The sequence below is a fragment of the Cellulomonas sp. P5_E12 genome, from assembly GCF_054049315.1.
Genome location: NZ_JBFUMP010000008.1, coordinates 1 through 113,838 on the forward strand (window position 1 = coordinate 1; position 113,838 = coordinate 113,838).

The window sequence follows — 113,838 nt, forward strand, 5'->3', positions numbered from 1 at the left end:
GCGGCTCAGGGTCGGGTCCCGCATGCGGAGGCGGCCCGGTTGGTCAGGCTCGGGCGGGCGTTGCGCGATGACCTGCCCGCCACCGCGGCCGACGCGGTGGCCGGGACGGTGCCCCTGGCGGCCGCCCACGCGATCGCCGCGGCGGCGAACACCGAGGACCGTCGTGCGGCGCTGGCCGCCCCGGCCGACGAGTGCGGGGAGCAGTTCCTGCTGGAGTTCGCCCGGGTGTTGCCGGTCTCCCAGTTCCAGCTGCTGGCCCGCCGCTGGGCCGCGCACGCGGACCCAGCCGCCGACGACCGCGGGTACAAGGATGCGTCGGACCGCGAGTTCCTGACGCTCGCGCAGACGATGGACGGGTGCCACCTGCGCGGATTCCTGACCACCGAGCACGGCCACGCGTTGCAGGCCGCGCTGTCCGCGGTGACGACCACGTCTGCTGACAGTGCCGGTCGGCCGGCCGCGCGGCGCCGCGCGGGGGCGTTGGTGAACCTGACCCGCCTGGTCCTGGACCGGGACCTGACCGGCGCGACCGGCACCCACCGCCCCCACATCACCGCCGTGGTCGACCTCGAGACCTTGAACCGGGCCCTGGATCGCGCCCCGGGCGCCCGGGCGGATGGAGGCGCTGCCGGGGATGTCACCGCCAGCCGACCCTCGGTCCCCAGGGACACCGAACGGTTCGCCGTTGCTGAGCTGGTCGGCACCGGTCCCATCCCGGACAGCGTGCTCGCACGGCTCGCGTGCGACTCGGCGATCACCCGGGTCGTGTTCGGACCCCAGTCCCAGGTGCTGAACGTCGGACGCACCGAACGCACCTACACCGGAGCCAAACGCCGGGCGATCATCGCCCGCGACCAGCACTGCCAGTACCCCGGCTGCGACGCGCCACCGGCAATGTCGGAGGTCCACCACACCGAGCACTGGCACCGCGACGGTGGCTCCACCGACGTGCGCACCGGCGCCCTGCTGTGCTGGCACCACCACGAGGTCGTCCACGACCGAGGCATCGAGATCACCCGCGACCACTCAGGCCGATGGCGATTCACGGACCGCCACGGGCATCCATTACGCACCTGACGCGCCACGAGGAACGTCGCGAGACAAGCAGGCCCGCTCGCCCAGGCAGGGCCGACGGCGGGGGGAGTCGGCGGTGCCCGGTGCCTGGTGCCGGTGGCGAGTGCATGGGCGGCGTGCCGGGCACGGGGAGGGTGGAGCCGTATGTGAGTGCGAGATGTGCCGAGCTGCCCAGATGTGCCGAGCTGGCGAGATGTGCCGAGCTGGCGAGATGCGCCGAGCTGCCGAGATGCGCCGAGCCGCCGGACGGCTGGTGTGAGGTGCCGGGGCCAGGACGTGTCAGTCGCGGAAGGTCTCGATCTGCGCGCCCAGCTCCACCAGGCGGTCCTGCAGCTGCTCGTAGCCGCGGGCGATGATGTCGACGTCGCGCAGCACGGACGTGCCCTTGGCGGCGAGCATCGCGAGCAGGATGACGACCGCCGGACGCAGCGCCGGCGGGCAGGAGACCTCGGCGCCCGACCAGTGGGTCGGGCCGGACACCTGCAGGCGGTGGGCGTCGAGGAGCCGAACGTCCGCACCGAGCCGCGTGAGGTCGGTGAGGTGGATGGCACGCCCCTCGTACACCCAGTCGTGGATCAGGGTGGAGCCCTGCGCGCACGCGGCGATCGCGGCGAAGAACGGCAGGTTGTCGATGTTGAGCCCGGGGAACGGCATGGGGTGGATCTTGTCGATGGGCGCCACCAGGTCGCTCGGGTGCACGGTGACGTCGACCAGCCGGGTGCGGCCGTTGGCGGCTGAGTACTCCTCCGAGAGCGTGTAGCGCAGGCCCATCTCGGCCAGGGTCGCCAGCTCGATCTCCATGAACTCGATGGGCACCCGCCCGACCGTGATCTCGGAGCCCGTGACGATCCCCGCGGTGAGCAGGCTCATCGCCTCGACCGGGTCCTCGGAGACGGCGTACTCGACGTCGGCGTCGATGTCCGCCAGGCCGTGCACGCGCAGGGTCGTGGTGCCGATGCCGTCGATCCGCACGCCCAGCAGCTCCAGGTAGAAGCACAGGTCCTGGACCATGTAGTTGGGGCTGGCGTTGCGGATGGTGGTGACGCCCTCGCGCCGCGCGGCGGCCATGATGACGTTCTCCGTGACGGTGTCGCCGCGCTCGGTGAGGACGACCGCGAGGTCCCTCGCACCGCCGCGGCTGACCAGGGCGTGGTAGTCGCCAGCGGTCGCCGTGACGTCCAGCCCGAAGGGCCGCAGGCCGATGAGGTGCGGCTCGACGGTCCGGGTGCCCAGGTCGCAGCCGCCCGCGTACGGGAGCCGGAACTCGTCCTCGAGGCCCAGCAACGGCCCGAGGAACATGATGATGGACCGGGTCCGACGGGCGGCGTCGACGTCGATCGCGTCGAGCTGGAGGTGCTCCGGGACGACGATCTCGAGGTCGCGACCGTCGGTGGACCAGGTGGCGCGCACCCCGACGGAGCGCAGCACCTCGACGATGCGGTCCACCTCGACGATGCGGGCGACGTTCCGCAGGCGCGTGGTGCCGCGGTTGAGCAGGGAGGCGCACAGCAGGGCGACCGCGCCGTTCTTGCTGGTGTTGACGTCGATCCGGCCGCTCAGGGTCTGGCCGCCGTGCACCCGCAGGTGGGTCCGCTGCGGTCCGCCGAGCGTGACGATGGGGGAGTCGAGCGCCGCGCCGATGCGCGTGAGCATCTCGAGGCTGACGTTCTGCGCGCCCTGCTCGATGCGGTGGATGGCCGACTGGCTGGTGCCCAGGCGCTCCGCCAGCTGCGTCTGCGTCAGGCCACGGTGCTGGCGTGCCGAGCGGACCAGGGAGCCCACGTGAGCGAGCTGGTCCTGGACGACGGGGAAGGCGCCGGTGCTCGTCGGGACGGGGGTGGTCGTCGTGGTCATGGGTCGACGTTAACTCATGGATGAGATATTGCCACCCGGATGTGTGCGATCGAATCGGTCAGAACTGGCGTGACCAGGGGATTCGAACTCAGGCGCGATATGTGAACCGTCTCACCAGAGGGTGCCGACCGGCTCCCGGGTGGGCCACACCCCGGAGGCTCCGGGCCCGTCGAGTCCCTGCTCGGCGCGCCAGGCGTTGAACCCCTCGGCCCACGCCTGGTGCGCCGTCGACTGGTACTCGTGCAGCGTGTCGAGGTCGAGCGTGGCCAGGTGCGGGAATCGTCCGACGATCCGCTCGAGCACGTCGAGGGTCGCGACGACGTCGACGTCGGCGGTGTGCAGGGCGCCCGACTCGACCACCTGGTAGTAGCCGCACAGGTCGACCAGCTTGCGCTTGCCGCGCCGGAGCTGGTCCTCGTGGCGGTCGAGCACCAGCGGGTCGATCACCGGCCGCGCCTCGCTGCAGAGCCGGTCGGGGAGGGTCTTGAGCTTGTGGCGCCGCAGCTCGGCGTCGAGCAGGCAGAGATCGAACGCGGCGTTGTACGCGACGACCGGCACGCCGCCGCGGAACGCCTCCGCCAGGTCGGCGGCGATCTCCTCCAGCGCCTCGCGCGGCGGGCGGCCGTGCTCGCGGGCGTGCTCGGTGCTCACGCCGTGGATGGCCGCCGCGGCCTCCGGGATCTCGACGCCGGGGTTGATGAGCCAGCTGCGGACGTGGGTGCCCGACTCGTCGCGACGCACGAGGGCCGCGGTGACGATCCGGTCGTTGTCGACGTCGACACCCGTGGTCTCGGTGTCGAAGCCGAGCAGTGGCCCGTCCGTCCAGCCCATGGTGTCCCGCTCTCGTCCTTCGGTTGATCCCGTGCGTGGCCAGGATGGCACCGGGCACCGACACGGCCGGGGAGGGCCGCCCGCGTGCCGCAGATCGGACACGCAYGGCGCGACCCCCTGGGTCGGGGCAGGACCGCGCGCCGGTAGCCTGGTCCGGTGAGCAACGAGATCGAGATCGGCCGCGGCAAGCGCGGACGCCGCGCGTACTCCTTCGACGACGTCGCGGTCGTCCCGTCGCGGCGGACCCGCGACCCCGAGGAGGTCTCGGTCGGCTGGCAGATCGACGCCTACCACTTCGACCTGCCGATCATCGCGGCCCCGATGGACTCCGTGATGAGCCCCGCCACGGCCGTGGCGCTGGGTCAGGCGGGCGGGCTCGGGGTGCTCGACCTCGAGGGGCTGTGGACCCGGTACGAGGACCCCGCGCCGCTGCTCGCGGAGATCGCCACGTTCGACAGCGCGCGGGCCACCTCCCGCATGCAGGAGATCTACGCGGCCCCGATCCAGCCCGAGCTCATCACCGCCCGGCTCAAGGAGATCCGCGCCGCGGGCGTCACGGTGGCCGGCGCGCTCTCCCCGCAGCGCACCAACGAGTTCTGGCGGACCGTCGTCGACGCCGGGGTCGACCTTTTCGTCATCCGCGGCACCACGGTCTCCGCCGAGCACGTCTCGGGCCGCGCGGAACCCCTCAACCTCAAGCGCTTCATCTACGAGCTCGACGTGCCGGTCGTCGTCGGCGGGGCGTCCACCTACACGGCGGCCCTGCACCTCATGCGGACCGGCGCGGCGGGCGTGCTCGTCGGGTTCGGCGGCGGCGCGGCGCACACCACGCGCCTGTCGCTCGGCATCCACGCGCCGATGGCGTCGGCCGTCGCCGATGTGGCAGCGGCCCGCCGGGACTACCTCGACGAGTCCGGCGGCCGGTACGTCCACGTGATCGCCGACGGCGGCGTGGGCCGGTCCGGCGACCTGGTCAAGGCGGTCGCGTGCGGTGCGGACGCGGTCATGCTCGGCGCCGCGCTCGCCCGGGCGACCGAGGCTCCCGGTCGCGGCTGGCACTGGGGCCCCGAGGCGCACCACCCGCAGCTCCCGCGCGGAGAGCGGGTCGAGGTGGGCACCGCGGGCTCGCTCGAGCAGATCCTCTTCGGCCCGGGCCACACCGCCGACGGCACCTTGAACCTGATCGGTGCCCTCAAGCGCGCGATGGCCACCACGGGCTACTCCGACCTCAAGGAGTTCCAGCGCGTCGAGGTCGTCGTCAGCCCGTACCAGCCGCACTGACCGGCACCCACCCGAACCACGCACGACCAGACGCCCGGAGGCGCCCGAAACGGGCGCAGCCGGGCGTTCGTGCATGTCCATGTGCCGACGAGCGCCGCGCCGTGATCAGGAACGATGCCCGAATCAACATCTGTTTGCCGCCGACTTTGTCCGAATCGCTTGACATGGTGGCGTGAGCGAGGGCACTCTGGAGCCACTGGACGTCGACGACCTGGTCGGCGCAGCGGACGACGGAGTCGATGTGTACGCACCGGAGCGACACCAGCAGATCCTCGCCACGGCTCGCGCCGACGGTCGGGTCGACGTCAATCGGCTGGCCGAGGACCTGGACGTCACCCCCGAGACCATCCGCCGGGACCTCACGGTCCTCGAGCGGCACGGTCTGGTGCGGCGGGTGCACGGCGGGGCGATCCCGGTCGAGCGGCTGGGCTTCGAGCCCGGCATCGCCGACCGCGAGGGCAAGTTCGCGGGGGAGAAGGAGCGGATCGCGAAGGCGGCGCTCGACGAGGTCCCCGACGGCGGCGCCGTGATCTTCGACGCCGGCACCACGACCGTGCGGCTCGCCGAGCTGCTGCCGGCGGACCGGGAGCTGACCGTGGTTACGCACGCGCTGCCCGTCGCGATGGTGCTGGCCATGCGGCCCGGCATCACGCTGCACCTCGTCGGCGGCACGGTCCGCGGTCGGACGCTCGCGGCGGTCGGCTCGTGGGCGGAGCGGGAGCTGGCCGACATCCACGCGGACGTCGCCTTCCTGGGCACCAACGGGCTGAGCGTCGAGCACGGGCTCACCACGCCGGACCTGGCGGAGGCCTCGGTGAAGCGGGCGCTGGTCGCCAACGCGCGTCGCACCGTGGTGCTGGCCGACCACTCGAAGATCGGTCGCGTCGAGTTCGCGCACGTCGTACCGGTCAGCGCCATCGACACGGTCATCACGGACTCGGGCGTCGAACCGGAGCTCGTCGAGGAGCTCGAGGCCGCCGGCCCCCGGGTGGTGACCGCATGATCGTCACGCTGACCCCCAACCCGAGCCTCGACCGCGCCCTCGAGCTGGACAGGCTCGAGGTGGGCGAGGTCAACCGCGCCGACCGCGCCCACGTCCACCCGGGCGGCAAGGGCATCAACGTCTCCCGCGTGCTGGTCCGGCACGGGGTCGAGTCCCTCGCGGTGCTGCCGACCGGCGGGGCCGACGGTCGCCGCCTGGTCGAGCTGCTCGACGAGCACGGCGTGCCGGCCGTGCCGGTGCCGGTGCACGGCGACACGCGCACCAACCTCACGCTCGTCGAGCACGGCGGCACGACCACCAAGGTCAACGCGCCCGGGCCGAAGCTCACGCCCGACGAGGTCGACGCGCTCCTCGTGGCCGTCGAGGCCCAGCTGGTGACGCAGCCGCGTGCCCTCGTCGGCGCGGGCAGCCTGCCGCTCGGCGCGGGCGAGACGTTCTTCGTCCAGCTGGCCGGGCTCGCCGCCCGATACGCGGTCCCGTTCGCGCTCGACACCTCGGGTGTCCCGCTCGCCCGCGCGGTCCGCTCCGGCGGGCTGACCCTGGTCAAGCCCAACGACGAGGAGCTGGCCGAGCTGGTCGGCCGGGAGCTGGTCACCGTCGGGGACGTCGTCGACGCCTCGCACGAGGTCATCGACGCCGGCAGCCGGGCCGTCCTGGTCAGCCTCGGCGCCCACGGCGCGATGCTCGTCGTCGCCGACGGCGCCTGGTGGGCCGGCGGCCCGTCGATCGTCCCGCTGTCCACCGTCGGCGCCGGCGACTCGACCCTGGCCGGCTTCCTCGCCTCCGACGGGTCCGGCGGCGACCGCCTCCGGACCGCCGTCGCCTTCGGCCGCGCCGCCGTGCTGCTGCCCGGCACCGCCGTCCCCGACCCCACCGACATCGACCTGGGCGCCGTCCAGGTCATCGAGAACCCCGATGCCCGACTCGCCCTCAAGGAGCTGTGACATGAGCACCCCGCTGATCACCCCGGACCTCGTCGCCGTCGACCTGGTCGCCACGGACCGCGACGACGCGACCCGTCAGCTGATCGACCTGCTCTTCCAGGCCGGCCGTGTCACGGACGCTGACGGGTTCCACGCCGACGTGCGTGCCCGCGAGGCGCAGATGGCCACCGGCATGCCCGGCGGGATCGGCCTGCCGCACGCGCGCTCGAGCTTCGTCACCGCGCCGAGCCTCGCCGTCGGCAAGGTCGCCGCCGGCGTCGACTTCGGCGCCCCGGACGGCCCGGCCACCCTCGTCTTCCTCATCGCCGCGCCCACCGAGGGCGACGGCGACCACCTCAAGATCCTCGCGGCGCTCGCTCGTCGCCTGGTCCACGAGTCGTTCCGCACGTCGCTCAAGGAGGCGACCGACCCCACCACGGTCGCCGACATCGTCACCCGAGAGGTGGTCCCCTCATGAAGCTCGTCGCCGTCTCCTCCTGCCCCACGGGCATCGCGCACACCTACATGGCCGCCGAGGCCCTCGAGCAGGCCGGCAAGGCGGCCGGCCACGAGGTCCACGTCGAGACCCAGGGCGCTGCCGGCTCCACGCCGCTCGACCCCGCGATCATCGCCGCGGCCGACGGGGTCATCTACGCCGCGGACCTCGAGGTCAAGGACAAGGAGCGCTTCGCCGGCAAGCCGTTCATCGACGTCGGCGTGAAGAAGGCCGTGCACGACGCCCCGGGCGTCATCGCGGCGGCCGTCGCCGCCGTCGAGGCGGGCGTGCCCGCCGGCGGTCCCGTCGCCCCGGTGGCCGCGGGCCCCGCGACGAAGGTGGACCGCAACGCAGGCGCCGGCACCAAGATCCGCCAGTGGCTCATGACCGGTGTCAGCTACATGATCCCGTTCGTCGCCGCCGGCGGGATCCTCATCGCGCTCGGGTTCATGGTCGCCCAGTTCGCCGGCGGCGCCCAGGGCGTCATCGACGTCACCAACATCACCGTCGACCACCTGCTCAACGACTTCAACGTGGCGAGCGGGATGGACTGGGCGGCGCTGCTGTTCCAGACCGGCAAGGTCGCGTTCGCGTTCCTGGTCCCGGTGCTCTCGGGCTTCATCGCGTACGGCATCGCCGACCGGCCCGGCCTCGTGCCCGGCTTCGTCGGCGGCGCGATCTCGGTCGCCGTCGGCGCCGGCTTCCTCGGCGGCCTGGTGACCGGCTTCCTCGCCGGCTTCGTGGCGCTGTGGATCAGCCGCTGGAAGGTCCCGAAGGGTGTGCGTGGCGTGATGCCGGTGGTCGTCATCCCGCTGCTGTCGTCCTTCGTCGTCGGCCTCGTGATGTTCCTCATCATCGGGCAGCCGATCGCCAGCCTGATGACCGGGCTGAGCAGCTGGCTCAACGGACTGTCCGGCGCCAACCTCGTGCTGCTGGGCGCCCTGCTCGGCGCGATGATGGGCTTCGACCTCGGCGGCCCGATCAACAAGGTCGCCTACACCTTCGCGGTGACCGGACTGGCCACCGAGGGCCTCGCCACCGACGCCGTGCAGTACCAGATCATGGCCGCGGTCATGGCGGCCGGCATGGTGGCCCCGCTGGCCATGGCGCTCGCGACCGTGGTCCGCAAGCAGCTCTTCACGCACGCCGAGCGCGAGAACGGCAAGGCGGCCTGGCTGCTCGGCCTCTCGTTCATCTCCGAGGGTGCGATCCCGTTCGCGGCGGCCGACCCGTGGCGCGTCATCGTGTCCTCGCTGGTCGGTTCGAGCGTCACCGGCGCCCTCGTCATGGCGGTCGGCTCCGGCCAGCGCGCACCGCACGGTGGCATCTGGGTGCTGCCGCTCATCTCGAACCCGCTCGGGTTCCTCATGGCGGTCGCCGTCGGCATGGTCGTCACGACCGTGCTCGTGGTCGCCCTCAAGAGCGCTCGCACCAACGAGTTCGTCAAGGCCGAGCAGGAAGCCGATGCCCAGGCGCTCGCCGCCGCGACTGCCTGATCCCGTCCTCGCCACCCGTCCCTCCGCCGGCACGGTCGCCGGCACCTCGATCGGAGAACCGTCATGCCTCAGCGCACCGTTGTCGTCGCCTCCCGCGTCGGCCTGCACGCCCGCCCCGCGATGCTGTTCACGCAGGCCGTCGCCGAGACCGGGCTGCCCGTCACCATCGCCCGCCCGGGCGGTGAGCCGGTCGACGCCGGCAGCATCCTGTTCGTCATGTCGCTCGGCGTACCGAGCGGCGAGGAGGTCACGCTGGAGGCCGAGGGCGAGGGTGCCGACGAGGCGCTCGACGGCCTGGTCGACCTGCTGAGCACCGATCTGGACGCGGAGGAAGCATCGTGAGCACGGTCAGCGCCCCGCACGTGCTCCAGGGCGTCGGCGTGGGACGGCGGGCCGTCGTCGGACCCGTGGCCCAGGTGCGACCCGCCCCGCACGTCCCGGCCGACGCGCCGCTGCTGGTCGACGGGGTCCCGGCCGACGCGGCGACCGCGCACGGCGTCGTGGAGTCCGCCTTCGCCGACGTGGCAGCGGCGCTGCGCGAGCAGTCGGGGCGGTCCACCGGCACGGTGAAGGACGTCCTGGCCGCGACTGCGCAGATGGCCGACGACAAGGCGCTGCGCAGCGGGGTCCTGCAGCGGATCGATGCCGGCGAGCCCGTGGTCGGCGCGATCGACGCCGTGGTCGAGATGTTCGCGACCATGTTCCAGCAGGCCGGTGGCTACCTCGCCGAGCGGGTCACGGACCTGCGCTCGGTCCGCGACCGCGTCGTCGCGCGGGCCATGGACCTGCCGGCTCCCGGCGTCCCGGCGCTGGACCGGCCCTCGGTCATCGTCGCCAAGGACCTGGCGCCCGCCGACACCGCGGCGCTCGACCTGGCCAACGTGCTCGCGATCGTCACCGAGCTGGGCGGACCGACCGGCCACACCGCGATCATCGCGGGGCAGCTGGGCCTGCCGTGCCTCGTCCGCGTGGCGGGGGCAACCGCCCTCGACGACGGGACGGACGTCGCGGTCGACGCGGCGGACGGCACCCTGACGGTGGACCCGGACGACGCGCTGCGGGCCGAGCTGGTCCGGCGCTCGGAGGTGGAGACCGCGCTCGAGTCGGACACGGCCCCCGGCGGCACGGCCGACGGGCACGCGGTCGCGCTGCTGGCCAACATCGGCACCGCCGAGGACGCCGCGCGCGTGGCCGGCGGCGGGGTCGAGGGCGTGGGCCTGTTCCGGACCGAGGTGCTTTTCCTGGAGAGCGCCGTGGCCCCGACGCAGGAGGCACAGGCCGCGGTGTACACCCGGGTGCTGCGCTCGTTCGGGGACCGCAAGGTCGTCGTCCGCACGCTCGACGCCGGCGCCGACAAGCCGCTGGCGTTCGCGACCCAGCCCGACGAGGAGAACCCCGCGCTCGGCGTCCGCGGCTACCGCCTGGTCCGGACCCACCCGGAGCTGCTGGACACCCAGCTCGAGGCCCTCGCCCACGCCCAGACCGCCACCGGGACGACCCCGTGGGTCATGGCGCCGATGATCGCCACGGCCGCCGAGGCGCGCGAGTTCGCCACCCGGGCGCGCGCAGCGGGCGTCGCCACGGTGGGCGTCATGATCGAGGTGCCCGCGGGCGCGCTGCGTGCGCAGGAGATCCTCGCCGAGGTGGACTTCGTCTCCCTGGGCACCAACGACCTGGCGCAGTACACGATGGCGACGGACCGGCTGCGCGGCGAGCTGGCCGACCTGCTCGACCCGTGGCAGCCCGCCGTGCTCGACCTTGTGGACGCCACCGCACGCGCCGGCCGCGCCGCCCGCAAGCCGGTGGGGGTCTGCGGCGAGTCCGCGTCCGACCCCGTGCTCGCGCTCGTGCTCGTCGGGCTCGGCGTGACCAGCCTGTCGATGTCGGCCGGAGCCGTGCCGGCGGTCCGGTACGCGCTGCGCCACCACACGACGGCCGAGTGCGCGACCATGGCGGCCGCCGCGCTCGCGGCCCCGTCGGCGGTCGAGGGGCGGGCCGCCGTGGTGGCGCTGCTGCACGCGGACGTGCGGGAGACCCTGGGCGTGTAAGCGCTCCGGGTGCGGCGTGTGAATCTGTGCGACGCGCGCGGGGTGTGGGCGCGCGGTTTCCCCAGGAGCCGCGCGTACCCTCGCCCGTATGGCGCACGACCCGGGACACACCGAGCTCCACGACCCCGAGACCGACCCGCTCGCGACGTACGTGCTCGAGCCGGACGACGTCCGCCCGCTGCTGAGACGCGTCGTCGCGTCACCAGGAGCCGAGGTGTTCACGTCGCACGCCCCGTTCACGGGCGGGCCGATCGCGGCGATCCCGCTGTCGACGCCGCAGGACGTCGCGCGCGCCGCGAAGGTCGCCCGCGCGGCACAGCGGCTGTGGGCCGCCCGGCCGCTGCGTGACCGGACGGCGGTGCTGTCCCGCGTGCACGACCTCGTGCTCGAACGGCAGAGCGACGTGCTCGACCTCATCCAGGTGGAGTCGGGCAAGGCGCGGGTCTCGGCGTTCGAGGAGGTCTGCGACATCGCCATCGTCGCCCGGCACTACGCCGCGCGCGCCGGTCGGTACCTGGCCCCGCGGCGCGTCCAGGGCCTGATCCCGGGCCTCACGACCACCCGCGTCCTGCGGCACCCCGTCGGCGTGGTCGGCATCGTCGCGCCCTGGAACTTCCCGCTGACGCTCACGCTCGGCGACGCGCTGCCGGCCCTGGTCGCCGGCAACGCGGTCATCCTGCGGCCCGACCCGCAGACGGCCCTCACCTCGCTGTGGGCCGCGGAGCTGCTGGAGGAGGCGGGCCTGCCCGACGGGCTGCTGCAGGTGGTCGTCGGCGACGGGCCGACGGTCGGCGCGGCGGTGGTCGCGCACGTGGACCACGTGAGCTTCACGGGGTCGACGCGCACGGGCCGGATCGTCGCCGCGCAGGCGGGGGAGCGGCTGGTGCCGGTCACCCTCGAGCTCGGCGGCAAGAACCCGATGTACGTCGCGGAGGACGTCGACGTCGAGGTCGTCGCGGAGGGGGCCGTGCGCGCGTCGTTCGTCGGCACCGGACAGGTCTGCGTGAGCATCGAGCGGATCTACGTGCACGAGGACGTGGCCGACGCCTTCACCGAGGCGTTCGTCCGACGCACCCGTGCGCTGCGTCTCGGCTCCGGGCTCGATTACCGGTCGGACGTGGGGTCGCTGGCCTCCGCCGCCCAGCTGGCCACGGTCGTCGAGCACGTCGAGGACGCCGTCGGGCACGGCGCGACCGTGCTCGCCGGGGGAGTCCATCGCACCGACCTCGGACCGTGGTTCTACGAGCCGACGATCCTGGCCGACGTCCCGAACGAGGCGCGGCTAGCCCGCGAGGAGACCTTCGGACCGGTGGTGAGCATCTACCGGGTCGCCTCCGACGACGAGGCGATCGCCGCGATGAACGACAGCGAGTTCGGCCTCAACGCCAGCGTCTGGACCGCGGACACGCGCCGCGGCGCCGCCATGGCCGAGCGGGTGCGCGCCGGGTCGGTCAACGTCAACGAGGGGTACGTCGCGACGTGGGGGTCCGTCGGCGCGCCGCAGGGCGGGGTCGGCGCGTCCGGCATCGGCCACCGGCACGGTCGCGAGGGCCTCTGGGAGACCACGCGGACGCAGACGGTCGCGGTCCAGCACGGTGTCCACGGCGTGCTCGGCGCACCGGGCATCGGCCTGCACCGGCTCTTCGACCTCGGCACCGAGACCTGGCCGCGGGTCTACACGGAGGCCCTGCGCGCGATGAAGGCGCTCCGGCTGCCGTAGGGGAGCCTCAGGCGTGGCCCGTCGCCGCCGGCGCCGGGTCCGACTCGTCGCTGGTTCCCTCGAAGCCGGCGGCCTCGATCGTCGCGACCGCCTGGCGCGCGATGGCCAGCTCCTCGTTGGTGGGCACGACCATGACCCGGATGCTCGTCCAGTCGGGCGAGATGGTCGTCGGCTCCTTCTTGCGGCCGGCGTTGCGCTCCGGGTCGACGGCGATCCCCAACGGCTCCAGCCCCGCGAGAGCACGTGCGCGGACGATGTCGTCGTTCTCGCCGACACCGGCCGTGAAGGTGATGACGTCGACCCGCCCGAGCACGGCGATGTACGCGCCGACGTACTTGCGCAGCCGGTGCAGGTACACGTCGAGCGCGAGCGACGCGTTCTCGTCGCCGGCCTCGACGAGCGCGTGCAGCTCGCGGAAGTCGTTCTCGCCCGCGAGGCCCTTGAGCCCCGAGCGGCGGTTGAGCAGGTCGTCGACGTCGTCGACCGACAGTCCGGCATTGCGCTGCAGGTGGATGAGGACGGCGGGGTCGAGGTCGCCCGAGCGCGTGCCCATGACGAGGCCCTCGAGCGGGGTCATGCCCATCGAGGTCTCCACCGCGACGCCCCCGCGGACGGCCGAGGCGGACGCGCCGTTGCCCAGGTGCAGCACGATCTGGTTGAGGTCCTCGACCCGCCGCCCGAGCACGCGCGCGACCTTGCCGGACACGTACTGGTGCGACGTCCCGTGGAACCCGTACCGCCGGATCCCGTGCTCGTGGGCGACCTCCCGGTCGATCGCGTAGGTCGCGGCCGCCTCGGGCAGCGTCCGGAAGAACGCGGTGTCGAACACCGCCACGTGCGGCACGTCGGGCAGCAGCTCGCGCGCCACCTGGATGCCGGTGAGGTTGGGCGGGTTGTGCAGCGGCGCCAGGGGAGAGAGGGCGTCGATCTGCTCGACGACCTCGTCGTCGACGATCACGGGGGTGCCGAACACCGAGCCGCCGTGCACGACCCGGTGGCCGACCGCGACGACGTGCGCGTGCGGGAGGTCCGGACCGACCTCGTCGAACAGCGCCAGCACCGCCCGCAGCCCCGCGCCGTGGTCGGCGATCGGGTCGCTGCGCTCGGTCGTCCTGCCCGCGTAGGTGTGCCGGACCGAGCCCTCGTCCTCCCCGATCCGCTCCACCACGCCCGACGCGATCGCCTCGCCGTCGACCGGGTTGACCAGCTGGTACTTGATCGACGACGAGCCCGAGTTCACGACGAGCACGCTGCCCTGCGCGCCGAGCACGTCGTCGGACACAGTGTGGAGGTTCGGGCTCACGAGAGTTCCTCTGCTTGGGCCTGGATGGCCGTGATCGCGACCGTGTTGACGATGTCCTGCACCAGCGCGCCGCGCGACAGGTCGTTCACCGGCTTGCGCAGGCCCTGCAGGACGGGGCCGATGGCGACCGCGCCGGCGGAGCGCTGCACAGCCTTGTACGTGTTGTTGCCTGTGTTGAGGTCGGGGAACACGAACACCGTCGCCCGCCCGGCCACCGCCGAGTCCGGCATCTTCGTCTTGGCCACGGAGGCGTCGACGGCGGCGTCGTACTGGATCGGTCCCTCGACGGACAGGTCCGGCCGGCGCTCCCGGACGAGTGCGGTCGCCGCGCGCACCTTCTCCACGTCGGCGCCCGAGCCCGACTCGCCCGTCGAGTACGACAGCATCGCGATCCGCGGCTCGATCCCGAACTGCTCCGCCGTGCCCGCCGACGAGATGGCGATGTCCGCCAGCTGTTCCGCCGTCGGGTCGGGGATCACGGCACAGTCGGCGTAGACCAGCACCCGGTCCTCGAGGCACATGAGGAACGCGCTCGACACGTTGGAGACGCCCGGCGCGGTCTTGATGATCTCGAACGACGGCTTGATCGTGTGCGCGGTGGTGTGCGCCGCCCCGGAGACCATGCCGTCCGCCAGGCCGAGCTGGACCATCATCGTGCCGAAGTAGGAGACCGACGTGACGATCTCCCGCGCCCGCTCGACGGTCATGCCCTTGTGCTTGCGCAGCTCGGTGTACTGGGCCGCGAACCCCTCGAGCAGGTCGTTGGCGCGCGGGTCGATGATTGCCGCGGCGTCGAGGTCGAGGCCCAGCTCGGTGGCACGGGCGCGGATCGAGGGCTCCTCGCCGAGGATCGTGAGGTCCGCGACGCCGCGCTGCAGGAGGGTCGACGCCGCCCGCAGGATCCGGTCCTCCCCACCCTCGGGCAGGACGACGTGCTTGCGGTCGGCGCGGGCCCGGTCCAGCAGCGCGAACTCGAACATCAGCGGCGTCACGACCTCGGGTCGCTCGACGTCGAGGGCGGCCAGCAGCGCGGCACCGTCGACGTGCTGCTCGAACAGCGACAGCGCGGTGTCGATCTTCCGCTGCGAGTCGCCCGTCAGGTGGCCGTGGGTGTCCGCGGCCGCGCTCGCGGACMTGAAGGTGCCCAGCTCGGTGCTGATGATCGGCAGCCGGCTGCCGATCCCCTCGACCAGGCGGGCGATGAGGGGCGCGGGTCGGAAGCCGCCGTTGAGGACGATCCCTGCGAGCGAGGGGAAGCCCTCGGCCTGGTGCGCGACCAGCAGGCCGAGCAGGACGTCCGAGCGGTCGCCCGGTGTGATGACGACCGCGCCGTCGGTCAGCCGGCTCAGCAGGTGCTCGAACGACATCGCGCCGACGAGCACGTCGAGGACCTCGCGCGACTGGAGCGACTCGTCGCCCGCGATCAGCGTGCCGTGCACAGCCTCGCTCAGCTGCCGGACGGTCGGGGCCGTGAGCAGCGGGTTCTCCGGGACCGCCCACGCCGGCAGGCCAGTCCCGGCCCGCAGCGCGTCCCGCACCCCGCTCACGGAGCCCGGGGCGCACCGGTTGGCGACGATCGCCACCACCTGCGCGTGGTTGGCCGTCATCTCCGTGACGACGACGTCGGCCACCTGCGCGACGACGGCGGGCTTCCGGTGCCCGCCGTTGATCACCAGCACCACCGGTGCGCCGAGGTTGGCCGCGATGCGGGCGTTGTACGCCAGCTCCGTCGGACCCGCCACGTCCGTGTAGTCGGTGCCGACGACCACGACGGCGTCGCAGCGACGCTCGACGTCGTGGTACCGCGACACGATCTGGGCGAGCGCCTGCTCCGGGTCGTCGAGCACCTGCTCGTACGTCACTCCCACGCACTCGTCGTACGTCAGGTCGACGCCGTCGTGCTGGAGCAGGAGCTCGAGGACGTAGTCGCGCACGTCGGTCGAGCGCGCGACGGGCCGGAACACCCCGACGCGCTGCACGGTGCGTGCGAGGAGGTCGACCAGCCCGAGCGCGAGCATGGACTTGCCGGAGTCCCCCTCGGGGGAGGTCACGTAGATGCTGCGGGCCACGTCGGGGTCTCCTGGGGCTGGTGGGACGGTGCCGAGGGGCGGGCGGTTTCCGCCCGCCCCACGGCGAAGGTCGTGCTACTCGTTGTCGCCGCCCGTCGAGATCGTGGCGGCCACCTGTCCTGCGTCGGCGGCGTCCTGCGCGTCGGGCCACACCCAGTCGCGGACCTCGGGCAGGTCGTCACCGTGCGCGCGGGTGTACTCGCGGGCGTGGAGCCGTGCGTCGACCATCTTCTGCCGCAGGTTGGCCTGGGCCGTGCGCAGGTGCGGCACGTTGTCGATGACGTCGATGACGAGGTGGAACCGGTCGAGGTCGTTGAGCATGACCATGTCGAACGGCGTCGTCGTCGTGCCCTCTTCCTTGTACCCGCGCACGTGGATGTTGGCGTGCCCGTGCCGGCGGTAGGTGAGGCGGTGGATGAGCCACGGGTACCCGTGGTAGGCGAAGATCACGGGCTTGTCCTCCGTGAAGAGCCCGTCGAACTGCGCGTCGGACAGGCCGTGCGGGTGCTCGCGCGCGTCCTGCAGGCGCATCAGGTCGACCACGTTGATCACGCGCACCTTGAGGTCCGGCAGCTCGCGTCGCAGGATGTCGGCCGCCGCCAGCACCTCGAGGGTGGGCACGTCGCCCGCGCACCCGAGGACGACGTCGGGCTTCTCGCCCGCCACCTCCGTGCCGGCCCAGTCCCAGATGCCCAGACCGCGCGTGCAGTGCGCGATCGCCTGGTCCATGGTCAGGAAGTTCGGCGCCGGCTGCTTGCCCGCCACCACCACGTTGACGTACTGCCGGCTGCGCAGGCAGTGGTCGTACGTGGACAGCAGCGTGTTCGCGTCCGGCGGCAGGTACACCCGGATGACGTCGGCCTTCTTGTTGACCACGTGGTCGATGAACCCCGGGTCCTGGTGGCTGAAGCCGTTGTGGTCCTGGCGCCAGACGTGGCTGGACAGCAGGTAGTTCAGGCTCGCGATGGGCCGGCGCCACGGGATGTCGTTGGTGACCTTCAGCCACTTGGCGTGCTGGTTGAACATCGAGTCGATGATGTGGATGAACGCCTCGTAGCAGTTGAACAGCCCGTGGCGGCCGGTCAGCAGGTAGCCCTCGAGCCAGCCCTGGCACTGGTGCTCGCTCAGCATCTCCAGCACGCGTCCGGCGCGCGCGAGGTGCTCGTCGACGTCGGCGCCGAAGAACTCGGCGTTCCACTGCTTGTCCGTCACCGCGAACACCGACTGGAGGCGGTTGGACGCCGTCTCGTCGGGCCCGAAGATCCGGAAGTTGTCGGGGTTGAGCCGGATGACGTCGGTGAGCCAGTCGCCCAGCACGCGGGGAGCCTCGCTGAGCGAGCCGGCCGGCACCGGCACGTCGACCGCGTACTTGCGGAAGTCGGGCAGGCGCAGGTCCTTGAGCAGCGCACCGCCGTTCGCGTTCGGGTTGTCGCTCATCCGCAGATGACCCGTGGGCGCCAGCTCCCGGATGTCGGCGTGCAGGCGGCCGCCCTCGTCGAACAGCTCGTTGACCCCGTACGACTCCAGCCACTGCCGCAGCACGTCCAGGTGCTCGGGGGTGTCCCGCGCGTTGGCCAGCGGCACCTGGTGGGCGCGCCACGATCCGGTCGTCTTCTTGCCGTCGATGTAGTCCGGCCCGGTCCAGCCCTTGGGCGTGCGGAACACGATCATCGGCCACTGCGGGCGCTGCTCGTTGCCGGCGTGCGCGCTGCGCTTGATCTCCGCGATCTCGTCGAGCACCTCGTCGAGCAGCGTGGCGAACCGCCGGTGGATGTCCTCGTGCGACTCGTCGTCGAAGCCCGCGACGAACATGTGCGGCTTGTGGCCGTAGCCCACCATGAGCGACTCGAGCTCGTGGTCGGGGATGCGCGCCAGCACCGTCGGGTTCGCGATCTTGTAGCCGTTGAGGTGCAGGATCGGCAGGACGACGCCGTCCTTCTCCGGGTTGACGAACTTGTTCGAGTGCCAGCTGGTGGCCAGCGGGCCCGTCTCGGCCTCGCCGTCGCCGACGACGGTGGCGACCAGCAGGTCCGGGTTGTCGAAGGCCGCGCCGTATGCGTGGCTCAGCGCGTAGCCGAGCTCGCCGCCCTCGTGGATCGAGCCCGGCGTCTCGGGGGCCACGTGGCTCGGGATGCCGCCCGGGAACGAGAACTGCCGGAACAGCCGGTGGATGCCCTCCGTGTCCTCGGTGATGTCCGAGTAGTACTCGGAGTACGTGCCGTCGAGGTACGCGCTGGCGACAAGGCCCGGACCGCCGTGACCGGGGCCGGTCACATAGATCGTCGACTGCTCGCGCTCCTTGATCGCGCGGTTGAGGTGCGCGTACAGGAAGTTCAGGCCAGGCGTGGTGCCCCAGTGGCCGAGCAGGCGGGGCTTCACGTGGTCGCGGGTCAGCGGCTCACGCAGCAGCGGGTTGTCCAGCAGGTAGATCTGGCCGACGGAGAGGTAGTTCGCCGCCCGCCACCACTGGTCGACTCGAGCCAGGGTCTGGGAGTCGATCGCCTCCCCGCTCCCGGTCTGCCACGTGCTGCTTGCCGACGTCGTCGTGGTCATGCGCGCTCCCCAGTTATCGCTCCGGCGGTGTCCGCCGGCCCGGTCTCAGCCTTGCCCAGGCCTTGCGACGAGCGGAGGACCTTGGTCCCGCCGTCGGCGCGCACGCCCTGTTGTCATACAACCGCACTCCGTCGTCGGGTGCAGCATTCTGTGGGAGAACGCACGCGGAACGGCAGATGGCGCTGCTCGGCTACGGGTGCGCAGGTCAGCGGGGCTGTGGGGGGCTCGGTGGCGGGTTCTGCCGGTTCCGGTCGCGTGCGCGCTGCGGGGTACCGTGAGGCGTGACCGAGCAGAGCCCCGCAGCCGTCGCGCGCGAGCGCGCCGCGGGGTCCGCGGCTCGCCCGCAGCCGACCGTACCCTCCGCTCCCGGCTCGAGCGCGCACACCCGCATCCCGGCCTCGGCACAGGCCCCTGCCCCCGAGCCGGGCGCACCTGCTCCGGCCTTGGCCTCGCCGGCCTGGGAGCAGGCGGCTCGACGCCCCCCGACGACCATGCTCCGGGCCGCGGTCCGGCCGCGCATGCTCCTGCTCCTCGTCCTGCTGCTCGCGGCCGCGGCACTGTGCGCGCGCCTGGGCGTGTGGCAGCTGGACCGCGCGCAGGTCCACGGCGCGGCCGCCGAGGAGAGGCGCACCGCCGAGCTCGTCGCCGCGCCGGCGGTCCCGCTCGCGGACACCCTGGCGCCGCAGACGACGTTCACCGGCGATCTCGTCGGCCGGAAGGTCTCCGTGACCGGCACCTACGACGCCGGCGGCCAGCTACTGGTGACGGGCCGCGCGCACGACGGCGAGACCGGCTTCCTCGTCCTCACGCCGCTGCGGACCGTCGACGGAGCCGTCCTGCCCGTGGTCCGCGGGTGGGTGGCGACACCCACCGATGCCGACCAGCCACCCGCCGGGAGCGTCGACGTCACGGGGTACCTGCAGGCGTCGGAGGAGGCCGCGGACGGGATCGCCGGCGGGCGCACCGACGGCATCAGCTCCGCCGAGCTGCTCAACGCGTGGGGCGGTCCGATCTACACCGGGTACCTGGTCGTCTCGTCGTCCGACCCCGCGCAGGCGTCGTCGGTGGTGCTCCTCGACCCGCCGACCAAACCCGGCTCCGGCCTCAACATCCAGAACCTCGCGTACGCCGCGCAGTGGTGGATCTTCGGCGCGTTCGCCGTGCTGCTGTGGCTGCGCCTGGTCCGCGACGAGGCCCGCGGCTCGGGAGCGGAGCCCGAGCCTCGCGGAGCCGCACCGGCCTGAGCCACCCCGCTCAGCCCAGCGGCGGGCGGCGGCGCAGCTCCTTGACCGCCCGGCGCTTCTGCTCGCCCTGCACCCGGCGCACCTGCGAGCCGCGGCTGGGCCGGGTGGCCCGGCGGGTCGGACCCGGAGGCGCGAGGGCGTCGTCGAGCAGGGCGTGCACGCGGGTCAGCGCGGCCTCGCGGTTGCGCAGCTGCGACCGGTACTCCTGCGCGCTCACGGTGAGCAGCTGACCGCGCAGCCGGCCCGACAGCCGCGCGAGCACACGGTCCTGCTGGGTCGGGCTGGTCCACGGGATCCGCGCGAGGTCGACCGTCAGCTCGACGCGGGAGTCGGTCGTGTTCACCGACTGACCGCCCGGGCCGCTGGAGCGCGAGAAGCGCCACGCGAGGGCGTCGTCGGGGACGACGACGCCCCCGCGTAGCGTGAGTGGACCGGTCATGTCAGTCGTGCTGCCAGGAGTGCCAGAGCGCGGCGTAGTCTCCGCCGGCCGCGACGAGCTCGTCGTGCGGGCCGATCTCCTTGATGCGGCCGGCGTCGACCACCGCCACCCGGTCCGCGTCGTGCGCGGTGTGCAGGCGGTGGGCGATCGCGACGACCGTCCGGCCCTGGAGCACCGCCGACAAGGACTTCTCGAGGTGTCGGGCCGCCCGCGGGTCCATCAGTGAGGTCGCCTCGTCGAGCACCAGCGTGTGCGGGTCGAGCAGCACCAGCCGGGCGAGCGCGATCTGCTGCGCCTGGGCAGGAGTCAGCGGGGCGCCGCCGGAACCGACCTCGGTGGCCAGCCCGTCGGGCAGCGCCTGCACCCACTCCCACGCGTCGACCGCCCGCAGCGCGCGCTCGAGGGCCGCCGGGTCGGCGTCCTCCTGCGCGAGCCGCAGGTTGTCCGCGACCGTGCCGACGAACACGTGGTGCTCCTGGGTCACCAGGGCGACGTGCCCGCGCAGGTGCTCCAGGGGCAGGTCGATCAGCGGCACGCCGCCGACCGTCACTGTGCCGCCGGTGGGCGGGTGGATGCCGGCCAGCATGCGGCCGAGCGTCGACTTGCCCGCGCCCGACGGGCCGACGACCGCCAGGCGCTCACCGGCCGCCAGGTCGAGGTCGATGCCGTGCAGCACGTTGTGGCCCTCGCGGTATGCGTACTCGAGGTCCCGGGCGGCGATGTCCTCGTCGACCGGCGTGCCCTCGCGGGACTGACGGTCCGGCTCCACCAGCTGTACCCCGACGATGCGGGCCAGCGACGTGGCCGCCACCTGGATCTCGTCGATCCAGAAGATCAGCTCCCACACCGGCCCGGTGACCTGGTAGGTGTACAGCACGATCGTGGTGACCGCGCCGACCGTGACCTGCCCCTGCGAGGCGAGGTATCCGCCCCAGAACAGGACGGCGGCCGGGGCGAGCACGAACGCGCCGTCGATGCCGGGGAACAGGATCGTGCGCAGGCGCAGCGTCGCCTTCTCGGCCGCGAACGCCTCGCGCAGGTCGTCGTCCACCCGGGCCATCCGGCGCCGGCCCAGCCGCAGGGCGTCGACCGTGCGCGCACCCTCGACCGACTCGGTGATGGTGCCGTTGAGCGTCGCGTACGCCGCCGACTCCCGCTGGTAGGCGGGCGTCGCGCGCTTGAGGTACCAGCGCACGAGGATCACGAGCGTCGGGACGCCGATGAACATCGCGATCGAGACCAGCGGCGACACGATCAGGCAGGCGACGATCGTCAGCGTGATGGTGACGACGGCGACGATCACGCGCGGGACGCCGAAGCGCACCGCGTGCTGCAGCTTGTTGACGTCGTTGGTGGTGCGCGCGACCAGGTCGCCGGTCCCGGCGCGCTCGACCGTGGACAGCGGCAGGGCGGTGACCTTCTCGATGAACTCCTCGCGCAGCTCGGCGAAGACCTCCTCGCCGAACACCATCGACGAGCGCTGCGCGAAGCGGATGATCACCGTCTGCGTGAGCACCGCCGCGGCGCCGATGGCGATGAGGGTGTTGACGTAGCCGACCGTCGTGCCGTCGTTGACGGCGTCGACCAGCATGCCGAGGATCCACGGGCCGGCCAGGCCGGCGGTCGCGGCCAGCGTGTGCAGGACCGCGATGACGGTCAGCGGCCGGCGGTGCTTGCGCATCAGGAGGGCGGTGTAGGCCCGCACGGTCGCCGAGTCGGCGATGGGGAGCTTCATGACTGTCCTCCGTTCGTGTCTCCGGCCGACTGGCCTGCCATCAGCTCTTCGAGGAGCCGCTCGTCGTCCGCCAGGTCCTCGACCGAGCGGTTCTCGAGCGACTCCTCGTCCATCTGTCGTCCGACCACCGCACGGTAGGCGCGGGCGACCTCGAGGTCGTCGGCTCCGTGCGCGAGCAGCTCGTCGTGCGTGCCGCGGGCGCGGATGACGCCGTCCTGCACGAACGCGACCTCGTCGACGTGGTCGAGCACGAGGGGGCTCGCGGTGACGATCAGCGTGGTGCGACCGCGCCGGACGTCCGCCAGCCGCGCCGCGATCCGCGCCTCGGTGTGGGCGTCGACCGCGCTGGTCGGCTCGACCAGCACGAGGATCTCGGGGTCGATCAGCAGCGCGCGGGCGAGCGCGACCCGCTGTCGCTGGCCGCCCGACAGCGACCGGCCCTTCTCGGGCAGCTCTCCGGCCAGGCCGTCGGGCACCGAGTCGAGCACGTCGTGCGCGTCTGCCGTCGCGATGACGCGCAGCAGGTCGTCCTGCGTCGCGCCGCCGCGGACGTCCAGCTCGTGCTCCAGCAGCCCGGAGAACAGGTGCGGCGTCGCCTCGGCGACGACGATCCGCTCGCGCACCGCGTCCTTGTCGAGCTCCGAGAGCAGCACACCTCCGAGCCGGACCGGGGTCTCCTTCTCGGCCTCGTCGTCGAACCGCCCGAGCCGCGTCGCGATGCGCGCGGACTCGTCGGGGTCCGCACTGACCAGGGCGACGACACGGCCCGGGTCGAGACGCAGCTCGCTGACCTCGTCCACGAGCGGGACGTGCGGGTCCGGCACGGTGGCGGTGCCGTCGGTCGCGCCCGTCGCCGGGACGACCCGCAGCACCTTGACCACCTTGGTCGCGCCGATGTGTGCGCGCGTCGCGGCCTGCAGCATCTGTGTGGCGTTCTGCACGGGCCACGACAGGAAGGCTGCGAAGCCGTACGTCGCGACGAGCTGCCCGGGCGTGATGGTGCCCGCGAGGGCCATGTGCGCGCCGAGGTAGATGAGGACGACGACGAACGTGCCGGGCAGGAGCACCTGCAGGGCGTCGAGCACCGACTGCGTCTTGGCCACCTCGACGCCGCGGCGTCGCGTCTCCTGCGACTGCTCGCGGTAGCGGCCCGTGAAGACGCCCTCGCCGCCGATGCCGCGCAGGATGCGCAGGCCCGAGACCGTGTCCGCGCCGAGCGTGGTCAGGCGACCGGAGGCCTCGCGCTGAGCCGCCTGCCGCCGGGACAGCGGCTTGACCAGCAGGCCGAGGATCGCGGCGACGGTGGGCAGGCCGAGGATGACCACGAGACCGAGCGGCACGGACACGCGGAGCATGAGGACCGCGACGACGCCGTAGGCGACGAGGCTGCCGAGGAAGTGAGCGGCCAGCGCGTAGACCTCACCGATGCGCAGCGCGTCGTTGGCGACGGCCGAGACGACCTCGCCCGTCGGCAGCTCCGAGGTGATTGCGTGGCCCGACCGCGAGACGGTCTTGCCGACCAGCTGGGACGACGTGAACGCCGCACGGAGCCAGTTCGCGATGTCGTACCGGTGGCCGATGGCGGACGTGATGGTGATGACGACGCCGAGCGCCAGCAACGTGCCGCACGCGCGCCACAGCTCCGGGCCGAAACCGCTGTCGAGGCCGTCGTCGATCGCGTGGCCGACGACGTACGGGGTGAGCGCCTGGCAGCCGAACATCACGACGCCGAGGCCGACCGCGGTCAGGAGGATCCCCCACTGCCGGCGGGCCAGCCACCAGAGCAGCGCCGTGGGCCCGCTCAGCGGCGGGGTACCGGGGTCGTCGAGGGGGAGGGAACGCACGAGGGGCAACGTTACGTGGGGGTACCGACACTCCTCGAACCGTTTTCCGCGGCCGTGCCAGGGCACGGACACCGGACGGACGACGTCCGTGCGCCGACTACCCTGAGGGCGTGACGCAGACGCCCGACCCGGCCGCCACCACCCATCGTCCCGTTCTCGTCGTCGACTTCGGCGCGCAGTACGCGCAGCTGATCGCGCGGCGCGTGCGCGAGGCCAACGTGTACTCCGAGATCGTGCCGCACACGGCATCCGTCGCGGACCTGCTGGCCAAGGACCCGGCCGCGATCATCCTCTCGGGCGGCCCGTCCTCGGTGTACGCGACCGGCGCCCCGTTCGTCGACCCGGCCCTGTTCGAGGCCGGTGTCCCGGTGCTCGGCATCTGCTACGGATTCCAGGCGATGGCCGCCGCGCTGGGCGGGACCGTCGCGCAGACCGGCCAGCGCGAGTACGGCGGGACGGCCGTCGAGGTCACGTCCGCCGGGACCGTGCTCGCGGGCAGCCCGTCGTCGCAGACGGTCTGGATGAGCCACGGCGACGCGGTGCACGCCGCGCCCGAGGGCTTCGAGGTCCTGGCGACGTCGTCGGGAAGCCCTGTCGCCGCCTTCGAGGACCGCGCCCGCCGCCTGTTCGGCGTGCAGTGGCATCCCGAGGTCAAGCACTCGCCCCTGGGCCAGAAGGCGCTCGAGAACTTCCTCTACGAGGGCGCCGGCCTGACGCCAGACTGGAACGCCGGGAACGTCGTCGCGGAGCAGGTCGAGAAGATCCGCGCGCAGGTGGGCACCTCCCGCGTCATCTGCGGGCTGTCCGGCGGCGTCGACTCGTCCGTCGCCGCGGCGCTCGTGCAGAAGGCCGTCGGGAGCCAGCTGACCTGTGTGTTCGTCGACCACGGGCTGCTGCGCTCCGGCGAGGCGGAGCAGGTGGAGAAGGACTTCGTCGCTGCCACCGGGGTGCAGCTCAAGGTGGTCGACGCGCGCGAGCGGTTCCTGCACGCCCTCGCGGGGCACACCGACCCGGAGACCAAGCGCAAGATCATCGGCCGCGAGTTCATCCGCGTGTTCGAGGATGCGGCCCGCGAGATCGTGGCCGGGAGCGACGAGGAGGTCGAGTTCCTCGTGCAGGGCACCCTCTACCCGGACGTCGTCGAGTCCGGCGGCGGCGAGGGTGCGGCGAACATCAAGTCGCACCACAACGTGGGCGGGCTTCCCGACGACCTCCAGTTCTCGCTGGTCGAGCCGCTGCGCACCCTGTTCAAGGACGAGGTCCGCGCGGTCGGCCTGGAGCTCGGCGTCCCCGAGGGCATCGTCTGGCGCCAGCCGTTCCCCGGACCCGGCCTGGGCATCCGGATCATCGGCGAGGTCACCGCCGAGCGCCTCGACATCCTGCGTGCGGCCGACGTGATCGCCCGCGAGGAGCTGACCCGCGCCGGCCTGGACCGCGACATCTGGCAGTGCCCCGTGGTGCTGCTGGCGGACGTGCGGTCGGTCGGCGTGCAGGGCGACGGGCGGACGTACGGCCACCCGGTCGTGCTGCGGCCGGTGTCGTCGGAGGACGCCATGACCGCCGACTGGACCCGCCTGCCGTACGACGTGCTGGCGACGATCTCGACCCGCATCACCAACGAGGTGCCCGAGGTCAACCGCGTGGTGCTCGACGTGACGAGCAAGCCGCCGGGCACCATCGAGTGGGAGTGAACCACCGACGCTGCTGACCGCTGTCGGACCTGCCCGCGCGATGGGGGAGAATCGTCCGGTGAGCGACACCACCCCGCAGACCGCCCCCGCGACCGCCTCCGGCCCGACGCCCGACCCGTGGGTCCGCAAGGCCGCCGGGGCGACGAAGCGGTACCGCGTGCTCGCGTGGATCACGGGCACGATGCTGTTGCTGCTCTGCCTCGAGCTCGTCCTCAAGTACGTGTTCCACGCCGGCGGCGTCGACGCGGCCGGCCACCCGAACCCGGTCATCGGCGCGTGGGTGGCGTACGCACACGGCTGGATCTACGTGGTCTACCTGGTCACGGTGTTCGACCTCTGGTCGAAGATGCGCTGGCGGCTCGGGCGTCTGGCGACGATGGCGGCGGCGGGCGTCGTCCCGGTCATGTCGTTCATCCTCGAGCGCAAGGTGCACGCGCAGGCGCTGGCGCGGATCGAGGCCGCGGACGCCGCACGCGGGTGACGCGTCCCTGATCATGAACACTCGTCCAGTTCGTGTGGTTAGGGTGTGCGCGTGCTGATCGTCCACGTGTCCGACTGCTACGCACCGCGCACCGGCGGGATCGAGTCGCAGGTCGGTGACCTCGCGGCCCGCCAGGTGGCCGCCGGTCACGAGGTGCACGTGCTCACGGCGACGCTCGGCGTCGGCGGGGAGCGCGGCGGCGTCGTCGACCTGGAGGACGGCGTCCACGTGCACCGGCTCGGCGCCCGGATCCCGTTCGACCTCCCCGTGAACCCCGTCGGCCCGCGGCTGTTCCGCGAGGCGTTCGACGCCCTGCGGCCCGACGTGGTCCATGTGCACGCCGGCGTGCTCTCGCCGTTCGCGTACGACGGCGCGCGCATCGCGCTCGACCACGGCCTTCCGACGGCCATCACGTGGCACTGCATGCTGGACGGCGTCGTCGGCCCCCTGCGGACCCTCGTCAGACGCACCCGCTGGCACCGCGCCCCGGCGGCCCTCAGCGCCGTCAGTCATGCCGCCGCCGCGCGCGTGCACGAGGCGTTCGACACCGAGGTGACGGTGATGCCCAACGGGCTCGACCTCGACGTCTGGGCGCCCAAGAGCTTCTCCGAGGGTCGCGGGCGGCCCGGCGAGCACGGACCGCTGCGGCTGGTCTCGACCATGCGCCTGGCCCCCCGCAAGCGCGCCGTCCCGCTGGTCGAACTCGTCGGCAAGGCCGCACGCCGGCTCCCGCCCGACCGCCTGCGGCTCGCGATCATCGGCGCGGGGCCTGCGCAGGGCCGTGTGGCCTCCGCCGTGGCGGGGCAGGGCCTGCAGCACGTGGTCGAGCTGCGCGGCAGGCTGACCCGTCCGCAGGTCCGGGCGGCCTACGCCGACGCCGACGTGTTCCTCGCCCCGGCCGAGCTCGAGGCGTTCGGGATCGCCGCCCTCGAGGCCCGCACGGCCGGGCTCGCCATCGTGGCCCGGCGGGGCACGGGCATCGCCGAGTTCGTCCAGGACGGTGTCGACGGGCTGCTCGTCGCCGACGACGCCGAGATGACCGAGGCAGTCGTGCAGCTCGCCCGCGACGGGCGGCTGCTGGAGGGCATGCTCACCCACAATCGCGCGGTCAGGCCCGCCTTCGGGTGGGACGACGTGCTCGGCTCCGCGGAGTCGGAGTACGCCCGGGCTCGCGCACTCGTCTGACCTTCGCCGATTCGCCCGGTTTCTCCCCTAGAGTCGTCGTGTTGGGCGATTAAGTCATGGGCCGCCAGGCCCAGCGGGTCCACGGTGTGGGGCCCGTCCTGCTGGGGGTTCGGAGAGGGAGACATGGCGACAACAACGGGCAGTCCGAAGACGGTTCGCGTCCTCGGGCTGATCACGATCATCTTCGGGATCATCTTCATCATCGCGGGCGGCATCACGTGGGGGGCCGTCTCCAGCAACCTGGCAGCCGAGAAGATCACGGTCTCCGACGACGCACAGGCCTTCGGCGGTCAGCTGGTCGACACGCCGTGGGAGGCCTGGTTCCAGGCGGACATCATCAACACCCACGCGCTGGAGGCGTCGGGCGGCAAGACGTACGCCGAGCTGCCTCAGGACGACCCGAAGCGACAGACCGTCATGACGGCCTCGTTCCTGCGTGCCTCGCTGTTCACGTCCGTCGTGGCGTTCGGCGTGGCGCTCCTGGTGGTCGGCATCGGAGTCGTGTTCATCCTCATCGGGTGGGCGTTGCGGCGGGCTGCCGCCCTCGCGGGAGTCGTGACGGACCAGACCGGCACGACGACGGCCTATCCGGACCCGATCCCCACGGCCCGTCCGACGGCCCCGCCGGCGGCGACGACCACGTCGACGCCGCTGCCGCCTCCCTCGGGCCCCACGGCCTGAGCACAGACGACGTCCGAGGATCCGAGCGTCATGGCGCTCGTCTCCTCGGACGTCGTGCTGCGTCCCGCGTGAGTGGCCGGTCAGCGACGCGCGCTGCGGGCGCCGCTGAGGATGGAGCCGACCAGCAGGACGGTGCCGGCGACCGCGAGCAGCACGATCATCGCCAGCTGCAGGTCGATGGCCACGCCGGCGGCCCAGGCCAGGAGCCCCACGCCGATAGCGGCGATGACGAGGCCCCAGACGACCGTCCCGACCCGGAGCCGTCGGCGGGGCGGGTCGACCGGTGTCGGGTCGACGGGCGTGGCCACGGGCTCGATGCGGTCCGACACCGGGTAGGGCGCGCTCACCGGCTGCGCGTAGGCCGAGGTCGGCAACGGGGTCGTCGGCTCCGGGCGACCGGTCGGCGCATACAGCGCGCCGATGGGTGACGGGTAGGGCGTCGCGGCTGTCGAGGGCGGGACGGACCCGTCGGCTGAGGTCGTCACCGGCTCGTCGGCAGGACCCGCCGAGCCATCGTCCGTCGCCGGCAGCGCTCGCGTCTCGAGGGGGAGCGCCGAGAGGCCTGTGTCGTCGCCGACCGACTGTCCTTCTTCGACAGCGACCGCGGCTACCTCCTCGGCAGCGGGTGCGAGCCGGATGGCGACCGTATCCTCGGCGAGTGCCGCGGTGGTGTCGTCGACCGGGATGACGGCGGTGTCGTCGGGTGCCGCGGTCGTGTCGCTGACCGGGATGACGGCGGTGTCGTCGGGTGCCGCGGTCGTGTCGCTGACCGGGATGACGGCGGTGTCGTCGGGTGCCGCGGTCGTGTCGTCGACCGGGATGACGGCCGTGTCGTCGACGGGTGCCGGGGTGGCATGGTCGACTGGGGCGGCGACGGTGTCGTCGGTGCTCGCGGGGACGGGCAGCGGGGCCGCCTCGTCGGAAGCCGCGCTCGGGGTCTTCTCGGTGGACATCAGTTCTCCTCGGTGATCGTGACGTCGCCCGCGCCGATCTGGACCTGCAGGGCGAGCTGCGGGCCGTCGTCGTCGATCGCGCCGGACGTGAAGGTGCGGGGGTTGAGGCCGACGCCGTCGACGCTCTTCTGCTCCCCGTCGATGTCCCAGCGGACGGTGCCGGCACCGGCGTCGACGTCGGCCGAGACGCTCGCGTCGGACGGCACGATGACGGTGAGCCCGCCGGCCGCGAGCGAGATCGGGACCTCGAGCGTGTCGGAGGTCATCGGGACCTCGGACAGGTCGATCGTCACGTCGCCGAAGCCCAAGGAGTAGCCGTCGGCGGCGTCGGCGCGGGAGGTCACGACGACCGCACCGCTCGCGGCGAAGTCGTGCTGGCCCTCGTCCGTCCAGATCCAGTGGTTGTTCTGCAGGGCGCCGAGGGGCACGGCCACGAGGATGCCCACGACCGCGAGACCGCCGAGGCCGCCGCTGGTCCGGCCGCGCAGGCCGGAGACGATGATGCCGAGGCCGCAGAGCACGATGCCGATGCCGAGCGCCGTGAGCCCGACCGGGCCGGTGAAGTCGCCGGTGCGCTCGGCGACCAGCAGGACCGCGAGGCTGAGCAGGCTCAGCGCGACGACCACGCCGACCGTGCCGACGCCGGCACCCGGGGTGCGGGGGCGCGGAGGGCGCGGGGGCTGCTGGTGCTTGGTGGTGCGGACCGGCGGAACCGGGGGAGGGGGCGTGGCCGACGACGCCCATGCCTGGGCCGGCGGCGCGCCGTAGGGCGGGACCGGCGCGGCGGGTGCGGGGGCGGACGCGGGGTAGGTGRCGGTCGACGCGGCCGCTGGGTAGGACGCGGCCGGGGCCGACGGCGGGTACGTGGCTGCGGGAGCCGGCGGCACGGAGGGGGCATACGCCACAGGTGGGCGAGGCCGCGACGGCTGCTGGTTGGCGACGACGGCGATCAGCGTGATGATCCCGCCGACGAACGCGAGCCAGAGCAGCGCCTGGACCCAGCCGGGAGGCCCCCAGAAGAAGAACCAGTTGTCGCCGCGGCCGAAGCCGACGATGACGAACGCCAGGGCGCCCAGCAGGGCGATGTCGAAGCGGCCGAGGATCATCTCCTCGACGTGGATCCGGCCGTCGCGACGCTCGGGGAGCAGGGCCCAGGCGGCGCCGTACGCGACCAGGCCGAGTCCGCCGAGCAGCAGTGAGGCGACGAAGATGCCGCGCACCAGCAGGGGGTCGATGCCGAACCGGTCGCCGATGCCCGCGCTGACGCCGCCGATCCAGCGGTCGTCGGCACGTGTGATGCCCAGCCGACGGATGCCGGCGAAGAAGCTGTTCGACGGGTAGGCCGCGCCCTGCGGCGGGGCCGCGGGTTGCGGGGCCGGCTCCGGGCCGGCAGGGGTGGTCGTGTCCATGCCTCGATCCTGGTCGGTCGGCGGAGCGGGCGGCATCGGGTGGACCCCTGAGCCCACCCTGAACCTGACTCGGCGCGCCCCTGAACGAACCCCGGACGGCACCCCGGGAGGCCTCGGCGCGTGTGACGATCGGACCGTGACCTCCACCGAACCCCTGCTCGCCCGCCGACGGCTGCCGTTGCGCCGTCCCGCGCGCGGGCGTTGGTTCGGCGGCGTGGCGCTCGGGCTCGCGGCCCACCTCGATCTGCCGGTCGGCCTCGTGCGGCTCGCCTTCGTCGTGCTCACCCCGATCGCGGGCATCGGCCCCCTGCTGTACGTCTTCTGGTGGCTGGCGGTGCCGGCCGGGGACCCGGCGGCGGCCGCCCAGGAGGTACGGCCGAGCACGCTGACCCGGCTGGCTCGTCGGCAGGCGGTCATCGAGCCCGGCCGGCGCATCCCCGTGACCGACATCGCCATCGGCGCGGTGCTCGTGATCGCCGCAGTCCTGCTCATCGCGGTCCGCTCCGGCGCCGACGTCCAGGCCGACTGGATCCTGCCCGCACTGATCGTGCTCGCGGGCCTGTGGCTGGCGTGGAGCCAGCTGGACCCCGCGCAGCGGGGACGCCTGCGGGACCGGGCCGGCGGCAAGACGCCCGTGAGCGTGCTGCGGGTGGCCGGCGGCATCCTGCTCGCGGGCGTCGGCGTGCTGCTGTTCGTCGGCCTGGCCTCGGGCGGGGGCGTCGACACCGCGACCCTCGCGCAGTCGATCGTCGCGGCCCTCATCATGCTCGGCGGCGTCGCGCTCGTGCTCACCCCGTGGTGGCTGCGGCTGGTCCGGGAGCTTGGTGACGAGCGCGCCGCGCGCGCCCGGGAGTCGGAGCGTGCCGACATCGCCGCCCACCTGCACGACTCGGTGCTGCAGACGCTGGCGCTCATCCGGTCCCGGTCCGACGACTCCGCCGAGGTGGCCCGCATGGCCCGCGCGCAGGAGCGCGAGCTGCGTGAGTGGCTCTACGACGACCGCCCGGCGCCGGGCACGTCGGTGGCGGCTGCGCTGCGGGGGATCGTCGCGGAGGTCGAGGACTCGCGTTCCGGGCCGTCGGGCGACCCGGTGGCCGTCGAGTCCGTGGTCGTCGGCGACCGCGTGCCCGACGCAGACTCGGAGGCGCTGCTGCAGGCCACGCGCGAGGCGCTGGTGAACGCGGTGGTGCATGGCCGGCCGCCGGTGTCGCTGTACCTCGAGGTCGGGGAGTCCGAGGTCGAGGTGTTCGTGCGAGACCATGGCGACGGGTTCGACCTCGACGAGGTGGGCACCGACCGGTTCGGGGTGCGCGAGTCGATCATCGGGCGGGTGCGGCGTCGCGGAGGCGCCGCGACCGTCACCAGCAGCCCCGAGCGCGGGACCGAGGTGCACCTCGTCGTGCCCATCCGCACGGCGGACGAACAAGGAGTCCAGTCATGAGCGAGACGGTCGACGTGGTGCTGGTCGACGACCACCACATGTTCCGCACGGGTGTGAAGGCGTCGCTCGACGCGGGCGTGCGCGTCATCGGGGAGGCCGACACCGTCGACGACGCGATCCGGCTCGTGCGCGAGCTCAAGCCACCGGTGGTGCTCCTCGACGTGCACCTGCCCGGCGGCGACGGTGGCGGCGGCGCCGAGGTCATCAAGGCCTGCACCGACCTGCTGGGCGAGACGCGGTTCCTCGCGCTGTCGGTCTCCGACGCGTCCGAGGACGTCGTGGCCGTCATCCGCGCGGGCGCGCGCGGCTACGTCACCAAGGCGATCGACGGGACCGATCTTTCCGACGCCGTCCGCCGCGTGGCCGGCGGCGACGCCGTGTTCTCGCCGCGGCTGGCGGGGTTCGTGCTCGACGCGTTCGGCGCGGCCGCGGGGGACGTCGCGATCGGCGACGACGAGCTGGACCGGCTCTCCGCCCGCGAGCGCGAGGTCATGCGGCTCATCGCGCGCGGGTACTCCTACCGCGAGGTGGCCTCCGAGCTGTTCATCTCGATCAAGACCGTCGAGACCCACGTCTCGGCGGTGCTGCGCAAGCTTCAGCTGTCGAGCCGGCACGAGCTCACGCGCTGGGCGGCGGCCCGGCGGCTGCTGTAGCGCGGGCCGCGGGCCCCCGTCTCTAGGCTGCGACGCATGGACCTGCGCGTCGCCGCCTACGCCGTCATCGTCGACTCCGGACGGGTGCTGCTGCCGCACTGGCAGGAGAACGGGCACTCCGGGTGGACCCTGCCGGGCGGAGGCATCGACCCGGGTGAGGACCCCGCCGACGCGGCCGTGCGCGAGGTGCGTGAGGAGACCGGATACGACGTCGTGCTCGACGGGCTGCTCGGCGTCGACTCGCTCGTCGTGCCTGCGGCCCGGCGGCACGTGCCGTCCACGGTCGACTGGCACGCGCTGCGGATCGTCTACCGCGCGCACGTCGTCGGCGGAGAGCTGCGAGACGAGGTCGACGGCAGCACCGACACCGCCGCCTGGTTCTCGCTCGACGAGGTCGCGGGGCTCGACCGGGTCGAGCTCGTCGACACGGCGCTCCGGATGGCCGGGTACTAGAGGGTCCCGCGCCGGGCGCCTGCGCGTCGGTGACCCGTTGACCCTGACGGCCGAGGCGCGCACAGTCGTCGGCAGCTGCTCGGCTCCGCCGTCCCGGCCCGCGACATCCCGCTCTACGTCGACCGGCGGCGAGCTCCGCCAGCTGATCGTTCCCGACGAAAGGACGCCCCCGTGAACAGAACTGCCCTCGTGACCGGCGCCGCCCGCGGCATCGGCGCCGCGACCGCGCTGCGGCTGGCTGCCGACGGATTCCGCGTGGCCGTGCTCGACCTGCGCGAGCAGGACTGCGAGGCGACCGTGGGCGCCATCCGCGCGGCCGGCGGCGACGCGATGGCGCTCGGGGCGGACGTCGGCGACGCCGATGCCGCCGCGATGGCCGTCGCACGCGTCGTCGACGAGCTCGGCGCACCCACCGTCCTGGTCAACAACGCGGGGATCCTGCGCGACAACCTGCTGTTCAAGATGACGGAGGACGACTGGGACTCGGTGGTCTCCGTGCACCTGCGCGGCGCGTTCCTCATGAGCCGCGAGGTGCAGAAGCACCAGGTCGCCGCGGGCTGGGGGCGGATCGTCAACCTGTCGAGCACCTCGGCGCTGGGCAACCGCGGGCAGGCGAACTACGCGGCCGCCAAGGCCGGGCTGCAGGGGTTCACCAAGACGCTGGCCATCGAGCTGGGCCGGTACGGGATCACGACCAACGCCGTGGCGCCGGGGTTCATCGCGACCGACATGATCCGGCAGACCGCCGAGCGCATGCACATCACCTACGAGCAGTTCATCGAGGTCGTCTCCAAGGAGATCCCGGTCGGGCGGGTCGGCCAGCCGGAGGACATCGCGAACGCCGTCTCGTTCTTCTGCTCCGAGGCCGCGAGCTTCGTCAACGGGCAGGTGCTCTACGTGGCGGGTGGGCCCAAGGCGTGATCGCGGTCGCGACGCCGGGCGGGCTGGCCGATGTCGTCGGGCAGTCCGTCACGGCCGACGAGTGGTTCGTCGTCGACCAGGCGCGCATCGACCTTTTCGCCGACGCCACGGACGACCACCAGTGGATCCACGTCGACCCCTTCCGTGCAGCGGACGGTCCGTTCGGGGCGACCGTCGCGCACGGGTACCTCACGCTCGCGCTCGCCCCGGCGCTGACCGCCGGGCTGTTCGAGATCGGCGGGACGGGGCTGGTGGTGAACTACGGCCTGGATCGGGTCCGGTTCCTGCAGCCGGTCACCGCCGGGTCGCGCATCCGGGCAGCGATGACACTCCGGACGGCCGAGCCGACGTCGCAGGGCGTCCGGGCGGGCTTCACCATCACGATCGAGATCGAGGGCGCCACCAAGCCGGCCCTGATCGCGGAGACGGTGGTCCTCTACGTCGCCGCCGCCTGACGCGTCGGACGCTGCGTGGTCGGCCGTCAGACGAACGCCGCGATGCCGGTGATGGCGCGCCCCACGATGAGGTTGTTCATGTCCCTGGTGCCCTCGAACGAGTACACGGCCTCGGCGTCGGCCATGTAGCGCGCGACGCCGTGGTCGAGCTGGATCCCGTTGCCGCCGAGCGTCTCCCGGCACAGGGCGACGGTCTCCCGCATCGCGGTCGTCGTGTACGCCTTGGCCAGCGCGGAGTGCTCGTCGCCCTGGCGGTCCTGGTCGCCCAGCTGGGACGCCCGGACGCACAGCGCGATGCTCGCGGTGACGTTGCCCAGGCAGCGGGCGAGCCGGTCCTGCACCAGCTGGAACGAGGCGATCGGCTTGCCGAACTGCTCGCGGGCGAGCGCGTACTTCACGGTGGCCTCGTAGGCACCGATGGCCACGCCGACCGCGTGCCACGCGACCTCGGCTCGGGTCAGCCGGAGCACGGTCGCGACGTCACGGAACGAGTGGATGTTCGCCAGCCGGTCCGCCTCGGAGACCTCGACCCCGTCGAGCAGGATGTCGGCGTTCTGCACCGACCGCAGCGCCTGCTTGCGCTCGATCTTGGTGGCGGTGAAGCCGGGGGTACCGCGGCGGACGATGAAGCCCTTGACCTGGTCGTCGGCGGTGTCACGCGCCCAGATGACGGTGAGGTCCGCGAAGGTCGCGTTGCCGATCCAGCGCTTGGCGCCGTTGAGCACCCAGGTGTCGCCGGTGCGGTGCGCGGTCGTGCGGAGCCCGCGCGCGGTGTCGGAGCCGGACAATGGCTCGGTGAGGCCGAAGGCACCCACCAGCTCGCCGCGGCTCATCGGCGGGAGCAGCTGGGCACGCTGCTCGAGCGACCCGCCGACGCCGATCGCGCCCATGGTCAGGCCGTTCTGCACCCCGATGAACGTCGAGAAGCCGGCGTCGACGCGCGACAGCTCGAGCGCGACCCAGCCTCGGTAGACCGCGCTGTTCTCGAACCGGACCGTCTCCGGCCACATCGGCCCGAGCAGGCCGAGCTCGCCGACCCGGGGGATGAGGTGCACCGGGAACTCCGCGCGCTCCCAGCAGTCGTCGGCGATCGGCCGGACCTCGGTCTCCAGGAACTCCCGGATGGCCATGACGTGCTCGTTCTCGACCGGCGTGAGGACGTCCTGGAACGAGTAGAAGTCGCTGGTCAGCAGCGCGCGGGACAGGTCGGTCTGGGGCGCGTCAGTCATGCGAGGTGCTCCGCTCGTCGATCGGCTCCGATCACCTTCCGAGTCTGCATCATTCTCCCAGATGTTGCATGCCCCTCGACCGTGAGGAGTAGGTTGCCGCCATGTCGAACCTCGGCGTGGCTGCGGACCGCTCGGTCGGGCTCGGTCACGTCGGCACGCTCGTCGCGCCGTCCTGGCTCTCGCAACGGCTCGAGGACGGCGAGCACGCGGAGGCCGTGCGGGCGTTCCGGGCGGCCCGCGAGACGTTCATCGAGGGTGCGCGGATCGACATGGGCAGGCTCGCGACGAAGCTCGGCGTCGACCGGACCTCGCTGTTCCGCTGGGTGGGCAACCGCGACGCGTTGCTGTCGGAGGTCCTGTGGTCGCTGGCCGTCCCGACGCTCGAGCAGGCCGAGTCCGCGACGCAGGGCGCGACGGGCTCCCCGCGGGTCGCGGAGTTCCTCACGCACGTCGTCCGCGACCTCAACACGGCGCCGTACTTCCGTGGCTTCCTGCAGCGCGAGCCGGCGCGCGCGCTGCGGCTGCTCACGACGAAGGAGAGCGAGATCCAGCGGCGCTACGTCGCGGTGGTCGAGACCCTGGTCCGGGAGGAGCTGGGGGAGCAGCCGTTCGGCCGCCCGGTCAGCGCCCACGACCTCGCCTACCTGCTGGTCCGCATCTCGGAGTCGTTCACCTACGCCGACCTCATCAACGGCGACCGGCCCAGCGCGGATCGCGCACGGGCAGCCTTCGAGCTGGTGCTGCGCCCGTGACCAACCCGCACCGGGCCGCGTTCCCCACGTGCTGGAACGACAACGACGTCGACGGCCACCTCAACAACACAGGTCTGCGACGACGACGCTCGCTCCCGCGGCGTGCAGGGCGTGCGAGAACGCGGCCCCTAGCCCGCCCGCGGCTCCGCTGACGATCGCGACCTAACCCTCGAGCCTGGTGTCCGTGCGACTCCCCTCAGGCGAACCTGATGATCTCGGCCGGCTCGCGGTGCCGGACCACGTGCCAGGCGCCCACCGCGTCAGGCCCTGATGGCGACGAGGAACAGGTCGGTGAGCTGCTCCGCGAGGACCGTCTTGTCCTCGGCGCCGTCCGGCGAGTACCAGGTCGACAGGTAGTGGACGTCCGCGAAGAAGTGCGCCACGAGCACGGCGTGCGGGATGTCGGTCCGGTACAGCCCCTCCTCCTGGCCGCGCTCGATGAGGCCCGCGAATACGTCGTGGTACTGGCGGCGGCGGCGCGTGACCTCCTTCTGGCGCGGCTCCGAGAGCATGTGCGCGCTGCGGAAGAACACGGCCCCCTCGGGCAGGAAGTCGATCGAGGTCTCGATGACGTCGACGCACACGTCGTGCAGCGTCTGGGCCGTCGGGGCGCCGCGGGCGATGATGTTGTCGAGGTGCTCGGCCTGCAGCGACAGCATCCGCTCATAGACCGAGAAGAGCAGGTCGTCCTTCGACTCGAAGTAGTGGTACATCGCGCCCTTGGTCACGCCGGCGGCCTCGACGATCTGCTGCACCGACGTGTTCCCGTACCCCTGGGCGGCGAACAGCTCGATCGCCGCCCCCGTGATGTCGTCGACGACGCTGGAGGTGGCCATCTGTCTCGGCTCCTTCTGCTGGCCGACGGCGACGGCACTCGCGCCGCCGTCGACGGTGAGGGGATGGCCGGTGATCCAGGGCGACCCTGCCCTCGACCTGCGCACCCGCGCCTTCGCTGATACCGACCGTTCGGTATGTGCCGAGGGTAGCGCGCGAGCCGTGCAATTTATCTGACTGATCGTCAGATAGTCTCGGCTCATGGATCTCGTCTACCAGCTGCTCATCGTCCTTCACCTCGTCGGCTGGGCCATCGTGCTCGGCGGCACCCTGGTCAACCTGCGGACCCCCAAGATCGCGACCGGCGTCCTGCACGGCATCCTCACGGCGCTCGTGACCGGGATCCTGCTCGCCGGTATCGCGTCGGCGGGGCTCGCCGGCCACGACCCCGACCCGGCGAAGCTGGCCGTCAAGCTGGTCGTCGCGCTCGTCGTCACCGCGCTGGTGATCCTGGGTGTGCGCAAGCCCGCCCGGGTGACCACCGGGTACCTGGGTGCGATCGCCGGGCTCACCGTCGTCAACGTCGCGGTCGCCGTCATCTGGCACTAGGGCAGTACTGTCCAGCGGGTGAACTCCGTCGGAGACCTCCTGGTCGGGCTCGTCGTGCTGGCCGGGCTGGTCGGCGTCGTGGTGCAGGTGCTGCCGGGCGGGTTCCTCGTCGCCGGCGCCGTCACGGTGTGGGGCGTGGTCACCGGTGGGGTCGCCGGCTGGACGGTCGTCGCGATCGCCGTCGTGCTCGTCGTGCTGGCGACCATCGGCAAGTACCTGTTGGCGGGCCGGCACCTCAAGCGTGCGGGCGTGCCGTCCTCGACGCTGGTCTGGGGCGGGGTCGCGGGCGTCGTCGGCTTCTTCGCGATCCCCGTGGTCGGCCTGTTCGTGGGGTTCGTGCTCGGCATCTATCTGGCCGAGCTGTTCCGCGTCCGCGAGGCCCGGCCGGCCTGGCGGGCCACCGTCGCGGCGCTGCAGGCGACAGGGCTGACCATCCTCGTGGAGCTCGCCGCGGCACTCGTCACCACGGCTGCGTGGCTCGCGGCGCTGGCCGCGACCTGACCCCGCGCGTCCACAGCGCCGGGACGGTGATGTCGGCGCCGGCGCCTATCCTGGAGGGGCCATGACGTCGCTCTTCGAGAACCTCTCCCTGCCCCTGCCCGGCGTCCCCGCGGGCGGTCCCGACGACGCCGGATCCTCCGAGCGCCGCGCGCGCAGCCAGGCCGAGGCGGACGCCCTGGTCGTCGGGCTGAACCCCCAGCAGCGCGAGGCCGTGCTGCACCAGGGCGGCCCCCTGCTCATCGTCGCCGGTGCCGGCTCGGGCAAGACCCGGGTCCTCACGCACCGCATCGCGTACCTGCTGGCCACGGGCCGGGCCCGGGCGGGCGAGGTCATCGCGATCACGTTCACCAACAAGGCCGCCGCCGAGATGCGCGAGCGCGTCGAGCACTTGGTCGGCCCGGCCGCGGGGCGCATGTGGGTGTCCACGTTCCACTCCGCGTGCGTGCGGATCCTGCGGCGCGAGGCAGCGACCCTCGGCCTGCGGTCCAGCTTCTCCATCTACGACTCTGCGGACTCCCAGCGCCTGCTCACCCTGGTCGCGCGCGAGCTCGACCTGGACTCCAAGCGCTACCCCGCCAAGGCCCTGGCGTCCAAGATCTCGTCGCTCAAGGACGAGCTGGTGGATCCGGAGACGTTCGCGGCGACGTCGGGCGGCGGGGCGGCCAACGACTTCGACACCGTGCTGGCGCAGGTCTACACGCGCTACCAGGCGAGGCTCAAGCAGGCGCACGCCCTCGACTTCGACGACCTGATCATGACCACGGTCCACCTGCTGCAGGGGTTCCCCGCGGTGGCCGAGCACTACCGCCGCCGGTTCCGCCACGTGCTGGTCGACGAGTACCAGGACACCAACCACGCGCAGTACGTGCTGGTACGCGAGCTCGTCGGGTCGTCCCGGGGGATCGTCGACGACTCCACGGACATGGAGCTGCCGCGCGGCGAGCTCACGGTCGTCGGTGACGCCGACCAGTCCATCTACGCGTTCCGCGGCGCCTCCATCCGGAACATCCTCGAGTTCGAGGTCGACTACCCGGACGCGCGGACCATCCTCCTGGAGCAGAACTACCGCTCCACGCAGAACATCCTGTCGGCCGCGAACGCCGTGATCAGCCGCAACCCCGGGCGGGAGGGCAAGCGACTCTGGACCGACTCCGGCGCCGGCGCCCAGATCGTGGCGTACGTCGCGGACACCGAGCACGAGGAGGCCCGGTTCGTCGCGGAGGAGATCGACAGGCTCGGCGACGCCGAGAGCGTGCGGCCCGGCGACGTCGCCATCTTCTACCGGGCGAACGCGCAGTCCCGGGCGCTGGAGGAGGTGCTGATCCGCGTCGGGCTGCCGTACAAGGTGGTCGGCGGCACCCGGTTCTACGAGCGCAAGGAGATCAAGGACGCGGTCGCGTACCTGCGCGCGATCGCCAACCCGGACGACGACGTCAACCTGCGCCGCATCCTCAACGTGCCCAAGCGCGGGCTGGGCGACCGCTCCGAGGCGATGGTCGCCGGGTTCGCGGAGCGCGAGCGCATCTCGTTCGGCGCCGCGCTCGAGCTGCTCGACGAGGTGCCGGGCCTGGGCACCCGCGCGATCACCGGCCTGTCCGCGTTCGCCGCGATGATGACCGACCTGCGCGTCCTGGCCGGCTCCGGCGCGGGCCCGGCCGAGGTGCTCGGAGCCGTACTCGACCGCTCCGGCTACCTGGCGGAGCTGCGTGCGAGCGAGGACCCGCAGGACGCCTCCCGCGTGGAGAACCTGGCGGAGCTCCACGCGGTGGCCTCCGAGTTCGAGCAGAGCGACCCCGAGGGCGACCTGGCCGACTTCCTCGAGCGCGTCTCGCTGGTGGCCGACTCGGACCAGATCCCGGACGACGACGGCGGGGACGAGGGCGGCGAGGCGCGGCCCGACCAGGGCGTCGTCACGCTCATGACGCTGCACACGGCCAAGGGGCTCGAGTTCCCGGTCGTGTTCCTCACCGGCATGGAGGACGGCACGTTCCCGCACCTGCGGTCGCTGTCCGACTCGCAGCAGCTGGAGGAGGAGCGCCGGCTCGCCTACGTCGGCCTGACCCGGGCGCGCGAGCGGCTGTACATCTCGCGCGCGGCGGTCCGGACCGCGTGGGGGGTGCCCAACGAGTTCCCCGCCAGCCGGTTCCTCGACGACCTCCCGGACGAGCTCATCGACTGGCGGCGGCGCGAGTCGTCCACCCAGCAGCTCCGCAGCAGCTACGGCTCGGGATACGGGTCGGGCTACGGGTCGTCGGGCGGCGGTGGTGGGTATCGCTCCGCACCGCGCGTGGAGACCCGCAAGGCGCTCCCGTCGACCGGCGCCACGTTCGGGTCGGCCACGCCGCGGCCCGACTCCGCGATCCCGCAGCTTGCGATAGGCGACCGGGTCACGCACGACTCGTACGGCCTCGGCACCGTGATCGCGCTCGAAGGGGCCGGCCCGAACGCCGTGGCGAAGGTGGACTTCGGCACCGACGGCACCAAGCGGCTGCTGCTCCGGTTCTCGCCGGTCACCAAGCTCTGAGCGGTCCCGCTCGGGATACTCGCCGAGCTGAGGGTCGGACACCGACCCGGCAGGCTCCGGATCTGTGTCGCCCTGACGGCGAACGCCGGATCGGTGTGGGCCCACGCACGGGCCTGCAGCACCCGGGCCAACGAGAGCCCGGCGGCCACGCTCAGCCGACCGGCACGTCGGCCCACGCCGCGTCGATCGACGTGCAGACGTCGTCCGAGGACACGCCGAGCGCGTCCAGCACGCGGTGCGCGGACGAGTGGTCGAGGCGGACGATCGCGAGCAGCAGGTGACCCGAGTCGATCCTGCGGTGCTTGTACCGGATCGCCTCGCGCAGCGAGAGCTCGAGCAGCTTCTTGGCCTCCGCGTCGAACGGCCGGTGCCCGGACTTGCCGACGGGCGCGGCGGTGACCGCGTCCAGCGCGCCGGGGCCGAACGTCGCCTCGACCTGCGCGCGGACCGCGTCGAGGTCGATACCGACGCCGGCCAGGGCATCGGCGTCGATCGCGTGCCCGGGCAGCGCGCGAACGCCGGCGAGCACCGCGCGATGGTCGACGCCGAGGCTGCTCAGCGCCCGGGCGGCGATGGCGTCCGGCTCCCGGATCGCGCCGAGCAGCACGTGCTCGGTCCCGATCCGCTCGGCACCGAGCGCGCGCGCCTCTTCCTGTGCCTGCACGACCGCCTCGCGGGCGTCCTTCGTGAATCTCTCGAACATCAGCCGAACCTCTTCCCGTACTTCTTGTGGACCGCCTGCCGTGAGACGCCCAGGGCGGCGGCGACCTGCTGCCAGGACCACCCCAACCCCCGGGCGCGCTCGACGTGCAGGGCCTCCAGCCGGTCGGCCAGAGCCCGCAGCGCGCGGACGGCCCGCAGGCCCTCGGCAGGCTCGGCGGCACTGGCGGCCGCGGTCATCAGCTCATCGGACATGTCTGTCAACTTACGTTGACGCGCGCCTAACTGTCAACTGAAGTTGACGTCGGACTTTGGCGCGAACTTGCCGAACGGCGGATCGGGCCCGGGGGCCACAGCTGCGCGGACGTCCGGGTGAGTGCGGGCCGCGACGTCCGAGAAAGGGGAGCCCGGGGCTGCCCCTACGCGGACGTCCGGGGGGTCTGAGCGGTGGGCGCTCGATGCTCGGTCCACCGGGGGCCCGGGAGAAGGCGCAACGTCCGAGCAAAGGGAGCCCAGGGGCTGTATCTACGCGGACGTCCTGGTGAGAAGGTCGCAACGTCCGAGCAACGGGAGCCCAGGGGCCGCACTTGCGCGGACGTCCGGAGGGACGGGACCGCCATGTCCGTGCGGATCGAGGCCCAGGGGCTTGCAGGGACGTCCTCCAGGGGGTCGAGACGGCCGCGTGCCCGGGGCGGTCGGCGGGGTCAGTACTGGGGGACGACCTGCGGGCGGCGCAGGTCGCAGTTGTCGATGACGACCGTGGCGCGGGAGGCCGGTCGGCAGGCGGCGAGGTAGCGGCGCTGCCCCTCGACGTAGCGGGCGTTCGCGGGGTGCGCCGGGTCCGGGGAGCAGCCGTCGCGGACGGCCATCCGTGCGAACGTCTCGGCGAAGTCGGCGTCGAGGTACACCGAGAAGTCCCACCAGGCGGCGAGCTCGTCGCGGTGCAGGAAGATGCCGTCGACGACGAGCACGGTGCGGTCGGTGCCGGCCTCGCGCGGCAGGTGCAGGGCGGTGTCGGTGGCGACGTCTCGGACGGCCCGCCGGTAGCGACGGCTCCCGCCCGGCGCGAACGGCTCGAGGACCTCGGTGCGCAGCGCGTCGTAGTCGTAGGAGTCGGCCCAGAAGCCCTCGGGGGAGTGCCGACCCTGGCGGTAGCGCTCGTCGCGCGGTCGGTGGAAGCCGTCGACGCCCACCCGGACGACCGAGCGGCCGGCGCGGCGCAGCTGGGCGCCGAGCTCGTCGGCGAACGTCGTCTTGCCGGCACCGTCCATGCCGTCGACACCGACGAGCACGGGTCGTCCCAGCGCCCGCGGGTCGGGGACGCGGGCCGCGACGACGCGCAGCACGGCGAGGCGCGCGACCGACGCGAGGGGGGCGGTGTCGGAGGTGGCGCTCATCGGTGCGGACCCGGAGCGCGGCCAGGAGCGAGGGCTGCAGCGACGCGCGTCACCGGATCCATGCCGGGAACGTAGCGGACGGGCCGGTCCACCGGAAGGACCCACGGAGGGGTGATCGGCCAGCGGATCGTCGCACACGCCACATCTCTCGATGTGAAGAGATCTCCGCCCGGCCGCTACGATCGACCGGGGCGTTTCGGCCGCACAGAGGCCGTCGAACGCCGGTGATGAGAGGACACAGACCAGGTGGACCTGTTCGAGTACCAGGCACGTGACATCTTCGAGAAGCACGGCGTTCCCGTCCTGGGTGGCGTCGTCGCGACGACTCCCGAGGAGGCTCGCGCCGGCGCGGAGCAGCTCCTGGGCGGACAGCCCGGCGTCGTGGTCGTCAAGGCCCAGGTCAAGGTCGGCGGCCGCGGCAAGGCGGGCGGCGTCAAGCTCGCCCGGTCCGCGGACGACGCGGCCGAGAAGGCCGGCGAGATCCTCGGCATGGACATCAAGGGCCACACGGTCCACCGCGTGATGATCGCGCAGGGCGCGAAGATCGCGACGGAGTTCTACTTCTCGCTCCTGCTGGACCGCGCCGAGCGCCGCTACCTCGCCATGTGCTCGGTCGAGGGCGGCATGGAGATCGAGCAGCTCGCCGTGGAGCGTCCCGACGCCCTCGCCAAGGTCGCCGTCGACCCGCGCACCGGCATCGACCAGGAGAAGGCCGACGAGATCGTCGCGGCCGCCGGGTTCACGCCCGAGCTGGCCCCGAAGGTCGCCGCGGTGCTGCAGACGCTGTGGTCGGTGTACCAGAACGAGGACGCGACGCTCGTCGAGGTCAACCCGCTCGTGCTGACCGAGGACGGCGACATCGTCGCGCTCGACGGCAAGGTCACGCTCGACGAGAACGCCGGCTTCCGGCACCCGGAGCACGCCGACCTCGAGGACGCCGCCGCGGCGGACCCGCTCGAGGCGCGCGCCAAGGAGAAGGACCTCAACTACGTCAAGCTCGACGGCGAGGTCGGCATCATCGGCAACGGCGCGGGGCTCGTCATGAGCACGCTCGACGTCGTCGCGTATGCCGGTGAGGCGCACGGCGGCGTGAAGCCGGCCAACTTCCTCGACATCGGCGGTGGCGCCAGCGCCGAGGTCATGGCCGCGGGCCTGGACATCATCCTCACGGACCCGCAGGTCAAGTCGGTGTTCGTCAACGTCTTCGGTGGCATCACGGCGTGCGACGCCGTCGCCAACGGCATCGTCGCGGCGCTCGAGATCCTCGGCGACGAGGCCTCCAAGCCGCTGGTCGTGCGCCTGGACGGCAACAACGTGCTCGAGGGCCGCCGGATCCTCGCCGACGCCGGGCACCCGCTGGTCACGATCGCGGACACGATGGACGGCGGCGCCGACAAGGCGGCCGAGCTCGCCCACGCCGCTGCCTGAACCCCCTGACGTAGAGAGAAGCAGACACCACCATGGCGATCTTCCTGACCGAGGCATCCAAGGTCATCGTCCAGGGCATGACGGGCTCCGAGGGCCAGAAGCACACGACCCGCATGCTCGCCTCCGGCACGTCCGTCGTCGGCGGCGTGAACCCGCGCAAGGCCGGCACCACGGTGACGTTCGGCGAGACCGACGTCCCCGTGTTCGGCTCCGTCGCCGAGGCGATGGACGAGACCGGCGCGGACGTCTCCGTGATCTTCGTGCCGCCCGCCCACACCAAGGCTGCGGTCGTCGAGGCGATCGAGGCGGGCATCCCGCTCGTCGTCATCATCACCGAGGGCGTCCCGGTGGCCGACACCGCCGAGTTCTTCGCGCTGGCGCTGGACAAGGGCGTGCGGCTCATCGGTCCCAACTGCCCCGGCCTGATCAGCCCCGGAAAGTCGAACGTCGGCATCATCCCGGCGGACATCTCGGGCCCCGGGCGCGTCGGCCTCGTGTCGAAGTCCGGCACGCTGACCTACCAGATGATGTACGAGCTGCGGGACTTCGGGTTCTCGACGGCCATCGGCATCGGCGGCGACCCCATCATCGGCACCACGCACATCGACGCCCTCGCGGCGTTCGAGGCGGACCCCGAGACCGAGGTCATCGTGATGATCGGTGAGATCGGTGGCGACGCCGAGGAGCGCGCGGCCGCCTACATCGCCGAGCACGTCACCAAGCCCGTCGTCGGCTACGTCGCCGGCTTCACGGCGCCCGAGGGCAAGACCATGGGCCACGCCGGCGCCATCGTCTCGGGCTCGTCGGGCACCGCCCAGGCCAAGAAGGAGGCCCTCGAGGCCGCGGGCGTCAAGGTCGGCAAGACGCCGTCCGAGACGGCCGCCCTCGCGCGCCAGCTCCTGTCCTGACCTCGTTCGCGACGACCCCGGCGAGCCTGCGCTCGCCGGGGTCGTCGTGTCCTACCCGACAGCCGACGCGCCGAGCGGGGTTCGCCCCTGCGGGTGCCGCGGCGGCGACCATGGCACGGTGAGCTCCACCGGTCCCCGCACGGGGGGAACCCCTGTCCTCGACCGCCGCCGTCGCCGCACCCTGTCCGACGACGCCGCGCCGGCGTTCTTCGTGTCCGCGCTCGACGGCGCCCCCCGGTGGGTCTCGGGGATCCTGTCCGCCCTGCAGGCCGCGGTGCTCTCGCTGCTGGTCCTCACGCTCCCAGCCGTGGCCGCGTACGTCGCGACGTCCGCCGACCCGTCGAACAGCGGGGTCGGCTGGTTCCGGTCGGTGGGTGTCGGGTCGTCGCTCTGGCTGCTCGGGCACGGGGTCCCGGCGGAGGTCGGACCGGTCACGGTCTCGCTGGTCCCGCTGGGCGTGACGATCCTCGCGCTCTTCGCCTGCTACGCCTCCGCGCGCCGCTCCGGGCTCGCCACGTGGTCCGCCTACGCCGCCGGCGTCGGCACGTACACGCTGGTCACGATGCTGCTCGCGTTGCTCGACGGCGTCTCCGGGGCGGGTCTGCTGCGGGCGCTCGTCGGCGGTGCGGCGGTGTCCGCCGTCGGCCTGGGCGCCGGCCTGCTGGCGCGGCCCGAGGCGCCGACGTTCCGCGCGCTGACCAAGCCGGCCTGGTCCCGCTGCCCGGCCCCGCTGCGCACCGGAGCGGCCGGGGGCGTGCTGGGGACGGCCTGCCTGGTGCTCCTCGCGTCGCTGGTCGCGACGCTCTGGGTCGTCGCGGGCCGGGCCACCATCGGCGACGTCGTGCGCGGCCTCGGGCTGGACGCCGTCGGCGGCGTGGTGCTCGCGGTGGCCGAGCTCGCGTACCTGCCCAACCTCGTCGTCTGGGCCCTCGCGTGGCTCAGCGGCGCCGGCTTCGCGGTCGGGTCCGGGACGCACTTCGCGCCCGACGGGGTGGTCGGCGGACCGCTGCCGGCCGTGCCGATGCTGGGCGCGCTCCCGACGCCGGACGTCGCCGGCCCGGCCACCAGCGTCGTACCCCTGGTGCTGGTCGTCGTCGGCGCGCTCGTCGGCTGGTACGTGCATCGGCGGCTGGTCTCGCAGCGGTGGTGGGACGCGCCCGTCGCGTGCGCGACCGCCGCGGTCGTCACGACCCTGGTTGTCGCGACCCTGGTGACGATGGCGAGCGGCGGCATCGGGCCGGACCGCCTGGCCGACGTCGGCGCGCAGGGCATGGTCGTCGGGCTCCTGGCGGGCGCGGGCGTGCTCGTCGGGTCGCTGCTCGTCGCGCTGCCTGGTGACGCTCCGTTGCGGGCGGAGATGCGCCGGTGGGTCGGCGTGCTGCTCCGGCGCGAGCCGTCCGAGGTCTAGGACCCGGTCCGTTCGAGCGAGTTCCGCAGCTCGTCGAGGTCCCGCGTGTACTGGGCGTCGCAGGCGTTCGTCGCGGTGATCGTCAGGGCGCCCTCGAGGCACTCCTGCTTGGCCTGCTGCACCGGCCACAGCGCGAGCTGGACGCCGAGGAGCAGCGACCAGAACAGGGCGATGACGACTCCCGCGGCGATCATGGGCGTGAGCCCGCGCGACCGCGCCTTGCCCGACACGACGAGCGCCCACACGCCGACCACGAGCGCGCCCAGGGCGAAGGCCAGACCGGCCGCCTGCCACGGGAGCGGGAGGGTGGCCACCAGCACCGACGAGAGGATGAGGACGCCGAACAGGCGCGTGAGGCGCTGGGCGCGGGCCGTCTGCTCCGGGTCCGGCGGCCGACGGTCGGGCGCGCCCGGACCGGGGGCGGGCGGGAGCGCGGCCGGTTGGGGCCACGGGTGCTGAGCAGGCGGCGCGTCCACCCGGTCGCCGTCCGGCGTGCGCGGACGGTCCTCGGGGGGCGCGTAGGGATTGCTCACCCGAACATTCTCGCCCACGAACGGTCGCCCGCGGACGGCGCGTCCGCCGACCGCGGATAAGGTCTCTGCGTGACGCACGAGACGCCTCCCCGCCCCGCCCCGGCCACCCGCAGCGCGGGCCGGCTCGTGGTCCTCGTCTCCGGCACGGGCTCGAACCTCGCGGCCCTGCTGGCAGCCCACGACGACCCGGCCTACGGAGCGCGTGTGGTCGCGGTGGTCGCGGACCGCAGCGGGATCCGCGCGCTGGACATCGCGCGCGACGCGGGCATCCCGACGGCCGTCGTCTCGCTCAAGGACTTCGACGACCGCGCAGCCTGGGACGCCGCGGTCACCGAGACCGTCGCGGTGTTCTCTCCCGACCTGGTGGTCCTCGCCGGCTTCATGAGGCTGTTCGGCGCCACTTTCCTCGGCCGGTTCGGTGGCCGCATCGTCAACACCCACCCCGCGCTCCTGCCGTCGTTCCCCGGCGCCCACGGGGTCCGGGACGCGCTGGCGTACGGGGTCAAGGTCACGGGGTGCACGGTGATGGTGGTGGACGAGGGCGTCGACACCGGGCCGATCCTCGCGCAGGCCACCGTCACCGTGGAGCCTGACGACGACGAGGCCACGCTGCACGAGCGCATCAAGGCCGTCGAGCGCACGCTCCTGGTCGACTGGGTCGGCCGCATCGCCCGCGACGGGCTGCGGGTGGAGGGTCGGCGCGCGATCGTCGGCTGACGCCCGACGGGTGCGGCTAGACTCGGCCACGGTCGTGACTGGCGCAGGTGGGTTCAACCACCGGGAAGCGGCCGCAGTGCCCCGCCACGCACCGCCCGCCTGGGTGCATGGGTCCGCCCTAGCCGACCCTGCATCCCCGGGAGCCGCCATGTCCGAGATCACCACGCAACGACCCGTCCGTCGCGCCCTCGTCAGCGTCTACGACAAGACGGGGCTGACCGAGCTGGCCGCCGCGCTGCACGCCGCCGGTGTCGAGCTCGTCTCCACCGGCTCGACCGCCTCGACCATCGCCGCCACCGGCGTGCCGGTGACCCGGGTCGAGGACCTCACCGGCTTCCCCGAGTGCCTGGACGGGCGCGTCAAGACGCTGCACCCGCGGGTGCACGCGGGCGTGCTGGCCGACACGCGCCGTCCCGAGCACCTCGCGCAGCTCGACGAGCTCGGCATCGCGCCGTTCGAGCTGGTCGTGGTCAACCTCTACCCGTTCACGGCGACGGTCGCGTCCGGCGCCGGGCCCGACGAGTGCGTCGAGCAGATCGACATCGGCGGACCGTCGATGGTGCGCGCGGCCGCGAAGAACCACCCCAGCGTGGCGGTCGTCGTCGACCCCGCCCGGTACGACGAGGTCGTCGCCGCCGTCGGGGCCGGCGGCTTCACGCTGGCCGCGCGCCGCCTGCTCGCCGCCGACGCGTTCGCCCACACGGCGGCCTACGACGCCGCCGTGGCCAGCTGGTTCGCAGCCGACTACGCGCCGGACGACGAGGCGGCGGACTCCGGCTTCCCGGCGTTCACGGGCTCCACCTGGGTGCGCGGCGAGGTGCTGCGCTACGGCGAGAACCCACACCAGCAGGCGGCCCTCTACCTCACGCCCGACGGCGCGGCGGGCCGGGGGCTGGCCGGTGCCGAGCAGCTGCACGGCAAGGCCATGAGCTACAACAACTACGTCGACGCCGACGCCGCCTGGCGGGCCGCGCACGACCACACCGCCCCCGCGGTCGCCATCATCAAGCACGCCAACCCGTGCGGCATCGCGGTCGGCGCGGACGTCGCCGACGCGCACGCCAAGGCCCACGCGTGCGACCCGGTCTCGGCGTTCGGCGGGGTCATCGCGACCAACCGGACGCTCACCGCCGCGGCGGCGGAGCAGATCGCGCCGGTGTTCACCGAGGTCGTCGTCGCGCCGGACTTCGAGCCCGAGGCCCTGGAGATCCTGGCCCGCAAGAAGAACATCCGCCTGCTCAAGGTCACACCCACCGACGGTGTGCGCACCGAGCGCCGGGCCGTCAGCGGCGGCCTGCTGGTGCAGGAGCTCGACCAGGTCGACGCTCCCGGCGACGACGCGGCCGCCTGGACGCTCGCGTCGGGCGCCCCGGCCGACGCGGCGACCCTGCGCGACCTCGAGTTCGCGTGGCGCGCGGTGCGCGCCGTGAAGTCGAACGCGATCCTGCTCGCCGCCGACGGTGCCTCGGTGGGCGTCGGGATGGGCCAGGTCAACCGCGTCGACTCGTGCAGGCTCGCGGTCGAGCGTGCCAACACCGGGGACGTCGAGCGGGCGCGCGGGGCCGTCGCGGCCTCCGACGCGTTCTTCCCGTTCGCCGACGGCGCCCAGGTGCTCATCGACGCCGGCGTGCGGGCCATCGTGCAGCCGGGCGGCTCGGTCCGGGACGCGGAGGTCGTCGCGGCGGCCGAGTCGGCCGGCGTGACGCTCTACCTGACAGGCACGCGGCACTTCGCGCACTGAGTGATCAGGTCAGGCGACGACCGCCTCGCGGAGCGGCCGCCCGGGGTCCCGCGTGACCGTGCGGTCGAGCCGCGGCAGCCGCGCGCCGGTGAACAGCCGGCGCGCGGCGCCGACGTCGCGCGGCCGGTCCACGGTGAGGATCGCGGCGACCTCGTCCGACCGGCGCCGGAACCACAGGGCGGCCCAGCCGTCGCCCGCCGGGTCGCCGCGCAGGACCACCTCGTCGTCCGCGTGCGGCTGCCCGAACAGCGCGATCTCGTGCCCGAGCTGGGTGGAGAAGACGTAGGGCGCGACGTCGACGGCCTCCTGCGGTGTGCCGAGCAGGGCCGCGACGAGCCCGGCGGGTGCGCGCAGGGCGCCGTCCCAGTGCCCGCCGGGGACCCATCCGTGCCGGGGGGACCGGCGCAGCGCGACGTCGCCGACCGCCCGCACGGAGCGAAGTGCGCCGAGGACGGCGTGGTGCTCGTCCACCCGCAGCGACCCGTCGGCCTCGCGCGGGAGCGCCCCGGCCAGCCAGTCGGTGGTCGGCCGGGCGCCCACCGCGGCCAGGACGACGTCGGCGGCGACCAGCTTGCCGTCCGCCAGCAGGACGCCGTTGGTGCCGACCTCGACGACGTGCTCGCCGGTGAGCAGCCGCACGCCGGCGGCGGCGTACCAGCCGGCGGTGAGCTCGCCGACCGCTGCCCCGAGCGCGCCGGCGAGGGGAGCGCCGGTGGCCTCGAGGACCACCACCTCGACGCCCGCGGCCGCGGCGACTCCGGCCACCTCGGCGCCGATCCAGCCCGCGCCGATCACCACGAGCCGGGCACCCGGCACGAGCGCCTCGCGCAGCCGCTGCGCGTCGGCGGCCGTGTGCAGGGTGAGCGCGGCCTCCCAGCCGGGGGGCCGGACGGCGTGCGCCCCGGTGGCCACCACGAGCGCGTCGGAGGCGAACGAACCGTCCGCGGTGAGGACCTCCGGCCGGCCGGACGCGAGCGAGAGCCCGCGCGCCGGCGTGCCCAGGTGCACCTCGTCCGCCAGGGCGAGCAGGTCCACGCCGATCTCGTCGGTCAGCCAGGTGGGCTCGCGGCGGTCGAGCAGGTGCTTGGAGAGGGGTGGACGGTCGTACGGGGCGATCTGCTCGGCACCGAGGACCACGACGCGTCCGTCGAAACCCCGCTCGCGCAGGGCAGCCACGGTCTGCGTGGCCGCGAGGCCCGYGCCGGCCACCAGGATCTCTCGCAGGTGTGACGGATCCAGCGGCTCGTCGTCGGTCCGGTCGCTCACCACGCAACGGTAGTCTCCCGTCGGGAGGCAAGGTCGGACATGGGTGAGGAGCAGATGAGCGGGGGAGCCGGGGTGCGCCGTGCCGATCCCGCGCACCCCAAGCCCGCTGTCGAGCCCGTCGCCGCCGACGTCGACCCCGAGCCCGAACCCGAGCCGCTCCCGGTCCGCACCGGCCCGATCCCGGTCGAGCAGGCGCCGCTGGATCCCCGGGCCATCGCCCGCGCGTCGCTGGACGCCGGCCGCAACGTGTCGCTGTGGTGGACCAGCTCGGGGATCGTCGTCGCGACGGTGGTCGCCCTCGCCGTCGGCACCCGAGCCGGGGCGTTCGTGCTCGCGGCTGTCGCCCTCGTATGCGCTGTGGTGCGCGCGGTGCTGCCGTCGCCGGGTCCGGCGGCCCTCGCCGTGCGGGCCAAGTCGATCGACGTCGCGGTGCTCTGCGTGCTCGGCGTCGGCCTGGCGTTCCTCGCGCAGATCCTGCCGAGCTGACCGGACGCACGAAGGCCCGGGACCGCGTGTCGGTCCCGGGCCTTCGTCGTTCAGGAGGAGCGGGTCAGCGCTCCGTCACCACGAGGACGTCGTCCGTCGTGACGTACGCGTCGTCCTCCTCGAGCAGGTTGTCCTCGGCCGGCTCGGCGGCGAAGGCGCGGTAGACCAGGCCGGCCAGCGCGGCACCGACCAGCGGGGCCACCCAGAACAGCCACAGCTGGCTCAGCGCCCAGCTGTCCGAGAAGATCGCCGTCGCGGTCGAGCGGGCCGGGTTGAGCGACGCGTTGGTCACCGGCAGGGCGACGAGGATCAGCACGGCGAGCACCAGGCCGATGGCGAACGGCGCCTGCTTGTTGGCCGAGCGACGGTCCGTGGCGCCGAGGATGACGCCGACGAACACGGCGGTCACGACGATCTCGACCAGCAGGGCGATGACCAGCGAGAACTCGACCTGGCCGGTCGAGAGCTTGGCCAGCGGGGAGTGCGCGGCGAACCCGTTGGAGACGCCCGAGAAGAACGACTTGGTCGTGGCGCTGCCGCTCGTGTCGAGCAGGGCCGGCAGCTTCGACGGGATCGTGATGAACAGGATCGCCGCGGCGAGGATGCCGCCGACCAGCTGGGCGAGCCAGTAGGGCAGGACGTCCTTCCAGGACGTCCGGCCACCGATGGCGGCGCCGAGCGTCACGGCGGGGTTGAAGTGGCCGCCCGAGATGTGGCCGACGGCGATGATGCCCGCGAGCACCGCGAGGCCGAATCCGAGCGCGACGGCCAGCGTGCCGCCCACGCCGCTGAAGCTCGAGTACAGCGCGATGCCGACGCCCACGAGGACGAGCGCGAACGTGCCGAACGCCTCGGCGCCCAGGCGGGCGACCAGGCTCGGGCCAGTGACGACGACCGTGCCGGCGGGCACGACGTAGGCGTCGAGCTCCTCGACGACGACGTCCTCGTCCTCCTGGGGGTCGGCGACCGGCTCGTTGACGGGCGCGGCGACCGGCTCGACGACCGGAGCGGCGGGTGCGTCGGCGGCGGCCGCGGCCGTCGCCTCCTCGGGCTCGGGCGATCCGGCGACCGTGGTCTCGTCGGGCTCCGGGGAGCCGGCGGCCTTGTCGGGGTTGTCCTGTGACATGTCGATCCTGTCGTGAGTAACCGTCGGGTGAAAGGGCGGGTGCGCGCGGAGCCTGCCACGTCCGGCTGTGCGGTCGTGACGACGTGTGAGTCGGCGCCTTGCCCCCTGGTGGGGCCAGCATGCCAGTCCCGGTGCCATCGGTCACGGCATACGCCGCGGGGCGGACCGCTCGGCTCGCTCACCAAGATCTCTCGACGTCGAGTAATCTTGTCCGCGGACCCGCGCCGGCAGACGCAACAACGTGCCGTGCCCCCACCCGTCCCCAGCACAGGAGATCCCCGCATGGCGAAGATCAAGGTTGTCGGCCCGGTCGTCGAGCTCGACGGCGACGAGATGACGCGCATCATCTGGCAGTTCATCAAGGACCGCCTGATCCACCCGTACCTCGACATCGACCTGCGCTACTACGACCTGTCGATCCAGCACCGCGACGCCACCGACGACCAGGTCACCATCGACGCCGCGAACGCCATCAAGGAGCACGGGGTCGGCGTCAAGTGCGCGACGATCACGCCCGACGAGGCCCGCGTCGAGGAGTTCGGCCTGAAGAAGATGTGGGTCTCGCCCAACGGGACCATCCGCAACATCCTCGGCGGCGTCGTCTTCCGCGAGCCGATCATCATCTCGAACATCCCGCGCCTGGTGCCGGGCTGGAACAAGCCGATCATCATCGGCCGTCACGCCCACGGCGACCAGTACAAGGCGACCAACTTCAAGGTCCCCGGCGCCGGCACCCTGACGCTGACCTACACCCCGGCGGACGGCTCGGAGCCGATCAACCAGACGGTCGTCACGTACCCCGACGGCGGCGGCGTCGCCATGGGCATGTACAACTTCAACGACTCGATCCGTGACTTCGCGCGCGCCTCGTTCGCCTACGGCCTGCAGCGCGGCTACCCGGTCTACCTGTCGACGAAGAACACGATCCTCAAGGCCTACGACGGCGCGTTCAAGGACATCTTCCAGGAGGTGTTCGACGCCGAGTACGCCGCGCAGTTCGCCGAGGCCGGCCTCACGTACGAGCACCGCCTCATCGACGACATGGTCGCCGCGGCCATGAAGTGGGAGGGCGGCTACGTCTGGGCCTGCAAGAACTACGACGGCGACGTGCAGTCCGACACCGTGGCCCAGGGCTTCGGCTCGCTGGGCCTCATGACGTCCGTGCTCATGACGCCCGACGGTAAGACCGTCGAGGCCGAGGCGGCGCACGGCACGGTCACGCGGCACTACCGGCAGCACCAGGCCGGCAAGCCGACGTCGACCAACCCGATCGCGTCGATCTACGCCTGGACCGGTGGCCTGAAGCACCGCGGCAAGCTGGACAACACCCCCGAGGTCACGCAGTTCGCGGAGACGCTCGAGCAGGTCGTCATCGAGACGGTCGAGTCCGGCGCCATGACCAAGGACCTCGCGGCGCTGGTCGGCCCCGACCAGGCGTGGCAGACCACCGAGGAGTTCCTCGCGACGCTCGACGCCAACCTGGCGGCCAAGCTCGCCTGAGCGCGCCGATACCGACGGCGTCCACCCCGCACCGGGGTGGGCGCCGTCGGTCGTCTGCGGGGTAGCGTGAGGGCGCCGTCGTCGCCGATCGAAGGAGCCCGTTCCGTGGCCAGCTCGCCCGTCACCGTGACCGTCACCGGAGCCGCCGGGCAGATCGGCTACGCGCTGCTCTTCCGGATCGCGTCCGGCCAGCTTCTCGGCCCCGACACCCCCGTCCGGCTGCGCCTGCTCGAGATCCCGCAGGCCGTCAAGGCAGCCGAGGGCACGGCGATGGAGCTGGACGACTGCGCGTTCACCACGCTGGACAGCGTCGAGATCTACGACGACGCGACGGCGGCCTTCGACGGCGTCAACGTCGCCCTGCTCGTCGGAGCCCGTCCCCGCACGGCCGGCATGGAGCGCGGCGACCTGCTGGCGGCCAACGGCGGCATCTTCAAGCCGCAGGGCGAGGCGATCAACGCGGGCGCCGCCGAGGACGTCCGCGTCCTCGTCGTCGGCAACCCGGCCAACACGAACGCGTTCATCGCGTCGTCGCACGCGCCCGACGTGCCGGCGCACCGCTTCACCGCGATGACCCGGCTCGACCACAACCGCGCGGTCTCGCAGCTGGCGACGAAGACGGGCGCGCCGGTCGCGGACATCGCGCGTCTGACCATCTGGGGCAACCACTCCGCGACGCAGTACCCCGACCTGTCGCACGCGACGGTCGGTGGGCGGCCCGCGCTCGAGGTGGTGCGCGACGACACCTGGGTCCGCGACACCTTCATCCCGACCGTCGCCAAGCGCGGCGCGGCGATCATCGAGGCGCGGGGAGCGTCGTCGGCGGCGTCCGCGGCCAACGCGGCCATCGACCACGTGTACTCCTGGGTGCACGGGACGCCCGAGGGCGACTGGACGTCGGCGGGCATCGTCTCGGACGGCTCGTACGGCGTGCCGGCGGGGCTGATCTCGTCGTTCCCGGTGACCTCGAGCGGCGACGAGTGGCAGATCGTGCCCGACCTCGACGTGGACGAGTTCTCCCGCGCGCGGATCGACGCGTCCGTCGCGGAGCTGGTCGAGGAGCGCGACGCGGTGCGGGCGCTGGGCCTCGTCTGACGGTGTGGGCCGAGGAGGTCACGGTCCCGCGCCCGGGAACTGGCCTCGGCGCGTTCCTCGGCTGGGTGGTGCTCGGCGCGGGCATCGGCTTCGGGTTCGGCGCCGTGCTGGTGGCCGGGCTCGTGGTCGCCCTCGCGCTGCTGGTGGTCGCGGGCGTGCTGGTCGTGCGGCAGGGGCTGCGGCCCGCCCAGCTCGGCATGATCGCCGGCCTGGGCGCGCTGCCGCTGACCATCGCGTGGCTGAACTGGCACGGACCCGGGGCCCACTGCACCAGCACCGCGACCGGGACCGCGTGCGTCGCGCAGTGGAGCCCGTGGCCCTTCGCCCTGGTCGGGGTCGCGCTGGTGGTCGTCGGCGTGGTCCTGTTCGTGCGCACCCGGCGGGCGTGAGGTGCGCGTCGCGATCCGGGTGCGGCCCGGGGCGTCCCGCACGGCCGTCGGCGGGGTGCACGCGGGCCGGCTCGTCGTGGCGGTGAGCGCACGGGCCGTCGACGGGGCAGCGACGCAGGCGGCGCTGGAGGCGCTCGCCGCGGCGCTCGGGGTCCGGCCGCGGCACGTCACGCTCGTGTCGGGCGCGACGAGCCGCGACAAGCTGGTGGACATCGAGGGCGACGAGCCGGCGGTCTCGGCGCGCCTCGAGGAGCTGCGCGGGACCTAGCCGCGTGGCCGCCGACGTCGGCAGGACGTTCGTCCGTTCCGTCCGATCGCTGCAAGTTCGTCCGGATCGCTTGCTGCAACTTGCTGCAAGCCGATACGGTCGCGACACCTGCCCCGCACATCGACGTGCGGGGAGACGAAGGAGTCGCCATGTCGCCCGCCGACGCCCCCGTCCGTCATCCCTCTCGCGTCCTCGCCGCGCTGACCGCCCTCGCGGTCGCCGGCGTCGGGCTCGCGGCCGTCGTGACCCCGGCTCAAGCCGCCGACCGCACGGTCGCCCTCGTCGGCAGCCTGCAGAGCGAGCTCGGCTGCTCGGACGACTGGCAACCCGCGTGCGCGGCGACCGAGCTGGCCGCGACCGCGACGCCCGGGGTGTACTCCGCCGACTTCTCCGTCCCCGCGGGGTCGTTCGAGTACAAGGTCGCGATCAACGACAGCTGGGACGAGGCGTACGGCAAGAACGGCGGCGCCGACAACATCCCGCTGGTCGTCGCCGGACCCTCGAGCCTGCGGTTCACGTACGACGACACCACCCACCGCATCGGGCTGACCCCGCTGGGCCTGGGCGCGGGCTACACGCCGGCGGACGACGCCCTCGTCGCCGAGCCCGTGCGCGACCCCGGCGCCGACCAGCAGTTCTACTTCGTCATGACGGACCGGTTCGCCGACGGCGACACGTCCAACGACACGGGTGGGCTCACGGGCGACCGCCTGACCACGGGCTTCGACCCGACGGACAAGGGGTTCTACGAGGGCGGCGACCTCAAGGGTCTGCAGGACAAGCTCGACTACATCGAGGGCCTGGGCACCACGGCGATCTGGCTGACCCCCTCGTTCAAGAACAAGCCCGTCCAGGGCACCGGCGCGAACGCCTCCGCCGGGTATCACGGGTACTGGATCACGGACTTCACGCAGATCGACCCGCACCTGGGCACCAACGCGGAGCTGCAGTCGCTGATCGCCGACGCCCACGCGCGCGGCATCAAGGTCTACTTCGACATCATCACGAACCACACGGCCGACGTGATCTCGTACGCCGAGAACACGTACACGTACATCGACCAGAAGACGAAGCCGTACAAGGACGCGAGCGGCAAGGCCTTCGACCCGGCCACGTACGCCGGCACCGACAGCTTCCCGACGATGGACCCGGCGACGAGCTTCCCGTACACGCCGGTGGTCGCACCCGCGGACGCGAACGCCAAGGTCCCGGCCTGGCTGAACGACGCGACGCTCTACCACAACCGCGGTGACTCGACCTACACGGGGGAGTCGACGACGTACGGCGACTTCTCCGGCCTGGACGACCTGATGACCGAGAACCCGGCGGTGGTGAACGGGTTCGTGGACGTCTACGACCAGTGGGTCGACCTGGGCGTCGACGGCTTCCGCATCGACACCGCCAAGCACGTCAACTTCGAGTTCTGGCAGAAGTTCACGACGGCGGTCCGGGCGCACGCGACCTCCGTCGGCAACCCGGACTTCTTCCTGTTCGGCGAGGTGTACGACGCCGACCCGGCCAAGCTCTCCCCGTACCTCCGGGACAGCGACATGAACGCGGTCCTCGACTTCACGTTCCAGGCGGCGGCCAGCGGCTACTCCAACGGTTCCTCCTCGGCGACCGCCCTGAAGTCGCTGTACGCCGGCGACGACATGTACACGACGCCGACGACGAACGCCCAGGCGCTCCCCACGTTCCTCGGCAACCACGACATGGGCCGCATCGGGCACTTCGTCAACAACGCCGCCAGCCCGGAGCAGCGCTCGGAGCTCGCGCACTCGCTCATGTACCTCACGCGCGGACAGCCGGTCGTCTACTACGGCGACGAGCAGGGCTTCGTCGGCGCCGGCGACGGCACGGACAAGAACGCGCGGCAGTCCATGTTCGCCACGCGGGTCTCCGAGTACGCGAACCAGAACCTGCTCGACGGCACGCCCGCCGGCTCGGTCGACCGGTACGACACCGGGTCCGCGCTCTACGAGCACATCGCCGGTCTCTCCTCGCTGCGCAGGAGCTCGCGCGCGCTGCAGGACGGTGCGCAGATCGAGCGGTACGCCAGCGGCGCGGTCTACGCGTTCTCCCGGGTCGACGCGACCGAGAAGATCGAGCACCTCGTCGCGACGAACAATGGCACGTCGCCGGCGACGGTCACCATCGACACCCTGACGCCGGGGGCGACGTTCGCCCCGCTCTACGGGACGTCGACCAACGTGACCGCCGCCGCGGACGGCAAGGTCTCGGTGACGATCCCCGCCCTGAGCGCCATCGTGCTCAAGGCCGGGACCACGGTCGGCGCCCCCGCGACCGCCGGCAGCATCAGCCTCACGGAGCCCTCCGCGGGTGCCGGGCTCTCCGGGCTGGTGCCCGTGAGCGCCGACGTGGCCGACGACGTCTGGAGCCAGACCTCGTTCGCCTATCGCGTCCTCGGAGACGCGGTGTGGACGCCTCTCGGCACGTCGGAGACGACGTCGCCCCGCGTGTTCCACCAGGTCGCCGGCCTGCCCGACGGCGCCGTCGTGGAGTACCGCGCGGTGACCGTGGACGCCGCCGGCCACAGGTCGGCCGCGTCGACCTTCGCCGGCGTGGGCAGCGCGATCGACGGCGTGGTGCCCGACACGGGCCCGGTCCCGCCGACGTCCGTCTCCGTGCCCGGCAGCCACAACAGCGAGCTGGGCTGCGCGGGAGACTGGCAGCCGGCCTGCGACAAGGTCCAGCTGACCCCGCGCGCGGACGGCATCTGGTCCGGCACGTTCACGCTGCCGGTCGGTGACTACGAGTACAAGGTCGCGATCAACGGCAGCTGGGACGAGAACTACGGCAAGGGCGGCGTGAACAACGGCGCGAACGTCGCGTTCTCGGTGAAGACCGCCGGCCCGGTGACGTTCTTCTACGACCCGGTGACGCACTACTTCTCGTCGACGGCCCAGGGTCCGGTCCTCACGGTCCCGGGGTCCGTGAACAGCGAGCTGGGCTGCCCCGGCGACTGGCAGCCGGACTGCATGAAGACGTGGCTGCAGGACCTGGACGGCGACGGGACGTACACGTTCACCGCGAAGGTTCCCGCCGGCAGCTACGAGGTCAAGGTCGCGCACAACCTCGGCTGGGACGAGAACTACGGCGCCGGCGGTGCTCCGGGCGGCGCGAACATCCCGTTCACCGCGCCCGGCGGCAAGCCCGTGACCTTCTCGTACGTCCTGGCGACGCACATCCTGACCATCCAGGTGACGGACCCGCCACTGCCAGGCGCGGGGCTGCAGCAGGCGCTCTGGATCGACCGCGGCACGATCGCGTGGCCGTCCGCCTGGGCCCCTGACCCGACCGCCCCCACCTTCGCGCTGCACAGCTCGGCCGTCGGCGGGATGTCGGTGCAGGACGGCGCGCTCGTCGGCGACGACGGCGTCCCCGTGCCGCTCACGTACGACCCGGCCGGCCTCACGGCGGCACAGCTGGCCCGGTTCCCCGCGCTCGCGAAGGGGTACCTGGCGCTGCACGTCGGGGACGACGCGCAGGCTGCAGCGCTGCTTCGCGGCGCGCTGCTGGTGACCCAGCAGGCGCCCGACGGTGCGTACCAGGCGGCGACCGGGGTGCAGATCCCGGGCGTCCTCGACGACCTGTACGCCGCGCAGGCCGGCACGCGGGCGCTCGGTGCCAGCTGGAGCAAGGGTGCTCCCTCGCTCGCGCTGTGGGCACCGACGGCGCAGAAGGTGGACCTGCTCCTCTGGACCGGCTCCGCGACCGACCCACAGCGGCTCACGGCCACGCGCCAGGCCGACGGCTCGTGGACCGTCCCCGGGAAGAAGTCGTGGGCCGGGGCCCAGTACCTCTGGGAGGTCACGGTCTACGCGCCGACCACCGACAAGGTCGAGGTCAACCAGGTCACCGACCCCTACTCGGTGGCGCTGACCACCAACTCGACCCGCTCGGTCCTGGTCGACCTCGCCGACAAGGCGTTCCGGCCGTCGCAGTGGGAGAAGGCGAAGCAGCCGGTCGTGCGGCCCGTGGACCAGACGATCTATGAGCTGCACGTGCGGGACTTCTCGATCGACGACGTGACGGTCCCCGTCGAGAAGCGGGGCACGTACCTGGCGTTCGCGACCAACGGCGCCGGGCGCACTCACCTGCGTGAGCTGGAGAAGGCGGGGCTGACGACGATCCACCTGCTGCCGACCTTCGACATCGCGTCGATCCAGGAGGACCGGGCGCTGCAGAAGACGCCGGACTGCGATCTTGCCTCCTACGCACCGGACTCCGAGCAGCAGCAGGCGTGCGTGACGGCCGTGGCCGACGCGGACGGCTTCAACTGGGGCTACGACCCCCTGCACTGGTCGGCGCCCGAGGGCTCGTACGCGGTGAACCCCCAGGGCGGGGCGCGCGTGGCCGAGTTCCGGACCATGGTCGGTGCGCTGCACTCCGACGGCCTGCAGGTGGTCCTCGACCAGGTGTTCAACCACACCACCGCGAGCGGGCAGTCGCCGCAGTCGATCCTCGACCGCGTGGTGCCCGGCTACTACCAGCGGCTCACCGCCACCGGAACGGTCGAGACCTCGACCTGCTGCCAGAACGTGGCGACCGAGCACGCCATGGCTGAGAAGGCGATGGTCGACTCGGTGGTGACCTGGGCCCGGGACTACAAGGTCGACGGCTTCCGGTTCGACCTCATGGGCCACCACTCGGTGGACACCATGAAGGCGGTCCGCTCGGCCCTCGACAAGCTGACCACGAAGAAGGACGGCGTCGACGGGTCGAACGTCTACCTCTACGGCGAGGGCTGGAACTTCGGCGAGGTGGCCAACAACGCCCTGTTCACGCAGGCCACGCAGGGTCAGTTGGGCGGTACGGGCATCGGCACCTTCTCCGACCGCCTGCGCGACGCCGTCCGAGGTGGTGGACCGTTCGACGAGAACCCGCGCATCCAGGGCTTCGGCTCCGGCGGCGGCACCGACCCGAACGGCGACGCGGTCAACGGCACGGTGGCCCAACAGCTGGCCCGGGCGGCGCACGACGCCGACCTGGTCCGTCTCGGCATGGCCGGCAACCTGCGGGACTTCGCGTTCGAGACGAGCGCGGGGACCGTCCAGAAGGGGTCGGAGATCGACTACAACGGCCAACCGGCGGGGTACGCCGACTCCCCGGAGGAGGTCATCACCTACGTCGACGCGCACGACAACGAGACGCTGTGGGACTCGCTCACGTACAAGCTGCCGACGGACACCCCGATGGCGGACCGCGTGCGCATGAACACGGTCTCCCTGGCGACGACGGCCCTGGCGCAGACCCCGTCGTTCTGGCACGCGGGCGCCGACCTGCTGCGCAGCAAGTCGCTCGACCGCAACAGCTTCAACTCGGGCGACTGGTTCAACGGTCTCGACCTGTCCGGCCAGGACAACGGCTTCGGGCGCGGTCTGCCGCCGAAGGCCGACAACGTGGCGAAGTGGCCCTACCAGCAGCCGCTGCTGGCCGACCCGGCCCTCAAGCCGACGCCGGCCGACATCGCGACCGCCTCCGCCGCCGCGGACGACCTGCTGAGGCTCCGCTTCTCGACGCCGTTGTTCCGGCTCGGCTCAGCCCCGCTGATCGAGCAGAAGGTCGGCTTCCCGGGCTCCGGTCCGGACGCCGACCCGGGCGTGGTCGTCATGACGATCGACGACGCCCCGGGCTGGGACGCGACCACCAAGAAGTGGGCGAAGGACGTCGACAAGGAGCTCGACGGCGTCCTGGTGGTGGTCAACGCCTCCGACGAGGCGACCACCCAGACGGTCTCCTCGCTCAGCGGCCACAAGCTGACCCTGTCGTCGGTCCAGGCCAAGGGGAGCGACGCGGTCGTCAAGGGCACCACCTGGGACAAGGCCACCGGCACAGTCACCGTCCCGCCGCGCACGGTCGCCGTGCTGGTGGAGAAGGCGTCGACGGGCCACGGCCACGACGGCGGCTGGTGGCAGTCGTTCCGAGGGTGGTGGGACTCGCGCACGGCGTGAGCGCGCGATGAGCCGCCGCTGAGGCCTGCTCGGAGGAAGGGCCCGCGACCTCGGTCGCGGGCCCTTTCGGCGTCTCATCGCCGGGGCCTGACTTCGTGTCACGAAGCCAATGACGGCAGATGTGTCCCCAATCGGCCCGGTCAGCGCTCACATCGTGATGAGTTCGTGACGTTCGTATGCTCAATCGTTGTTTGACTTCGAGAAACGAATGAAACAGGGTAGGGCTGCTGCAGCCGACGGAAGCACTCCCGTCGGTCGCAGCCGGGACACCGGACGGTTAGCGCAGAGGCTGCCCGGACGACGAACCCGAGCACTCCCAGGCCCGAGTCACCGGGCCCTCAACGACGAGAAGGAGCACAACAATGCGACGGATCACGATCGCGGCGGTAGGTGCGGTCCTCGCACTCGGCCTGGCCGCGTGCTCGGGCAGCGGCGCCGGCAGCGACGACGACGCGTCCGGTGGCACCACCAAGGACCCGGCCGACCTCACGGTCGGCGTCGCCATGCCGACGCAGGAGTCCGAGCGGTGGATCGCCGACGGCAACGCCGTCAAGGCGGGCCTCGAGGAGGCCGGCTACAAGGTCGACCTGCAGTACGCCGGCAACGACATCCCCACCCAGCAGCAGCAGATCGACCAGATGATCACCAAGGGCGCGGACCTCCTGATCCTCGCCTCGATCGACGGCACCGCCCTGGCGACGCAGCTCCAGACCGCAGCCGACGCGGACATCCCCGTCATCGCGTACGACCGCCTCATCCGCGACAGCGAGAACGTCGACTTCTACGTGACGTTCGACAACTACAAGGTCGGCGTCCAGCAGGCGACCTCGCTGCTCACCGGCCTGGGCATCCTCAAGGCCGACGGCTCGAAGGGCGACGCGGCGGGTCCGTTCAACATCGAGCTGTTCGCCGGCTCGCTGGACGACAACAACGCGCACTTCTTCTTCAAGGGCGCGATGGACACCCTGCAGGAGTACATCGACAACGGCACGCTCGTCGTGAAGTCGGGCCAGACGGACATCGAGCAGGTGGCCACGCTCCGCTGGCTGCAGGAGACCGCGCAGAAGCGCATGGAGGACCTCCTGACGTCGACCTACTCGGACGGCAGCAAGGTCCAGGGCGTCCTGTCGCCGTACGACGGCCTGTCGCGTGGCATCATCACGGCGCTGCAGAACGCCGGCTACGGCCCCGCGATCGCCGGCGGCATGCCGATCGTCACCGGTCAGGACGCCGAGATCGCCTCGGTCAAGCTGATCAACGACGACGTGCAGTACTCGACGATCTTCAAGGACACCCGCAAGCTCGCCGACCAGGCGATCAAGTCGGCGCAGTCGTTCCTCGCGGGCGAGGAGCCCGAGGCCAACGACACCGAGACGTACAACAACGGCGTCAAGGTTGTTCCGTCCTACCTCCTCGACTCGGACATCGTCGTCAAGGACAACATCCAGAAGCTCCTGATCGACTCGGGCTACTGGACCGCCGACCAGGTGGCCTCCGGCCAGGCCTGATCGACCCGTCCTGACCTGCCGCCGGCCGGCGGGCTCCCTCGGAGCTCGCCGGCCGGTCGGCCGGGTCAACCCCACAGCGGAGGGCCCGGCGACGGAGCCCGGTACGACGAAGGACGGTGGCCGCGTGGCCAATCCCATTCTCGAGATGCAAGACATCACCAAGACCTTTCCCGGCGTCAAGGCACTGCAGGACGTGTCGATGTCGGTCGAGCGTGGCGAGATCCACGCCATCTGCGGTGAGAACGGCGCCGGCAAGTCGACCCTCATGAAGGTGCTGTCGGGTGTGTACCCGCACGGCACCTACGAGGGCAAGATCCTCTTCGATGGCGAGGAAGTGCAGTTCGGGTCGATCAACGACTCCGAAGCCAAGGGGATCGTGATCATCCATCAGGAGCTCGCGCTCGTCCCCTACCTGTCGGTCGCGGAGAACATCTTCCTCGGCAACGAGCGGTCTAGCCGCGGCCTCATCGACTGGAACCGCGCCAACTCCGAGGCGGCAGCACTGCTCGCCCGGGTCGGCCTGGACGAGCTGCCGGTCACCCCGATCGGCCAGCTCGGCGTCGGGAAGCAGCAGCTCGTGGAGATCGCGAAGGCGCTCTCGAAGGAGGTCAAGCTGCTGATCCTCGACGAGCCGACCGCCGCGCTGAACGACAACGACTCCGAGCACCTGCTCGGGCTCCTGCGTCAGCTCAAGGCGCAGGGCATCACGTCGATCATGATCTCGCACAAGCTCAACGAGATCGCCGAGATCGCCGACACCACCACGATCATCCGCGACGGCCGCACCGTCGAGACGCTCAACATGGTCACTGACGAGGTGACGCAGGAGCGCATCATCCGCGGCATGGTCGGCCGTGACCTCGGCCACCGGTTCCCCCCGCACGAGTCGCACATCGGCGAGGAGGTGCTGCGGATCGAGGACTGGACCGTGCACCACCCCACGGACCCCGACCGCGTCATGGTCGACGGCGCTGACCTCACGGTCCGCGCGGGCGAGATCGTCGGGCTGGCCGGACTGATGGGCGCGGGTCGCACGGAGCTCGCCATGTCGGTATTCGGCCGGTCCTACGGCAGCAACATCACCGGCAAGCTCTTCCTCCACGGCAAGGAGATCAAGGCGAACACGGTGAGCGAGGCCATCGCTCACGGCATCGCCTACGCCACCGAGGACCGCAAGAAGTACGGCCTCAACCTGATCGAGGACATCCGGAGCAACATCTCCGCCGCGAACCTCGCGCAGGTCTCGCGCGGCGGGTTCGTGAACGCGAACGAGGAGATCAAGGTCGCCGAGGAGTACCGCCAGAGCATGAACATCAAGGCGCCCACGGTGCTGGCGCTGGCGGGCAAGCTCTCGGGCGGCAACCAGCAGAAGGTCGTGCTGAGCAAGTGGCTCTTCACGGATCCTCAGGTGCTGATCCTCGACGAGCCGACCCGCGGGATCGACGTCGGCGCGAAGTACGAGATCTACACGCTGATCAACCGCCTCGCTGAGCAGGGCAAGGCCGTGCTGGTGATCTCCTCCGAGCTTCCCGAGCTCCTCGGCATCTGCAACCGGATCTACACGCTCTCGGCCGGCCGGATCACCGGTGTGCTGCCACGCGAGCAGGCGACTCAGGAGAACCTGATGGAGCTCATGACCAAGGAAAGGGACCAGGTCCGATGACCGCCATTGCAGGCCTGAGGGAACTCTTCACGAGGAACCTTCGTCAGAGTGGGATCGTCGTCGCGTTCGTCGTCATCGTGGGGCTCTTCACGTTCCTCACGGACGGCGTGCTGCTCTCCCCGGGCAACGTGACCAACATCGTGCTGCAGTACTCGTACATCCTCATCCTCGCCATCGGGATGATGATCGTCATCATCGGCGGTCACATCGACCTGTCGGTCGGGTCGGTGGTCGCGCTCACCGGCGCCGTCTCCGCGGTGGTCGTCATCAAGCAGGGTCACCCGTGGTGGATGGGCGTGGTCGCCGGTCTCGTGGTCGGCGTCCTGGTCGGGTTCTGGCAGGGCATGTGGGTCGCCTACGTCGGCGTGCCGGCGTTCATCGTGACGCTGGCCGGCATGCTGCTGTTCCGTGGCATGACGCTTCGCGTGCTCGACAACGTCTCGCTCTCCCCGTTCCCGGCGGAGTACCAGCGCATCGCCGGTGGGTTCCTCAACGGGTTCCTCGGTGGCAACGGCATCGACGTCTTCACCCTCGTCATCGCGGCGATCGCCGTGCTGGGTTATGCCGTGAGCCAGGTGCGTACCCGTCAGGGCCGCATCAAGTACCAGCAGGTCGTCGAGTCGATGCCGATCTTCGTCACCAAGATCGCCCTGGTCGGCCTGGTGAGCATGGCGTTCGCGTACCAGCTCGCCCGCAGTCGCGGCCTGCCGATCGTGCTGATCATCCTGGGCTTCCTCGTCATCGCGTACACGATCGTCACGACGAAGACCGTGTTCGGCCGGCACGTCTACGCGATCGGCGGGAACCTCTCCGCCGCGCAGCTGTCCGGCGTGAAGGTCAAGCGGGTCAACTTCTGGATCTTCGTGAACATGGGCGTGCTCGCCGCCATCGCCGGCGTCGTCTACTCGTCCCGGTCCAACGGCGCCCAGCCGGGCGCGGGCAACATGTTCGAGCTCGACGCGATCGCCGCCTGCTTCATCGGTGGCGCATCCACCACCGGCGGCGTCGGCCGGATCACCGGCGCGATGGTCGGTGGACTGATCATGGCCGTCATGAGCAACGGCATGCAGCTCATGGGCATCGACCAGTCCGTGCAGCAGATGGTCAAGGGCCTCGTCCTGCTGCTGGCCGTCGCGTTCGACATCTACAACAAGCGTCGCGCGGGCGCGGCGCGCTGAAGGTCACGAGCAACCGGCTCGGTACTACGCTCACGGGCGTGAGAGGGCGGCTGACGATGTCGGGCTCTCAGTCGTCGCTCCGTGAGGCCAACCGGGCGCTGATCGTCGACACGGTCCACCGGCACGGCGGGCTCACGCAGGTCGAGCTCGCCGGTGCCACCGGGCTGTCGGCCGCCACCGTCTCGACGATCGTCAAGGAGCTGCTCGGAGCCGGCGTCGTCGAGACGCGGAACACCACCCGGAGCGGGCGACGTGCCCAGATGGTCACGATCGCCCACCGGGTGGGTCTCGCGGTCGGCATCATCATCGGCCACCGCCAGCTGCGGGTCGCGCTCGGCGACGTCACCAGCGAGGTCGTCGCCGAGCAGACCCTTCCGCTGCCCTACGAGCACCGGGTGGATACCAGCCTCGACCGCGCCGCCCTGCTGGTCGCGGACCTGCTCGAGCGCGTGGGCTCGACCGGCGACGAGGTCGTCGGCATCGGGGTCGGTCTGCCCGCTCCGGTCGACAGCGCGACCGGAATGATCTCCGTGCGCGGCATGATGCGCGGCTGGGACGAGGTCCACGTCGGGCACGTGCTGTCCAAGCGCCTTGCCAGCCCGGTGTTCGTCGACAACGACGCGAACCTCGGGGCGCTCGCGGAGAGCGCGTACGGCGCGTCCCGCATCTACCGGGACTCCGTGTACGTGCGGGCGTCGTACGGCACGGGCGCGGGGATCGTCCTGGGCGGCCAGGTGCACCGGGGCTTCGCGGGGACCGCCGGCGAGATCGGCCACGTGCAGGTGGACCCGCAGGGGGACATCTGCCGGTGCGGGAGCCGCGGGTGCCTCGACACCGTCGTCGGCGCCGCCGCCCTGCTCGAGCCGCTTCGGGCCAGCCACGGCTCCCTCGCGCTGCGCGACGTCATCCAGCGCGCGATCGACGGCGACCCCGGGTGCGCGCGGGTGATCGCCGACGCCGGGTCGACCATCGGCGAGGTGGTCTCCGGGCTGGCCATGGCCGTCAACCCGGAGTGCATCGTGGTCGGCGGCGAGCTCGCCGAGACCGGCGAGCTCCTGCTCGGCCCCCTCCGTGAGGCGATCCGCCACCGGGTGCTGCTCAACCAGATCGCCCCGCTCGAGGTCGTGCCCGCCGAGCTGGGTCAGCGCGCCGAGGTCATCGGCGCGCTCGAGCTCGTGCTGCGGTCGACCGACTTCGTCCAGCGTTCCGACGAGCAGGCGCGCTCGGCTAGCCACCAGGAGGTCGACGATTGACGCGCGATCCAGGCGGGGTTTCACTGCAGGTACATGCGCAACGAAGAGCAGGTGAGGTCATGAGCGAGAACCCACGGGTCCCGCTGCTGTCCCTCCGACAGATCAGCCTGCGGTTCGGTGCGGTCGAGGCGCTCGTCGGCGTCGACCTCGACGTGTTCGCCCACCAGGTGGTCGCGCTCGTCGGGGACAACGGCGCGGGCAAGTCGACGCTGGCCAAGGTGATCTCCGGCGTGCTCACACCCGACTCCGGGCTGATCGAGCTCGACGGCGAGCCCGTGACCATCCCGTCGCCGTCCGCGGCGCACGCGCTCGGCATCGCCACCGTGTTCCAGGACCTCGCGCTGTGCGGCAACCTCGACGTGACGTCGAACATCTTCCTCGGCCGCGAGCTGACCGGTGGGGCGCTGCTGGACGACGGGAAGATGGAGCAGGTGGCCCGCGGGATCCTGCGGGACCTCACCCTGCGCATCCCGTCGGTGCGGACGCCGCTGTCCGAGCTGTCGGCGGGGCAGCGCCAGGCGGTCGCGATCGCGCGCACCCTCATCGGCTCCCCGCGCCTGGTCGTGCTCGACGAGCCCACCGCCGCGCTGTCCGTCGCGCAGACCGCCGAGGTGCTCACGTACATCGAGCGCCTGCGCGACCTGGGCCACGGGGTCATCCTCATCAGCCACAACATGAACGACGTGCGCGCCGTGTCCGACCGGATCGTCGTGCTGCGGCACGGGCGCAACAACGGCTCGTTCGACGCCAGCAGCGCCACCTACGAGGCGGTGCTCGCGGCGATCACCGGGGCGACGAGCCTGGACAACAGCGCGATGCTGCGCCGGATGGGCGCGCTGCACTGAGCCCGGGGCATTCGGCCGTGCCGGATTGCGGAGTCGTAGCGGCGTTCTCCGCGTCACGCGCAGTGCTGAGTGAAGACTTCGTCGCGCCAGACGCGACGAACTCTTCACCCAGTGGACGTCGCGCTCGCGAGCACCATGGTGATGTCCGCGAGGCGGCTCAGCGGAAGACGATCGTGCGGTGCCCGTCCAGCAGCACCCGGTGCTCCGCGTGCCAGCGCACCGCCCGGGCCAGGGCCCGTCGCTCCACGTCCTGCCCGAGCGCGACCAGGTCGTCGACGTGGCGGGAGTGGTCCACGCGCTCGACGTCCTGCTCGATGATCGGGCCCTCGTCGAGGTCGCCGGTCACGTAGTGCGCGGTCGCGCCGATGAGCTTGACCCCGCGGTCGTGGGCCTGCGCGTACGGGCGGGCGCCCTTGAACGAGGGCAGGAACGAGTGGTGGATGTTGATGACCCGGCCCTGCAGCGCCCGGCACAGGTCGTCGGACAGGATCTGCATGTAGCGCGCGAGAACCACCAGCTCGACGTCCAGCGCCTCGACCAGCTCGAGCAGCCGCGCCTCGGCCTGCGACTTGGTCGCAGCCGTCACGGGAACGTGGTGGAACGGGATGCCGTAGAACTGCGCGAGCGGCTCGAGGGTGGTGTGGTTGGACACGACGGCGACCAGGTCGATCGGCAGGTTCTCGGACCGCTGGCGGAACGCCAGGTCGTTGAGGCAGTGCGCGGCGGTCGAGCCCATGACGAGCGTGCGGACCGGCCGGCCGACGACGTCGAGCGACCAGTCCATCGCGAAGCGCTCGGCCACCGGCGCGAACGCCGCCTCGAGCTCGTCGCGCGGCGTGGACGCGGTGACCTGCACGCGCATGAAGAACAGGCCGGACAAGGGGTCCCCGAACTGCTGCGACTCGGTGATGTTCCCCCCGTGCTCCGCCAGCAGCCCGGCGACCGCGTGCACGATCCCGGGGCGGTCGGGGCAGGAGAGGGTGAGAACCCAGTGGATGCTGTCGAGTGAGTCGGAGGACACGAGGTCCGAGAGTAGTGGTCGTGCGGATCGGCTGACACGATGGGCCGCATGACGCAGCCCGACCTCGACATCCGTTCCGTGACCCGCGACGACGCCGGCGAGCTGCTCACGCTGCGCCGCGCTGCGTTCGTCACCGAGGCCCAGCAGTACGGCGACCCGCACATCCCGCCGCTCACGCAGACGCTCGAGGAGCTCCAGGCGGACCTCGACAGGGACGGCGTCATCACGCTCGGCGGCTGGTACGGCCACCGCCTCGTCGGGTCGATCCGCGTGCTGATCGAGGGCTCGAAGGCCACGCTCGGCCGCTTCGCGGTCGCCCCCGACCTGCAGGGTCAGGGCTTCGGCACCCAGATGCTCATGGCGATCCTGCCGTTCCTGCCGGAGGGCATCGAGGAGGTCTGGGTGTTCACCGGCCGCGACTCGGTGCAGAACCTCGCGCTGTATGCCAAGCACGGGTACGAGCACCAGCACGACCAGACGGCCGGCGACCTCACGTACGCCTACCTCCGCAAGATCCTGGGCGACGGCGAGTCGGACTGAGCGGCCGCTGTCAGCGTCGGCGGAGACGCTGCACAGTCTCGAACAACCGACGCTTGGCGCGGATGAGCTGGAGCTCTTTCGTCGAGACGTAGGTTGGAATCCCGTCGGGCTGCACTTCCTCGACCAACGGCTCCTCCTCGACGACCTCGATTCCCTCCGGGACCTCGACGACGACGTCCGTCACCTCGTGGACGGCCCGCTCGGACAGGACGGCGCGCTGCTCGGCGGAAGCGTCCCGCGGCAGACGAACGAGCCTGGCGAAGAACTCGAGCTCACCGGGTTCGGTCGCCGAGATCTCCGCGGCGTAGAAGTCGATGACACCCAGCCGGGCGAGCTCGGCTATCTGAGCCGCGAAGGTGCTCGGCGTGAAGATCCAGACGTGAGAGTCGATGTACTCGCCGCCCCGCATTCGCTCGATCAGGCACGCCACCTGGTCCGGTGTGTTCGATATGTCGTCGTCGGTAGCTACGTGCCCGGCCCACAAGGCGATGGAGTGCATCGAGACGACGGAGCTGAAGTGGTCGTACACGGCTCGGATCGTCGGGCGGACGTCCCGGTTCTCGTGCGCTTCCAACATCTGGCCGACCGTGGTGTGGGGTCGACGGACATCGAACGAGTAGCGACGGTCCGGCACCACCAGCACGAGTGCACCGCCGTCCTCGAGCACCTCGGCAATGTCTGACAGCCAACCGATGAGGTCAGGCACGTGCTCGATGACGTGGGATGCGAGCACCCAGCGGTAGGGTGCGTCGCGACCAGCGGCGTCGCGCAGCGCGTGCAGCTTTCCGCCGGCGTCATGGAGCGGGAAGTCGATGTCGGGTATGTCGTCGACGATGACGTGGGGGTCGGCGCGGAAGCGCTCACGCATGATGTCGCCGGAGAAAACGTCGACGTAGCGCACGTCGCAGTGCGACTTCAACGCGAGGGGTCGATTGAGCGGCCCGATCTCCAAGCCGCGTCCCTCGCGGAGGCGGCCGAGCCGGGTGACGATCTCCCGCCGTTCGTCCTGGTCCCGCATCGCGCTCCTGGATCGGGTCAGCGCTCTGGCGAGCGCCTGCGGTGTGCTCCTGGTCTGGACAGTAGCGGTCAGGCCCCTCCCTTGGTGAGGGTCCGGATGGCGATCCCGAACAATGCTTCGCGCCGGACGGATCGACCGCCGTCCAGCCTGACCGCAACTGGTGTCGTCACGGTTCGGGCTTGCTACTCTCTACCTCGTCGCGACTGGCGAAACGGGTGGGTCACCACCGGGGAGCGACGCAGCAGCAGACCAACGGGTCGGACGCCTGGGCCCCCGGTCACCACACACGAGTGTGCGGGTGCCGGTGCGCGCGTACACGCTGACTGCCGACAGGAGTGCCATGAGCGCCGACCAGATCCCCTTGATGGACCAGAACATCTCCCAGCTCGACCCGGAGATCGCCGCCGTCCTCGACGGTGAGCTCGCCCGCCAGCAGGGCACGCTCGAGATGATCGCGAGCGAGAACTTCGTCCCCCGCGCCGTCCTGCAGGCGCAGGGCTCCGTCCTGACCAACAAGTACGCCGAGGGCTACCCGGGCCGCCGCTACTACGGCGGCTGCGAGCAGGTCGACATCGCGGAGAACATCGCGATCGCCCGCGCGAAGGCGCTGTTCGGCGCCGAGCACGCCAACGTGCAGCCGCACTCGGGCGCCACGGCCAACGCCGCCGTGCTGCACGCCCTGATCAACGCGGGCGACAAGATCCTCGGCCTCGAACTGGCCCACGGCGGCCACCTCACGCACGGCATGAAGATCAACTTCTCCGGCAAGCTCTACCAGGTCGGCGCGTACGGCGTGGACCCCGAGACGTTCCTGGTCGACATGGACGTGGTCCGCGAGAAGGCGCTCGAGCAGCGTCCCGACGTGATCATCGGCGGCTGGTCCGCGTACCCGCGCCAGCTCGACTTCGCGGCGTTCCGGTCGATCGCCGACGAGGTGGGCGCCAAGCTCTGGGTCGACATGGCGCACTTCGCCGGCCTGGTGGCGGCGGGCCTGCACCCGAGCCCCGTCCCGCACTCCGACGTCGTCTCGTCGACCGTGCACAAGACGATCGGTGGCCCGCGCTCGGGCTTCATCCTGAGCCGCGAGGAGTTCGCCAAGAAGATCGACTCGGCCGTGTTCCCGGGTCAGCAGGGCGGCCCGCTCATGCACGTGATCGCCGCCAAGGCCGTCGCGTTCAAGGTGGCCGGCACCGAGGAGTTCAAGGACCGCCAGCAGCGCACGCTCGACGGCGCCCGCCTCATCGCCGAGCGCCTCTCCGCGCCCGACGTCGCCGCGGCCGGTGTCTCGGTGCTCACGGGCGGCACGGACGTGCACCTGGTGCTCGTGGACCTGCGGCACTCGGACCTCGACGGCCAGCAGGCCGAGGACCTCCTGCACGCTGCCGGCATCACCGTGAACCGCAACGCGGTGCCCTTCGACCCGCGCCCCCCGCGCGTCACGTCCGGCCTGCGCATCGGCACGCCGGCGCTGGCCACCCGCGGTTTCGGGGACGTCGAGTTCACCGAGGTCGCGGACATCATCGCGAACGCGCTGATCAACGGTGCCGCCACGGACGTGGAGGCGCTCAAGGCCCGGGTGCTCAAGCTCACCGAGTCGTTCCCGCTGTACTCCGACCTGCAGCAGTACTGATGACGGCTCGGCTTCTCGACGGGACCGCCACGGCGGCCCGGATCAAGGCGGAGTTGACCGAGCGGGTGGTCGCCCTCGCAGCGCGAGGCGTGACGCCGGGCCTCGGCACCCTACTCGTCGGCGACGACCCCGGCTCGCGCTGGTACGTCGCCGGCAAGCACAAGGACTGTGCCGAGGTGGGCATCGCCTCGATCCGCGAGGACCTGCCGGCCACGGCCACGCAGGACGAGATCGAGGCGGCGGTCCGTCGGCTGAACGAGGACCCGGAGTGCACCGGCTTCATCGTGCAGCTGCCGCTGCCCAAGGGCATCGACGCCAACCGGGTGCTCGAGCTGGTCGACCCCGACAAGGACGCCGACGGACTGCACCCGACCAACCTCGGGCGCCTGGTGCTGCGGGTCAACGAGCCGGTCACGTCGCCGCTGCCCTGCACGCCGCGAGGCATCATCGACCTGCTGCTGCGGCACGACGTCGACCTGCACGGGGCGGACGTCGTCGTCATCGGCCGCGGGGTCACCGTCGGGCGCTCGATCGGTCTGCTGCTCACGCGGCGGGAGATCAACGCGACCGTCACGCTCACCCACACCGGCACCGAGGACCTCGCGGAGCACACCCGCAACGCCGACGTCATCATCGCCGCGGCCGGCGTGCCGGGGATCATCACGGCGGACATCGTCAAGCCGGGCGCGGTCGTCATCGACGTCGGCGTCTCGCGGTCGACCGACCCGGAGACGGGCAAGAGCCGCGTCGTCGGCGACGTCGACCCGGGCGTGCGCGAGGTCGCGTCGTGGGTGTCGCCCAACCCGGGGGGCGTGGGGCCGATGACACGCGCGATGCTGCTGAGCAACGTCGTGGACACCGCGGAGCGCCTGCTGGGCTGAAATCTTCCACGATCGGGGCCAGGCTGGTGCGGTGGCGGCCGGCCCCGGTCGTCGGAGGGAGATCAGTCATGGGCGTGGTCCGTCCGCACCTCTGGTTCGACCGCCAGGCCGCCGAGGCCGCACGGTTCTACGCCGAGGTCATCCCGAACACGACCATCCACTCCGTCGTGACGGCGCCGCCGGGCACGCCCGGCGTCGCCGAGGGCGCGGAGTTCATCGTCGAGCTGTCCATCGACGGCATGCGCGCGACCTTCCTCAACGCCGGCCCGGCGTTCGTCCTCGACGAGGCCTTCTCGTTCGTCCTCGACTGTCAGGACCAGGCGGAGGTCGACCACTACTGGGACACGCTGATCTCCGACGGCGGCCGGCCGAGCCAGTGCGGCTGGCTCGTCGACAAGTTCGGCGTGTCGTGGCAGGTGGTGCCCGTGCAGCTCGACGACATCATGTCGCGACCCGACGCCGAGGGCGTCGCGCGGGCGATGGCGGCCATGCTCACGATGGGCAAGCTGGACGTCGCGGGCCTCGAGGCGGCCTACCGCGGGGAGTCGTCCGTGCAGTGAGGTTGGATGGTCCGGTGCTGACCATCGCGAGCGTGAACGTCAACGGGATCCGGGCCGCCTACAAGCGGGGGATGGGGACCTGGCTGGAGGCGCGCAAGCCCGACGTGATCCTCCTGCAGGAGGTCCGGGCGTCCGACGAGATCCTGGCCGACCACCTGCCGCCGGGCGAGTGGCACCTGGCGCACGAGGCCAGCGAGACGAAGGGGCGCGCGGGCGTCGCGATCGCGAGCCGCCTGCCGATGACGGCGATCCGGATCGGGCTGAGGACCGGCGTGACCGGCGACTCCGGCCGCTGGGTCGAGGCGGACCTCGCCCTGCCGGCGCACGAGGGTGCACCGTCGCGCAGCATCACGGTCGTCTCGACGTACCTGCACTCGGGCACGGTCGGGACGCCGTCCATGGACGAGAAGTACGCGTTCCTCGACCACGTGACCGGGCGGCTGGCGGACATCGCCGAGCAGGGCGGGTACGCCGTCGTCGCCGGGGACGTGAACATCGCGCACCGCGAGGCGGACATCAGGAACTGGAAGGGCAACCTGAAGTCGGCGGGCTTCCTGCCGCGCGAGCGCGCCTACCTCGACCGGTGGTTCGACGACCTCGGCTGGCACGACCTCGGGCGCGAGCTCGGCGGCGAGGGACCGGGTCCGTTCACGTGGTGGTCGTGGCGCGGGAAGGCGTTCGACAACGACGCCGGGTGGCGAATCGACTACCAGCTGGCGACGCCCGACCTTGCCGACGCCGCCGTGAGCGCGACGGTCGACCGGGCCGCCACGTACGCCGAGCGCTTCTCGGACCACGCCCCGGTAGTAGTCGTGTACGACCTCTGACGTCCGGTTCGTACCTCGCGCTCGTGCTGACCGGCGGGCTGCTCGTCCTCCTGCGCCGCCGCGGGGCGTAGTCCGTCCGGAGCGGCGGCGACGCTCCCCCTGGAGCACGCGCCGCGGCTGCGCCCATCGCTACCGTGGTCGGATGACGCCCGCGCACGCCCCGTGGCCGGGTCCGCCGTGGGGTCGTCGCGAGGGGGCCCGCTGGATCGCGGTCCCGGCCGTGCTGCTCGCGCTCTTCACCGTTATCGGCTGCGCGGGTGCCAACGCCTGGCACCCGGCGGCCCGCGCGTTCGACGCTCTCGCCGTGCTGCTCCTGCTGGTGGCACCGACCTCGCTGGTCCTCGTAGTCAGACGCGGGGCTCCCGCGGTCGTCGGCGCAGTGCTCGCCGTCGTCGGACCCGTCGCGTACCTCGCGCTCGGGTACGAGCCGGGCCCGGCGCTGGTCCCGCTGGGCTTCGTCGTCGTGGCCCTCGGCGCGACGCGACGACGGCTCCTGTCGCTCGCGGCGGGGACCGCCGGCGCGCTCGCGGTGGTCCTGCTCGCACTCCGCCCGGACGGCCTGAGCCCGGTGTACACGACGCTGACGGTCACCGGGCTGGTGATCGCGATGCTGCTGGGTGAGGGTGCCCGCGGTCGTACCGAGCGCATGCAGGCGGTCCGAGCCGCCCGGGTCTCGCGCCAGGAGTCGGCGGTGGCCGCCGAGCGGCTCCGCATCGCCCGCGAGCTGCACGACGTCCTCGCGCACTCGCTGTCGGGGATCACCGTGCAGGCCGGCGTCGGGCTGCACCTCATGGACCGCGAGCCCGAGGCGGCGCGCCGCGCGCTCGTCGAGATCCGCGAGGCGAGCCGCGACGCACTCGACGAGGTGCGGGACGTGCTCGGGGTCCTGCGTGCCGACGGGGAGGCCCCGCGCAGCCCGGCCGGGCGGCTCGACGCGCTCGTCGAGCGGGCGCGGGCGGACGGGCTCGTCGTCGAGGACGTGGGCCTCGACGCGGCGGTTCCCGAGGCGACGGCGGGCGTGCTCCATCGGGTCCTGCAGGAGGCGCTCACCAACGTCCGCCGGCACGCGCCGGGTGCATCCGTGCAGGTCACGCTGGTCGTGGGCGAGTCGATCGTGCTCGACGTGCAAGACGACGGCCCGCCGGTCGCCGCGCTGGTCGACGGCTACGGGTTGCGCGGGATGCGGGAGCGAGCCGCCGCGGTGGGTGGGTCCCTGACGGCCGCCTCGGAGCCGACCGGGTTCCACGTCCGGCTGGAGGTCCCGCGATGATTCGCGTGCTCCTCGCCGACGACCAGGGCCTCGTCCGTGGCGGCTTCCGCGCGCTCGTCGACGCCGAGCCCGACATGACCGTGGTGGGGGAGGCGGCGACCGGTGACGACGCCGTCCGCCTCGCGCTCGAGCTGCTCCCCGACGTGGTGCTCATGGACATCCGGATGCCGGGGACCGACGGGCTCGCGGCGACGCGGCAGATCGTCGACGAACCGCGGGCGTCCGGCGTGCGGGTGGTCGTCGTGACCACGTTCGAGCTCGACGAGTACGTGGCGGAGGCGATCCGCGGCGGCGCGTCCGGCTTCCTGGTCAAGGACACCGAGCCGGCGGACCTGCTGCGGGCCGTGCGGGTGGTGGCGGCCGGCGACGCGTTGCTCTCACCGACCGTGACGCGGCGGCTCCTGGCCACGGTCGCGCGGGCGACGCGGGAGGCGCCGCCCTCGTCGGCGCTCGCCGACCTCACACCCCGGGAGCGCGAGGTGCTCGTGCTCGTCGCGGAAGGTCTGCCCAACGACGAGATCGGGGAGCGGCTGTTCCTCAGCCCGCTGACGGTCAAGACGCACGTGCTGCGGGCCGCGACCAAGCTGGGGGCGCGGGACCGGGCGCAGATGGTGGTCCTCGCCTACGAGTCGGGGCTGGTGCGGCCCGGGTGGGCCGGCTGACTCCGATCGGAGCGACCAGGACGGTCCCGCTGGACGACGACCCGGACGGGGTCGGGGGGCGACGGTGGTGGTGCGGTCGACGGTCGGCCGCCGCACATCGTCGGAGGTCCTCATGCTCACCACGCTCCTGTCCCACCCCGTCGGCTACGGATGGGGGTGGGGCTGGGGACCCGGTCCCTGGTTCCTGCTGATCCCGCTGTTCTGGTTCGGCGTCATCGCCCTGTTCTTCACGTTCGGCGCCCGCCGCCGGCGCCGCTACTGGGAGGGCGAGGGCCCCCGCGGGACCGGCGGCGCCCGCAGCGTGCTCGCCGAGCGCTACGCCCGCGGGGAGATCGACGAGAGCGAGTACCGCGCCCGGCTCGAGGTCCTGCTCGCCGCGGACGCCCCGCGCGGCTGACCACGCTCGCGCCGCGACCGGGGCCCGGGCGCTCAGGCGTCGGTCGCGGCGATCGCGGGCTCGTCGGCGACCGGGGCTCCCGGCAGGTCGCGCATCCGGAGCAGCGGCGAGATCACGACGGGCAGGGCGGACACGGCCATGATCACGACCGACACCCAGAGCGTCGGCAGGACGCCGAGGTGGGTGCCGAGCCAGCCACCGAGCAGCCCGCCGATCGGCATCGTGCCCCACACGATGAACCGCACGGACGCGTTCATCCGCCCGAGCAGCGGCGGCGGGCACACCCGCTGGCGGAAGCTGACCTGCCCCACGTTGTAGACGATGACCGCGAAGCCGAACAGCGCGCCGCCGGCGACGAGCAGCGCGGCCGCCGGGACCGTGACGGTGGAGGCGAGCGGCATCAGCGCGGTCGCCGGCGCCATGACCAGCGCGGACAGCGGGATGATGCGCCCCTCGCCCACCCACCGGGCGAGCCGGCCCGCGACGAGCGCGCCGAGCAGGGCGCCGATCGACCCGGCCGACAGGACCGCGCCGTACGCCGCGGTGCCCAGGCCGAGCGTCCGCAGCACGTAGATCACGGTCACGGCGCCGGCGATCGCGCCCGCGAAGTTCCCCAGCGACGTGCACGCGACGATCCGGCGCAGGTACGGCTCGTGCACCACGAACTGCAGGCCCTCCGCGATCTCGACCTTAAGCGGCCGGCGCGTGTCGGGGTGCGGCGGGGTCTCCTGGTGCCGGATGCGGCCGACGGCGAAGGCCGAGACGAGGTAAGTGACGACCGTGACGGCGATGAGCGCGGGCGCGGTGATCACGCGGAGCGCGAGACCGCCGATCGCCGGGGCGGCGACCTGGGCGACCGACGCGGTGGCCTGTAGCTTCGAGTTGCCCTCGACCAGGTGGTCGAGCCCGACCAGGCCCGGGATGTAGCTCTGGTGGGAGACGTCGAAGAAGACCGTGGCGACGCTGATGATGAGGCCGGCGACGATGAGCAGGGGGATCGAGGCGTGCCCGGTCACGGCGGTCGCGACGACGACCGCGAGCACCGTGGCCCGCACGAGGTCCGCCACGATGAGCACGCGCCGCTTGCGCATCCGGTCCACCCACGCCCCGGCCGGGAGTCCGATCACCAGGAACGCCGCGTACTCGGCCGCGTTGAGCATGCCCATCTGCCACTCGGTGGCGGCGAGCTGCTGGACGGCGAAGATGGGGAGCGCGAGCGCGGTCAGCTGGGCGCCCAGCTGGCCGAGGGCGTCGCCCGTCCACAGCCGGCGGAAGTCCGGGTGGTGGATCAGCGATCGGGTGGGTGTCTCGATGCTCACGGCGACCAGCATCGACAACTGATTGGGAAAAGTCAATCACTCGTGGGAGCATCGACACATGACGGAGAGCGCACCCGTGGACAGCACCGCTGAGATCGACGCCGACGCCCGCGCCCTGGCGAGCACCGTGCGCATGAGGATCCTGCGGCTCTGTCTCGACGAGGCGCTGACCAACCGGCAGATCGCCGACCGGCTGGACCGCAACCCCGCGACCGTGCTGCACCACGTCCGCACCCTGGCCGACCGCGGCTTCCTGGCGGCCCAGCCGGTCCGCCGAGGTGCCCGCGGGTCCCGAGAGGTGCCGTACAAGTCGACCGGGAAGTCCTGGCGCACGCCGGGCGGCCCGGGTATGAGCCAGGTCCTCATCGACACATTCCTCGAGGAGGTCGCGCTGGTCGACCCGGCCACGGTGCTGACCTCGCGACTCGGCCTGCGCCTGGACGCGGCCGCCTTCGAGGAGCTGGTGGCCAGGGTGAACGACGTGCTCCAGGACTTCGCCGCCCGCACGCCCGACCCCGACGGCACGCCGTACTCGGTCTTCTGGGCCCTGCACGAGGACGTCAGCCGCCGCGCGACCGCATGACGAACGCCAGGCTCCCGCCCCTCCGCGGTCGCCCGGCGCTCGTCATCCCCTGCGCGGTGCTGTACTCGTGACGCTAGAGACTGCGTGCGCTCGACACATCCGACTCAGGTCGCACACGCTCGTCGCGGCGTCATCCGTGAGTACCTGGTCGCGTCGAATACCGCTCAGCTCGCCGCGGCGGCCGCCGTCGCGACGAGGAACGCCGGGGCGCGCAGGCCGGCGTCGGMGAAGGCGTCCGCCACGGCCTGCGCCACCTGGTCCACGTCGCCCGCGTCGACCAGCGCGATCGCCGACCCCCCGAACCCGCCGCCGGTCATCCGCGCACCGACGGCACCGGCCCCGCGGGCGGACTCGACCACGAGGTCGAGCTCGAGGGACGACACCTCGTAGTCGTCGCGCAGCGAGGCGTGCGACTGGTTCATGAGGGTCCCGACGGGCGCGACCTCACCGGCGTCGAGCAGCGCGACGAACCAGGTCACGCGGTCGATCTCGTTGACCACGTGCCGGACGCGGCGCACCCGGACCTCGTCGTCGAGCTTGTCCAGCGCCCACTCCAGCCCTCGGGGGTCGTCGGAGATCTCTCGCAGGGTGTCGACGCCGAGCTGTGCCGCGGCGGCCTCGCACGTCGCGCGGCGCTCGGCGTACTGCCCGTCGACGTGCGAGTGCTCGGCCCGGGTGTCGACGACCAGCAGGGCGAGGTTGTGCGCTGCCAGGTCGAACGGCACGTGCCGGACCGAGCCGTCGAGGCAGTCCAGCAGGAGGGCGTTGCCGGCCTTCGTGCGCAGCGCGGCCGCCTGGTCCATGCCCCCGGTGGGCGCTCCCGCGATCTCGTTCTCCGCGCGCACGCAGAGCGTCGTGAGTGTCGCCCGGCCCTCGTCGGACCCCGCAAGGCCCAGTGCGAAGACCGCGTCGAGCGCGACCGCGACCGACGCCTCGAGCGCCGCCGACGACGACAGCCCTGCGCCGTACGGCACGCAGGAGTCGATCGCCACGTCGAAGCCGCCCATCGCGTACCCGGCCTCACGCAGGGCCCACGCGACGCCGACGACATACCCCGCCCAGCTGTCGACCGTGCCGGGCCCGACGTCGGCCAGGTCGATCGTCCGCATGCCGTCCGGCTCCTGCGCGGACACGAGCCGCACGGTGTCGTCGTCGCGACGCCGCACCGCCGCGTAGGTGCGGTGGGGGAGCGCGATGGGCAGGCAGAGGCCGCCGTTGTAGTCGGTGTGCTCGCCGATGAGGTTGACCCGGCCGGGCGCCGACCACGTGCCGTCCGGCGACTCGTCGAAACGGGCCTCGAACAGTGAGCGGGCACGGTCGTTCCCCTCGACGGGGGTCCAGGCCTCGAGCCACTCGGGGGTCATGCCAGCTCCTTCAGTCGGTTAGCGATGCGTTCCGGGGTGGTGTCGCTGATCCAGGCGCCCATGCCGGACTCGACGCCGGCGAGGTACTTGAGCTTGCCCGGCGCGCGGAGCACCGAGAATAGCTGCAGGTGCAGCCTGGAGTCCTCGCGCCCCTCGCGCACGGGCGCCTGGTGCCAGCCGGAGATGTAGGGCAGCGGGATCGCCTCGCCGTCCGGGCCGACGAAGAACCGGTCGAGCCGCTGCAGCAGCGTGAGGTACGTCGTCGCGAGGTCCTCGCGCTCGGCGTCGGTCAGCGCCGGCAGGTCGGGGACGTCGCGGCGGGGGGCCAGGTGCACCTCGACGGGCCAGCGCGCGGCGAACGGCACGTACGCCACCCAGTGCTCCGACTCCAGCACGATCCGCTCGTCGTGGGCCAGCTCGGCGTCGAGCACGTCGCGGCCCAGCAGCCGGCCGGTCCGCTCCCGGTGGGCCTTCGCCTCGGCGAGCATGGCCGTGGTCTTCGGCGTCAGGTACGGGAACGCGTAGATCTGGCCGTGCGGGTGGTGCAGCGTGACCCCGATCTCCTTGCCGCGGTTCTCGAAGACGAACACCTGCTCGATGCCCGGCAAGGCGTTCAGGGCCTCGGTGCGCTGCGCCCACGCCTCGACGATCGTGCGCATCCGGCGCGGGGTGACGGTGCTCAGCGACGCCGTCGAGTCGGACGAGAAGCAGATGACCTCGCAGCGCCCGGCGGCGGGGCGGACCGTCCACAGCGGCTCGCCGTCCCGCTGCACCGGCGCGTCGGGGATGCCCGGGACGGCCAGCAGGGACGGGAAGCGGTTCTCGAACACGACGACGTCGTAGTCCTGCGCCGGGATCTCGCCGTCCTGGTAGACCGCGCCGGGCTTGGCCGGGGCCAGCGGGTTGGCGTCGGCCGGCGGCAGGAACGTGCGGTTCATGCGGTGTGCGGCCATCGGAATCCAGTCGCCGGTGAGCGGGTCGCGGCGCAGCTCCGGACCGGTCACCGGCCGGGGGACGCCGTCGGCGTCGGGCACGGGCGCGAACCGGTCCACCAGCGGGCGGGCGTCGTGCAGCTCCCGCGTCGCGGCGCCCGAGAGGTAGGGCTCCGAGTCGTCGAAGTAGAGCAGCTCCCGACCGTCGGCGAGCGTGGTCGTGGTCAGGCGGACGTTCACGTGGTGGCTCCCGTGGTGGCGACCGTGACCAGGGTGGTCGCGGCCAGGTGTGGTCGGGCGTCGGCGGGCAGGGCGTCGTCGGTGAGGAGGGTATCGACGTCGTCGAGGGGGGCGATGCGGGCCAGCCCGACGACCCCCCACTTGGTGTGGTCGGCGAGGACGGTGGTCGCCGCGGCGCAGGCCATGAGCGCGCGGTCGGTGGCGGCCTCGGCGAGGTTGGGCGTGGTGAGGCCGGTCGCGTCGAGCCCGTGCACGCCGAGGTAGGTGCGGTCCACGCGCAGGCTCGCCAGCGTGGCGTCGGCGACGGGGCCGACGAGCGCGTCGGACGGCGTCCGCACCCCGCCCGTGAGGATGACCTCGACGCCGGGTGCGCCGTGCAGGACGTCAGCGATGCGCAGGCCGTTGGTCACCACGGTCAGGGGGCCGATGCCGGCGCCGGCCAGGAGCTCGGCGAGCAGGTAGGTCGTCGTGCCCGCGGACAGCGCGACCGACTGACCAGGCTCGATCGTGGCGAGCGCCGCCCGGGCGATCGCGGCCTTCTCCGGCCCGGCCCACGAGCGCTTGGCCTCGAAGCCGGGCTCGTCGGTCGGCCGGCCCGGTGCGTCCGGGGCCACCGCTCCACCGTGCACCCGCCGGACCAGCCCCGCGCGCGCCAGCTCCGCGATGTCGCGCCGGACCGTCATGTCCGAGACGTCGAGGCTCTCGACCAGGTCCGCCACCCGGGCGGCCCCGTGGGCGCGCACGGCGACCAGGATCCGTTCCTGACGCTGGGAGGCGAGCACCCGAACATCTTCGCACGAAATCAAACAAACCCCAACACGAGGCGGGGTCTTGCCCATCGCGGCGGGTGTCCTCCAAGGTCAGACCTGGGTCGTCGGCGACCCGCGAAGGAGATGACATGTCCCGCGTCCGCGTGCACAACTTCTCGGTCTCGCTCGACGGCTTCGGCGCCGGCGAGGGCCAGCAGCTCGACGCGCCGTTCGGACACGCGGGGACACGGCTCCTGGAGTGGGCCTTCGAGACGCGGACCTTCCGCGAGATGGGCATCCACGGGGAGACGGAGGGATCGCTCGGGGTCGACGAGGCCTTCGCCAGCGGGTGGGGGCCCGGCATCGGCGTGGAGATCATGGGGCGCAACAAGTTCGGCCCTCAGCGCGGTCCGTGGGAGGACGAGGAGTGGAAGGGATGGTGGGGCGACAACCCTGTCTTCCACACCCCCGTCGTCGTCCTGACGCACCATCCCCGGCCGGTGCTCGAGATGGACGGCGGGACGACCTTCCACTTCGTCGACGCCGACCCGGTGTCCGCGCTCGAGCAGGCGCGCGCCCTGGCCGGCGACCTCGACGTCCGGATCGGTGGCGGCGTCAGCACGATCCGGCAGTTCCTCGAGGCCGATCTCATCGACCACCTGCACGTCGTGCTCGTGCCGATCGTCCTGGGCCGAGGCGAACGGCTCTGGGGCGGGCTCGAAGGACTCGAGCAGCGCTTCGACATCGAAGCGACGCCATCACCGTCCGGAGTCGTCCATCTGATCCTGACCCGTCGCACCGCGCGGTAGGCGCGCGCGTCAGCGACCGGCAGGAGTCAGGCCCAGGGAGCGGCCGGCGAGGCCGCGGCGGCGGGACACCAGCGAGCGCGCCACCTCGCGCAGGGCGTGCGCGGCGGGGGAGTCCGGGTCGCTGAGCACCACAGGGGTGCCCACGTCGCCGGCCTCGCGCAGCCGCACGTCGAGGGGGATCTGCCCGAGCAACGGCACGTCGGAACCGGTGAGGCGCGTGAGGTTCTCGGCGACCCGGGAGCCACCGCCGGACCCGAACAGCTCCAGCCGGGACCCGTCGGGCTGCTCGAGCCACGACATGTTCTCCACGACGCCGACCACGTGCTGCCGGGTCTGCACGGCGACGGACCCGGCGCGCTCGGCCACCTCGGCCGCGGCGACCTGCGGGGTGGTCACGACCACGATCTCGGACGACGGCAGCAGCTGCGCCACCGAGATCGCGATGTCGCCGGTGCCGGGCGGCAGGTCGAGCAGCAGCACGTCGAGGTCGCCCCAGAACACGTCCGCGAGGAACTGCTGCAGGGCCCGGTGCAGCATCGGCCCCCGCCACACCACGGGCTGGCCGGGCGGCACGAACATGCCGATCGAGACCACGAGGACCCCGAACGCCTCGGGCGGCAGCAGCATGTCGTCGACGCGGGTCGGCTGGCGCGTGACGCCGAGCATCCGCGGGATCGAGAAGCCGTAGATGTCCGCGTCGACGATGCCGACCTTGAGGCCGTCGGCCGCCATGGCGACGGCGAGGTTGGCGGTCACGGACGACTTGCCGACCCCGCCCTTGCCGGACGCGATCGCGAACACCTTGGTCAGCGACTGCGGCTGCGCGAACGGGATGACCGGCTCGGCGGAGGTGCCGCGCAGCAGGGTCTTGAGCTCGGCCCGCTGCTCGGCCGACATGACCCCGAAGACCACGGACGCCTCGGAGATCCCGTCGACGGCGACGGCCGCCGCGCTGACGTCGCGGGTGAGCGTGTCCTTGAGCGGGCAGCCCGGCGTGGTCAGGTCGATGCCGACGGTGGCCCGGGTGCCGACGACCTCGACCGACCGGACCATGCCGAGCTCGGTGATCGGGCGCTTGATCTCCGGGTCGAGCACGTGCGAGAGAGCCTCGCGGATGGCGTCGGTCAGCGGGTCGAGGGGCTCCGGCATGGGGCCCATCGTAGGTCGCGCTCGGGGTCAGCCCCGCGCGGCCTTGTCCGAGGGCCCACGCGGCTGACGCTTCTTCTCGCCGCGGTCGCCCTTCTTCTCGGAGCGCTCGCGCTCGCGGTCGTCGTTGCCGTCCCGCTCCGCGACGAGGTCCTCGAGCATGTTGCGCAGCTCGGAGCGGACGAAGTCGCGGGTGGCCACCTCGGACAGCGCGATGCGCAGCGCGGCCATCTCGCGGGCGAGGAACTCGGTGTCCGCGAGGTTCCGCTCGGACCGCTGCCGGTCCTGCTCGGCCTGCACGCGGTCGCGGTCGGTCTGCCGGTTCTGCGCGAGCAGGATCAGGGGCGCGGCGTAGGAGGCCTGCAGCGACAGCACCAGGGTCAGGGCGGTGAACCCGTTGGCCGCCTGGTCGAAGCGCAGGTCGTCCGGGGCGTACACGTTCCAGGCGATCCACAGGAGGCAGAACAGCGTCAGGTAGATGATGAAGCGCGGGGTGCCCAGGAACCGGGCGATGCTCTCCGAGATTTTGCCCGAGGCGTCCTCGTCGAGCTGCGGCCGGCGGATGAACCGTCGCCGCGACTCCAGCGGGGTGTCGAGGCGGTCAGCCACGGCTCACCCCCGGACGTGGTGCGCCGCCGAGCACGCTCGTGTCGGAGAAGTTGCCCTCGTCGTCCGTCTCGCGCCAGTCCTCGGGCAGCAGGTGGTCGAGCACGTCGTCCACCGAGACCACGCCCAGCAGCCGCTTCTCGCCGTCCACGACGGGCAGCGCGAGCAGGTTGTAGGTGGCCAGGTTGCGGGTCACCGACAGCAGCGGGGCGTCGACGGGGATGGACTCGATGTCCGTGTCGACGATCGAGCCGATGGCCTCGTGCGGGGGCTCGCGCAGCAGCCGCTGCAGGTGCACGACGCCGATGAAGCGGCCGGTGGGCGTCTCCAGGGGCGGGCGCGCGACGAACACCATCGACGCCAGCGCCGGCGTGAGGTCCTGGCGGCGCACGTGCGCGAGCGCCGCGGCGATGGGGGTCTCCGGCCCGAGGATCACCGGCTCGGTCGTCATCAGACCGCCGGCGGTGTTGTCCTCGTACGCCAGCAGGCGCCGGACGTCCTTGGCCTCCTCGGGCTCCATGAGCTCGAGGAGCTCGGCCTGCTGGTCGTCGGGCAGCTCGCCCAGCAGGTCGGCGGCGTCGTCGGGCTGCATGGCCTCGAGGACGTCGGCGGCGCGCGTGCGGGCCAGGCCCTGCAGGATGCCGACCTGGTCGTCCTCGGGCAGCTCCTCGAGCACGTCGGCCAGGCGCTCGTTGTCCAGCGCGCTGGCGACCTCGAGGCGGCGGGTGAGCCCGAGGTCGTGCAGCACGTCGGCCAGGTCGGCCGGCTTGAGGTCCTCGTACTGCGCGAGCATCAGCTCGGCGCCCTGCGCGGCCGACGCCTGACCGAGTCCGGTGACCTCGTCGACGGACACCAGCAGCGTCTCGCCGCGGCGGCGCAGGATGCCCCGCCCGGCGGCGGGCAGCCGGCGGACGAAGACCTTCGAGATCACCCAGTCGCCGTTGCGCTGCAGCTCGATGGCCACGTCCTCGATGACGGCGGAGCCGGAGCCGTCGACGAACTCGACGGTGCGGTCCAGCAGCTCGCCGACGGCGAGGGTCTCGAACGCGCGCTGCTCGAACCGGCGCATGTTCACCAGGCCGGTCGAGATGACCTGCCCGGTGTCGATGGAGGTCACCCGCGTGAGCGGGAGGAACACGCGCCGGCGGGCCGCCACCTCGACGACGAGCCCGACGGCTCGGGGCAGGCCTTTGGGGCGCACCAGCACGACGACGTCGCGCACCCGTCCCACCTGGTCACCGAGGGGGTCGAACACGTTGGTCCCGGCAAGGCGCGCGACGAACACCCTGGTCCCGACGCTGCTCACGTCGGTCAGCCTAGACCGGCCCCCGCTCGACGGCCGCCGCCCCGCCGGTTGTTCGGCCGAGCGTCACCTGCCGGTCGTCCGACCCTGGCGATCCTCCCGCCGCTGGGAGAGGATCGCGGCATGTCGTTCTCCGGCAATGCCCGTCCGCCGCGCACGCCCACGCCACCGCAGGGCGAGACCGTCGCCGCCTACGCCACGTACCTGGAGGCGCAGAAGGCCGTCGACCACCTGGCCGACAAGGCCTTCGCGGTGCAGATGGTCACCATCGTGGGCACGGACCTCAAGATGGTCGAGCGGGTCACCGGGCGGCTCTCCTACCCGCGGGCGGCGCTCGGCGGGTTCCTGTCCGGGGCCTGGTTCGGCCTGTTCGTCGGCCTCCTGCTCAGCCTGTTCTCCGCGCCGGAGGCGCAGAGCCCGCTGGTGCCCGCGATCTTCATCGGTGGCGCGTTCGGCCTGCTGTTCTCCGTGATCACGTACTCGTTCTCGCGGGGACGGCGGGACTTCACCTCGACCAGCCAGATCGTGGCGTCGTCCTACGCCGTGCTGTGCCTGCCGGAGCAGGCCAACAAGGCGCGCGAGCTGCTGCGCGAGATCGGCGGCGTGCAGTCCGGCTGGCCCGCGAGGCCGCCGGCACCGCTCACCACCACAAGTCCCTCGGATCCGTCGGCAACGTACCCGCCGGGTGCGGGCTCGCAGCCGTGGGGCTCCCCGACCGTCCCTCCGGTCGCGCCGCCCGCACCACCTGCTCCGCCGAACGGACCGCCCGCCGACCGGCTCGGGCCGCCTGTGCCGCCGAGCGGGCCGCCGACCGCGCCCTGAGCCGCTCGGCCCGGCGCTCGCGACGCGTCGGTCCCGGCTCGACCTGCGGGGCGCCGGGCAGTGCGCTGTGCACCTCGGCGAGCGTCGCGGCCCTCGAGAACAACAGTGCGAGGTTCGGATCCATGTCTGCCTCCTGTGTCGGTGGTGTCTCTCCTCGCGGGAGTGACGCCGACAGGCAGACCAGATCGACACCTCAGCCGTCGAGCAGTCCCGCCATCCACGCCTCGATGCCGTCGGGGTCCCGGGGCAGCGCGGCGGAGAGGTTCTCGTTGCCGTGGGCGGTCACCAGGACGTCGTCCTCGATCCGCACGCCGATGCCGCGGTACTCCTCGGGAACCAGCAGGTCGTCCGACTTGAAGTACAGGCCCGGCTCGATGGTGAACACCATGCCCGGCTCCAGCACCCCGTCGATGTACAGCTCGGCGCGCGCCACCGCGCAGTCGTGCACGTCGAGACCCAGGTGGTGGCTGGTGCCGTGCACCATCCAGCGGCGGTGGTGCTGGTTCTCGGGCAGCAGCGCCTCCTGCGCGCTCACCGGCAGCAGCCCCCACTCGGCCAGGCGCTCGGCGATGACCTTCATGGCGGCGTCGTGCACGTCCCGGAACCTGGCGCCCGGCACCGCGGCCGCGAAGCCCGCGTCGGCGGCGTCGAGCACCGCCTGGTAGACCCGGCGCTGCACCTCGGTGAACGTGCCGTCCACCGGGAGTGTCCGCGTGACGTCGGCCGTGTAGAGGGAGTCGACCTCGACGCCCGCGTCGACCAGCACGAGCTCGCCCGCCCGCACCTGGCCGTCGTTGTCGGTCCAGTGCAGCGTGGTCGCGTGCTCGCCCGCCGCGGCGATGGTCTCGTAGCCGACCGCGTTGCCCTCCTGGCGCGCGTGCCCGACGAAGGTCCCCTCGATCACCCGCTCGCCGCGCTGGTGCGCGACGGCCTGCGGCAGCGCGCGGACGATCTTCTCGAAGCCGTCGATCGTCGTGTCGACGGCGAGCCGCATCTGCTCGATCTCGTACGCGTCCTTGACCAGCCGCAGCTCGCTCAGCGCCTCCGCCAGCCGCTCGTCGCGCTCGCCGGCGGCCTCGGTCGCGCGGATCTCCTCGACCAGGTCGTCGATGGCCTCGTCGACGTCGGCGACCAGGCGCACCTGCACGCCGTCCTCGCCGACGTCCTTGGCCACCCCGTCGCGCAGGTCGTCGACGTGCGCCGTCGCGATGCCCGTGAGCGCCTCGAGGTCCTCGAGGGTCGGGCGCGCTCCGACCCAGAACTCGCCGTAGCGGGAGTCCGAGAAGAACTCGACCGTGTCGCGACCGGCCAGCGGGCGGATGTAGAGGACGGCCCGGTGGCCGCTACCGTCGTCGCCGGTGCCGTCCGCGACCGGGTGCAGCACCAGCACGGCGTCGGGCTCCTGCTCGACGCCCAGGCCCGTGAGGTGCGCGAACGCCGAGTGGGGGCGGAAGCGGTAGTCCGTGTCGTTGGATCGGACGCGGAACGTGCCGGCCGGGATCACCAGGCGGTCGCCGGGGAACCGGGCGGACAGCGCCGAGCGGCGGGCGGCGCTGTGGTCGGCCGCCGGGCTGCGCTCGAGGGTGGACGAGGGGCGCGGGCCCCAGCCGGACGTGATCCACCGGACGAACTCCGGGGATCCCGGTCGCTGCGACCTGTTGCTGCCACGGTCGGCGAGCGGCTGGGCGGGGGCGGCTTCGGGCGTCTGGTCCTCACTCATGGCGTCATCCTCCCATCGACGCCCACTACCGTGAGGCCGTGCGCATCGACCTCCATACCCACTCGACGGCGTCGGACGGGACCGAGGCACCCGCGCAGGTGGTGGCGGCCGCGGCGGCCGCGGGGCTCGACGTCGTCGCCCTGACCGACCACGACACGACGGCGGGCTGGGCCGACGCAGCGGCCGCGGCCACTCAGCACGGCATCGCGCTCGTGCGCGGGACCGAGGTCTCCGCCCGGGCGGATGGCATCAGCATCCACCTGCTGTGCTACCTGCAGGATCCGACGCACCCCGCGCTCACCGACGAGCTCGACCGCACGCGCGACGCCCGCCTGAACCGCGCGCGACGGATCGTCGAGCTCCTGGCGGTCGACGTGCCGATCACCTGGGACGACGTCCTCGCGCAGTCCCGCGACGCCGTGGTCGTCGGCCGCCCGCACATCGCCGACGCCCTGGTCGCGCGCGGCGTCGTGCCCGACCGCGACACCGCGTTCGCCTACCTGCTGGCCTCGAGCGGTCCGTATCACGTGCCCCACTACGCCCCCGACGGCCCCGACGCCGTGCGCGCGATCCGGGCCGCCGGTGGGGTCCCCGTCTTCGCGCACCCGGGTGCAGACGCCCGCGGCCACATCGTGCCGGACCGCGTCTTCGACCGGCTCGCCGCGGCCGGGCTTGCGGGCATCGAGGTGCAGCACCGCGACCACTCGCCCGCCCAGCGCGCCCGGCTGACCGCGATCGCGGAGCGCCTCGGCCTCCTGGTCACGGGCTCGAGCGACTACCACGGGGACGGCAAGGCCAACCGGCTGGGCGAGAACCTCACCGCGCCCGAGGTGCTCGCGGAGATCGAGGACCAGGGGACGACGACGGTGGTGCGGCCGTGAGCAACGTGTTCGACGCCTACCTGTTCGCGTCGGTCTTCATCACCCTGTTCGTGATCATGGACCCGCCCGGCGTGGTGCCCATCTTCCTCGGGCTCACGGGCGCGATGACCCGCCACCAGCGCAACCGGGCCGCGCGCCAGGCCATCCTGGTGGCGCTCGGCGTCATCGTGGCGTTCGCCCTGTTCGGGCAGTCGCTGCTCAACTACATGCACATCACCCTGCCCGCGCTGCAGGCGTCGGGCGGCCTGCTCCTGCTGCTCATCGCGATGGAGCTGCTCACCGGGAAGATGGAAGAGCCTCAGCCGTCCGGGAACGGCAAGGTCAACGTCGCCCTGGTGCCGCTGGGCACGCCGCTGCTGGCCGGCCCCGGCGCCATCGTCGCCACCATGGTGTTCGTCCAGCAGTCCGACAAGACCCTCGCCGACTGGGTGGCCATCGCGCTCGGCGTCGTCGCGGTGCACCTCGCGCTCTACCTGGCGATGCGGTTCGCCAACGTCATCCACCGCATCCTCGGCGACTCCGGCACCATCCTGGTCACGCGGATCGCCGGGCTCCTGCTCGCCGCCATCGCCGTCCAGCTGGTGGCCGACGCGGTCGAGGCGTTCATCAAGGCGGCCTGAGTCGGCTCACCATTCCGACAGGTCTCCGAGCGGGATCGGGTCGAGAGGGAACGGCGGCGGCGGGGGTGTGCCCGTCGCCGCACGTCCTTCGCGTTCACGCGCACACCATGGCAGCGCACGAGGGTCCGCGGGCGCCGGACGCGGCGAACCACCCGTTCGACGTCCCCGACGACGACGGGCGCCCGCTCCGTGGAGCAGGCGCCCGTCGCGGATCGATCGAGGCTCAGGCCTCGGGCGTCGACGCCTGCTGAGCGCTGCCCTCGGCCGACTGGCCGCTGCGCGTGCGTCGGCGGTTGCGGCTGCGGCGGCTGGTGCCGCCGGTCGACCCACCCTCGGTGCCCTGCTCGGCCGTGGCCCCGTTCGACGGCGCCGACGACGACGTCGCGGGGGCGTTGTCGCCGCCACCCTCGCCGCGACCGCGACCGCGGCCACCGCGACGACGACGGCTGCCGCCCTCGGGGGACTCGCTCGACTCGTCGGCGGGACGCTCGGTCTGCGGGCCGGACGTCCGCGGGGCCGACGCGCCGCGCCGCGAGTCGCCGCCCCGGTTGCCGCGGATCGCGTCGGAGTGCGACCCGGTGGGCCGTCCGCCGCTCGACTTGCCGTGCTTGCCGGTCTCGCCCAGGTCCTCGAGCTTCTCGGCACCGAGGCCCTCGCGGGTCTGCTGCGCCTTGGGCAGGCGCCCCTTGGTGCCCTCGGGGATGTCGAGGTCCTCGTAGACGTGCTTCGAGCTGGAGTACGACTCGATCGGCTCCGGGATGCCCAGGCCGAGCGCCTTGTCGATCAGGCCCCAGCGGGGGATGTCGTCCCAGTCGACGAACGTCACCGCGGTGCCCTTGGCGCCCGCGCGACCGGTGCGGCCGGTGCGGTGCAGGTACGTCTTCTCGTCCTCGGGGCACTGGTAGTTGATGACGTGCGTGACGGCCTCGACGTCGATGCCGCGGGCCGCGACGTCGGTGGCGACCAGCACGTCGACCTTGCCGTGGCGGAACGCGCGCAGCGCCTGCTCGCGGGCGCCCTGACCGAGGTCGCCGTGCAGCGCGCCGGCCGCGAATCCGCGCTCGACCAGGTCGTCGGCCACCTTGGCGGCGGTGCGCTTGGTGCGCGCGAAGACGATGGTCAGACCTCGGTCGCGCGCCTGGAGGATGCGGGCGAGCATCTCGACCTTGTCCAGGGCGTGCGCGCGGTAGACGACCTGCTTGATGTTCTTGACGGTCTGGCCGTCGTCGTCCGGGTCGGCCGCGCGGATGTGCGTCGGCTGCGTCATGTAGCGGCGCGCCATCGCGACCACGGCGCCCGGCATGGTCGCCGAGAACAGCATGGTGTGCCGGCTCGCGGGCGTAGCGGCCAGCAGCGTCTCGACGTCCGGCAGGAAGCCCAGGTCGAGCATCTCGTCGGCCTCGTCGAGGACGACCGCCTTCACGTGCGAGAGGTCGAGGTGCTTCTGCTTGAGCAGGTCGATCATGCGACCGGGGGTGCCGACGACCACGTCGACGCCGCTGTTCAGCGCGGCGATCTGCGGCTCGTACGCGCGGCCGCCGTAGACCTGCAGCACGCGGACCGACCGGCGCGAGGAGGCGGTGGCCAGGTCGCCGGCCACCTGCACGGCGAGCTCGCGCGTGGGGACGACGACGAGCGCCTGCGGCTTGCCGGGGTGGGCCAGCTGGTCGTAGCCCTCCTCGCCGGGAGCCACGACGCGGTGCAGCAGCGGGACGCCGAAGCCGAGGGTCTTGCCGGTGCCGGTCTTGGCCTGGCCGATGATGTCGTGGCCCGAGAGGGCGACCGGCAGCGTCATCGCCTGGATGGGGAACGGGTGCGTGATGCCGGCGTCGGCCAGCGCCTGGACGATCTCGGGGCGGACGTCGAAGTCCGCGAACGAGGCCTCCACCGCCTGCACGGAGGACCAGGTGTTCTTCAGGGGACGGGTCATGGGCTCGGCCAGAGCAGAGACCTGCTCCGGCGTCTCGTCGGTGGTGGTCACGAGGACTCTTCACTGCGAAGGGTGGCGGGCCGCGCGCTGCCGGGGCCGACGGGTGTCGGAGCGTCCCGGGCGACAGCGGAGATCACCACGCGGGTTGGCCGGCAGCCGATCGTGCAAGTCGACTCGCGCGCGTCGTCCGGACGGGTCCGGGGCTGCGCGAGAATGGGTCTGATCGTCGAACGAACGGGGATTCCTAGACGACCGGGCAACCGAATTACCTGCACAGTCTATCCGACTGCTCCCGCAGGCCGGTCGACGCCCCGCCGGGGCTACGATCCTCGGATGACGACGACGCACGCACGGACCGGTGTCGAGGACGTTCCCGCCGTCGGCTCGCTCGAGCACGACGACGCCGTCGAGCTCCTGGGCCTGGTCGCGCAGCTCGAGCACGTCGCGTTCGCGCGCCTCGCCGCGGACGCGTCGCTCGCACCGACCATCGAGCAGAGCCTCGAGCTCAGCCGGTTCGCGGCCGCCGCGGTCGAGCGGCGCGACCGCGTGCTGGCCCGCATCACGGCGATCGGCGGCGACCCGGTGTCCGCGGTGCGGCAGTACCACGACGTGCTCGACGACTTCGACGCCCGCACGCAGCCGAGCTCGTGGTGGGAGCGCCTGCTCAAGGCCTACGTCGGCTACGGCGTGGCCGACGACTTCTGCCGGCTGGCCGCGGAGGGTCTCGACGAGGGCTCGCGCGCGGTCGTGCTCGAGGTCCTCGACGACGCCTCGCACGCCGAGCTGGCCGTCGCAGAGCTGGACGCCGCCGGGTCCGCCGACGGCGTGCTCACCGCGCGTCTCGCCCTGTGGGGCCGGCGCCTCGTCGGGGAGGCGCTCGGGGTGGTCCAGCGGCTGCTCGTGCAGCGGCCGGCCCTGGTGCGGCTGGTCGCCCAGGGTTCTGCGGCCACCGCGGACGCCGCGTTGCCGAACGCCCCGACCAAGCTCTTCGGCGAGCTCACCGCGCAGCACACGCGCCGGATGGGCCGTTTGGGCCTCACCGCCTGAGCACGAGAGAGCCCCGCACGGACGGTGCCGTGCGGGGCTCTCTGCTGCGTCGTCAGATGTTGCCGAAGCCGACGCGCCCCTTCGACTCGGAGCCGATCTCGACGTAGCCGAGGCTCGCCGTCGGCACGATGACCCGGCGGCCACGCACGTCCACCAGCTCGAGGGCCGGCCGGCCGCTCAGAGCGGCTGCCACGGCGGCTGCGACCTCGTCCGGCGTCTGGTCGGACTCCAGATTGATCTCCCGAGGCAGGTTCTGCACGCCGATGGTGATCTCCACCGTCATCTCCTTCACGTCCTTACTCCACGCAGTGGTTCTCGGGTCGACCCGTGCCTCGATCAGCCCGGTGGGCCGTGGCACGTCGTCCGATCCTAGGCGTCCTCGTACTCGAAGTCGGGCCGGATCAGCGCGGACACCCCACCCCACGCCAGCTGGGAGACCAGCTCGACGGTGCGTTCGGGCCCGACGTCAGTCGGCTGGCGCAACCGGTGGGTGGCGGCGCCCTGTGCCATGGCGATGAGCGAGATGGCCAGCATGCCCGCGTCGTCGATCGACAGCGCTGTGACCTGCGACAGCACAACGGCGATGCGGCGCGCGGCCTCCGATGACGCGTGCTCGACCCGGGCGCGCACGTCGGCGTCGTGCGTGACGTCGGACTCGAACAGCAGCGCGGACGACTCTCCTGCGCCCTCGACGAACATGATGTACGCCTTGACGATCGCGGCGATGACGTCGCGGCCGTCGCCCCTGCGCACCGGTCCCTGCTCGATGCCCGAGACGGCGGTGTCGACGGCGACGAGCAGGTCCGCGCCGTTCTGGTCGACCACGGCGAGGTAGAGGTCCAGCTTGGACGGGAAGTGGCGGTAGAGGACCGGCTTGCTGACCTCGGCGCGGTCGGCGATGTCGTCCATCGAGACGTGGTGGAAGCCCTCGGAGGAGAAGAGCTCCTGGGCCATGCGCAGGACCTGGGCGCGACGCTCGTCGCGCGCCATCCGGGGGCTGCGCGCCCTCGGGGTCGAGTCGTCCGTCCCGTCCGTCATTCCGGCATGGTAGCGACGGGATGTGTCAGGAGTGCGACGATGACGGGGTGACGGCTCCGCGTGCGCGCCCGACGGGCCAGGGACCAGGGCGGACGCGCAGACGCTCGCCGGTTTCTCGTCGTCGGCCCCGCCGGGCCCACCGGAGCCCTGTCTCTGCGGTCGCAGCAGGCGCCGCGGTCCTCGTCGGACTCGCGCTCGGCGCCGGCGGGGCGTGGTGGACCACGGGCTCGCCGCAGGCGGTCGCGATGCTCGACACCGTGCTCGGGGACGAGTCCAGCCCGGCGTCGACCGGTGCGCACGACGCCGAGCTGCTCGACCGCGACGGTTCGCAGAGCCGGATGTCCGGTGGCCGCCAGCCGGCCCTCGCGGACCCGGTGGAGGCACCCCTCGGCATGCTTCCCACGGAGCCCCCGCCCACCGTGTTCGCGCTGCCCCCAGGGCTGACCGCGCAGGACGTCGCCGCGGGGCTGCTGTCCTCGGAGGTCCCCGAGTCGGCCGCCGGCACGTTCACGGTGGTCGCGGGCAGCGACCCCGGGCCGGGCGTCGGTACCGTCCGCACGGTGCGCGTCGAGGTCGAGGACGGCCTGGCGGTGGACGGGGAGCTGTTCGCCGCGACCGTGATGGCCACGCTCAACGACCCGCGCAGCTGGGGCGCGGACGGGTCGCTGTCGTTCGCGCGCACGGACGGCGACGCCGAGATGCGGGTTCTGCTGGCTTCGCCGACGACGATCGACGCGCTCTGCGCGCCCCTGCGGACCGACGGCGAGGTGTCCTGCGGACGGGCCGGCCACGCCGCGCTGAACCTTCGGCGCTGGGTCGAGGCGACGGACGAGTTCGCCGCTGACAAGACGCTGTACCGGCAGTACCTGGTCAACCACGAGGTCGGACACCTGCTCGGCCACGCGCACGAGAGGTGCCCGGGGGCCGGCCAGGTGGCCCCCGTCATGCAGCAGCAGTCCTACCGGGCGGCCCCGTGCGTGCCGAACGCGTGGCCGTTCCCCTGACCACCGTGTGACCACGCTCTGACCACTCTCTTGGCACTCTCTTCCGGTTTTCCCCTGTCGTGACCTCCGGTAGCGGGTCGTGCGCGGCGGTGTCGGTGGCTCGTGATGGGATCGTCCGCGTGACGCCCTCCACGCCCGCCCTGCGCCTCGTGCGCCCGGCGTTCGCGGACGTCCCGGCCGCCGGGCCCGGTGCACCCGTCGAGCTCGACGCCGAGCAGGCCGGGGTCGTCGCGGCCGTGGCCGCCGCATCGGACCGGGCACTCCTCGTCCTCGGCGCCCCCGGCACCGGCAAGACGACGGTCGCGCTCGAGGCGGTCGTGGCCGCGGTCGAGCACGGGCAATCGGCGGAGGACGTGCTCGTCCTGGCGTCGGGACGGCGCGCGGCCGCTGATCTGCGGGACCGACTGTCGGCGCGGCTGCGCCGGACCTCCGGCCGGCCTCTGGTGCAGACCGCGGCGGCGGCGGCGTTCTCGATCCTGCGCGCGCGTGCCTCGCTGCTGGGCGAGCCCGCCCCGACGCTCGTGTCCGGCGCGGAGCAGGACCTGCTGATCGGTGACCTGCTGGCCGGTCACGCGGCCGGCGAGGGCGTGCCGCTCGCCTGGCCGCCCGAGGTGCGCCCGGACGTCCTCGGCCTGCGCCCGTTCCGAGACGAGCTGCGCGACCTGCTGATGCGCGCCGCCGAGCGCGGCCTGACCCCCGTCGAGCTCGCCGCGCTCGCGGACGCGCACGGCCGGCCGGCCTGGGCCAGCGCCGCCCGGCTGTACGAGGAGTACCTCGACGTCGTCCAGCTGCGCACCGGCACCCCCGACCTCGGCGCCCGGCTGGACCCGGCGGTCGTCGTCGACGAGGCCGCGCAGGCCCTCGCCTCGTGGGAGGTCGAGGTCCCGGGTGCGGTCCGTCCGCGCTGGCGGCTCGTCGTCGTCGACGACCACCAGGAGAGCACCTCGGCTACCGCTCGCCTGCTGCGAGCGCTCGCCGACGACGGAGCCCGCGTGGTGCTGCTGGCGGACCCCGACGCGGCGGTCCAGACGTTCCGCGGCGCGACGCCGTCGCTGGTGGGTCGGGCGGGCGTCGACGGACCCGGACCCGGTGAGCTCGGCGCGCGCACGGTCGTGCTGCGGACGGCGTGGCGTCACGACGCCGCCTTGCGCGCGGTGGTCGGGCGGATCGCGGAGCGGGTGGGCGCGGTCGGTGCCGTGCAGCACCGGCGCGCCGAGCCCGGTGGCTCCGGCGAGGGCGAGGTGCGCGCCGCGATCCTGCCGAGCACCGCGCAGGAGGCGGCGTTCGTCGCGCACACGTTGCGCAGCGCCCACGTGGAGCGCGGGGTGCCGTGGGGCGAGATGGCGGTGATTGCGCGGTCGGGTGCCCAGGTCACGGCGCTGCGACGCGCCTTGGCGGGCGCGTCCGTGCCGGTCAGCGTGCTGGGCAGCGACGTGCCTCTGCGCGAGGAGCCCGCGGTGCGACCGCTGCTCGATGCGATGCGGGTCTGCGTCGGGGCGGTGGAGCTCGACGCCACGGCGGCCGCGCGTCTGGCGTGCTCCCCCCTGGGTGGTCTCGACACGGTCGGCCTGCGTCGCGTGCGCCGAGCGTTGCGCGCGCAGGAGCTCGCCCAGGGCGGCGGGCGCACCAGCGACGCGCTGCTCGTCGAGGCGCTCGGGTCCGACGACCAGGTCCCCGCGGCCGCCCGGCCCATCGCGCGGCTGGCCCGGGTGCTCGCCGAGGGGCGCCGCGCTGCCGCAATCGTCGGTGCCGATGCCCAGACCGTTCTCTGGGCCTTGTGGCACGCCGCCGAGCAGGCCGAGCCGTGGCGCCGGTCCGCGCTCGCCGGTGGCGCCGCGGGGGAGCGGGCGGACCGCGACCTGGACGCCGTCCTGGCGTTGTTCCGCGCGGCCGAGACGTTCGTGGACCGGATGCCGCGATCGACGCCGGGGGCGTTCGTCGACTGGCTGCAGGCGCAGGATCTGCCGTCGGACTCGCTCGCGGCACGCGCCCGCCGCGCGTCCGTGCAGGTGCTGACCCCGGCCGGCGCGGCCGGGCGGGAGTGGGACGTCGTCGTCGTGGCGGGCGTGCAGGAGGGGTCGTGGCCGGACCTGCGGCTGCGCGACTCGCTGCTGGGCGCCCAGGCGCTCGTGGACGTCGTCGCCGGACGCGTGGGGGCGACCGGCTTCGATTCCGCCGCGGCGCGCGAGGCCGTGCTGGCCGACGAGCTGCGCTCGTTCGTCGTCGCATGCTCGCGCGCGCGCCGCTCGCTGCTGGTCACCGCGGTGGACGACGCGGACCACCAGCCGTCGCCGTTCCTCGACCTGGTGGACCCGTCGGACGACGAGGTAGACCCCCGCCGCACCGTGGTCCCGGCTCCGCTCGACCTGCGCGGGCTGGTCGCGCAGCTGCGCGCGCACCTGGAGCAGGCGGCCCTGGACGGCACCGAACCCGATCCCGTGGCGGCGAGCACGCTCGCGCGGCTGGCGGCCGCCGGTGTGCCCGGGGCGGACCCCGCGCAGTGGTACGGCCTCGCGGCGCCGTCCAGCGACGCCCCGCTGTGGGCGGACGACGAGCGCGTGCCGGTCTCGCCGTCGAAGGTCGAGACAGCGCAGCGGTGCGCGCTGCGCTGGGCCCTCGAGGCGGCGGGCGGCACGGCGTCGAGCAGCGGCGGCCAGAGCCTGGGAACGCTGCTGCACGCGATCGCCCAGGAGCACCCGCGCGGCACCGAGGCGGAGCTGTCGGAGGCCCTGGACAAGCGCTGGGGCGAACTGGGGCTCGGCGCCGGGTGGCCGGCGCTGGCCACGCGCCGCAAGGCGGACGCCATGGTGCACCGGCTCGCCGTCTACCTGCGCACCGCGGGCGAGCCGCTGCTGGTCGAGGGGGCGTTCTCCGTCGACACCGACCGGGCGACGCTGCGCGGCTCGGCCGACCGGATCGAGCTCGTGGACGTCGACACCGCCGACGAGGCGGGCCCGGTGGTGCGTGTGGTCGACCTGAAGACCGGCGCCAGCCCGCCCAGCGTGAGCAAGTCCGCCGAGAACCCGCAGCTCGGCGCGTACCAGCTGGCCGTGGACGCGGGCGCGTTCGACGGGCTGCCCGACGGGGCGACCTCCGGTGGCGCGCAGCTGGTCTTCCTCGGCACCGGTGCGTCGGCCGTGCTGCGGACGCAGGAGCCGCTCGGTCCGGAGGTCGACGGCCCCAGCTGGGCGCGGACGATGGTGGACCAGGTGGCCGACCGCATGGCGGCGTCCACGTTCGAGGCGACCGCCAACGACTTGTGCGACCGGTGCCCGGTCCGGCGCTCGTGCCCGGTCCGCGGCGAGGGCGGGCAGGTGGTCGCATGACGGACGTGCTCTCGGCGGCGCAGATCGCCGCCCTCGTCGGCCAGCCCCCGCCGACCGCCGAGCAGCGGCTCGTCATCGAGGCGCCGCTCGGCCCCTCGCTCGTCGTCGCGGGCGCCGGGTCGGGCAAGACAGAGACCATGGCCGCACGGGTGGTCTGGCTGCTGGCCAACGGCATCGTCGAACCCGACCAGGTGCTGGGCCTGACGTTCACGCGCAAGGCGGCGGGCGAGCTGGCCGAGCGGGTGCGCCGCCGGCTGCGGACGCTGGCGCGAGCCGCCGCGGTGGAGGGCGTCGTCCTGCACGGCACCGTCGACCCCGGTCGCGGTGACGCGCTCGCCGGCCTGTCCCGGCCGACGATCTCGACGTACAACTCCTACGCGGCGTCCCTCGTCGCCGACCACGCCCTGCGGCTGGGTCTCGACCCGTCGGCGCGGCTGCTGGGCGAGGCGGCGCAGTGGCAGCTGGCCAGCGAGGTGGTCGAGGCGTGGAGCGACGACCTCGACACCGACGCGGCGACCTCGACGGTGATCGAGGCCGTCCTGACCCTGTCGGGCGCGCTGGACGAGCACCTGCTCGACGCCGCCGGTGCGCGCGCCGGGGTCGAGGGCATCCTCGAGGCGATCGCCGCGACGCCCGCGGGCGAGCCGGCGCGCGAGCCTTACTCCGAGGTCAAGAAGCTGCTGCGGTCGCTGGGGGAACGGGTCCGGGTGCTCGACCTGGTCGCCGAGTACCGGACGCGCAAGCGCGCGGGCGACGCGATCGACTTCGGCGACCAGGTCGCCCTGGCCGCGCGACTGGCGCTCGACGTGCCCGAGGTCGGTGCCGGCGAGCGGCAGCGGTTCCGCGTCGTGCTGCTCGACGAGTACCAGGACACGTCCTACGCCCAGCTGACCCTCCTCGGCGCCCTGTTCGGCGGGGGCCACCCGGTGACGGCCGTCGGGGACCCGAACCAATCGATCTACGGCTGGCGCGGCGCGAGCGCCGGCGGGCTCGAGGGCTTCCCGACGTCGTTCGCGCAGGTCCGCGACGACGGCACGCGCGCACCCGCGGACGTCCACCAGCTGTCGACCTCGTGGCGCAACGACCGGCTGATCCTCGCGGCGGCCAACCACGTCGCGGCACCCCTGCGCGCCTCGGCCACCCGCGTCGCGGTGCCGGTGCTGGCGGCCCGGCCGGGCGCTGGCGAGGGCCGGGTCCATGCCCACGTCGCCGAGACGCTCGAGGACGAGGCACGCGCGGTCGCGCAGTTCGTCCGCGAGCGGTGGCGGCCGGCCGGCCCGGGACGTGAGCGGGTCACCGCCGCGGTGCTGTGCCGCAAGAGGTCCCAGTTCGAGCCGCTGCGGCGCGCGATGCGGGACGCGGGACTGCCGGTCGAGGTCGTCGGCCTCGGGGGGCTGCTCTCGGCGCCCGAGGTGGTCGATCTGGTGGCCCTCCTGCAGACGGCCCACGACCCGTCCCGCGGCGACGCGCTCATGCGGCTGCTCACGGGTGCGCGGACGCGGCTCGGAGCGGCGGACCTGCACGCACTGGCGGCGTGGTCCGGCGAGCTCGCGGCCAGGCACGACGGCCGCGCGCGCGCCCGGGGGCACGCCGACGCGAGGAGGACGGCGGGCGACGGCACGGACGGCGGCGCACCGGTGTCGGGCGACGACGTCGTCGTCGAGGCCGACGCCGTCGACGAGCGCAGCATCGTGGACGCGCTCGACGCGATCACCGAGCTGCCGGCCGACGGCTGGACCAGCCGCGGCGGCCGGACGCTCAGCGCGGTCGGTCGGGCGCGGCTGGGCGAGCTGGCGTCGACCCTCCGCGTGCTCCGCGCCCACACCTACCTGTCGGTGCCGGAGCTGGTGGCCGAGGCCGAACGACTCCTCGGCCTCGACATCGAGGTGGCCGCACGCGCGCGGACCTCGCCGGGCAGGGCGCGCGCGCAGCTCGACGCGTTCCGGGACGTGGCCGTGGAGTTCGCCCGCTCCGCCGACCACCCCAACCTGGGGGGCTTCCTCGCCTGGCTCGAGGCCGCCGACACGCGGGAGAACGGGCTGGACATGCCGGTCTCCGAGCCCGACCCCGACGCCGTCCAGCTCATCACCGTGCACGCGGCGAAGGGTCTCGAGTGGGACGTGGTCGCGGTCGCGGGGCTGGTCGACGGCGGCCTGCCGGCCACGCCGACGCAGGGCAAGGACGGACCCAAGGACTCCGCGTGGCTGACCGGGCTCGGCTCCCTGCCCTACCCGCTGCGCGGTGACCGGCACGACCTGCCCGCGTTCGCGTACGCCGGCGCGGCGGACCCGAGGGACCTCGAGGAGCGCCGCAAGCGCTTCCTGCTCGACGCTGGCGACCACGAGGTGGCCGAGGAGCGCCGTCTCGCGTACGTCGCCCTGACGCGCGCCCGTTCCGACCTGTTGCTCACCGCGGCGTGGTGGGGCGACGGCACGCGGGTCCGCAAGGTCTCGACGTTCCTCACCGAGCTGGCGGAGGCCGGCCTCGTGGAGACCGGGGGCTGGGAGTCCGCGCCCGACGACGGCGGGACGAACCCGCGGGCGTCGCTGACCCTGACGGCGACCTGGCCCGCCGACCCGTTCGGCGCGGAGGCGGGCTCGACCCGCCGCCCGCACGTCGAGGCGGCCGCGGAGCTCGTCCGAGCGGCGATGGCTCGGCCGACGGCGCTGACGCCCACGGTGCCGCCAGCCACGGTGCCGCCAGCCACCGTGCCGCCGACCGCGGTGCCGCCAGCCACGGTGCCGCCGACCGCGGTGTCGCTAGCCATGGTGCCGCCGGAAGTGGTGCCGACGGAGGTCGCGCCTGTACCGGCGGCGTCAACCTCCTACGGCACTCCCCGGCAGCTCGAGGGCGTGGCCGACATCGGCAGCGTCGCGGGCGACGACCCGCAGCACCCGTGGGAGGTGCTGGCCGAGCGACTGCTCGCCGAGCGCGAGCGGGCACGCACGCCGTCGGGCGAAGTCGAGCTCCCCGCGCACCTGTCGGCCTCCGCGCTGGTCCGGCTGGAGGGCGACCCCGCCGAGTTCGCGCAGCACCTGCGCCGCCCGGTGCCCGCCGAGCCGTCGCCGCAGGCTCGCCGAGGCACCCGATTCCACGCGTGGGTCGAGGGCTGGTACGGCAGCGCCTCGCTGGTGGACGTCGACGCGCTGCCCGGTGCCGACGACGACGACGCGTCGCTGGACCTGGACGAGCAGGCGCTGCGAGAGGCGTTCCTAGCCACCGAGTGGGCGAACCGGTCGCCGGTCGCCGTCGAGGTGGACATCGAGATCTCGGTCGACGGCTACGTGCTGCGCTCCCGCATCGACGCGGTGTTCCCGGACACGATCGGTGCGGAGTCAGACGGTGCGGACGGCGGCCGTGTCGTCGTCGTCGACTGGAAGACGGGCGCTCCTCCGAAGGACGACGCGGCGCGGGCCTCCCGGGAGCTCCAGCTGGCCGTCTACCGGCTTGCCTGGTCCCGCTGGACGGGGACCCCTGTGGACCGGGTGCGGGCCGCGTTCTGCTACGTCGGCGCGGGGGTCACCGTGTACCCCGAGCGGCTGCTCGACGAGGCCGAGATCACCGATCTGCTGCGTTCGGCGACCACGGCGGACGGGCCGCAGGCGGCGCGTCCGGTCGTCGGACCCCGACCCAACCGGCGCGGCCCCCGGGCGAATCCTCAGGGACGTCGTCGCCCCGACTGGGAGACCGCGAACGCGGCACCGACCCGCCGTGCGGCACCGGCGACGGCTCCCACGCTGTTCGACGCGGACTGAGGGGCGCGGACCAAGCGTCAGCGGACGACGAACAGTCCGACCCACGTCGGCGCAAGGTGCGGCCCGCAAGGCGGGCGGCTCGTCAGAAGCGGCGGCAAGCCTCTGGACGGTCGCGCCGGGGCCGCCTCAGTCGAGCAGTCGCGCTCGCACCCGCGCGAGCTCCGCGTCCGTGAGGCCGTTGCTCGTGAGGTAGTCGGCGACGTCAAGATCGTCCAGCAGGGCCCGCAGGTGGCCGGTCACGTCCGCGAGCCACGCGGTCAGCTCGTCGGCGGTCCGCGGCGCCTCGTCGCCGTACCCGGCCGCCGCGTACGCGTCCATGGCGATGACGCTGCGCGCGTAGTCGTCGACGATCGCGTCGCGCGGCACGCCGACCAGTGAGAGCAGCAGCGCGGTGACGAGGCCGGTCCGATCCCTGCCCGCGGAGCAGTGGATCACCACGGCGCCGTCGGGAGCCTCGGCGACCGTGCGGACGACCTCGACGACCAGGTGCGGCCAGGTGTCGAGGTTTGCCCTGTAGTAGGCGGGCGAGTTCAGCACGGCGCGCCACCGCGCCATGAAGTCGGCGTCGTCCCACACCTCGACGGGCCGGTGGTACCGCGTGACCGCCGGTGGCAGCGTGAGGGGAGCGATCTCGTGCAGGTTGCGCAGGTCGATGATCGTGCGCACCCCGGCGTCGACGAGCTCGTCCCAACCCCGCTGGTCGAGACCGTCGAGGCGCGGCGTGCGGTAGAGGCGCCCGAACCGGGTCGTCGACGTCCCGGCAGGTAGCCCGCCGAGATCGCGCGCGTTGTGCAGACCGCCCCACGCGACGGTCCGGTCGGTCACGCGAGCAGCGAGGTCGCCTCGGTGTCCTGGCGGGTGTGGGCGTCGAGATCCTCGAGCATGGCCACCGCGTCGTCGATGATCTCGTCGTCCTGGCTGCGCACGCCGTAGAGGAGCCACCGCGCGAGCGCGAGCTCTCCGGCGAGCAGGGCGCGGTCCGCGAGGTGCGGGTCGGTGAGCTCGGTCCGGCGCAGCTGGTACGCCTCCATGATCGAGTCGGTCACGTCGGGCGCGGCCGCAACCAGCAGCCAGGCCAGGTCGTCGGCCGGGTCCGCGACGCAGACGTCGCCCCAGTGCAGGATGCCGGTGATCGAGTCCCCGGCGGCGAGCACCCGGTCGCTGGTGAGGTCGCCGTGCACGACGGTGGGCCGGAAGCGCCAGAGCGCGACGTCCTCGAGCCGCTCCTCCCAGCGCCGCAGCAGCGCGGGCGGGACCTTCCCGGTGCGAGCGGCCTCGTCGACCTCGGCCTGGCGGCGCTGGCGGTACTCGCCCGCGTCGTACACGGGCAGGCCGGCGTCCTCGACGAGGCTGGTCGGCAGCTCGTGCACGGCGGCGATCGCGCGACCGAGCGCGGCTGCGAGGCCCGGCCCGGGCACGAGCCGCTCGAGACGGAGAGGCTCGCCGGGGATCTCGGCGTGCACCGCCGCACGCCCGCCCTCGGGCAGGTGCGCGAAGCCGACGGGTGCCGGGACCGCGAACGGGAGCTTGCCGCGCTCGACCTGCTCGGCCAGCGCGGAGAGCAGGACGACCTCGGCCTCGAGCGCCGCGCCGGCGGCGGCGTGCTGGGGCGCGCGGACGACCCACCGGTTGCGGTGGGCGTCAATGACGACGGCCGTGTCGAAGTCGGACCCGGGCTGGGCGGGCCGTCGGACGTCGAAGGCATCGAGTCCCGGGACGGCGACGGTCGCCAGCGCGGCCAGGGCGAGAGGGGATCGGACCACGCGCCAAGGATAGGCGGGCCACCGAGCGGTCCTGGCCGAGCGGCGCGGCGTGTCTCCGCCCGAATCGTCCAGAAACGGGCCTCCGCGTACCGTGACCGCGTGATCGTTACGGATGACCTCCCCCTGTCCCGCGCCGGTGTCGACCGAGCCGCACTGCTGCGCGGCGACGACGACGCGGTGCCCCGGGCCCTCGCCGACGAGGCGACCCGCGTGCTCCTCGTCTGCGACGGCGCGGTCGTCGCGACCCCGGAACCGGGGGTGGCCCTGCTCTCGCCCGGGGAGGTCGCCGCGCTCCTCCCGCACCCCGGGGACTGGTTGCTGCTCGGGCGTTCCGACGCCGGCGAGACGTACCTGGCACGTCGGGTGCCGGAGCGCCGACCGGCGCCGCGCGTCGGCGATGCGTCGGACGTCCTGGTCCACGCCGCGCCGTCCGTCCCGACGCCGAGCCCGGAGCCGGTCCTGCCCGACGGGCTGGGCTGGGTGTCCCTGCGCGACATCGGCGCCGGACTGACCGCGCAGGAGGCGGGGCTCGCGACGACGGCGGTCGCGCTCGACTCGTGGCACGCGCGCCATCCCCGGTGCCCGCGGTGCGGGGCCGAGACGCGAGTGGAGCAGTCGGGCTGGACGCGGGTGTGCGTCGTCGACGCGTCGGAGCACTACCCGCGCACGGACCCGGCGGTCATCATGGCGGTCGTCGACGCCGACGACCGGCTGCTGCTGGGGCACGCCGCGCACTGGGCTGCGGGCCGGTGGTCGACGCTCGCGGGGTTCGTCGAGGCGGGGGAGTCGCTCGAGCACGCCGTGCGCCGCGAGGTCGCCGAGGAGGCGGGCGTGCTCGTCGGCGCCGTCAGCTATCGCGGCAGCCAGCCGTGGCCGTTCCCGGCGTCGCTGATGCTGGGCTTCCGCGCCACGGCGGAGTCGACGGACGTGACCGTCGACGGCCTCGAGCTGACCGAGGCCCGGTGGTTCTCCCGCGACGAGCTCGCGGCCGCGGTGCGGTCGGGCGAGGTCATCCCGCCGGGTCGGGCGTCGATCGCCCGCGCCCTGGTGGAGGAGTGGTTCGGCGGACCGCTCTGAGGTCAGACGAGCCGGTCGCGCACCTGCGCGAGCGACGGGTTCGTCGCGGCGGACCCGTCGGGGAACACGACCGTCGGCACCGTCTGGTTGCCGCCGTTGAGGGACTCGACCAGCGACGCCGCGTCGGGGTGCTCCTCGATGTTGACCTCGGTGTAGCCGATACCCGCCGAGTCCAGCTGCGTCTTGAGCCGGCGGCAGTACCCGCACCACGTCGTGGAGTACATCGTGATGGTGCCGGCGTCGGGCAGGGTCTGCGTGGTCATCGGTCCTCGGTCGCTCGTCTGGTCGTCGGGGCGAGATCGTCGCCCACGGGGTGAACGCGCGCGCGGCCCGGTCTCTTCCCGAGGTCGCACGGTCGGGTGACGGTACCCGAGGTGCACAGGGACGCACGAGCTGTGGGCGGGGGCTGCGAGACTGAGCCCGATGTCCGCCGAAGCCCTCCTCGATGCGCTCGACCCCGAGCAGCGCGCCGTCGCGACCACCCTGCGCGGACCCGTGCGCGTGCTCGCGGGCGCCGGCACGGGAAAGACCCGGGCGATCACGCACCGCATCGCCTACGGCATCCAGGTCGGCGCGTACCGACCCGCCAACGTCCTGGCGGTGACCTTCACGGCCCGTGCCGCCGGGGAGATGCGGACCCGGCTGCGGCTGCTCGGTGCGTCGGGCGTCCAGGCCCGGACCTTCCACGCCGCGGCGCTGCGCCAGCTCGGCTTCTTCTGGCCCAAGGTCGTGGGCGGTCCGCCGCCGCGGATCCTCGAGCAGAAGGTCAAGCTGGTGGCGCACGCCGCGACGCTGGTGGGTCTCGAGACCGACCGGGAGAGCGTGCGGGACCTGGCCTCGGAGATCGAGTGGGCCAAGGTCTCGCTGGTCACCGCCGACGACTACGCGAAGGCGGCGGCCGCGACGGACCGGCCTGGGCCGGGCGGCGTCGACCCGCAGTCGGTCGCCCGCCTGATGGCGGCCTACGAGTCGGCCAAGGACCAGCAGGGCGTCATCGACTTCGAGGACGTGCTGCTCCTGCTGGCGGCCATGCTGGCCGAGCGCCGCGACGTCGCCGAGTCGGTCCGCGAGCAGTACCAGCACTTCGTCGTCGACGAGTACCAGGACGTCAGCCCGCTGCAGCAGTACCTGCTCGACCAGTGGCTGGGCGGTCGGCAGGAGCTCTGCGTCGTCGGCGACCCGAGCCAGACCATCTACTCGTTCGCCGGCGCGACGGCCCACCACCTCACCTCGTTCACGGCTACGTATCCGCGGGCGACGACGGTGGAGCTGGTCCGCGACTACCGATCCACGCCTCAGGTGGTCGGTCTCGCCAACCACGTGATGGACGCAGCGCGCAAGGCGGGCGGCCCCGCCCCGCTCGCGCTGCGCGCCCAGCGCCCCGACGGTCCGGACGTCTCGTACGTCGCCTACCCGGACGACGACGCGGAGGCCGCGGGCGTCGTGCAGGGCATCGCGGACCTGGTGCGCCGGGGTGTGTCGCCGGCCGACATCGCCGTGCTGTTCCGGACCAACGTGCAGTCGGAGGCCTTCGAGGCGGCGCTCGCCGACCACGGCATCGCGTACCAGGTCCGCGGGAACGCCCGGTTCTTCGCCCGTGCAGACGTGCGCAAGGCCATGGTGCTGCTGCGCGGCGGCGCGCGGGCCGCCGACCCGGGGGTGCCGATGCCCGAGTCGGTGCGGGACATCCTGCGCAGCGCCGGCTGGACGGACACCCCGCCGGAGGGCCGCGGTGCCTCGCGGGAGCGCTGGGACGCGCTGCAGGCCCTGGTCACCCTCGCCGACTCGCTGGCCGCGGCTCCCACCCCGGGCGGGGGCGAGCCGACGGTGTCCGACCTCGTCGCGGAGCTCGACGAGCGTGCCGCCGCCCAGCACGCGCCGACCGTCGAGGGGGTGACGCTCGCGTCGTTGCACGCCGCCAAGGGGCTGGAGTGGGACGCGGTCTTCCTGGTCGGCCTCTCCGACGGGCTGCTCCCGACGGTCCAGGCGCAGACGGACGCGGCCGTGGCCGAGGAGCGGCGCCTGCTCTACGTCGGCATCACGCGTGCGCGGGAGCACCTCCAGCTGTCGTACTCGCGAGCCCGCCACCCGCGCGCCCGGGCCAGCCGAGGCGTGTCGCGCTTCCTCACCGACCTGTGGCCCGACGAGCGTCGCCGGACCACGGGCCCGCGACGCGATCTCGACGACCGCCAGCAGGAGGTGGTGGACCGTCTCACCGTCTGGCGGGACGCCCACGCGGTCGAGGTACGTCGGCAGCCGGCATCGGTACTGACGACGGCCACCATCCGCGCCATCGCCGAGCGCTGCCCCGGCACGCTCGAGGAGCTCGGGTCGGTCCGGGGGGTGGGGCCGACGACCCTCGCCGGCATCGGCGAGGACGTCCTGGCGACCGTGCGGGCGGCGCTCCAGGCACCCGTGCGGTGAGCCGATTTCCGGTTGGCGGAAATTCGTCGACAAATCTTCGTTAAATCGGTTGTCCGCGTTTCTGGGCCTGTCCTAGGTTGGGCGACGTCCTTGTAGAGGGATCGCGCAGAAACTGCGAGGGTCCGAGCCGGAGAGGGGGTGGGTGCACTGATGGAGAGCATCACGATGATCGCGACGCCGAACGCATATGCGTTCCTCCCGCGACTCGTCGCACCCGTCACGTTCCGGTCCCAGGGGATCGCCCTGCCCATCGGCGGCGGGGCCCTGGAGCTCACAGGCGGCACTGCGAAGCGTCGTACGGCGACCGATCCCCGTCAGCACCTGATCCGGACTCCCATGATCTGACCCTCACAGAGGGCCTCAGGCCGCGGAGTCCGAACTCGGACCCGCGGCCTTTCTGTTTCTCCCGATGAGTCGGGTGGACGGGTGGGCGGTCGGTCCGGCACCGACGCAACATCCTCACCAGCAAGGACATCAGGAGGACATCGTGCGGCTCACGACGCTGCTCGACACGGTGAACCACGGCGGATCCGGTCCATGGCCCCTCACCGACAGCACTTCGGCGACTGACGACCGCCAGACCTTCGACCAGATGGTCGCCGACTTCATCCCGTGCCGGGCGGGCGACCCCGAGCTGTGGTTCGCCGAGCGGACCGCAGACGTGGAGCGGGCCAAGGCCCTGTGCCGCGAGTGCCCGTTGATCGAGGGCTGCCTGGCCGGCGCCATCGAGCGTGCGGAGCCCTGGGGCGTCTGGGGTGGCGAGGTGTTCGTCGGTGGTGTGGTGGTCGCGACCAAGCGCGGTCGTGGTCGCCCCCGGAAGAACGCGGTTCCCGCGGCCTGATCGCGACTCAGCCGGCCGTGACACGTCCCTGCGCGCCCACCAGCGACGCCGGGAGGGCGGTGCACCCACACTCGGGGTGCACCGCCCACGTGCGTCTACGGGGGATCGCGTCCGGCAGACCGACCTCGTAGGTGGCGCCCGGCGCCAGTCCCGGCTCGCGGTCGAGGTGCGCCAGCACCGCCGCGGCGCCTATCCCGGCGCAGACCGCGGAGACGGCGCCGGCCTCGCCCGGGACGACCCGGTCGGCGCGCAKCTGTTCCCCGAGCGAGGGCCACGCGGCGTCGGCGTCGGCGCGCTGCAGGTCGAGGCACCGCAGGCACGGCCCCGACCCGGGGACGACGAACGGACCGACGACGGTGTCGGCCTCGCGCACGACGATCGACAGGTGGGCGGTGGAGCCCGCGACCAGCACCGGGCCGCGCAGGGGATCGGCGACGCGGGCCTCGACGAGCACCACGACGTCGGGGCGGCGGTCGGACACGGTGGCGACGTGCGGGGCGACGTCGCGCACGAGCCGGGCGGCCACCTGCTCGCGGACCGAGCCGACGTCGGACCACCGGTAACCGCAGACTCCGACGTCCGTCGACCGCACCGGGCGACCGTCGTCGACCAGCACGGTCCCGACGCCGCCCGCCGCGAGCCCGACCGCGACCCCGAGCCCGGTGGGCCCGAGCCCGAGGACCCCGACGACCCGGTCCGCGCGCCCGCGCACGAGGCCGAGTCCGTCGGCGTCCGCGCGCAGCAGGGACCACACGTCTGCGTCGACCGCCGCCGGCCCCCGGAGCAGCGGTCGCGGGGGCAGGTCCTCGGTGAGACCGGCGGCGGCCAGGGTGCCGACGATGTCGCGTACCCGGTCCGCGTCGATGCCGACGCCTGCGGCGGCGGCGTCGAGACCGGCGAGGTCGGTTCGCGGGTCGACCCCGAGCAGGAGCTCCGTCTCGGCGCGCGTGAGGTCCGGCAGCCGGACGGCCCAGCGCGGGTCCGTGCCCACCTGGACCTCGGTGGGGGTGCGGCGCAGCACCCGCAGCCCGGCTCGCAGTCGCATGCGAGTCACTGTGGCAGCGCGCCGCGCTCCCCGACGGGAGTCGTCCACAGGCGCCGGGCATGCCGAAGGGCACCGTCCTGGCGGACGGTGCCCCGTGGCGGTGCTGGTGGGCTCAGGCCTTGCCGAGGATCCGGTTGAGCTTCGTGCCGCAGACCGGACAGGTGGCCTTGGCCATCCTTCGACCGGATTCCGAGATCACGACGTCGCCCTCGGCCTCGCGCTTCTCCTTGCACTTCACGCAGTAGAACTCGCCTGCATACGTCTCGGCCATGGGGCCCTCCCTCGGTGTCGTGCACCGGACCGGGGAACCGCCGGCCGGCGGCCGGGCGTGGTGGTGCAACAACGCCCGCGCGACGTCCACAGTAGTAGTCGAGCCCCCCACCGCCCGCGGAATCGTGCAGGACGCGCCGTGCGGCGTTGGGTGAACCGGAGCGGGTCGGCGGCCCGCGCTACCGTGCTCGTGTGCAGCCCACGCAGGACCTGTCGCAGGTCGAGATCCGTCGCTCGCGCAAGCGCGTGCGCACGGTGACGGCCTGGCGCGAGGGCGACCGGACCATCGTGGCCATCCCGGCGCGGTTCACTCGGGCGCAGGAGAACGAGTGGGTGCGGCGCATGCTCGCCCGGCTCGCGGCCCAGGAACGGCGACGCCGGCCGTCCGACGACGAGCTCTCGTCGCGCGCCGCCGACCTCTCCGCCCGCTATCTCGGCGGCCGGGCGCGGCCCACCAGCGTGCGCTGGTCGAGCAACCAGGGCCGGCGGTGGGGGTCGTGCACGCCGTCCGACGGCACCATCCGGATCTCCGACCGCGTCCGCGGCATGCCGAGGTGGGTGCTCGACTACGTGCTGCTGCACGAGCTCGCGCACCTGCTGCACGCCGGGCACGGCCCGGACTTCTGGGCGGAGCTGGACGGCTTTCCGCGCACGGCGCGTGCACGGGGCTTCCTCGAGGGATACGCCTACGCCGCCGAGCGGGGCGCGTCCCAGGACGGGGAGCCCGACGGGGAGCCGGGCGTCGACGTGCCGGCGGACGAGGTCGACGACGGCGGCCTCGACGAGCCGGAGGACGTCGTCACCGACGAGCTGACGGCCGACGAGCTGACGGCCGACGAGCTGACCGCCGACGAGCTCGCGGCGGACGAGCTCTCTGCCGACGACGACGCGATCGGCCAGCTCGAGCTCGAGCTCGGCGACGTGGACTCAGACCGAGATCGCTGAGCGGCGCGGAGCCCAGGAGACCGGCGACCGTCGGCTCCGGCCCGGACCGCTGGGCGGCGCGGGGCCGACGAGCTCGGCGACCGTCGGCTCCGACCCGGACCGCTGGGCGGCGCGGGACCGACGAGCTCGGCCGGACGCCCCTACGGCGCCGTCGGGCCGGCGTCCGGGTCCTCGCCCAGGATCTCCGCGAGCGCGCGGTCGACCTCGGCGGCGTCGTCCACGGCGGTGGCCCGGCGGGCGGCGTAGCCGGACGGGTCGTCGAGGTCCTCGGTCCCGGGCAGCAGGTCGGGGTGGTCCCACACGGCGTCGCGGGCGGCGGGGCCCTTGTCGCGGCCGATCTGCGCCCACAGCGCCGCGGCGTCGCGCAGGCGGCGCGGCCGCAGCTCGAGGCCGACGAGGTTGGCGAACGTCTGCTCGGCCGGACCACCCGCGGCGCGGCGCCGGCGGATCATCTCGCGCAGCGCCATGGTGTGCGGCAGGTGGGGGAGCGCGGCGGTGGTGGCGACCTCGTCGACCCAGCCCTCGACGAGGGCGAGTGCCGTCTCCAGCCGCTCGAGCGCGGCAACCTGGGCGGGCGTCGTGTGCGGCGCGAAGACACCGCCGGACAGAGCCTGCTGGAGCGCCGCGGTGTCGGTCACGTCGATCGAGCGGACGGCCTCCTCCAGCTGGTCGGCGTCGATGGTGATCCCGCGCGCGTACGTCTCGACCGTCGCCAGGAGGTGCGACCGGAGCCACGGCACGTGGGTGAACAGCCGGGTGGCCGCGGCCTCGCGGAGCGCGAGGAACAGGCGGACCTCCTCGGCCGGCGCATCGAGACCCTCGGCGAACGCGTCCACGTTGGCCGCGACGAGCGCCGGGGCGGGCCGGTCCAGCAGGGGGAGGCCGATGTCGGTGGTGCCGAACACCTCGTGCGCGAGGGTGCCCGCGGCCTGGCCCACCTGCATGCCGAACACCGCCGACCCCAGCTGGCGCAGCAGCTGGCCCGGCTCGATGCCGCCGGGCAGCGCGGGCTGATCGTCCGGCCCGTCGGACAGGGCCCCGCCGAGCGCGCCGACGAGGGCGATCGACAGCGACGACGCGACGGGTTCCGTGAGCGTCCGCCACGTCGGCAGGGTCGCCTCGACCCACTCCGCCCGGCTCCAGGCGCGCGCGGCGCCGGTCGACGGCGGGAGGTCCGTGGCCGCGTCGAGCCAGAGCTCGGCGACGGCGAGCGCGTCGAGCACCTGCCGCGTCTGCGCCGCCGTGAGCGTCGGGTCGCCCCCGGCGGCGGCCTGCTGCCGGGCGAGGTCGTGGGCCATCTGCCAGTTGACGGGGTCGTCGCCCGAGGCGGAGAGCAGGGCCTGGACCTGCGCGAACACCTGCTGGAGCGCAGCGGGGTCGTCGGGCAGGCCGGAGGCGGCGGCCATGGCGGCGGGGTCGAAGCCGCGCTCCTGCAGCTCGCGGATCGCGTCGTCGGCACTGTCACCCAGCATCGCGCGCATCACCTGCTCCCAGGCGGGCACGCCACCATCGGCTCCGGGGACAGCGGAGTTGTCGGGGCTCACGGGGACCTCCTGCGACGATAGGGCCGGCTGCGGACCACGGTAACCGCGCGGCACAGGAACGAGGGATGGTGGGCGAGCAGATTCGCTCAGGGCGCAGCAGGCGCCCGACGGCGCCGAAGCGTGCCGACGACGTCGTCGTCGTGGGCCGCGGACCGATCGCGGCCGCGCTCGCCGCGGCCTGGGGCGGCCAGGTGCGGAGCGTCGAGGAGGTGCCGGCGGAGAACCCGGCCGACGTGCTCACGGGAGCGACGGTCGTCGTGCTCGTCGCGCACCCGGGGGACCTCGTCGCCTCCGCCGTGAAGGGCCGACGCGAGCGGGAGGCGGCGATCGTCGCGCACACGCAGCACGCGCTCGCCGCCGCGCGGGCTGTGGGAGCGCGGCACGTCGTGGCGATCTCGTCGGCGGTCGTCTACGGGGCGTGGCCGGACCGGCCGGTCGTCCAGGACGCCGACCCGCTGCCCTCAGCCGACGAGGCCGCTCGCGACGGGCTGGTCGGCGACCTGCTGGCCGCCGAGGCGGTGCTGGCGCGAGGCAGCCGCCGCAAGGTCCCGCTGGTCACGATCCTGCGGCCGGCGGCCGTCGTCGGCCCGGGCGTCGACACGCTCGTCACGCGGCACTTCGAGGCGCCGCGGCTGCTGACCGTGCGCGGGGTGTCCCGCCAGTGGCAGTTCGTCCACGTCGACGACCTCGCGGGGGCGGCGAGGTTCGCGGTGGAGCACGCGATGGCCGGCGTGCTGACCGTCGGGGCGGCCGACGTGCTGGAGCCGTCGCAGGTCGAGGCGGCGGCCGGGATGCGTCGGATCGAGCTGGCGGCGGCCACGGCGTTCGGCACCGCCGAGCGCCTGCACCGGGTGGGCGTGCTGCCGGCGCCGGCCTCGGAGCTCGCGTTCGTGGTCTACCCGTGGACGGTCGCGGCCGACCGGCTGCGGTCCGCGGGCTGGGAGCCCCGCTGGTCCAGCGCCGCCTGCCTCGACGTGCTGCTCGAGGGCGTGCAGGGCCGGGTCGCGGTGGCCGGGCGGCGGGTGGGCACGCGCGACGCCGCTGCGCTCGGTGCGGCAGGGGCGGCCGTCGCGCTCATCGCCACGGCCGCGGTGTGGCGTCAGGCACGGGCGCGTCGTCGACCATGAGCCCGACAAGGGATGATGTGGGCGTGCTGGACCAGCCCCCCTCCCCGTTCGACGGCTCCGACGAGGTCCTGGCCGAGCCCGAGCGCGTCAGCCCGCGATCGATCATGCTCTCGGCCGGCATGCTGGTCACCGCGCTGCTCCTCGCCCTCCTGGTGGTGCTGCCGGTGCCGTACGCGGTGAACAGCCCCGGCCCCACGCGCGACGTGCTGGGCGAGCACGACGGCACGCCGCTCATCCAGATCTCCGGCGCCGAGACCTACGACTCGACCGGCGAGCTGCGCCTGACCACGGTCTCGGGCACCGGCGGCCCCGGGTTCCCGTCCAGCGTGGTGGGCGTGCTGCAGGGCTGGCTCTCGCGGTCGGTCGTCGTGCAGCCGGTCGAGCTGCTGTACCCGCCGGACCAGACGCAGGACGAGATCGACAAGTCGAACACCGCCGAGATGGTGTCGTCGCAGGAGAACGCGACGGTCGCCGCCCTCACGGAGCTGGGCTACGAGGTGCCGGCCACTCTCGTCGTCGCCGGCACCGTCGACGGCACCGACGCGGCCGGCAAGGTCCAGGAGGGCGACGTCATCGTCGCGCTCGACGGCACCCCCGTGCCCGACTACCAGGGCCTGATCGAGCTGCTCGACGTTGTCGAGCCCGGCGCGACGGTCACGCTCACGGTCCGCCGGCACGGCCAGGCCGTCGACGTGCCGATCGTCACGGCCACCAAGGACGACGGCGGTGCGCAGATCGGCGTCTACATCGACCCGACCTTCGACCTGCCGGTCGACGTGACCATCAGCATCGACGACATCGGCGGTCCGAGCGCCGGCACCATGTTCGCGCTG

99 protein-coding genes, 1 pseudogene and 2 riboswitches (1 of these 102 only partly in view) are annotated in these 113,838 nt (G+C 72.9%); of the genes and pseudogenes, 63 read left to right on the top strand and 37 right to left on the bottom strand.

Features of this window, described 5'->3' with window-relative positions:
* Positions 1-1,077: DUF222 domain-containing protein (locus tag ACXJKA_RS08695; protein ID WP_456824798.1), on the top strand; the 1,077-nt coding region annotated here is incomplete at its 5' end.
* A 276-nt stretch (positions 1,078-1,353) separates the two neighbouring features.
* On the opposite strand, the gene ACXJKA_RS08700 is transcribed toward ACXJKA_RS08695, so the two are convergent.
* Together ACXJKA_RS08700 and ACXJKA_RS08705 are read right to left on the bottom strand one after the other, a co-directional pair.
* Positions 1,354-2,928: a helix-turn-helix domain-containing protein gene (locus ACXJKA_RS08700; RefSeq protein WP_456824799.1), complete on the bottom strand. Its 1,575-nt coding sequence runs from the start codon at positions 2,926-2,928 to the stop codon at positions 1,354-1,356.
* 111 nt (positions 2,929-3,039) lie between these two features.
* On the bottom strand, positions 3,040-3,759 hold the full coding sequence (locus ACXJKA_RS08705; RefSeq protein WP_456824800.1) for an exonuclease domain-containing protein: 720 nt from the start codon (positions 3,757-3,759) through the stop codon (positions 3,040-3,042).
* A gap of 156 nt (positions 3,760-3,915) precedes the next feature.
* Here ACXJKA_RS08705 and ACXJKA_RS08710 point away from each other — a divergent pair, with 156 nt between their 5' ends.
* The 8 genes from ACXJKA_RS08710 to ACXJKA_RS08745 all read left to right on the top strand — a co-directional run bounded on the left by ACXJKA_RS08710 (position 3,916) and on the right by ACXJKA_RS08745 (position 12,726).
* Complete coding sequence (locus tag ACXJKA_RS08710) at positions 3,916-5,040, top strand: GuaB3 family IMP dehydrogenase-related protein (protein WP_456824801.1); 1,125 nt, start codon at positions 3,916-3,918, stop codon at positions 5,038-5,040.
* A gap of 241 nt (positions 5,041-5,281) precedes the next feature.
* Positions 5,282-6,043: a DeoR/GlpR family DNA-binding transcription regulator gene (locus ACXJKA_RS08715; protein WP_456824922.1), complete on the top strand. Its 762-nt coding sequence runs from the start codon at positions 5,282-5,284 to the stop codon at positions 6,041-6,043.
* Positions 6,040-6,987, top strand: coding sequence for a 1-phosphofructokinase (pfkB, locus tag ACXJKA_RS08720; protein ID WP_456824802.1), 948 nt, complete (start codon positions 6,040-6,042; stop codon positions 6,985-6,987). Before ACXJKA_RS08715 ends, pfkB begins: the two co-directional genes overlap by 4 nt.
* Position 6,988: 1 nt before the next feature.
* Positions 6,989-7,444, top strand: a complete 456-nt coding sequence (locus tag ACXJKA_RS08725; RefSeq protein WP_456824803.1) for a PTS sugar transporter subunit IIA — start codon at positions 6,989-6,991, stop codon at positions 7,442-7,444.
* Positions 7,441-8,958, top strand: a complete 1,518-nt coding sequence (locus ACXJKA_RS08730) for a PTS fructose transporter subunit IIC (protein ID WP_456824804.1) — start codon at positions 7,441-7,443, stop codon at positions 8,956-8,958. The genes ACXJKA_RS08725 and ACXJKA_RS08730 overlap by 4 nt, the downstream gene beginning before the upstream one ends.
* A 63-nt stretch (positions 8,959-9,021) precedes the next feature.
* Positions 9,022-9,300 (top strand): HPr family phosphocarrier protein, encoded by a 279-nt coding sequence (locus tag ACXJKA_RS08735; RefSeq protein WP_456824805.1) that lies wholly within the window; start codon positions 9,022-9,024, stop codon positions 9,298-9,300.
* Positions 9,297-11,006, top strand: coding sequence for a phosphoenolpyruvate--protein phosphotransferase (gene ptsP / locus ACXJKA_RS08740; RefSeq protein WP_456824806.1), 1,710 nt, complete (start codon positions 9,297-9,299; stop codon positions 11,004-11,006). The genes ACXJKA_RS08735 and ptsP overlap by 4 nt, the downstream gene beginning before the upstream one ends.
* Positions 11,007-11,094: 88 nt before the next feature.
* Positions 11,095-12,726, top strand: coding sequence for a succinic semialdehyde dehydrogenase (locus ACXJKA_RS08745; protein ID WP_456824807.1), 1,632 nt, complete (start codon positions 11,095-11,097; stop codon positions 12,724-12,726).
* Between the two features lie 7 nt (positions 12,727-12,733).
* Here ACXJKA_RS08745 and ACXJKA_RS08750 read toward each other — a convergent pair whose 3' ends face one another.
* From ACXJKA_RS08750 to ACXJKA_RS08760, 3 genes are all read right to left on the bottom strand, one after another.
* Entirely contained in the window at positions 12,734-14,029 is a 1,296-nt protein-coding gene (locus ACXJKA_RS08750) for an acetate/propionate family kinase (RefSeq protein WP_456824808.1), read from the bottom strand.
* Positions 14,026-16,098 carry a phosphate acetyltransferase gene (gene pta, locus ACXJKA_RS08755; protein ID WP_456824809.1) on the bottom strand — a complete coding sequence of 691 codons (2,073 nt, stop codon included), beginning with the start codon at positions 16,096-16,098 and terminating at the stop codon, positions 14,026-14,028. Before pta ends, ACXJKA_RS08750 begins: the two co-directional genes overlap by 4 nt.
* 75 nt (positions 16,099-16,173) lie before the next feature.
* A complete protein-coding gene (locus ACXJKA_RS08760; protein WP_456824810.1) occupies positions 16,174-18,651 on the bottom strand; it encodes a phosphoketolase family protein in 2,478 nt (825 codons plus the stop codon).
* Positions 18,652-18,932: 281 nt separating this feature from the next.
* Between ACXJKA_RS08760 and ACXJKA_RS08765 the strand changes: the two genes are divergently transcribed.
* Positions 18,933-19,895: an SURF1 family protein gene (locus ACXJKA_RS08765; protein ID WP_456824811.1), complete on the top strand. Its 963-nt coding sequence runs from the start codon at positions 18,933-18,935 to the stop codon at positions 19,893-19,895.
* A gap of 10 nt (positions 19,896-19,905) precedes the next feature.
* Here the strand turns inward: ACXJKA_RS08765 and arfB are convergent, their stop codons facing one another.
* Genes arfB through ACXJKA_RS08780 form a run of 3 tightly spaced genes read right to left on the bottom strand, consistent with a single transcriptional unit; the run spans position 19,906 to position 23,913 of the window.
* The gene (arfB, locus tag ACXJKA_RS08770; protein WP_456824812.1) at positions 19,906-20,334 is read right to left on the bottom strand and encodes an alternative ribosome rescue aminoacyl-tRNA hydrolase ArfB; all 429 of its coding nucleotides are present in this window, start codon (positions 20,332-20,334) and stop codon (positions 19,906-19,908) included.
* Between the two features lies 1 nt (position 20,335).
* Positions 20,336-22,069, bottom strand: coding sequence for an ABC transporter ATP-binding protein (locus tag ACXJKA_RS08775; RefSeq protein WP_456824813.1), 1,734 nt, complete (start codon positions 22,067-22,069; stop codon positions 20,336-20,338).
* Positions 22,066-23,913, bottom strand: a complete 1,848-nt coding sequence (locus tag ACXJKA_RS08780; RefSeq protein ID WP_456824814.1) for an ABC transporter ATP-binding protein — start codon at positions 23,911-23,913, stop codon at positions 22,066-22,068. Before ACXJKA_RS08780 ends, ACXJKA_RS08775 begins: the two co-directional genes overlap by 4 nt.
* A 110-nt stretch (positions 23,914-24,023) precedes the next feature.
* Here ACXJKA_RS08780 and guaA point away from each other — a divergent pair, with 110 nt between their 5' ends.
* The 4 genes from guaA (at position 24,024) to ACXJKA_RS08800 (ending at position 27,951) form a co-directional block, all read left to right on the top strand.
* The gene (guaA, locus tag ACXJKA_RS08785) at positions 24,024-25,604 is read left to right on the top strand and encodes a glutamine-hydrolyzing GMP synthase (RefSeq protein WP_456824815.1); all 1,581 of its coding nucleotides are present in this window, start codon (positions 24,024-24,026) and stop codon (positions 25,602-25,604) included.
* A gap of 58 nt (positions 25,605-25,662) precedes the next feature.
* On the top strand, positions 25,663-26,085 hold the full coding sequence (locus tag ACXJKA_RS08790; protein WP_456824816.1) for a DUF3817 domain-containing protein: 423 nt from the start codon (positions 25,663-25,665) through the stop codon (positions 26,083-26,085).
* Between the two features lie 51 nt (positions 26,086-26,136).
* Positions 26,137-27,270 (top strand): glycosyltransferase family 4 protein, encoded by a 1,134-nt coding sequence (locus ACXJKA_RS08795; protein WP_456824817.1) that lies wholly within the window; start codon positions 26,137-26,139, stop codon positions 27,268-27,270.
* Between the two features lie 123 nt (positions 27,271-27,393).
* Positions 27,394-27,951: an aromatic ring-opening dioxygenase LigA gene (locus ACXJKA_RS08800; RefSeq protein ID WP_456824818.1), complete on the top strand. Its 558-nt coding sequence runs from the start codon at positions 27,394-27,396 to the stop codon at positions 27,949-27,951.
* Positions 27,952-28,031: 80 nt separating this feature from the next.
* On the opposite strand, the gene ACXJKA_RS08805 is transcribed toward ACXJKA_RS08800, so the two are convergent.
* Positions 28,032-28,904, bottom strand: coding sequence for a hypothetical protein (locus tag ACXJKA_RS08805; protein ID WP_456824819.1), 873 nt, complete (start codon positions 28,902-28,904; stop codon positions 28,032-28,034).
* Entirely contained in the window at positions 28,904-30,313 is a 1,410-nt protein-coding gene (locus ACXJKA_RS08810; RefSeq protein WP_456824820.1) for a PspC domain-containing protein, read from the bottom strand. The genes ACXJKA_RS08805 and ACXJKA_RS08810 overlap by 1 nt, the downstream gene beginning before the upstream one ends.
* Positions 30,314-30,449: 136 nt before the next feature.
* Between ACXJKA_RS08810 and ACXJKA_RS08815 the strand changes: the two genes are divergently transcribed.
* From ACXJKA_RS08815 to ACXJKA_RS08835, 5 genes are all read left to right on the top strand, one after another.
* Positions 30,450-31,754, top strand: coding sequence for a PspC domain-containing protein (locus ACXJKA_RS08815; RefSeq protein ID WP_456824821.1), 1,305 nt, complete (start codon positions 30,450-30,452; stop codon positions 31,752-31,754).
* Entirely contained in the window at positions 31,751-32,407 is a 657-nt protein-coding gene (locus tag ACXJKA_RS08820; protein ID WP_456824822.1) for a LuxR C-terminal-related transcriptional regulator, read from the top strand. The genes ACXJKA_RS08815 and ACXJKA_RS08820 overlap by 4 nt, the downstream gene beginning before the upstream one ends.
* A 36-nt stretch (positions 32,408-32,443) precedes the next feature.
* Positions 32,444-32,860 carry an NUDIX hydrolase gene (locus tag ACXJKA_RS08825; RefSeq protein ID WP_456824823.1) on the top strand — a complete coding sequence of 139 codons (417 nt, stop codon included), beginning with the start codon at positions 32,444-32,446 and terminating at the stop codon, positions 32,858-32,860.
* 171 nt (positions 32,861-33,031) lie between these two features.
* A complete protein-coding gene (fabG, locus tag ACXJKA_RS08830) occupies positions 33,032-33,781 on the top strand; it encodes a 3-oxoacyl-ACP reductase FabG (protein ID WP_456824824.1) in 750 nt (249 codons plus the stop codon).
* Positions 33,778-34,236, top strand: coding sequence for a MaoC family dehydratase (locus ACXJKA_RS08835; RefSeq protein ID WP_456824825.1), 459 nt, complete (start codon positions 33,778-33,780; stop codon positions 34,234-34,236). Before fabG ends, ACXJKA_RS08835 begins: the two co-directional genes overlap by 4 nt.
* A 26-nt stretch (positions 34,237-34,262) precedes the next feature.
* On the opposite strand, the gene ACXJKA_RS08840 is transcribed toward ACXJKA_RS08835, so the two are convergent.
* Positions 34,263-35,465: an acyl-CoA dehydrogenase family protein gene (locus ACXJKA_RS08840; protein WP_456824826.1), complete on the bottom strand. Its 1,203-nt coding sequence runs from the start codon at positions 35,463-35,465 to the stop codon at positions 34,263-34,265.
* A 101-nt stretch (positions 35,466-35,566) separates the two neighbouring features.
* Between ACXJKA_RS08840 and ACXJKA_RS08845 the strand changes: the two genes are divergently transcribed.
* On the top strand, positions 35,567-36,217 hold the full coding sequence (locus ACXJKA_RS08845; protein ID WP_456824827.1) for a QsdR family transcriptional regulator: 651 nt from the start codon (positions 35,567-35,569) through the stop codon (positions 36,215-36,217).
* 260 nt (positions 36,218-36,477) lie between these two features.
* Here the strand turns inward: ACXJKA_RS08845 and ACXJKA_RS08850 are convergent, their stop codons facing one another.
* On the bottom strand, positions 36,478-37,053 hold the full coding sequence (locus ACXJKA_RS08850; RefSeq protein ID WP_456824828.1) for a TetR/AcrR family transcriptional regulator: 576 nt from the start codon (positions 37,051-37,053) through the stop codon (positions 36,478-36,480).
* Between the two features lie 199 nt (positions 37,054-37,252).
* Here ACXJKA_RS08850 and ACXJKA_RS08855 point away from each other — a divergent pair, with 199 nt between their 5' ends.
* The 3 genes from ACXJKA_RS08855 to pcrA all read left to right on the top strand — a co-directional run bounded on the left by ACXJKA_RS08855 (position 37,253) and on the right by pcrA (position 40,625).
* Positions 37,253-37,600 carry a hypothetical protein gene (locus ACXJKA_RS08855; protein WP_456824829.1) on the top strand — a complete coding sequence of 116 codons (348 nt, stop codon included), beginning with the start codon at positions 37,253-37,255 and terminating at the stop codon, positions 37,598-37,600.
* 18 nt (positions 37,601-37,618) lie between these two features.
* The gene (locus ACXJKA_RS08860) at positions 37,619-38,101 is read left to right on the top strand and encodes a DUF456 domain-containing protein (RefSeq protein ID WP_456824830.1); all 483 of its coding nucleotides are present in this window, start codon (positions 37,619-37,621) and stop codon (positions 38,099-38,101) included.
* Between the two features lie 61 nt (positions 38,102-38,162).
* On the top strand, positions 38,163-40,625 hold the full coding sequence (gene pcrA, locus ACXJKA_RS08865) for a DNA helicase PcrA (RefSeq protein WP_456824831.1): 2,463 nt from the start codon (positions 38,163-38,165) through the stop codon (positions 40,623-40,625).
* 151 nt (positions 40,626-40,776) lie between these two features.
* Here pcrA and ACXJKA_RS08870 read toward each other — a convergent pair whose 3' ends face one another.
* The 3 genes from ACXJKA_RS08870 to ACXJKA_RS08880 all read right to left on the bottom strand — a co-directional run bounded on the left by ACXJKA_RS08870 (position 40,777) and on the right by ACXJKA_RS08880 (position 42,682).
* Positions 40,777-41,328 (bottom strand): Clp protease N-terminal domain-containing protein, encoded by a 552-nt coding sequence (locus tag ACXJKA_RS08870; protein ID WP_456824832.1) that lies wholly within the window; start codon positions 41,326-41,328, stop codon positions 40,777-40,779.
* Positions 41,328-41,540: a helix-turn-helix transcriptional regulator gene (locus ACXJKA_RS08875; protein WP_456824833.1), complete on the bottom strand. Its 213-nt coding sequence runs from the start codon at positions 41,538-41,540 to the stop codon at positions 41,328-41,330. Before ACXJKA_RS08875 ends, ACXJKA_RS08870 begins: the two co-directional genes overlap by 1 nt.
* Before the next feature lie 449 nt (positions 41,541-41,989).
* Positions 41,990-42,682 carry an AAA family ATPase gene (locus ACXJKA_RS08880; RefSeq protein ID WP_456824834.1) on the bottom strand — a complete coding sequence of 231 codons (693 nt, stop codon included), beginning with the start codon at positions 42,680-42,682 and terminating at the stop codon, positions 41,990-41,992.
* Between the two features lie 246 nt (positions 42,683-42,928).
* Here ACXJKA_RS08880 and sucC point away from each other — a divergent pair, with 246 nt between their 5' ends.
* The 3 genes from sucC (at position 42,929) to ACXJKA_RS08895 (ending at position 46,426) form a co-directional block, all read left to right on the top strand.
* Positions 42,929-44,110 (top strand): ADP-forming succinate--CoA ligase subunit beta, encoded by a 1,182-nt coding sequence (sucC, locus tag ACXJKA_RS08885; protein ID WP_456824835.1) that lies wholly within the window; start codon positions 42,929-42,931, stop codon positions 44,108-44,110.
* A 32-nt stretch (positions 44,111-44,142) separates the two neighbouring features.
* Positions 44,143-45,018 (top strand): succinate--CoA ligase subunit alpha, encoded by an 876-nt coding sequence (gene sucD, locus ACXJKA_RS08890; RefSeq protein WP_456824836.1) that lies wholly within the window; start codon positions 44,143-44,145, stop codon positions 45,016-45,018.
* A gap of 118 nt (positions 45,019-45,136) precedes the next feature.
* Positions 45,137-46,426 carry a cell division protein PerM gene (locus ACXJKA_RS08895; RefSeq protein WP_456824837.1) on the top strand — a complete coding sequence of 430 codons (1,290 nt, stop codon included), beginning with the start codon at positions 45,137-45,139 and terminating at the stop codon, positions 46,424-46,426.
* Here ACXJKA_RS08895 and ACXJKA_RS08900 read toward each other — a convergent pair.
* Positions 46,423-46,959, bottom strand: a complete 537-nt coding sequence (locus ACXJKA_RS08900; RefSeq protein WP_456824838.1) for a hypothetical protein — start codon at positions 46,957-46,959, stop codon at positions 46,423-46,425. The genes ACXJKA_RS08895 and ACXJKA_RS08900 overlap by 4 nt on opposite strands.
* Before the next feature lie 69 nt (positions 46,960-47,028).
* On the opposite strand from ACXJKA_RS08900, the gene purN reads away from it, so the two are divergent.
* Both purN and purH read left to right on the top strand, forming a co-directional pair.
* Complete coding sequence (gene purN / locus ACXJKA_RS08905; protein ID WP_456824839.1) at positions 47,029-47,676, top strand: phosphoribosylglycinamide formyltransferase; 648 nt, start codon at positions 47,029-47,031, stop codon at positions 47,674-47,676.
* 24 nt (positions 47,677-47,700) lie between these two features.
* A riboswitch (ZMP/ZTP riboswitch) is annotated at positions 47,701-47,788 on the top strand.
* A 36-nt stretch (positions 47,789-47,824) separates the two neighbouring features.
* The gene (gene purH, locus ACXJKA_RS08910) at positions 47,825-49,417 is read left to right on the top strand and encodes a bifunctional phosphoribosylaminoimidazolecarboxamide formyltransferase/IMP cyclohydrolase (protein WP_456824840.1); all 1,593 of its coding nucleotides are present in this window, start codon (positions 47,825-47,827) and stop codon (positions 49,415-49,417) included.
* 9 nt (positions 49,418-49,426) lie between these two features.
* Here purH and ACXJKA_RS08915 read toward each other — a convergent pair whose 3' ends face one another.
* Positions 49,427-50,683 carry an FAD-dependent oxidoreductase gene (locus ACXJKA_RS08915; protein ID WP_456824841.1) on the bottom strand — a complete coding sequence of 419 codons (1,257 nt, stop codon included), beginning with the start codon at positions 50,681-50,683 and terminating at the stop codon, positions 49,427-49,429.
* Between the two features lie 39 nt (positions 50,684-50,722).
* On the opposite strand from ACXJKA_RS08915, the gene ACXJKA_RS08920 reads away from it, so the two are divergent.
* Positions 50,723-51,169: a DUF3017 domain-containing protein gene (locus ACXJKA_RS08920; RefSeq protein WP_456824842.1), complete on the top strand. Its 447-nt coding sequence runs from the start codon at positions 50,723-50,725 to the stop codon at positions 51,167-51,169.
* Positions 51,170-51,233: 64 nt separating this feature from the next.
* On the opposite strand, the gene ACXJKA_RS08925 is transcribed toward ACXJKA_RS08920, so the two are convergent.
* Positions 51,234-52,295 (bottom strand): MIP family channel protein, encoded by a 1,062-nt coding sequence (locus tag ACXJKA_RS08925; RefSeq protein WP_456824843.1) that lies wholly within the window; start codon positions 52,293-52,295, stop codon positions 51,234-51,236.
* A 282-nt stretch (positions 52,296-52,577) separates the two neighbouring features.
* Between ACXJKA_RS08925 and ACXJKA_RS08930 the strand changes: the two genes are divergently transcribed.
* From ACXJKA_RS08930 to ACXJKA_RS08975, 10 genes are all read left to right on the top strand, one after another.
* The gene (locus ACXJKA_RS08930) at positions 52,578-53,795 is read left to right on the top strand and encodes an NADP-dependent isocitrate dehydrogenase (RefSeq protein ID WP_456824844.1); all 1,218 of its coding nucleotides are present in this window, start codon (positions 52,578-52,580) and stop codon (positions 53,793-53,795) included.
* Between the two features lie 105 nt (positions 53,796-53,900).
* Positions 53,901-54,890, top strand: coding sequence for a malate dehydrogenase (locus ACXJKA_RS08935; RefSeq protein ID WP_456824845.1), 990 nt, complete (start codon positions 53,901-53,903; stop codon positions 54,888-54,890).
* A 2-nt stretch (positions 54,891-54,892) separates the two neighbouring features.
* A complete protein-coding gene (locus ACXJKA_RS08940; protein ID WP_456824846.1) occupies positions 54,893-55,279 on the top strand; it encodes a hypothetical protein in 387 nt (128 codons plus the stop codon).
* Between the two features lies 1 nt (position 55,280).
* Complete coding sequence (locus tag ACXJKA_RS08945) at positions 55,281-55,547, top strand: DUF167 domain-containing protein (protein ID WP_456824847.1); 267 nt, start codon at positions 55,281-55,283, stop codon at positions 55,545-55,547.
* 149 nt (positions 55,548-55,696) lie between these two features.
* The gene (gene pulA / locus ACXJKA_RS08950) at positions 55,697-61,522 is read left to right on the top strand and encodes a pullulanase-type alpha-1,6-glucosidase (RefSeq protein ID WP_456824848.1); all 5,826 of its coding nucleotides are present in this window, start codon (positions 55,697-55,699) and stop codon (positions 61,520-61,522) included.
* 362 nt (positions 61,523-61,884) lie between these two features.
* Complete coding sequence (gene chvE / locus ACXJKA_RS08955; RefSeq protein ID WP_456824849.1) at positions 61,885-63,030, top strand: multiple monosaccharide ABC transporter substrate-binding protein; 1,146 nt, start codon at positions 61,885-61,887, stop codon at positions 63,028-63,030.
* A 145-nt stretch (positions 63,031-63,175) separates the two neighbouring features.
* Entirely contained in the window at positions 63,176-64,693 is a 1,518-nt protein-coding gene (mmsA, locus tag ACXJKA_RS08960) for a multiple monosaccharide ABC transporter ATP-binding protein (protein WP_456824923.1), read from the top strand.
* The gene (mmsB, locus tag ACXJKA_RS08965) at positions 64,690-65,871 is read left to right on the top strand and encodes a multiple monosaccharide ABC transporter permease (RefSeq protein ID WP_456824850.1); all 1,182 of its coding nucleotides are present in this window, start codon (positions 64,690-64,692) and stop codon (positions 65,869-65,871) included. The genes mmsA and mmsB overlap by 4 nt, the downstream gene beginning before the upstream one ends.
* Before the next feature lie 56 nt (positions 65,872-65,927).
* Positions 65,928-67,124, top strand: coding sequence for an ROK family transcriptional regulator (locus ACXJKA_RS08970; RefSeq protein WP_456824924.1), 1,197 nt, complete (start codon positions 65,928-65,930; stop codon positions 67,122-67,124).
* A 59-nt stretch (positions 67,125-67,183) separates the two neighbouring features.
* Positions 67,184-67,969, top strand: a complete 786-nt coding sequence (locus ACXJKA_RS08975) for an ATP-binding cassette domain-containing protein (RefSeq protein WP_456824851.1) — start codon at positions 67,184-67,186, stop codon at positions 67,967-67,969.
* Between the two features lie 157 nt (positions 67,970-68,126).
* On the opposite strand, the gene purU is transcribed toward ACXJKA_RS08975, so the two are convergent.
* Positions 68,127-68,990 (bottom strand): formyltetrahydrofolate deformylase, encoded by an 864-nt coding sequence (gene purU, locus ACXJKA_RS08980; protein ID WP_456824852.1) that lies wholly within the window; start codon positions 68,988-68,990, stop codon positions 68,127-68,129.
* A 48-nt stretch (positions 68,991-69,038) separates the two neighbouring features.
* Between purU and ACXJKA_RS08985 the strand changes: the two genes are divergently transcribed.
* A complete protein-coding gene (locus ACXJKA_RS08985; protein ID WP_456824853.1) occupies positions 69,039-69,530 on the top strand; it encodes a GNAT family N-acetyltransferase in 492 nt (163 codons plus the stop codon).
* 10 nt (positions 69,531-69,540) lie between these two features.
* Here ACXJKA_RS08985 and ACXJKA_RS08990 read toward each other — a convergent pair whose 3' ends face one another.
* Positions 69,541-70,548 (bottom strand): class I SAM-dependent methyltransferase, encoded by a 1,008-nt coding sequence (locus tag ACXJKA_RS08990; RefSeq protein ID WP_456824854.1) that lies wholly within the window; start codon positions 70,546-70,548, stop codon positions 69,541-69,543.
* Positions 70,549-70,737: 189 nt separating this feature from the next.
* Positions 70,738-70,826, top strand: a riboswitch (ZMP/ZTP riboswitch).
* A 62-nt stretch (positions 70,827-70,888) separates the two neighbouring features.
* Here ACXJKA_RS08990 and glyA point away from each other — a divergent pair.
* The 7 genes from glyA (at position 70,889) to ACXJKA_RS09025 (ending at position 76,775) form a co-directional block, all read left to right on the top strand.
* Positions 70,889-72,178, top strand: a complete 1,290-nt coding sequence (gene glyA / locus ACXJKA_RS08995) for a serine hydroxymethyltransferase (RefSeq protein WP_456824855.1) — start codon at positions 70,889-70,891, stop codon at positions 72,176-72,178.
* The gene (locus ACXJKA_RS09000) at positions 72,178-73,059 is read left to right on the top strand and encodes a bifunctional methylenetetrahydrofolate dehydrogenase/methenyltetrahydrofolate cyclohydrolase (protein WP_456824856.1); all 882 of its coding nucleotides are present in this window, start codon (positions 72,178-72,180) and stop codon (positions 73,057-73,059) included. The genes glyA and ACXJKA_RS09000 overlap by 1 nt, the downstream gene beginning before the upstream one ends.
* Before the next feature lie 68 nt (positions 73,060-73,127).
* Positions 73,128-73,619, top strand: coding sequence for a VOC family protein (locus ACXJKA_RS09005; RefSeq protein ID WP_456824857.1), 492 nt, complete (start codon positions 73,128-73,130; stop codon positions 73,617-73,619).
* Between the two features lie 14 nt (positions 73,620-73,633).
* On the top strand, positions 73,634-74,446 hold the full coding sequence (locus ACXJKA_RS09010) for an exodeoxyribonuclease III (protein ID WP_456824858.1): 813 nt from the start codon (positions 73,634-73,636) through the stop codon (positions 74,444-74,446).
* A 142-nt stretch (positions 74,447-74,588) separates the two neighbouring features.
* Complete coding sequence (locus ACXJKA_RS09015; protein WP_456824859.1) at positions 74,589-75,716, top strand: sensor histidine kinase; 1,128 nt, start codon at positions 74,589-74,591, stop codon at positions 75,714-75,716.
* Positions 75,713-76,378 (top strand): response regulator, encoded by a 666-nt coding sequence (locus ACXJKA_RS09020; RefSeq protein ID WP_456824860.1) that lies wholly within the window; start codon positions 75,713-75,715, stop codon positions 76,376-76,378. The genes ACXJKA_RS09015 and ACXJKA_RS09020 overlap by 4 nt, the downstream gene beginning before the upstream one ends.
* Before the next feature lie 112 nt (positions 76,379-76,490).
* Positions 76,491-76,775 (top strand): SHOCT domain-containing protein, encoded by a 285-nt coding sequence (locus ACXJKA_RS09025; RefSeq protein WP_456824861.1) that lies wholly within the window; start codon positions 76,491-76,493, stop codon positions 76,773-76,775.
* Between the two features lie 32 nt (positions 76,776-76,807).
* On the opposite strand, the gene ACXJKA_RS09030 is transcribed toward ACXJKA_RS09025, so the two are convergent.
* The gene (locus ACXJKA_RS09030) at positions 76,808-78,094 is read right to left on the bottom strand and encodes an MFS transporter (protein ID WP_456824862.1); all 1,287 of its coding nucleotides are present in this window, start codon (positions 78,092-78,094) and stop codon (positions 76,808-76,810) included.
* 58 nt (positions 78,095-78,152) lie between these two features.
* Here ACXJKA_RS09030 and ACXJKA_RS09035 point away from each other — a divergent pair, with 58 nt between their 5' ends.
* The gene (locus ACXJKA_RS09035; protein WP_456824863.1) at positions 78,153-78,677 is read left to right on the top strand and encodes an ArsR/SmtB family transcription factor; all 525 of its coding nucleotides are present in this window, start codon (positions 78,153-78,155) and stop codon (positions 78,675-78,677) included.
* Positions 78,678-78,841: 164 nt separating this feature from the next.
* On the opposite strand, the gene galK is transcribed toward ACXJKA_RS09035, so the two are convergent.
* The 3 genes from galK to ACXJKA_RS09050 are packed head-to-tail and all read right to left on the bottom strand — an operon-like array spanning position 78,842 to position 81,995.
* Positions 78,842-80,041, bottom strand: coding sequence for a galactokinase (gene galK / locus ACXJKA_RS09040; RefSeq protein ID WP_456824864.1), 1,200 nt, complete (start codon positions 80,039-80,041; stop codon positions 78,842-78,844).
* Entirely contained in the window at positions 80,038-81,213 is a 1,176-nt protein-coding gene (gene galT / locus ACXJKA_RS09045) for a galactose-1-phosphate uridylyltransferase (protein ID WP_456824865.1), read from the bottom strand. The genes galK and galT overlap by 4 nt, the downstream gene beginning before the upstream one ends.
* Positions 81,210-81,995, bottom strand: a complete 786-nt coding sequence (locus ACXJKA_RS09050; protein ID WP_456824866.1) for a DeoR/GlpR family DNA-binding transcription regulator — start codon at positions 81,993-81,995, stop codon at positions 81,210-81,212. The genes galT and ACXJKA_RS09050 overlap by 4 nt, the downstream gene beginning before the upstream one ends.
* A 116-nt stretch (positions 81,996-82,111) precedes the next feature.
* Here ACXJKA_RS09050 and ACXJKA_RS09055 point away from each other — a divergent pair, with 116 nt between their 5' ends.
* Positions 82,112-82,771: a dihydrofolate reductase family protein gene (locus ACXJKA_RS09055; RefSeq protein ID WP_456824867.1), complete on the top strand. Its 660-nt coding sequence runs from the start codon at positions 82,112-82,114 to the stop codon at positions 82,769-82,771.
* Between the two features lie 9 nt (positions 82,772-82,780).
* Here the strand turns inward: ACXJKA_RS09055 and ACXJKA_RS09060 are convergent, their stop codons facing one another.
* Genes ACXJKA_RS09060 through ACXJKA_RS09070 form a run of 3 tightly spaced genes read right to left on the bottom strand, consistent with a single transcriptional unit; the run spans position 82,781 to position 85,829 of the window.
* The gene (locus tag ACXJKA_RS09060) at positions 82,781-83,920 is read right to left on the bottom strand and encodes an Mrp/NBP35 family ATP-binding protein (protein ID WP_456824868.1); all 1,140 of its coding nucleotides are present in this window, start codon (positions 83,918-83,920) and stop codon (positions 82,781-82,783) included.
* A 27-nt stretch (positions 83,921-83,947) separates the two neighbouring features.
* Positions 83,948-84,526: a DUF1003 domain-containing protein gene (locus ACXJKA_RS09065; protein WP_456824869.1), complete on the bottom strand. Its 579-nt coding sequence runs from the start codon at positions 84,524-84,526 to the stop codon at positions 83,948-83,950.
* Complete coding sequence (locus tag ACXJKA_RS09070; RefSeq protein ID WP_456824870.1) at positions 84,519-85,829, bottom strand: magnesium transporter MgtE N-terminal domain-containing protein; 1,311 nt, start codon at positions 85,827-85,829, stop codon at positions 84,519-84,521. The genes ACXJKA_RS09065 and ACXJKA_RS09070 overlap by 8 nt, the downstream gene beginning before the upstream one ends.
* Positions 85,830-85,949: 120 nt before the next feature.
* On the opposite strand from ACXJKA_RS09070, the gene ACXJKA_RS09075 reads away from it, so the two are divergent.
* A complete protein-coding gene (locus tag ACXJKA_RS09075; RefSeq protein ID WP_456824871.1) occupies positions 85,950-86,648 on the top strand; it encodes a general stress protein in 699 nt (232 codons plus the stop codon).
* 193 nt (positions 86,649-86,841) lie between these two features.
* Here ACXJKA_RS09075 and ACXJKA_RS09080 read toward each other — a convergent pair whose 3' ends face one another.
* A complete protein-coding gene (locus ACXJKA_RS09080) occupies positions 86,842-88,368 on the bottom strand; it encodes an aminopeptidase P family protein (protein WP_456824872.1) in 1,527 nt (508 codons plus the stop codon).
* 38 nt (positions 88,369-88,406) lie between these two features.
* Here ACXJKA_RS09080 and ACXJKA_RS09085 point away from each other — a divergent pair, with 38 nt between their 5' ends.
* Complete coding sequence (locus ACXJKA_RS09085; protein ID WP_456824873.1) at positions 88,407-89,249, top strand: PHP domain-containing protein; 843 nt, start codon at positions 88,407-88,409, stop codon at positions 89,247-89,249.
* The gene (locus ACXJKA_RS09090; protein ID WP_456824874.1) at positions 89,246-89,869 is read left to right on the top strand and encodes a MarC family protein; all 624 of its coding nucleotides are present in this window, start codon (positions 89,246-89,248) and stop codon (positions 89,867-89,869) included. Before ACXJKA_RS09085 ends, ACXJKA_RS09090 begins: the two co-directional genes overlap by 4 nt.
* Before the next feature lie 223 nt (positions 89,870-90,092).
* On the opposite strand, the gene ACXJKA_RS09095 is transcribed toward ACXJKA_RS09090, so the two are convergent.
* Positions 90,093-91,799, bottom strand: coding sequence for a DEAD/DEAH box helicase (locus ACXJKA_RS09095; RefSeq protein WP_456824925.1), 1,707 nt, complete (start codon positions 91,797-91,799; stop codon positions 90,093-90,095).
* Between the two features lie 333 nt (positions 91,800-92,132).
* Between ACXJKA_RS09095 and ACXJKA_RS09100 the strand changes: the two genes are divergently transcribed.
* Positions 92,133-92,846, top strand: coding sequence for a ferritin-like fold-containing protein (locus ACXJKA_RS09100; protein WP_456824875.1), 714 nt, complete (start codon positions 92,133-92,135; stop codon positions 92,844-92,846).
* Positions 92,847-92,898: 52 nt separating this feature from the next.
* Here the strand turns inward: ACXJKA_RS09100 and ACXJKA_RS09105 are convergent, their stop codons facing one another.
* Together ACXJKA_RS09105 and ACXJKA_RS09110 are read right to left on the bottom strand one after the other, a co-directional pair.
* Positions 92,899-93,129 (bottom strand): DUF3107 domain-containing protein, encoded by a 231-nt coding sequence (locus ACXJKA_RS09105; protein WP_456824926.1) that lies wholly within the window; start codon positions 93,127-93,129, stop codon positions 92,899-92,901.
* Positions 93,130-93,215: 86 nt separating this feature from the next.
* Positions 93,216-93,884: a TetR/AcrR family transcriptional regulator gene (locus ACXJKA_RS09110; RefSeq protein WP_456824876.1), complete on the bottom strand. Its 669-nt coding sequence runs from the start codon at positions 93,882-93,884 to the stop codon at positions 93,216-93,218.
* A gap of 245 nt (positions 93,885-94,129) precedes the next feature.
* On the opposite strand from ACXJKA_RS09110, the gene ACXJKA_RS09115 reads away from it, so the two are divergent.
* From ACXJKA_RS09115 to ACXJKA_RS09125, 3 genes are all read left to right on the top strand, one after another.
* Entirely contained in the window at positions 94,130-94,888 is a 759-nt protein-coding gene (locus ACXJKA_RS09115; RefSeq protein WP_456824877.1) for a DUF3152 domain-containing protein, read from the top strand.
* A 119-nt stretch (positions 94,889-95,007) separates the two neighbouring features.
* Positions 95,008-98,214: an ATP-dependent helicase gene (locus ACXJKA_RS09120; RefSeq protein WP_456824878.1), complete on the top strand. Its 3,207-nt coding sequence runs from the start codon at positions 95,008-95,010 to the stop codon at positions 98,212-98,214.
* Complete coding sequence (locus ACXJKA_RS09125) at positions 98,211-101,969, top strand: ATP-dependent DNA helicase (RefSeq protein WP_456824879.1); 3,759 nt, start codon at positions 98,211-98,213, stop codon at positions 101,967-101,969. Before ACXJKA_RS09120 ends, ACXJKA_RS09125 begins: the two co-directional genes overlap by 4 nt.
* 126 nt (positions 101,970-102,095) lie before the next feature.
* On the opposite strand, the gene ACXJKA_RS09130 is transcribed toward ACXJKA_RS09125, so the two are convergent.
* Together ACXJKA_RS09130 and ACXJKA_RS09135 are read right to left on the bottom strand one after the other, a co-directional pair.
* Positions 102,096-102,794 carry a tyrosine-protein phosphatase gene (locus tag ACXJKA_RS09130; protein ID WP_456824880.1) on the bottom strand — a complete coding sequence of 233 codons (699 nt, stop codon included), beginning with the start codon at positions 102,792-102,794 and terminating at the stop codon, positions 102,096-102,098.
* Positions 102,791-103,732, bottom strand: a complete 942-nt coding sequence (locus tag ACXJKA_RS09135; RefSeq protein ID WP_456824881.1) for a phosphotransferase — start codon at positions 103,730-103,732, stop codon at positions 102,791-102,793. Before ACXJKA_RS09135 ends, ACXJKA_RS09130 begins: the two co-directional genes overlap by 4 nt.
* Positions 103,733-103,831: 99 nt before the next feature.
* Here ACXJKA_RS09135 and nudC point away from each other — a divergent pair, with 99 nt between their 5' ends.
* A complete protein-coding gene (nudC, locus tag ACXJKA_RS09140; RefSeq protein WP_456824882.1) occupies positions 103,832-104,809 on the top strand; it encodes an NAD(+) diphosphatase in 978 nt (325 codons plus the stop codon).
* A 2-nt stretch (positions 104,810-104,811) separates the two neighbouring features.
* Here the strand turns inward: nudC and ACXJKA_RS09145 are convergent, their stop codons facing one another.
* The gene (locus tag ACXJKA_RS09145) at positions 104,812-105,072 is read right to left on the bottom strand and encodes a mycoredoxin (protein WP_456824883.1); all 261 of its coding nucleotides are present in this window, start codon (positions 105,070-105,072) and stop codon (positions 104,812-104,814) included.
* A 160-nt stretch (positions 105,073-105,232) separates the two neighbouring features.
* Between ACXJKA_RS09145 and ACXJKA_RS09150 the strand changes: the two genes are divergently transcribed.
* From ACXJKA_RS09150 to ACXJKA_RS09160, 3 genes are all read left to right on the top strand, one after another.
* The gene (locus ACXJKA_RS09150) at positions 105,233-107,233 is read left to right on the top strand and encodes an ATP-dependent helicase (RefSeq protein WP_456824884.1); all 2,001 of its coding nucleotides are present in this window, start codon (positions 105,233-105,235) and stop codon (positions 107,231-107,233) included.
* Positions 107,234-107,383: 150 nt separating this feature from the next.
* A complete protein-coding gene (locus ACXJKA_RS09155; RefSeq protein ID WP_456824885.1) occupies positions 107,384-107,578 on the top strand; it encodes a hypothetical protein in 195 nt (64 codons plus the stop codon).
* Positions 107,579-107,720: 142 nt separating this feature from the next.
* Complete coding sequence (locus ACXJKA_RS09160) at positions 107,721-108,074, top strand: WhiB family transcriptional regulator (RefSeq protein ID WP_456824886.1); 354 nt, start codon at positions 107,721-107,723, stop codon at positions 108,072-108,074.
* A 7-nt stretch (positions 108,075-108,081) separates the two neighbouring features.
* Here ACXJKA_RS09160 and ACXJKA_RS09165 read toward each other — a convergent pair whose 3' ends face one another.
* Together ACXJKA_RS09165 and ACXJKA_RS09170 are read right to left on the bottom strand one after the other, a co-directional pair.
* Complete coding sequence (locus tag ACXJKA_RS09165) at positions 108,082-109,119, bottom strand: thiamine biosynthesis protein ThiF (RefSeq protein ID WP_456824887.1); 1,038 nt, start codon at positions 109,117-109,119, stop codon at positions 108,082-108,084.
* A gap of 112 nt (positions 109,120-109,231) precedes the next feature.
* Positions 109,232-109,390: a DUF5679 domain-containing protein gene (locus ACXJKA_RS09170; protein WP_370504085.1), complete on the bottom strand. Its 159-nt coding sequence runs from the start codon at positions 109,388-109,390 to the stop codon at positions 109,232-109,234.
* A 191-nt stretch (positions 109,391-109,581) separates the two neighbouring features.
* On the opposite strand from ACXJKA_RS09170, the pseudogene ACXJKA_RS09175 reads away from it, so the two are divergent.
* Positions 109,582-110,109 (top strand): annotated as a pseudogene (locus ACXJKA_RS09175) (YgjP-like metallopeptidase domain-containing protein); the annotation flags it as partial.
* A gap of 365 nt (positions 110,110-110,474) precedes the next feature.
* Here the strand turns inward: ACXJKA_RS09175 and ACXJKA_RS09180 are convergent.
* Positions 110,475-111,878, bottom strand: coding sequence for a zinc-dependent metalloprotease (locus ACXJKA_RS09180; protein WP_456824888.1), 1,404 nt, complete (start codon positions 111,876-111,878; stop codon positions 110,475-110,477).
* 65 nt (positions 111,879-111,943) lie between these two features.
* Between ACXJKA_RS09180 and ACXJKA_RS09185 the strand changes: the two genes are divergently transcribed.
* Both ACXJKA_RS09185 and ACXJKA_RS09190 read left to right on the top strand, forming a co-directional pair.
* Complete coding sequence (locus ACXJKA_RS09185) at positions 111,944-113,005, top strand: NAD-dependent epimerase/dehydratase family protein (protein WP_456824889.1); 1,062 nt, start codon at positions 111,944-111,946, stop codon at positions 113,003-113,005.
* A gap of 23 nt (positions 113,006-113,028) precedes the next feature.
* Positions 113,029-113,838 carry the 5' portion of a YlbL family protein gene (locus ACXJKA_RS09190; RefSeq protein WP_456824890.1) on the top strand. The gene runs 300 nt beyond the window's last position, so the window shows 810 of its 1,110 coding nt (coding positions 1-810); the start codon lies at positions 113,029-113,031; the stop codon falls past the right edge of the window.

What these genes read in the sequence shown, in the direction of transcription:
- ACXJKA_RS08700 (WP_456824799.1), bottom strand. Translation starts at nt 2,928, where the DNA reads ATGACCACGACGACCACCCCCGTCCCGACGAGCACCGGCGCCTTCCCC.
- ACXJKA_RS08705 (WP_456824800.1), bottom strand. Translation starts at nt 3,759, where the DNA reads ATGGGCTGGACGGACGGGCCACTGCTCGGCTTCGACACCGAGACCACG.
- pfkB (WP_456824802.1), top strand. Translation starts at nt 6,040, where the DNA reads ATGATCGTCACGCTGACCCCCAACCCGAGCCTCGACCGCGCCCTCGAG.
- ACXJKA_RS08725 (WP_456824803.1), top strand. Translation starts at nt 6,989, where the DNA reads ATGAGCACCCCGCTGATCACCCCGGACCTCGTCGCCGTCGACCTGGTC.
- ACXJKA_RS08730 (WP_456824804.1), top strand. Translation starts at nt 7,441, where the DNA reads ATGAAGCTCGTCGCCGTCTCCTCCTGCCCCACGGGCATCGCGCACACC.
- ACXJKA_RS08735 (WP_456824805.1), top strand. Translation starts at nt 9,022, where the DNA reads ATGCCTCAGCGCACCGTTGTCGTCGCCTCCCGCGTCGGCCTGCACGCC.
- ACXJKA_RS08745 (WP_456824807.1), top strand. Translation starts at nt 11,095, where the DNA reads ATGGCGCACGACCCGGGACACACCGAGCTCCACGACCCCGAGACCGAC.
- ACXJKA_RS08760 (WP_456824810.1), bottom strand. Translation starts at nt 18,651, where the DNA reads ATGACCACGACGACGTCGGCAAGCAGCACGTGGCAGACCGGGAGCGGG.
- arfB (WP_456824812.1), bottom strand. Translation starts at nt 20,334, where the DNA reads ATGACCGGTCCACTCACGCTACGCGGGGGCGTCGTCGTCCCCGACGAC.
- ACXJKA_RS08775 (WP_456824813.1), bottom strand. Translation starts at nt 22,069, where the DNA reads ATGAAGCTCCCCATCGCCGACTCGGCGACCGTGCGGGCCTACACCGCC.
- ACXJKA_RS08800 (WP_456824818.1), top strand. Translation starts at nt 27,394, where the DNA reads ATGGCGACAACAACGGGCAGTCCGAAGACGGTTCGCGTCCTCGGGCTG.
- ACXJKA_RS08805 (WP_456824819.1), bottom strand. Translation starts at nt 28,904, where the DNA reads ATGTCCACCGAGAAGACCCCGAGCGCGGCTTCCGACGAGGCGGCCCCG.
- ACXJKA_RS08820 (WP_456824822.1), top strand. Translation starts at nt 31,751, where the DNA reads ATGAGCGAGACGGTCGACGTGGTGCTGGTCGACGACCACCACATGTTC.
- ACXJKA_RS08825 (WP_456824823.1), top strand. Translation starts at nt 32,444, where the DNA reads ATGGACCTGCGCGTCGCCGCCTACGCCGTCATCGTCGACTCCGGACGG.
- ACXJKA_RS08840 (WP_456824826.1), bottom strand. Translation starts at nt 35,465, where the DNA reads ATGACTGACGCGCCCCAGACCGACCTGTCCCGCGCGCTGCTGACCAGC.
- ACXJKA_RS08845 (WP_456824827.1), top strand. Translation starts at nt 35,567, where the DNA reads ATGTCGAACCTCGGCGTGGCTGCGGACCGCTCGGTCGGGCTCGGTCAC.
- ACXJKA_RS08850 (WP_456824828.1), bottom strand. Translation starts at nt 37,053, where the DNA reads ATGGCCACCTCCAGCGTCGTCGACGACATCACGGGGGCGGCGATCGAG.
- ACXJKA_RS08855 (WP_456824829.1), top strand. Translation starts at nt 37,253, where the DNA reads ATGGATCTCGTCTACCAGCTGCTCATCGTCCTTCACCTCGTCGGCTGG.
- pcrA (WP_456824831.1), top strand. Translation starts at nt 38,163, where the DNA reads ATGACGTCGCTCTTCGAGAACCTCTCCCTGCCCCTGCCCGGCGTCCCC.
- ACXJKA_RS08870 (WP_456824832.1), bottom strand. Translation starts at nt 41,328, where the DNA reads ATGTTCGAGAGATTCACGAAGGACGCCCGCGAGGCGGTCGTGCAGGCA.
- ACXJKA_RS08875 (WP_456824833.1), bottom strand. Translation starts at nt 41,540, where the DNA reads ATGTCCGATGAGCTGATGACCGCGGCCGCCAGTGCCGCCGAGCCTGCC.
- ACXJKA_RS08880 (WP_456824834.1), bottom strand. Translation starts at nt 42,682, where the DNA reads ATGAGCGCCACCTCCGACACCGCCCCCCTCGCGTCGGTCGCGCGCCTC.
- sucD (WP_456824836.1), top strand. Translation starts at nt 44,143, where the DNA reads ATGGCGATCTTCCTGACCGAGGCATCCAAGGTCATCGTCCAGGGCATG.
- purH (WP_456824840.1), top strand. Translation starts at nt 47,825, where the DNA reads ATGTCCGAGATCACCACGCAACGACCCGTCCGTCGCGCCCTCGTCAGC.
- ACXJKA_RS08920 (WP_456824842.1), top strand. Translation starts at nt 50,723, where the DNA reads ATGGGTGAGGAGCAGATGAGCGGGGGAGCCGGGGTGCGCCGTGCCGAT.
- ACXJKA_RS08925 (WP_456824843.1), bottom strand. Translation starts at nt 52,295, where the DNA reads ATGTCACAGGACAACCCCGACAAGGCCGCCGGCTCCCCGGAGCCCGAC.
- ACXJKA_RS08930 (WP_456824844.1), top strand. Translation starts at nt 52,578, where the DNA reads ATGGCGAAGATCAAGGTTGTCGGCCCGGTCGTCGAGCTCGACGGCGAC.
- pulA (WP_456824848.1), top strand. Translation starts at nt 55,697, where the DNA reads ATGTCGCCCGCCGACGCCCCCGTCCGTCATCCCTCTCGCGTCCTCGCC.
- chvE (WP_456824849.1), top strand. Translation starts at nt 61,885, where the DNA reads ATGCGACGGATCACGATCGCGGCGGTAGGTGCGGTCCTCGCACTCGGC.
- mmsA (WP_456824923.1), top strand. Translation starts at nt 63,176, where the DNA reads ATGCAAGACATCACCAAGACCTTTCCCGGCGTCAAGGCACTGCAGGAC.
- mmsB (WP_456824850.1), top strand. Translation starts at nt 64,690, where the DNA reads ATGACCGCCATTGCAGGCCTGAGGGAACTCTTCACGAGGAACCTTCGT.
- ACXJKA_RS08970 (WP_456824924.1), top strand. Translation starts at nt 65,928, where the DNA reads ATGTCGGGCTCTCAGTCGTCGCTCCGTGAGGCCAACCGGGCGCTGATC.
- ACXJKA_RS08975 (WP_456824851.1), top strand. Translation starts at nt 67,184, where the DNA reads ATGAGCGAGAACCCACGGGTCCCGCTGCTGTCCCTCCGACAGATCAGC.
- ACXJKA_RS08985 (WP_456824853.1), top strand. Translation starts at nt 69,039, where the DNA reads ATGACGCAGCCCGACCTCGACATCCGTTCCGTGACCCGCGACGACGCC.
- ACXJKA_RS08990 (WP_456824854.1), bottom strand. Translation starts at nt 70,548, where the DNA reads ATGCGGGACCAGGACGAACGGCGGGAGATCGTCACCCGGCTCGGCCGC.
- glyA (WP_456824855.1), top strand. Translation starts at nt 70,889, where the DNA reads ATGAGCGCCGACCAGATCCCCTTGATGGACCAGAACATCTCCCAGCTC.
- ACXJKA_RS09000 (WP_456824856.1), top strand. Translation starts at nt 72,178, where the DNA reads ATGACGGCTCGGCTTCTCGACGGGACCGCCACGGCGGCCCGGATCAAG.
- ACXJKA_RS09005 (WP_456824857.1), top strand. Translation starts at nt 73,128, where the DNA reads ATGGGCGTGGTCCGTCCGCACCTCTGGTTCGACCGCCAGGCCGCCGAG.
- ACXJKA_RS09015 (WP_456824859.1), top strand. Translation starts at nt 74,589, where the DNA reads ATGACGCCCGCGCACGCCCCGTGGCCGGGTCCGCCGTGGGGTCGTCGC.
- ACXJKA_RS09020 (WP_456824860.1), top strand. Translation starts at nt 75,713, where the DNA reads ATGATTCGCGTGCTCCTCGCCGACGACCAGGGCCTCGTCCGTGGCGGC.
- ACXJKA_RS09025 (WP_456824861.1), top strand. Translation starts at nt 76,491, where the DNA reads ATGCTCACCACGCTCCTGTCCCACCCCGTCGGCTACGGATGGGGGTGG.
- ACXJKA_RS09035 (WP_456824863.1), top strand. Translation starts at nt 78,153, where the DNA reads ATGACGGAGAGCGCACCCGTGGACAGCACCGCTGAGATCGACGCCGAC.
- ACXJKA_RS09055 (WP_456824867.1), top strand. Translation starts at nt 82,112, where the DNA reads ATGTCCCGCGTCCGCGTGCACAACTTCTCGGTCTCGCTCGACGGCTTC.
- ACXJKA_RS09060 (WP_456824868.1), bottom strand. Translation starts at nt 83,920, where the DNA reads ATGCCGGAGCCCCTCGACCCGCTGACCGACGCCATCCGCGAGGCTCTC.
- ACXJKA_RS09075 (WP_456824871.1), top strand. Translation starts at nt 85,950, where the DNA reads ATGTCGTTCTCCGGCAATGCCCGTCCGCCGCGCACGCCCACGCCACCG.
- ACXJKA_RS09080 (WP_456824872.1), bottom strand. Translation starts at nt 88,368, where the DNA reads ATGAGTGAGGACCAGACGCCCGAAGCCGCCCCCGCCCAGCCGCTCGCC.
- ACXJKA_RS09095 (WP_456824925.1), bottom strand. Translation starts at nt 91,799, where the DNA reads ATGACCCGTCCCCTGAAGAACACCTGGTCCTCCGTGCAGGCGGTGGAG.
- ACXJKA_RS09100 (WP_456824875.1), top strand. Translation starts at nt 92,133, where the DNA reads ATGACGACGACGCACGCACGGACCGGTGTCGAGGACGTTCCCGCCGTC.
- ACXJKA_RS09105 (WP_456824926.1), bottom strand. Translation starts at nt 93,129, where the DNA reads ATGACGGTGGAGATCACCATCGGCGTGCAGAACCTGCCTCGGGAGATC.
- ACXJKA_RS09110 (WP_456824876.1), bottom strand. Translation starts at nt 93,884, where the DNA reads ATGACGGACGGGACGGACGACTCGACCCCGAGGGCGCGCAGCCCCCGG.
- ACXJKA_RS09115 (WP_456824877.1), top strand. Translation starts at nt 94,130, where the DNA reads ATGCTCGACACCGTGCTCGGGGACGAGTCCAGCCCGGCGTCGACCGGT.
- ACXJKA_RS09125 (WP_456824879.1), top strand. Translation starts at nt 98,211, where the DNA reads ATGACGGACGTGCTCTCGGCGGCGCAGATCGCCGCCCTCGTCGGCCAG.
- ACXJKA_RS09145 (WP_456824883.1), bottom strand. Translation starts at nt 105,072, where the DNA reads ATGACCACGCAGACCCTGCCCGACGCCGGCACCATCACGATGTACTCC.
- ACXJKA_RS09150 (WP_456824884.1), top strand. Translation starts at nt 105,233, where the DNA reads ATGTCCGCCGAAGCCCTCCTCGATGCGCTCGACCCCGAGCAGCGCGCC.
- ACXJKA_RS09155 (WP_456824885.1), top strand. Translation starts at nt 107,384, where the DNA reads ATGGAGAGCATCACGATGATCGCGACGCCGAACGCATATGCGTTCCTC.
- ACXJKA_RS09170 (WP_370504085.1), bottom strand. Translation starts at nt 109,390, where the DNA reads ATGGCCGAGACGTATGCAGGCGAGTTCTACTGCGTGAAGTGCAAGGAG.
- ACXJKA_RS09185 (WP_456824889.1), top strand. Translation starts at nt 111,944, where the DNA reads ATGGTGGGCGAGCAGATTCGCTCAGGGCGCAGCAGGCGCCCGACGGCG.